Annotated in this window: 94 protein-coding genes and 1 riboswitch; of the genes, 43 read left to right on the top strand and 51 right to left on the bottom strand. The window is 67.3% G+C overall.

Annotated features, from left to right (window positions below):
• Positions 1 to 137: 137 nt before the first annotated feature.
• The 3 genes from ACFWU5_RS21580 to ACFWU5_RS21570 form a co-directional block, all read right to left on the bottom strand.
• The gene (locus ACFWU5_RS21580) at positions 138 to 1,301 is read right to left on the bottom strand and encodes a M20 family metallopeptidase (protein WP_379247207.1); all 1,164 of its coding nucleotides are present in this window, start codon (positions 1,299 to 1,301) and stop codon (positions 138 to 140) included.
• 125 nt (positions 1,302 to 1,426) lie between these two features.
• On the bottom strand, positions 1,427 to 2,629 hold the full coding sequence (locus ACFWU5_RS21575; protein WP_379247197.1) for a M20 family metallopeptidase: 1,203 nt from the start codon (positions 2,627 to 2,629) through the stop codon (positions 1,427 to 1,429).
• A 49-nt stretch (positions 2,630 to 2,678) separates the two neighbouring features.
• Positions 2,679 to 3,380, bottom strand: a complete 702-nt coding sequence (locus ACFWU5_RS21570) for an enoyl-CoA hydratase/isomerase family protein (protein ID WP_379268414.1) — start codon at positions 3,378 to 3,380, stop codon at positions 2,679 to 2,681.
• A gap of 93 nt (positions 3,381 to 3,473) precedes the next feature.
• Here ACFWU5_RS21570 and ACFWU5_RS21565 point away from each other — a divergent pair, with 93 nt between their 5' ends.
• Entirely contained in the window at positions 3,474 to 4,253 is a 780-nt protein-coding gene (locus ACFWU5_RS21565; protein WP_379268412.1) for a purine-nucleoside phosphorylase, read from the top strand.
• Positions 4,254 to 5,762: a phospho-sugar mutase gene (locus tag ACFWU5_RS21560; protein WP_379268410.1), complete on the top strand. Its 1,509-nt coding sequence runs from the start codon at positions 4,254 to 4,256 to the stop codon at positions 5,760 to 5,762.
• A gap of 37 nt (positions 5,763 to 5,799) precedes the next feature.
• Here ACFWU5_RS21560 and upp read toward each other — a convergent pair whose 3' ends face one another.
• Positions 5,800 to 6,423: a uracil phosphoribosyltransferase gene (gene upp / locus ACFWU5_RS21555; protein ID WP_379247190.1), complete on the bottom strand. Its 624-nt coding sequence runs from the start codon at positions 6,421 to 6,423 to the stop codon at positions 5,800 to 5,802.
• 148 nt (positions 6,424 to 6,571) lie between these two features.
• Between upp and ACFWU5_RS21550 the strand changes: the two genes are divergently transcribed.
• Genes ACFWU5_RS21550 through ACFWU5_RS21530 form a run of 5 tightly spaced genes read left to right on the top strand, consistent with a single transcriptional unit; the run spans position 6,572 to position 9,978 of the window.
• Positions 6,572 to 6,892 carry a hypothetical protein gene (locus ACFWU5_RS21550; protein ID WP_379247188.1) on the top strand — a complete coding sequence of 107 codons (321 nt, stop codon included), beginning with the start codon at positions 6,572 to 6,574 and terminating at the stop codon, positions 6,890 to 6,892.
• Positions 6,889 to 8,025, top strand: a complete 1,137-nt coding sequence (locus ACFWU5_RS21545; RefSeq protein ID WP_379268409.1) for an NlpC/P60 family protein — start codon at positions 6,889 to 6,891, stop codon at positions 8,023 to 8,025. Before ACFWU5_RS21550 ends, ACFWU5_RS21545 begins: the two co-directional genes overlap by 4 nt.
• Positions 8,022 to 8,375, top strand: a complete 354-nt coding sequence (locus ACFWU5_RS21540) for a hypothetical protein (protein ID WP_379247184.1) — start codon at positions 8,022 to 8,024, stop codon at positions 8,373 to 8,375. The genes ACFWU5_RS21545 and ACFWU5_RS21540 overlap by 4 nt, the downstream gene beginning before the upstream one ends.
• On the top strand, positions 8,372 to 8,725 hold the full coding sequence (locus ACFWU5_RS21535; RefSeq protein ID WP_379268407.1) for a YbaB/EbfC family nucleoid-associated protein: 354 nt from the start codon (positions 8,372 to 8,374) through the stop codon (positions 8,723 to 8,725). The genes ACFWU5_RS21540 and ACFWU5_RS21535 overlap by 4 nt, the downstream gene beginning before the upstream one ends.
• 20 nt (positions 8,726 to 8,745) lie before the next feature.
• Positions 8,746 to 9,978 carry a primosomal protein gene (locus tag ACFWU5_RS21530; RefSeq protein ID WP_379247180.1) on the top strand — a complete coding sequence of 411 codons (1,233 nt, stop codon included), beginning with the start codon at positions 8,746 to 8,748 and terminating at the stop codon, positions 9,976 to 9,978.
• Positions 9,979 to 10,030: 52 nt separating this feature from the next.
• Here the strand turns inward: ACFWU5_RS21530 and ACFWU5_RS21525 are convergent, their stop codons facing one another.
• From ACFWU5_RS21525 to ACFWU5_RS21515, 3 genes are all read right to left on the bottom strand, one after another.
• On the bottom strand, positions 10,031 to 11,128 hold the full coding sequence (locus ACFWU5_RS21525) for an adenosine deaminase (protein WP_379247178.1): 1,098 nt from the start codon (positions 11,126 to 11,128) through the stop codon (positions 10,031 to 10,033).
• A gap of 114 nt (positions 11,129 to 11,242) precedes the next feature.
• Positions 11,243 to 12,529 (bottom strand): thymidine phosphorylase, encoded by a 1,287-nt coding sequence (locus tag ACFWU5_RS21520; RefSeq protein ID WP_379247176.1) that lies wholly within the window; start codon positions 12,527 to 12,529, stop codon positions 11,243 to 11,245.
• A gap of 53 nt (positions 12,530 to 12,582) precedes the next feature.
• Positions 12,583 to 12,984: a cytidine deaminase gene (locus tag ACFWU5_RS21515; protein WP_379268405.1), complete on the bottom strand. Its 402-nt coding sequence runs from the start codon at positions 12,982 to 12,984 to the stop codon at positions 12,583 to 12,585.
• A gap of 289 nt (positions 12,985 to 13,273) precedes the next feature.
• Here ACFWU5_RS21515 and sdhC point away from each other — a divergent pair, with 289 nt between their 5' ends.
• From sdhC to ACFWU5_RS21460, 11 genes are all read left to right on the top strand, one after another.
• Positions 13,274 to 13,672 carry a succinate dehydrogenase, cytochrome b556 subunit gene (gene sdhC / locus ACFWU5_RS21510; RefSeq protein ID WP_379247172.1) on the top strand — a complete coding sequence of 133 codons (399 nt, stop codon included), beginning with the start codon at positions 13,274 to 13,276 and terminating at the stop codon, positions 13,670 to 13,672.
• A 1-nt stretch (position 13,673) separates the two neighbouring features.
• Complete coding sequence (locus ACFWU5_RS21505; protein ID WP_379268403.1) at positions 13,674 to 14,135, top strand: succinate dehydrogenase hydrophobic membrane anchor subunit; 462 nt, start codon at positions 13,674 to 13,676, stop codon at positions 14,133 to 14,135.
• A 16-nt stretch (positions 14,136 to 14,151) separates the two neighbouring features.
• A complete protein-coding gene (gene sdhA / locus ACFWU5_RS21500) occupies positions 14,152 to 15,921 on the top strand; it encodes a succinate dehydrogenase flavoprotein subunit (RefSeq protein WP_379247168.1) in 1,770 nt (589 codons plus the stop codon).
• Positions 15,921 to 16,691: a succinate dehydrogenase iron-sulfur subunit gene (locus ACFWU5_RS21495; RefSeq protein WP_056818106.1), complete on the top strand. Its 771-nt coding sequence runs from the start codon at positions 15,921 to 15,923 to the stop codon at positions 16,689 to 16,691. The genes sdhA and ACFWU5_RS21495 overlap by 1 nt, the downstream gene beginning before the upstream one ends.
• 139 nt (positions 16,692 to 16,830) lie before the next feature.
• Positions 16,831 to 17,340, top strand: a complete 510-nt coding sequence (locus ACFWU5_RS21490) for a hypothetical protein (protein WP_379268401.1) — start codon at positions 16,831 to 16,833, stop codon at positions 17,338 to 17,340.
• A 53-nt stretch (positions 17,341 to 17,393) separates the two neighbouring features.
• Positions 17,394 to 18,818 carry a serine hydrolase domain-containing protein gene (locus tag ACFWU5_RS21485; protein ID WP_379268399.1) on the top strand — a complete coding sequence of 475 codons (1,425 nt, stop codon included), beginning with the start codon at positions 17,394 to 17,396 and terminating at the stop codon, positions 18,816 to 18,818.
• Between the two features lie 6 nt (positions 18,819 to 18,824).
• Positions 18,825 to 19,553, top strand: a complete 729-nt coding sequence (locus tag ACFWU5_RS21480) for a MerR family transcriptional regulator (protein WP_379247162.1) — start codon at positions 18,825 to 18,827, stop codon at positions 19,551 to 19,553.
• A 102-nt stretch (positions 19,554 to 19,655) separates the two neighbouring features.
• Positions 19,656 to 19,946, top strand: coding sequence for a hypothetical protein (locus ACFWU5_RS21475; protein WP_379247160.1), 291 nt, complete (start codon positions 19,656 to 19,658; stop codon positions 19,944 to 19,946).
• Between the two features lie 199 nt (positions 19,947 to 20,145).
• On the top strand, positions 20,146 to 20,493 hold the full coding sequence (locus ACFWU5_RS21470; protein WP_379247158.1) for a helix-turn-helix transcriptional regulator: 348 nt from the start codon (positions 20,146 to 20,148) through the stop codon (positions 20,491 to 20,493).
• Complete coding sequence (locus ACFWU5_RS21465) at positions 20,477 to 21,709, top strand: type II toxin-antitoxin system HipA family toxin (RefSeq protein ID WP_379268397.1); 1,233 nt, start codon at positions 20,477 to 20,479, stop codon at positions 21,707 to 21,709. Before ACFWU5_RS21470 ends, ACFWU5_RS21465 begins: the two co-directional genes overlap by 17 nt.
• Positions 21,710 to 22,021: 312 nt before the next feature.
• Positions 22,022 to 22,273, top strand: a complete 252-nt coding sequence (locus ACFWU5_RS21460) for a hypothetical protein (RefSeq protein ID WP_379247154.1) — start codon at positions 22,022 to 22,024, stop codon at positions 22,271 to 22,273.
• On the opposite strand, the gene ACFWU5_RS21455 is transcribed toward ACFWU5_RS21460, so the two are convergent.
• The gene (locus tag ACFWU5_RS21455; RefSeq protein WP_379268396.1) at positions 22,270 to 23,181 is read right to left on the bottom strand and encodes a fructosamine kinase family protein; all 912 of its coding nucleotides are present in this window, start codon (positions 23,179 to 23,181) and stop codon (positions 22,270 to 22,272) included. The genes ACFWU5_RS21460 and ACFWU5_RS21455 overlap by 4 nt on opposite strands.
• A 45-nt stretch (positions 23,182 to 23,226) precedes the next feature.
• On the bottom strand, positions 23,227 to 23,682 hold the full coding sequence (locus ACFWU5_RS21450) for an SgcJ/EcaC family oxidoreductase (protein WP_379268395.1): 456 nt from the start codon (positions 23,680 to 23,682) through the stop codon (positions 23,227 to 23,229).
• Positions 23,683 to 23,771: 89 nt separating this feature from the next.
• Here ACFWU5_RS21450 and ACFWU5_RS21445 point away from each other — a divergent pair, with 89 nt between their 5' ends.
• Positions 23,772 to 24,227 (top strand): MarR family winged helix-turn-helix transcriptional regulator, encoded by a 456-nt coding sequence (locus ACFWU5_RS21445; RefSeq protein WP_379268394.1) that lies wholly within the window; start codon positions 23,772 to 23,774, stop codon positions 24,225 to 24,227.
• Here the strand turns inward: ACFWU5_RS21445 and ACFWU5_RS21440 are convergent.
• Together ACFWU5_RS21440 and ACFWU5_RS21435 are read right to left on the bottom strand one after the other, a co-directional pair.
• Positions 24,224 to 24,895 carry a RadC family protein gene (locus tag ACFWU5_RS21440; protein ID WP_379247146.1) on the bottom strand — a complete coding sequence of 224 codons (672 nt, stop codon included), beginning with the start codon at positions 24,893 to 24,895 and terminating at the stop codon, positions 24,224 to 24,226. The two genes, ACFWU5_RS21445 and ACFWU5_RS21440, sit on opposite strands and share 4 nt — an antisense overlap.
• Positions 24,896 to 25,003: 108 nt before the next feature.
• Positions 25,004 to 25,225: a type II toxin-antitoxin system VapB family antitoxin gene (locus ACFWU5_RS21435; protein ID WP_379268392.1), complete on the bottom strand. Its 222-nt coding sequence runs from the start codon at positions 25,223 to 25,225 to the stop codon at positions 25,004 to 25,006.
• Positions 25,226 to 25,482: 257 nt separating this feature from the next.
• On the opposite strand from ACFWU5_RS21435, the gene ACFWU5_RS21430 reads away from it, so the two are divergent.
• From ACFWU5_RS21430 to ACFWU5_RS21420, 3 genes are all read left to right on the top strand, one after another.
• Complete coding sequence (locus ACFWU5_RS21430) at positions 25,483 to 26,376, top strand: phenylalanine 4-monooxygenase (protein WP_379268391.1); 894 nt, start codon at positions 25,483 to 25,485, stop codon at positions 26,374 to 26,376.
• A gap of 145 nt (positions 26,377 to 26,521) precedes the next feature.
• The gene (locus tag ACFWU5_RS21425; protein ID WP_379247140.1) at positions 26,522 to 27,211 is read left to right on the top strand and encodes a SnoaL-like polyketide cyclase; all 690 of its coding nucleotides are present in this window, start codon (positions 26,522 to 26,524) and stop codon (positions 27,209 to 27,211) included.
• Between the two features lie 149 nt (positions 27,212 to 27,360).
• Complete coding sequence (locus tag ACFWU5_RS21420; protein ID WP_379268390.1) at positions 27,361 to 28,707, top strand: D-alanyl-D-alanine carboxypeptidase family protein; 1,347 nt, start codon at positions 27,361 to 27,363, stop codon at positions 28,705 to 28,707.
• A gap of 122 nt (positions 28,708 to 28,829) precedes the next feature.
• On the opposite strand, the gene yhjD is transcribed toward ACFWU5_RS21420, so the two are convergent.
• From yhjD to ACFWU5_RS21380, 8 genes are all read right to left on the bottom strand, one after another.
• Positions 28,830 to 29,852, bottom strand: coding sequence for an inner membrane protein YhjD (gene yhjD / locus ACFWU5_RS21415; protein WP_379247136.1), 1,023 nt, complete (start codon positions 29,850 to 29,852; stop codon positions 28,830 to 28,832).
• Between the two features lie 42 nt (positions 29,853 to 29,894).
• Entirely contained in the window at positions 29,895 to 30,926 is a 1,032-nt protein-coding gene (trpS, locus tag ACFWU5_RS21410; protein ID WP_379268389.1) for a tryptophan--tRNA ligase, read from the bottom strand.
• Between the two features lie 21 nt (positions 30,927 to 30,947).
• Entirely contained in the window at positions 30,948 to 31,886 is a 939-nt protein-coding gene (locus ACFWU5_RS21405; RefSeq protein ID WP_379268388.1) for an oxygenase MpaB family protein, read from the bottom strand.
• Between the two features lie 72 nt (positions 31,887 to 31,958).
• Positions 31,959 to 33,815 (bottom strand): VWA domain-containing protein, encoded by a 1,857-nt coding sequence (locus tag ACFWU5_RS21400; RefSeq protein WP_379268387.1) that lies wholly within the window; start codon positions 33,813 to 33,815, stop codon positions 31,959 to 31,961.
• A gap of 79 nt (positions 33,816 to 33,894) precedes the next feature.
• Positions 33,895 to 34,134 carry a hypothetical protein gene (locus ACFWU5_RS21395; protein ID WP_379268386.1) on the bottom strand — a complete coding sequence of 80 codons (240 nt, stop codon included), beginning with the start codon at positions 34,132 to 34,134 and terminating at the stop codon, positions 33,895 to 33,897.
• Positions 34,135 to 34,263: 129 nt separating this feature from the next.
• A complete protein-coding gene (locus ACFWU5_RS21390) occupies positions 34,264 to 34,743 on the bottom strand; it encodes a barstar family protein (protein WP_379268385.1) in 480 nt (159 codons plus the stop codon).
• Positions 34,743 to 35,234 carry a ribonuclease domain-containing protein gene (locus ACFWU5_RS21385; RefSeq protein WP_379268384.1) on the bottom strand — a complete coding sequence of 164 codons (492 nt, stop codon included), beginning with the start codon at positions 35,232 to 35,234 and terminating at the stop codon, positions 34,743 to 34,745. Before ACFWU5_RS21385 ends, ACFWU5_RS21390 begins: the two co-directional genes overlap by 1 nt.
• Positions 35,231 to 35,989 carry an exodeoxyribonuclease III gene (locus ACFWU5_RS21380; RefSeq protein ID WP_379268383.1) on the bottom strand — a complete coding sequence of 253 codons (759 nt, stop codon included), beginning with the start codon at positions 35,987 to 35,989 and terminating at the stop codon, positions 35,231 to 35,233. Before ACFWU5_RS21380 ends, ACFWU5_RS21385 begins: the two co-directional genes overlap by 4 nt.
• An 89-nt stretch (positions 35,990 to 36,078) precedes the next feature.
• Here ACFWU5_RS21380 and ACFWU5_RS21375 point away from each other — a divergent pair, with 89 nt between their 5' ends.
• Together ACFWU5_RS21375 and ACFWU5_RS21370 are read left to right on the top strand one after the other, a co-directional pair.
• The gene (locus tag ACFWU5_RS21375; RefSeq protein ID WP_379268382.1) at positions 36,079 to 36,933 is read left to right on the top strand and encodes an alpha/beta fold hydrolase; all 855 of its coding nucleotides are present in this window, start codon (positions 36,079 to 36,081) and stop codon (positions 36,931 to 36,933) included.
• A 205-nt stretch (positions 36,934 to 37,138) separates the two neighbouring features.
• Positions 37,139 to 38,764 carry a purine-cytosine permease family protein gene (locus ACFWU5_RS21370; RefSeq protein WP_379268381.1) on the top strand — a complete coding sequence of 542 codons (1,626 nt, stop codon included), beginning with the start codon at positions 37,139 to 37,141 and terminating at the stop codon, positions 38,762 to 38,764.
• Positions 38,765 to 38,832: 68 nt separating this feature from the next.
• Here the strand turns inward: ACFWU5_RS21370 and ACFWU5_RS21365 are convergent, their stop codons facing one another.
• The 4 genes from ACFWU5_RS21365 to glpK (ACFWU5_RS21350) form a co-directional block, all read right to left on the bottom strand.
• Positions 38,833 to 39,354: a hypothetical protein gene (locus ACFWU5_RS21365; protein WP_379247117.1), complete on the bottom strand. Its 522-nt coding sequence runs from the start codon at positions 39,352 to 39,354 to the stop codon at positions 38,833 to 38,835.
• 117 nt (positions 39,355 to 39,471) lie between these two features.
• Positions 39,472 to 40,221, bottom strand: coding sequence for an SDR family oxidoreductase (locus tag ACFWU5_RS21360; RefSeq protein WP_379268380.1), 750 nt, complete (start codon positions 40,219 to 40,221; stop codon positions 39,472 to 39,474).
• 122 nt (positions 40,222 to 40,343) lie between these two features.
• The gene (gene glpD, locus ACFWU5_RS21355) at positions 40,344 to 41,978 is read right to left on the bottom strand and encodes a glycerol-3-phosphate dehydrogenase (RefSeq protein WP_379268419.1); all 1,635 of its coding nucleotides are present in this window, start codon (positions 41,976 to 41,978) and stop codon (positions 40,344 to 40,346) included.
• A gap of 77 nt (positions 41,979 to 42,055) precedes the next feature.
• Positions 42,056 to 43,558 (bottom strand): glycerol kinase GlpK, encoded by a 1,503-nt coding sequence (gene glpK / locus ACFWU5_RS21350; RefSeq protein ID WP_379268379.1) that lies wholly within the window; start codon positions 43,556 to 43,558, stop codon positions 42,056 to 42,058.
• A gap of 133 nt (positions 43,559 to 43,691) precedes the next feature.
• Here glpK (ACFWU5_RS21350) and ACFWU5_RS21345 point away from each other — a divergent pair, with 133 nt between their 5' ends.
• Together ACFWU5_RS21345 and glpK (ACFWU5_RS21340) are read left to right on the top strand one after the other, a co-directional pair.
• A complete protein-coding gene (locus tag ACFWU5_RS21345) occupies positions 43,692 to 44,444 on the top strand; it encodes an IclR family transcriptional regulator (protein WP_379268378.1) in 753 nt (250 codons plus the stop codon).
• 106 nt (positions 44,445 to 44,550) lie between these two features.
• The gene (glpK, locus tag ACFWU5_RS21340; protein ID WP_379268377.1) at positions 44,551 to 46,044 is read left to right on the top strand and encodes a glycerol kinase GlpK; all 1,494 of its coding nucleotides are present in this window, start codon (positions 44,551 to 44,553) and stop codon (positions 46,042 to 46,044) included.
• A gap of 17 nt (positions 46,045 to 46,061) precedes the next feature.
• Here glpK (ACFWU5_RS21340) and ACFWU5_RS21335 read toward each other — a convergent pair whose 3' ends face one another.
• Positions 46,062 to 47,258 carry an MFS transporter gene (locus ACFWU5_RS21335; RefSeq protein WP_379247203.1) on the bottom strand — a complete coding sequence of 399 codons (1,197 nt, stop codon included), beginning with the start codon at positions 47,256 to 47,258 and terminating at the stop codon, positions 46,062 to 46,064.
• Positions 47,259 to 47,432: 174 nt separating this feature from the next.
• Positions 47,433 to 48,650, bottom strand: a complete 1,218-nt coding sequence (locus tag ACFWU5_RS21330) for an NADP-dependent isocitrate dehydrogenase (protein ID WP_379247107.1) — start codon at positions 48,648 to 48,650, stop codon at positions 47,433 to 47,435.
• Positions 48,651 to 49,055: 405 nt separating this feature from the next.
• Positions 49,056 to 49,166: riboswitch (SAM riboswitch) on the top strand.
• 81 nt (positions 49,167 to 49,247) lie between these two features.
• On the opposite strand from ACFWU5_RS21330, the gene ACFWU5_RS21325 reads away from it, so the two are divergent.
• Positions 49,248 to 50,564 (top strand): bifunctional o-acetylhomoserine/o-acetylserine sulfhydrylase, encoded by a 1,317-nt coding sequence (locus ACFWU5_RS21325; RefSeq protein WP_379268376.1) that lies wholly within the window; start codon positions 49,248 to 49,250, stop codon positions 50,562 to 50,564.
• On the top strand, positions 50,561 to 51,706 hold the full coding sequence (locus tag ACFWU5_RS21320) for a homoserine O-acetyltransferase (RefSeq protein ID WP_379268375.1): 1,146 nt from the start codon (positions 50,561 to 50,563) through the stop codon (positions 51,704 to 51,706). The genes ACFWU5_RS21325 and ACFWU5_RS21320 overlap by 4 nt, the downstream gene beginning before the upstream one ends.
• Before the next feature lie 3 nt (positions 51,707 to 51,709).
• Here the strand turns inward: ACFWU5_RS21320 and ACFWU5_RS21315 are convergent, their stop codons facing one another.
• Entirely contained in the window at positions 51,710 to 52,345 is a 636-nt protein-coding gene (locus ACFWU5_RS21315) for a TetR/AcrR family transcriptional regulator (RefSeq protein ID WP_379268374.1), read from the bottom strand.
• Between the two features lie 133 nt (positions 52,346 to 52,478).
• Here ACFWU5_RS21315 and ACFWU5_RS21310 point away from each other — a divergent pair, with 133 nt between their 5' ends.
• Positions 52,479 to 53,426 (top strand): oxygenase MpaB family protein, encoded by a 948-nt coding sequence (locus tag ACFWU5_RS21310; protein ID WP_379268373.1) that lies wholly within the window; start codon positions 52,479 to 52,481, stop codon positions 53,424 to 53,426.
• 60 nt (positions 53,427 to 53,486) lie between these two features.
• Here the strand turns inward: ACFWU5_RS21310 and ACFWU5_RS21305 are convergent, their stop codons facing one another.
• Positions 53,487 to 53,732 carry a DUF3017 domain-containing protein gene (locus ACFWU5_RS21305; RefSeq protein ID WP_379247201.1) on the bottom strand — a complete coding sequence of 82 codons (246 nt, stop codon included), beginning with the start codon at positions 53,730 to 53,732 and terminating at the stop codon, positions 53,487 to 53,489.
• A gap of 182 nt (positions 53,733 to 53,914) precedes the next feature.
• On the opposite strand from ACFWU5_RS21305, the gene ACFWU5_RS21300 reads away from it, so the two are divergent.
• A complete protein-coding gene (locus tag ACFWU5_RS21300; protein ID WP_379268372.1) occupies positions 53,915 to 54,379 on the top strand; it encodes a tRNA (cytidine(34)-2'-O)-methyltransferase in 465 nt (154 codons plus the stop codon).
• Between the two features lie 67 nt (positions 54,380 to 54,446).
• Here the strand turns inward: ACFWU5_RS21300 and ACFWU5_RS21295 are convergent, their stop codons facing one another.
• From ACFWU5_RS21295 to ACFWU5_RS21275, 5 genes are read right to left on the bottom strand one after another with little or no spacing between them, the layout of a single operon-like run.
• Entirely contained in the window at positions 54,447 to 55,547 is a 1,101-nt protein-coding gene (locus ACFWU5_RS21295) for an FUSC family protein (protein ID WP_379268371.1), read from the bottom strand.
• Positions 55,548 to 55,560: 13 nt separating this feature from the next.
• The gene (locus tag ACFWU5_RS21290) at positions 55,561 to 55,785 is read right to left on the bottom strand and encodes a DUF167 domain-containing protein (RefSeq protein WP_379268370.1); all 225 of its coding nucleotides are present in this window, start codon (positions 55,783 to 55,785) and stop codon (positions 55,561 to 55,563) included.
• Positions 55,745 to 56,770 carry a DUF4349 domain-containing protein gene (locus tag ACFWU5_RS21285; RefSeq protein ID WP_379268369.1) on the bottom strand — a complete coding sequence of 342 codons (1,026 nt, stop codon included), beginning with the start codon at positions 56,768 to 56,770 and terminating at the stop codon, positions 55,745 to 55,747. Before ACFWU5_RS21285 ends, ACFWU5_RS21290 begins: the two co-directional genes overlap by 41 nt.
• A 48-nt stretch (positions 56,771 to 56,818) precedes the next feature.
• Positions 56,819 to 60,424 carry an error-prone DNA polymerase gene (locus ACFWU5_RS21280; RefSeq protein WP_379268368.1) on the bottom strand — a complete coding sequence of 1,202 codons (3,606 nt, stop codon included), beginning with the start codon at positions 60,422 to 60,424 and terminating at the stop codon, positions 56,819 to 56,821.
• Between the two features lie 58 nt (positions 60,425 to 60,482).
• The gene (locus ACFWU5_RS21275; RefSeq protein WP_379247087.1) at positions 60,483 to 60,938 is read right to left on the bottom strand and encodes a hypothetical protein; all 456 of its coding nucleotides are present in this window, start codon (positions 60,936 to 60,938) and stop codon (positions 60,483 to 60,485) included.
• Between the two features lie 131 nt (positions 60,939 to 61,069).
• On the opposite strand from ACFWU5_RS21275, the gene ACFWU5_RS21270 reads away from it, so the two are divergent.
• The gene (locus ACFWU5_RS21270) at positions 61,070 to 62,020 is read left to right on the top strand and encodes an SDR family NAD(P)-dependent oxidoreductase (RefSeq protein ID WP_379268367.1); all 951 of its coding nucleotides are present in this window, start codon (positions 61,070 to 61,072) and stop codon (positions 62,018 to 62,020) included.
• Positions 62,021 to 62,191: 171 nt separating this feature from the next.
• Here ACFWU5_RS21270 and ACFWU5_RS21265 read toward each other — a convergent pair whose 3' ends face one another.
• From ACFWU5_RS21265 to ACFWU5_RS21255, 3 genes are all read right to left on the bottom strand, one after another.
• Entirely contained in the window at positions 62,192 to 63,088 is an 897-nt protein-coding gene (locus ACFWU5_RS21265; RefSeq protein ID WP_379268418.1) for a sucrase ferredoxin, read from the bottom strand.
• A 136-nt stretch (positions 63,089 to 63,224) separates the two neighbouring features.
• Entirely contained in the window at positions 63,225 to 64,796 is a 1,572-nt protein-coding gene (locus tag ACFWU5_RS21260) for a DNA polymerase Y family protein (RefSeq protein ID WP_379268366.1), read from the bottom strand.
• A 68-nt stretch (positions 64,797 to 64,864) separates the two neighbouring features.
• Positions 64,865 to 65,617 carry a hypothetical protein gene (locus tag ACFWU5_RS21255; protein WP_379268365.1) on the bottom strand — a complete coding sequence of 251 codons (753 nt, stop codon included), beginning with the start codon at positions 65,615 to 65,617 and terminating at the stop codon, positions 64,865 to 64,867.
• Positions 65,618 to 65,816: 199 nt separating this feature from the next.
• On the opposite strand from ACFWU5_RS21255, the gene ACFWU5_RS21250 reads away from it, so the two are divergent.
• On the top strand, positions 65,817 to 66,950 hold the full coding sequence (locus ACFWU5_RS21250) for a serine/threonine-protein kinase (RefSeq protein ID WP_379247077.1): 1,134 nt from the start codon (positions 65,817 to 65,819) through the stop codon (positions 66,948 to 66,950).
• Between the two features lie 67 nt (positions 66,951 to 67,017).
• Here ACFWU5_RS21250 and ACFWU5_RS21245 read toward each other — a convergent pair whose 3' ends face one another.
• Positions 67,018 to 67,674: a response regulator gene (locus ACFWU5_RS21245; RefSeq protein WP_379247075.1), complete on the bottom strand. Its 657-nt coding sequence runs from the start codon at positions 67,672 to 67,674 to the stop codon at positions 67,018 to 67,020.
• An 89-nt stretch (positions 67,675 to 67,763) separates the two neighbouring features.
• On the bottom strand, positions 67,764 to 69,212 hold the full coding sequence (locus tag ACFWU5_RS21240) for a PspC domain-containing protein (protein WP_379268416.1): 1,449 nt from the start codon (positions 69,210 to 69,212) through the stop codon (positions 67,764 to 67,766).
• A gap of 621 nt (positions 69,213 to 69,833) precedes the next feature.
• Here ACFWU5_RS21240 and ACFWU5_RS21235 point away from each other — a divergent pair.
• The 5 genes from ACFWU5_RS21235 to ACFWU5_RS21215 all read left to right on the top strand — a co-directional run bounded on the left by ACFWU5_RS21235 (position 69,834) and on the right by ACFWU5_RS21215 (position 76,675).
• A complete protein-coding gene (locus ACFWU5_RS21235; protein ID WP_379268364.1) occupies positions 69,834 to 70,463 on the top strand; it encodes an MspA family porin in 630 nt (209 codons plus the stop codon).
• An 85-nt stretch (positions 70,464 to 70,548) separates the two neighbouring features.
• Positions 70,549 to 74,382 (top strand): hypothetical protein, encoded by a 3,834-nt coding sequence (locus ACFWU5_RS21230; protein WP_379268363.1) that lies wholly within the window; start codon positions 70,549 to 70,551, stop codon positions 74,380 to 74,382.
• Positions 74,383 to 74,447: 65 nt separating this feature from the next.
• Positions 74,448 to 76,247, top strand: a complete 1,800-nt coding sequence (locus ACFWU5_RS21225; protein WP_379268362.1) for a PspC domain-containing protein — start codon at positions 74,448 to 74,450, stop codon at positions 76,245 to 76,247.
• Positions 76,240 to 76,452 (top strand): hypothetical protein, encoded by a 213-nt coding sequence (locus ACFWU5_RS21220; RefSeq protein ID WP_379268361.1) that lies wholly within the window; start codon positions 76,240 to 76,242, stop codon positions 76,450 to 76,452. The genes ACFWU5_RS21225 and ACFWU5_RS21220 overlap by 8 nt, the downstream gene beginning before the upstream one ends.
• Positions 76,453 to 76,534: 82 nt before the next feature.
• Positions 76,535 to 76,675: a hypothetical protein gene (locus ACFWU5_RS21215; RefSeq protein WP_379247067.1), complete on the top strand. Its 141-nt coding sequence runs from the start codon at positions 76,535 to 76,537 to the stop codon at positions 76,673 to 76,675.
• A gap of 1 nt (position 76,676) precedes the next feature.
• Here the strand turns inward: ACFWU5_RS21215 and guaA are convergent, their stop codons facing one another.
• On the bottom strand, positions 76,677 to 78,251 hold the full coding sequence (gene guaA, locus ACFWU5_RS21210; protein WP_379247065.1) for a glutamine-hydrolyzing GMP synthase: 1,575 nt from the start codon (positions 78,249 to 78,251) through the stop codon (positions 76,677 to 76,679).
• A 120-nt stretch (positions 78,252 to 78,371) separates the two neighbouring features.
• Between guaA and ACFWU5_RS21205 the strand changes: the two genes are divergently transcribed.
• Positions 78,372 to 79,172 carry an alpha/beta fold hydrolase gene (locus ACFWU5_RS21205; RefSeq protein ID WP_379247063.1) on the top strand — a complete coding sequence of 267 codons (801 nt, stop codon included), beginning with the start codon at positions 78,372 to 78,374 and terminating at the stop codon, positions 79,170 to 79,172.
• On the opposite strand, the gene ACFWU5_RS21200 is transcribed toward ACFWU5_RS21205, so the two are convergent.
• Positions 79,169 to 80,323: a GuaB3 family IMP dehydrogenase-related protein gene (locus tag ACFWU5_RS21200; RefSeq protein ID WP_379247061.1), complete on the bottom strand. Its 1,155-nt coding sequence runs from the start codon at positions 80,321 to 80,323 to the stop codon at positions 79,169 to 79,171. The two genes, ACFWU5_RS21205 and ACFWU5_RS21200, sit on opposite strands and share 4 nt — an antisense overlap.
• Positions 80,324 to 80,479: 156 nt before the next feature.
• The gene (gene guaB / locus ACFWU5_RS21195) at positions 80,480 to 81,979 is read right to left on the bottom strand and encodes an IMP dehydrogenase (RefSeq protein WP_379268360.1); all 1,500 of its coding nucleotides are present in this window, start codon (positions 81,977 to 81,979) and stop codon (positions 80,480 to 80,482) included.
• A gap of 221 nt (positions 81,980 to 82,200) precedes the next feature.
• Here guaB and ACFWU5_RS21190 point away from each other — a divergent pair, with 221 nt between their 5' ends.
• Positions 82,201 to 82,614 carry a DUF5319 domain-containing protein gene (locus ACFWU5_RS21190; protein WP_022567296.1) on the top strand — a complete coding sequence of 138 codons (414 nt, stop codon included), beginning with the start codon at positions 82,201 to 82,203 and terminating at the stop codon, positions 82,612 to 82,614.
• 80 nt (positions 82,615 to 82,694) lie between these two features.
• Here ACFWU5_RS21190 and ACFWU5_RS21185 read toward each other — a convergent pair whose 3' ends face one another.
• From ACFWU5_RS21185 to ACFWU5_RS21175, 3 genes are all read right to left on the bottom strand, one after another.
• Positions 82,695 to 83,756, bottom strand: a complete 1,062-nt coding sequence (locus tag ACFWU5_RS21185; protein WP_379241534.1) for an anti-sigma-D factor RsdA — start codon at positions 83,754 to 83,756, stop codon at positions 82,695 to 82,697.
• Positions 83,749 to 84,327 (bottom strand): sigma-70 family RNA polymerase sigma factor, encoded by a 579-nt coding sequence (locus ACFWU5_RS21180; protein ID WP_379241533.1) that lies wholly within the window; start codon positions 84,325 to 84,327, stop codon positions 83,749 to 83,751. Before ACFWU5_RS21180 ends, ACFWU5_RS21185 begins: the two co-directional genes overlap by 8 nt.
• Positions 84,328 to 84,484: 157 nt before the next feature.
• On the bottom strand, positions 84,485 to 85,318 hold the full coding sequence (locus ACFWU5_RS21175; protein ID WP_379241532.1) for a hypothetical protein: 834 nt from the start codon (positions 85,316 to 85,318) through the stop codon (positions 84,485 to 84,487).
• A 623-nt stretch (positions 85,319 to 85,941) separates the two neighbouring features.
• Here ACFWU5_RS21175 and ACFWU5_RS21170 point away from each other — a divergent pair.
• The 3 genes from ACFWU5_RS21170 to ACFWU5_RS21160 all read left to right on the top strand — a co-directional run bounded on the left by ACFWU5_RS21170 (position 85,942) and on the right by ACFWU5_RS21160 (position 87,243).
• On the top strand, positions 85,942 to 86,235 hold the full coding sequence (locus ACFWU5_RS21170; RefSeq protein WP_379241531.1) for a WhiB family transcriptional regulator: 294 nt from the start codon (positions 85,942 to 85,944) through the stop codon (positions 86,233 to 86,235).
• Between the two features lie 137 nt (positions 86,236 to 86,372).
• Positions 86,373 to 86,990 (top strand): sigma-70 family RNA polymerase sigma factor, encoded by a 618-nt coding sequence (locus tag ACFWU5_RS21165; RefSeq protein WP_379241530.1) that lies wholly within the window; start codon positions 86,373 to 86,375, stop codon positions 86,988 to 86,990.
• A 1-nt stretch (position 86,991) separates the two neighbouring features.
• Positions 86,992 to 87,243 carry a hypothetical protein gene (locus ACFWU5_RS21160; RefSeq protein WP_379241529.1) on the top strand — a complete coding sequence of 84 codons (252 nt, stop codon included), beginning with the start codon at positions 86,992 to 86,994 and terminating at the stop codon, positions 87,241 to 87,243.
• Positions 87,244 to 87,302: 59 nt separating this feature from the next.
• On the opposite strand, the gene groL is transcribed toward ACFWU5_RS21160, so the two are convergent.
• Both groL and groES read right to left on the bottom strand, forming a co-directional pair.
• On the bottom strand, positions 87,303 to 88,910 hold the full coding sequence (groL, locus tag ACFWU5_RS21155; protein WP_379241528.1) for a chaperonin GroEL: 1,608 nt from the start codon (positions 88,908 to 88,910) through the stop codon (positions 87,303 to 87,305).
• Positions 88,911 to 88,996: 86 nt separating this feature from the next.
• The gene (gene groES / locus ACFWU5_RS21150) at positions 88,997 to 89,296 is read right to left on the bottom strand and encodes a co-chaperone GroES (RefSeq protein WP_056818214.1); all 300 of its coding nucleotides are present in this window, start codon (positions 89,294 to 89,296) and stop codon (positions 88,997 to 88,999) included.
• Positions 89,297 to 89,629: 333 nt separating this feature from the next.
• On the opposite strand from groES, the gene ACFWU5_RS21145 reads away from it, so the two are divergent.
• Positions 89,630 to 91,072, top strand: a complete 1,443-nt coding sequence (locus ACFWU5_RS21145; RefSeq protein ID WP_379268359.1) for an Hsp70 family protein — start codon at positions 89,630 to 89,632, stop codon at positions 91,070 to 91,072.
• Between the two features lie 15 nt (positions 91,073 to 91,087).
• Here ACFWU5_RS21145 and tsaD read toward each other — a convergent pair whose 3' ends face one another.
• The 6 genes from tsaD to alr all read right to left on the bottom strand — a co-directional run bounded on the left by tsaD (position 91,088) and on the right by alr (position 96,114).
• On the bottom strand, positions 91,088 to 92,131 hold the full coding sequence (gene tsaD / locus ACFWU5_RS21140; RefSeq protein ID WP_379241526.1) for a tRNA (adenosine(37)-N6)-threonylcarbamoyltransferase complex transferase subunit TsaD: 1,044 nt from the start codon (positions 92,129 to 92,131) through the stop codon (positions 91,088 to 91,090).
• 52 nt (positions 92,132 to 92,183) lie between these two features.
• Positions 92,184 to 92,678: a ribosomal protein S18-alanine N-acetyltransferase gene (gene rimI / locus ACFWU5_RS21135; protein WP_379241564.1), complete on the bottom strand. Its 495-nt coding sequence runs from the start codon at positions 92,676 to 92,678 to the stop codon at positions 92,184 to 92,186.
• A gap of 29 nt (positions 92,679 to 92,707) precedes the next feature.
• Positions 92,708 to 93,400: a tRNA (adenosine(37)-N6)-threonylcarbamoyltransferase complex dimerization subunit type 1 TsaB gene (gene tsaB, locus ACFWU5_RS21130; RefSeq protein ID WP_379268358.1), complete on the bottom strand. Its 693-nt coding sequence runs from the start codon at positions 93,398 to 93,400 to the stop codon at positions 92,708 to 92,710.
• Positions 93,401 to 93,465: 65 nt separating this feature from the next.
• On the bottom strand, positions 93,466 to 93,921 hold the full coding sequence (gene tsaE / locus ACFWU5_RS21125) for a tRNA (adenosine(37)-N6)-threonylcarbamoyltransferase complex ATPase subunit type 1 TsaE (protein WP_379241524.1): 456 nt from the start codon (positions 93,919 to 93,921) through the stop codon (positions 93,466 to 93,468).
• A complete protein-coding gene (locus ACFWU5_RS21120; RefSeq protein ID WP_379241523.1) occupies positions 93,914 to 94,990 on the bottom strand; it encodes an alpha/beta fold hydrolase in 1,077 nt (358 codons plus the stop codon). Before ACFWU5_RS21120 ends, tsaE begins: the two co-directional genes overlap by 8 nt.
• A complete protein-coding gene (gene alr / locus ACFWU5_RS21115; protein WP_379241522.1) occupies positions 94,987 to 96,114 on the bottom strand; it encodes an alanine racemase in 1,128 nt (375 codons plus the stop codon). Before alr ends, ACFWU5_RS21120 begins: the two co-directional genes overlap by 4 nt.
• Positions 96,115 to 96,307 lie beyond the last annotated feature (193 nt).

The raw sequence follows: 96,307 nt of genomic DNA, 5'->3' as shown, positions 1-96,307 counted from the left end.
GCCTCCAGCAACGGTGGCTAACTCGCGGCCCCTCAGGGGCCGCGCTCGAGCGCGCCAGCGCTCCAAAAACACAGCCTCAAACAATCCGGGACCACCAAAACCCTGAGGCTTTGCCAACCCCCCGGTGCCACGAACCCCTACGCCTGCAAAACGATGTTGGTCAAAGTCCGAACCCCCACCGCCAACGCCCGCTCATCGATATCGAACGTCGGCTGATGCAGATCCAACTGCTCCCCCACCCCCGACCACACCCCGAGCCGAGCCATCGCGCCGGGCACTTCCTCCAGGTACCAGGAGAAGTCCTCCCCACCACCGGACTGCGCGGTGTCGGCCAACGCGTCCTCGCCCATCGCCAACACCGCGTTCTCGAACATCAACGCCGACGTCGGATCGTTGACCACCGGCGGCACGCCACGCTTGTAGTTGAGCTGATACCGCACGCCCGTGGGCGCCAGTAACCCGTCGACGATCTCGCGCACCAGCGGTTCCAACAGCAACCACGTCGCGTGATCCCCGGTGCGCACGGTGCCCGTGAGCATCCCTGTCTGCGGAATCGCGTTGGGCGCCTTGCCCGCGCTCACCGCACCCCAGACCATGACCGTGCTGGTCCGCGGATCGACCCGACGGCTCAACAATCCGGGCAGACCCGTGATGACCGTCCCGATCGCGTACACAAGATCGCTGGTCAGATGCGGCCGCGAGGTATGCCCGCCGGGCGAATCCAACACCAACTCGACCGTGTCAGCAGCCGACGTGATCGCGCCGGTGCGCGAACCGACCTTGCCGACTTCCAGTCGCGGATCGCAGTGCAGCGCGAAGATCCGGTCCACCCCGACCATCCCACCGGCGGCGACCACGTCCAGCGCACCGCCGGGCATCACTTCCTCGGCGGGCTGGAACACCAACCGCACCCCCACCGGCAGCTTGTCCTGCGCTTCGGCGAGCGCGAGCCCGGCGCCCAGCAGCACGGTGGTGTGCGCGTCGTGCCCGCAGGCGTGCGACACGCCCGGCACCGTGGAGGCGAAGGTCAGGCCGGTGAATTCCTGCATCGGCAGCGCGTCCATGTCGGCGCGCAAGGCGATGCGTCCACGGTCGGTGGGCCCGAAATCGCAGATCAGGCCGGTGCCGCCGGGCAGTACTTCCCAGCTCAACCCGGCCTTGGTCAGCCAGCCCGAGACGAACTCCGTGGTGGCGAACTCCGCGCGCGACAGTTCGGGATTGGCGTGGATGTGCCTGCGCCATTGCACCAGGTCACCGGTGTGTTCGGCCAACCACGCGTCGACGATCTCGGTTCCCGACATCAGAGTCTGTTCGGTGACCGGCACGGTCGGACACGCCGCGGTCTCGCGCGTCATCGACGGGGCACCTACACCCATCGATAGCGCGTCGGAGCCTGCGCGTGCGGTGTCCGGATGGCCGGAAATACTCACCGAATGTCCTCCTGTCGTTGGATCAGCTGTTGCAACAACCTGTCCCTGTGTACTTCATCGCCTGCTATGGCGACAGCGGTACGTGCCATCGCCAGCGCCCCGTCGAGCACGGCCCGGTCCGCCGAGGCGTTCACCGCGGCGGCGGCGAACGCGGGCTGATGGGTCGCGGCGCCACCGGCGTCGATGCCGATCACCGGGTGGATACCGGGGATGACGTTGGTGACGTTGCCCATGTCGGTGCTGCCCAGGGGCCGCAGCACCTCGAGCTCGGGCGCGATCGGCACCCGTCCCAATCCGGTGATCTGCGCGCGGTAGGCAGCGGAGAGAATCGGGTCGGGGGTGAGCTCGGTATAGGTGGGCGCGAGCGTCCGTATGTCGTGGGTGCAGCCGGTTGCCAGGGCACCCGCTTCGAAACAGGCTTTCGCTCGGCGCATCAGGTCGTCGAGGGAGCCGGAATCGGCCGCGCGCAGGTAGTACAGCAACTCCGCACGTCCGGGCACGATGTTGGGGGCTACGCCACCGTCGGACACTATACCGTGCAGCTGCTGACCGGGTCGCAAATGCTGCCGTAGCAAGCCCACAGCAACCTGGGTGACGGTCACCGCGTCGCCGGCGTTGCGGCCCAGTTCCGGCGCGGCGCTGGCGTGCGATTCGCGACCGTGGAACACCACCGCCAGGTCGGCCAGTGCCAGCGAGCGCGCGCCGACGATGTCGAAGGGGCCAGGGTGCACCATCATCGCCATCGCGATGTCGTCGAAGGCGCCCGCTTCCAGCATGAGCACTTTGCCGCCGCCGCTCTCCTCGGCGGGTGTGCCGAGCACGACCACGGTCAGGCCGAGCGCGTCGGCCACGGCGGCGAGTCCGATGGCGGCACCGACGGCGGACGCGGCGATGATGTTGTGCCCGCAGGCGTGGCCGATCTCGGGCAGCGCGTCGTATTCGGCGCAGATCCCCACCGTGAGCGGGCCGCTGCCGTAGACCGCGCGAAAGGCGGTCGACAGCCCCGCGACACCGGTGGTGACCGCGAATCCGCGTTCGACCAGCGGTGCGAGGACCTTGGCGACACTGCGCGTTTCAGCGAAGGCCAGCTCGGGTTCGGCGTGGATCGCGTGCGACAGCCCGATCAGCTCGTCCGAGGCGGCCAGGATCGCGGCGTCGGAGGCGGTGGCTGTGAGTTCGCCGGTGCGCGAGGGTGCCATGACACCAGTCTTGCATCAGTGTGTGACACCGGCGCACCGGCGAGTGACGTCAGCTGCCGAAAGGCAGGTTCTCCGGGGTGACCGGGGTGGCAAGCGCCGCGAGGGCCTCGGCGTGCAGCGCGGTCTTGATGATCGGGGTGATCGGCTTGCGCAGGCTGGTCAGCGCGGCGGCGCGGGCGATCGCGGTGGGCAGCACCTGGTCGGCGTCGGCCTTGGCGTCGGCGATGCCCGCGGCGATGGCCTCGTCGGCGGCGAAACGGTGGCCGGTGGTCATGGCCTGCACGCAGACCTGGTTGCTCAGTCGGCCCTTCAGCAGCCCGTTCATGCCGATGGTGAAGGGCATACCCAGGTGCACCTCGGGCAGCGACCAGAAGCCGCGGTCGCCGCGCATCACGCGGAAGTCGTGCGAGGTGGCCAGCATGGCACCCGCGCCGAACGCGTGGCCGTTGATCGCGGCGATCGTGGGCATCGGGAAGGTCAGCAGGCGGGTGTAGAGGGTGTGCACGCGGTCGAGGTAGCCGTGGATCTTGTCCAGGTTGCCGAACACGTAATCGGTGTCCAGACCATTGCTGTAGTACTTGCCGGTCGCGACGGTGACCAGCGCGGCGGCACCTTCGGACGCCTCGACCTCGTCGAGTGCGGCGTGGAAGGACTCGATCCAGTCCGGCGAGAAACGGTTCTCGTTGTCGACCTCGCCCTCGTTGCCGAGGTACAGGACGAAAACATCACCAGAGCGCTCCAAATACGGCATACAGGCAGAATAAACCGCGACCCGACGTCGGCGTTACTCGCGGGTAGCCAGCGCCGCGCGACACTTGTCGGCGGACCGCAATACACTCTCCACATGACTGCCGAACAGGCCGCTGCGGCGATTGCCGAACGTACGGGAGTGCCACGTCATCGCGTGGCCGTGGTGCTGGGATCGGGGTGGCAGGAGGCTGCCGCCGAGATCGGGGCGCCGCACGCCTCGATCCCCATGACGGAATTACCGGGCTTCGGTAAACCCAGTGCGCAAGGACACGGCGGCATGATCCATTCGCTGACCGTGGGCGACAACGAGGTGCTGATGCTGATGGGTCGTCAGCATCTGTACGAGGGGTACACACCGCAGCAGGTGGTGCACCCGGTGACCGCGGCGATCGCGGCGGGCGCGGAGATCGTGCTGCTCACCAATGCCGCGGGCGGGATTCGGCCCGGGATGCAGGTGGGTGAGCCGGTGCTGATCTCCGACCATCTCAACCTCACCGCACGTACCCCGCTGCAAGGTGCGCGGTTCGTCGACCTGGTGGATGCCTGGGATCCCGAATTGCGTGCCCTGACAAGGGAAATCGACCCGAGTTTGTCCGAGGGCGTGTACGCCGGGCTCACCGGGCCGCAGTACGAAACGCCTGCCGAGATTCGCATGTTGGCCACGATGGGCGCCGATCTGGTGGGCATGTCGACGGTGCTCGAGGCGATCGAGGCGCGTTCGCTGGGCGCGAAGGTGCTGGGTATCTCGCTGGTGACCAACATGGCCGCGGGCGTGACCGGCGAACATCTCTCGCACGCAGAAGTGCTGGCCGAAGGACAGGCCGCGGCGCCGCGACTGGGCAAGCTGCTGCGCGGGATTCTGGAGCGCGTGTAGATGTTGCGCTTCGGGACCGCGGGCCTGCGTGGACCGTTGCGCGAGGGCCCGGACGGTATGAACGTGACCACGGTGTCGCGGGCCACGGCCGGGTTGGCCGACTGGTTGCGGCAGCGGTGTCTGGGCGGTGGGGCCGTGGTGGTCGGGCGCGATGCGCGCCACGGGTCGGCGGAATTCGCTACGGCCACGGCGGAGATCTTCACCGCGGCCGGGTTCGCGGTGACGGTGCTGCCCGATCCGGTGCCGACCCCGGTGGTGGCGTTCGCGGTGCGGGAATTGGGTGCGGTGGCGGGGGTGCAGATCACCGCCTCGCACAATCCGCCTGCCGACAACGGGTACAAGGTGTATCTCGACGGTGGGTCGCAGTTGATCTCGCCTGCCGACAGCGAGATCGAGAAGTGCATCGAAGCGGTCGTCGAACCTGTTGCGCGGGAGGCTGTTTCGACCTCCGGTGGCGACCTGGTCGATCGGTACGTCGCGCGCGTCGCGGAGTTGCCGGGCCTGCTGGGTGGGGCCGGTGAGCGGGCGCCGGTGCGGATCGCGTTGACCGCGATGCACGGTGTCGGTGGTGAGATCGCGGTGCGTGCGTTGGCCGCGGCGGGGTTCACCGATGTGCACGTGGTCGACGAACAGTTCGCCCCCGATCCCGACTTCCCGACGGTGAGCTTTCCCAATCCGGAGGAGCCCGGCGCGGCCGATCTGCTGCTCGCGCTGGCCGCCCGTATCGATGCCGATGTGGCGATCGCGCTGGATCCCGATGCCGACCGCTGTGCTCTCGGCGTGCAGGGTCCAGAGGGTTGGCACATGCTGCGCGGTGACGAAACCGGCGTGCTGCTGGCCGATTACGTCCTACGCACCTCCCCCACCGACCCGCTGGTCGCCACGACCATCGTGTCGTCCCGCCTGCTGTCGAAGCTGGCGGCCGCGCGCACGGCCCGCTACGCCGAGACCCTCACCGGCTTCAAATGGCTGGCCAGGGCCGGCGAGGGCCTGGTGTACGCCTACGAGGAAGCCATCGGCCACTGCGTGGACCCCACTAAGGTCCGCGACAAAGACGGCATCTCCGCCGCCGTCGCCGCGGCCGACCTGGTCTCACTACTGAAGGCACAGGGCAAGACCCTGCAGGACGAACTCGACTCCTACGCCGTCGAATTCGGCCTCCACGCAGGCGCCCAGGTCTCCCTACGCCTGCCCGACCAGGCAGCCGCGAGCGCACTGGTGGCGACCCTGCGCGCCGCCCCGCCCACCGAAATCGCAGGCACCCCCGTGACTTTCACCGACCAGTCACTGATACGCGGCCCCCTGCGCACCGACGCCCTGATCTTCGACGCCACCGACTTCCGCATAGTCGTGCGCCCCTCAGGCACCGAACCAAAACTCAAGTGCTACCTGGAGGTTTTCGCCCCGGTCACCGACGATGCGGCCCTGCCACAAGCACGCATCGCCGCCGAAGACCGACTTGCCGCATTGGCCGACTACTGCCGATCCCTCGACACAGTGGCGCGCTGACCTATTGCGGTGCAACGGTTCTCGCGCTCGGACTGATTCAGCGGGGGCCGAACTGGCGGTCGCCCGCGTCGCCCAGGCCGGGGACGATGTAGGCGTTCTCGTTGAGTTTTTCGTCGATGGCGGCGGTGATCAGGCGGACCGGTAGGCCCGAGGCTGCCAGGGCGGCGACGCCTTCGGGGGCGGAGACCACGCAGACGGCGGTGATGTCGGTGGCGCCGCGGGCTACCAGCAGTTCGATGGTGTGGCGCATGGAGCCGCCGGTGGCCAGCATGGGATCCAGGACGAACACGGGCAGGCCGGTGAGGTCGGCGGGTAGGGATTCGAGGTAGGGCACCGGTTCGTGGGTGGTTTCGTCGCGGGCGATGCCGACGAAGCCCACGCGCGCTTCGGGGACGAGTTCGGCGGCGGCGTAGACCATGCCGAGGCCTGCGCGCAGCACGGGTACCAGCAGGGGCGGCGAAGCCAGGCGGACGCCGTCGGTGACCGCGACCGGCGTGTCGATCGGGGTCAGCACCACGGGCGCGTCGCGTAGCGCCTCGTACATGAGGATGCCGGTGAGATCGGCTAGAGCATTGCGGAAGGTGGCGTTGTCGGTGCGCGCGTCCCGCATGGTGCTGAGCAGAGTCGCGGCGAGTGGATGGTCGACAGTGTCGGTGCGCATGAAAAGACGATAGGGTCGCCAAGCGCTTCGCGCCTACGACCGCTGGGGAAAAAATTTCGCGGACGAGGGAACCGAATGCGGAGTCGGTGCGTCCAAGATAGTGAGTGACGTACTCTGCCCGGGAACTGACACGAATGGGGGAAGTTCGATGCGAAAAATGTCCGCCGATGCCGAGGGCATCGTCGCCTACAGCGCGACCGCCGGGGCGATGGCCTCGGAACTGGCAACGGCGGCGGCTGGTTCGGTCGCCTCCGCACCCACCCTGCTCGGCCCCGTCATGGGCCTGATCGGCGGCGATTTCACCGCCGCCTACTCCGCCGCGCACGCCGGTCACGTGGCCTCGATCGCGCAGCTGTCCGCGGTCATGGGCAGCATGGGCGTGGCTACCGCGAGCGCCGCGACCACGCTGGTGGAGACCGACTTGAACAACGCGGCGCCGTTGCAGGCCGCCGCGGGCGAGATCGCATGATCGACCTCAGCGGACTCGTGCAGCCACTGCTGGACCTGCTGTCCAGCTTCGGCACCGGCGTGCAGGGCGTGGGCGGCCCGTCCGACGGGCTGCGGTCGACGTCGACCAACCTCGACCAGATCTACCAGCAGGGTCGCAGCAGCATCAACAACGTGAACACCGCGTGGGACGGCCAAGCGGTCGACGCGGTCACCGCCAAGGCCCTGCGCGTGCAGACCTCCTCGGCGACCCTGTCCGACAACGGTGTCGGGATGGCGACCGTGGTCGACCAGGCCGCGGCCTACGTGGAGACCGGGCAGAAGGAACTCGACGGGATCGTCAACTCGTTCGTGTCGCAGGTGTCCGCGATGGGCACCGCCGTCGGCACCCCCGTGGGTCTGACCACGGTGATCGCGTCGGCCATCGACCACATCGGCCAGGGCATGGGCGTGGTGGGTCGGGTGCAGGAGGAACTGGGCACCCAGACCGCCGCGATCAAGGAACTCACCCCCGCACCGTCGAGCACGTCGCTGGCGGGCGTGTCGACGGGCGCGAGTTCACTGCTGTCGTCGGTGTCGAATTCGGGCATGTTGTCCTCCGTCGCGAGCACCGGCACTTCACTGCTGGGCAGTGTCGGGTCGTCGTTGTCCACGGCGATGGGCGGCAGTTCCAGTAGCGGCTCCAAGTCCGCGGCCGCCGGCTCGGGCAAGACCGCGGGGTCCGGCTCGTCGGCCGGTTCCTCGACCGGCTCGGGCACCGGCGTGAAGATCACCCTGCCCGACGGCAGCACGGTCGAAGCGCCCAACGAGAAGGCCGCCACCGCGGTCCGCTCGGCCATCGGCGCGGTCGGCACCCCATACGTGTGGGGTGGCAACGACCCGCAGTCGGGCATCGACTGCAGTGGCTTGACCAAGTACGCCTACGGCGAGGCCGGTGTCGAACTGCCGCGCCTGGCGCAGGAACAGCACGTGGGCAACCCCCAAGTTTCCCCCGGTGACCTGATGCCGGGCGATCTGGCCGTGTGGGACGGCCATGTCGCCATGGTGGTGGGCAACGGGCAGCTCGTCGAGGCCGGCGATCCGGTGTCGATCAGTTCCATCCGAACGGAGAACAGTGGCATGGAGTTCTACGGCTTCTACAGGCCTACCGAATGAGCGGCACACCGGTGCCCGAGGTGCCCAATGTGGAGTCAGCGGTCAGCAGTAACCGCTCCGGCACGATCAAGGTGCGCGCGACCAGCATGGGTCTGCCGATCGCGATCAAATTCGAACGCAGCGAGTACCAGTACGGTGCGCAGGCGCTCGCCGACGAGATCCTGCGTCTGACCAGGCGCTCGACCATCGCCGCGGCCGCGCGACTGCGCGAGGTCTACAGCGAGCAGGCGCAGATCCCCGACGAACTGCTGGACAAGATGAACCTGCCCACCCGGCGTCAGGCGGTCGACGAACTCGACCGCATCGACGACGCCGACACCGGTCAGACGAGCTGGATGAGGCCACTGTGAGCGCGGAAATGGATGCCCTGGTCGCGGGCGTCACCGGAAAACTCGAAGCGCTCGAGGCGGCGCTGTACGGGTTGAAGCAGGTCAACGGGCGGTTCACCACCGAAGACGGACTGGTCACCGCCGAGGTCAACAGCGACGGCGCGCTGGTGGCGTTGCAGCTGGACGAGGCCATCACCACCATGGCGCCCACCGAGGCCGCGGCACTGATTCTGGCGGCCTGCAAACAGGCCACCGAGACCGCCGGTGCGGCCCGTTCCGACATCATCGCCACCCTCAACGAGTCACTGACCGGACCCGGTGCACAGCCCGGCGGGCACTTAGCACCCGGGCCGGATAGTGCCGCGCGCTGAAGCTAGATAGGCTTCGCGTCATGGCTTCTGGAGACATCGTCCCGATCGCGCTCGGTCTGACCGATGGCGATCTCGTCACCCTGTGGGCACCGCGCTGGCGAGACGGTGACGATGAGTGGGAGGCGTTCCTCGGTCACGAGGACGACCTCTACGGATTCGAGTCCGTCGCGGAGTTGGCTGCGTTCATCCGCACCAACTCCGACAACGACCTCGTCGAGCACCCGTCATGGGCGGTCATCGCCGGTCTTTCGGCCGCTGAGCTGGAGCCGGAGGAGAATTTCAGCTTCGATCTGGTCTCCGTGCCCGAGCTTGCCGCGGGCGATCCCGAGGGCGACGTGGTCGGCGAGCTCGAGGACACCCTGGCGATGGTGCGCAATATCGCCGAGGTGTGCGAGCTCGACGTGGTGACCAAGTTCTTCGGCAACAACCCGGTCCTGGGCGTGCTGGCCAGTGGGGCAGGCACGTTCGTCGGGCGCGACGGCGAAGAGCTGTGGGATCAGGTCGGCGCCGCGATCGTCAAGGGCTGGGACGACGTGCTCGACGCGATCGACGGCGTGGTCAGCACGCCCGAGGTGGACGCGGCCGCGGTCGCGGTCGCCGAGGCCGAGCTGTTGGCCGCGGAGGAGAACGTGGTCGACGCCGACGACGTCGCCGAGGAGGAAGAGGAGTTCGAGACCGTCGATCTCGACGCCCCCGACGAGGACGAGACGTTCTGGGACGAGGTCGGCATCGACCCCGTCAAGATCGTCACCTCCGACGGCGAGCACTTCACCCTGCGCTGCTACCTCGACGACGAGCCGATCTTCCTCGGCAACGGCACCACCATCACCGTGTTCGGTTCCGAACGCGCGCTGGCCCGCTACCTGGCCGACGATCACGAGCACGAGCTGGCGCGGGTGTCGACCTTCGCCGAGGTGCAGACCGCCGCGGTGGACGGTTCGCTCGAGGTCGAGGTGACCGACGAGAACGTCTACGTGCTCACCGGTCTGGTCGAGGATCTGGCCGAAGGGCCCGAGGCGGTCGACATCGAACAGCTCGATCTGGCGGTGGAACTGTTCACCGACGCCGCCGACTACGCCGATGACGACAGCGTGGAAACCGCACTGGCACAGTCGAATCCGCTGGGTTGGTACGTGTCGTACCTGCTCAACCCGGACCCGAACCGGATGGCGCCCAACCCGCCGTACACGACCGAGGCTCAGCAGTTCCGTGAGCTGCAGCGGGTGTTCGAAGCACGGTTGACCAGCGAGTAAGTGTTCTCGCGAAGCAGGGGTGGCACCGATGTGGTGCCACCCCTGCTTCGTCTCAGCCCAGCAGGACCGCGTAGCCCGGCTTGATCACTTCGTCGATGATCTTCAGGCGGTCGGGGAACGGGATGAACGCCGACTTCATGGCGTTGATGGTGAACCGTTCCAGGTCGCTCCAGCCGTAGCCGAACGTGTCGACCAGTTTCAGCATCTCCTCGCTCATCGAGGTGTCGCTCATCAGCCGGTTGTCGGTGTTGACCGTGACCCGGAAGCGAAGGCGCGCAAGCAGATCGAACGGATGCTTGTCCAGCGACGGCACCGCGCCGGTCTGCACGTTCGACGACGGGCACAGCTCCAACGGCACCCGCATATCGCGCACGTACTTCGCGACCAACCCGAGCTGCGCGTCCTCGATCTCGCCGGGCACGCTGATGTCGTCGGTGATCCGCACCCCGTGACCCAGGCGGTCGCAGCCGCAGAACGCCAGCGCCTCGTGGATCGACGGCAGCCCGAACGCCTCGCCCGCGTGAATGGTGAAGTGCGCGTGGTTGGCTCGCAGATACTCGAACGCGTCCAGGTGCCGGGTGGGAGGGAAACCCGCTTCCGCGCCGGCGATGTCGAAGCCGCCGACACCCTCGTCCCGGAACCGCACGGTCAGCTCCGCGATCTCGCGCGACCTGGCCGCGTGCCGCATCGCGGTGAGCAGGCACGTCACCCGGATGACATTGCCCTGCTCGGCCGCGATCGCCTCGCCCTCCCGGAAACCGGCGAGGGTGTGCTCGACGACTTCATCGAGCGTGAGGCCCTTCTCCAAATGCTGCTCGGGCGCGAACCGCACCTCCGCGTACACGACCCCGTCTGCGGCGAGGTCGATCGCGCACTCCCGAGCAACCCGCCGCAACCCCTCCGGCGTCTGCATCACCGCCACCGTGTGCGCGAACGTCTCCAGATACCGCTCCAACGACCCACTGTCGGCGGCGTCACGAAACCACGCCCCCAAGCTCTCGGCATCGGAAGCGGGTAACTCGTCATAGCCGCAGTCAGCGGCAAGCTCTAGCACCGTAGCGGGCCGCAAACCACCATCGAGGTGATCATGCAGCAAAGCCTTCGGTGCGCGTCGGATCGAAGCAAGGTCTAGGGGCGCCGGTCCAGTCATGTTTAGACGGTAGCGGGCCGCGCCGATCCTGGCAGCGAAGTACGCACGTGGCAACCGTCTCGTTGATTATCCGACCCGCACACGACTATTGCGGGCCACTCACGCGATTGCGGGTCAGTCGATGCGGCCCAAAATCAGCTCGCCGGGCTTCCACTCGGACCCGGACTCGATCGTGATCGCGTCGGTCAAAGCAGCCAACGCTCCAGCGAACGCCTCCGGCGTATCCGTGTGCAACGTCAGCAACGGCTGACCCATCACCACCGAATCCCCAGGCTTGGCATGCATTTCGATCCCGGCCCCCGCCTGCACCTTCTCCCCCTGACGCGCACGCCCCGCCCCCAACCGCCATGCGGCGACACCGACCCCCATCGCGTCGAGCCGGGTCAGCACCCCGGTCGATTCGGCCAACACCGTCTCGGTATGCCGCGCAACGGGCAAGGGGGCATCGGGATCCCCACCCTGCGCCTGGATCATCGTGCGCCAGTGATCCATCGCGCGCCCGTCGGCAAGCACCTCGGCCGGATCGATATGCAACCCGGCCTGCGCCACCATCTCCCTGGCCAACATCAACGTCAGCTCGACCACATCCGCAGGCCCGCCACCGGCGAGCACCTCGACCGACTCGGCCACTTCCATCGCATTGCCCGCGGTCCGCCCCAAAGGCGTGTCCATCGCGGTGAGCAGCGCGACCGTGTTCACGCCCGCGTCACGCCCGAGTTCGACCATCGCGGTGGCCAGTTCCCGAGCACCGTCCAAAGTCTTCAGGAAAGCCCCCGACCCCACCTTCACGTCCAGGACCAGCGCCGCTGTCCCCTCGGCGATCTTCTTGCTCATGATGGAACTGGCGATCAACGGAATCGACTCGACCGTGCCCGTCACGTCGCGCAGCGCGTACAACCGCTTGTCAGCAGGCGCCAGATCGGCACCGGCCGCGCAGATCACCGCACCGATCGCGGGATCGGCCAGGATTTCGCGCATCCGCGGCACGGTCACGTCGGCCTGCCAGCCGCGAATCGATTCGAGCTTGTCCAAGGTCCCGCCGGTATGCCCCAGCCCGCGCCCGGACAACTGCGGAACAGCAGCTCCGCAGGCCGCCACCAGAGGCGCCAACGGCAGCGTGATCTTGTCTCCGACACCGCCGGTGGAGTGTTTGTCGACCGTGGGACGAGGTAGATCGGTGAAGTCCATCCGGGTCCCCGACCCGATCATCGCCGCGGTCCACCGCGCGGTCTCGCGCCGGGTCATCCCCCGCCAGACGATCGCCATCGCCAAGGCCGACATCTGCTCGTCGGCCACGACCCCCTGGGTGAACGCATCCACCACCCAGTCGATCTGCGCGTCCGACAGCTCTCCGCCATCGCGCTTGGTAGTAATGATCGAAACCGCATCCAGTGCCGTCATCGGGCCAGTTTGGCACGACCCACCGACATCGGCTACGGCTGACGAGCCGGTACCTACTGTTGACCGGCCGCGAGATCACCGGGTCCGAAGGCGTAGGGCAGCAGCTCGGACAACAACTTCGGCCCCTCGGGGTGGTCCACCAGCAGCGCGCCCCCGCCGTGTTCGAACAGCAGCTGTCGGCAGCGTCCGCACGGCATCAAAATCTCGCCGCGGGAATCGGTCACCGAGACCGCCACGAGCCGTCCCCCGCCCGATGTGAACAAGTTACCGACGAGTACACATTCGGCGCACAGGGTCAGCCCATATGAGACATTTTCCACATTGCATCCGCTCACCATTCGACCATCGGCGCTGAGAGCCGCAGCGCCGACCGGAAATCGCGAGTACGGGACATACGCGGAGCCCATTGCGCCAATTGCCATGTCGCGCAACGTTTTCCAGTCGATTTCGGGCATCGGGAACCTCCAGCCGAACCCCGACGATGCGGGGAAATACGAGCCGGAACACCAGTATCCGGCATCGAGAAAGGTAAACCTAACTCGCCACTTTCGCAGCCAACGCACGGCACGCCGAATTAGTTCCGCGAAACAGAGGGGATTAGAGTTCACCGAAGATCGGTTCAGGTTCCCGGCGGCGGGCCAGCGCTTTGCAATACAGCGCTGTCACCTGGGCATTTGCCCCTCCACGCATGCCGCGTCGGATCTGTGACCGGGTCCATCAACGACGTTGGAGGCACCGCACTCTATGACCACGATAGAAGCTCCGGCTCAGCCGAAGCGGAAGACGCTGTACCGCGGCGACCCCGGCATGTGGTCCTGGGCACTGCACCGGATCACCGGTGTCACGCTGTTCTTCTTCCTCTTCGCGCATGTGCTCGACACGGCGCTGGTCCGGGTCAATCCCGATACCTACGACCAAGCGATCGAGCTCTACAAGAACCCCGTCGTCGCCCTGATGGAGATGGGCCTGGTCGTCGCCGTCCTGTTCCACGCCCTCAACGGCGTGCGGGTCATCCTGGTCGACTTCTGGTCCCAGGGTCCGCGATTCCAGAAGCAGATGCTGTGGGCTGTGCTCGCCATCTGGGTCGTGGTTTCCGCCGCGGGCGTCGGTCGCCAGTTCTTCTACCTGCTGACGGAGCACTGATATGTCTGCACCTGTGATCGGCAAGTCTTACGACCGCCCCGCCAGCCTGGACCTGCCCCGCTCCCCGCGGGGCCGGTCCAACAGCAACTTCGAGAAGTACGCATGGCTGTTCATGCGCATCTCCGGCCTGTTCCTGATCGTGCTCACCCTGGGCCACATGTTCATCATGTTGATGATCGACGGTGGCGTGAACCGCCTGAACTTCGCGTTCGTGGCCGGCCGCTGGTCCAGCCCGTTCTGGCAGCTGTGGGACCTGTCGATGCTGTGGCTGGCGCAGCTGCACGGCGGCAACGGTCTGCGCGTGATCATCGACGACTACTCGCGCAAGGATTCGACCCGCTTCTGGCTCAAGGTCATCCTCGTGCTGTCGATGATCCTGGTCGTGGTGGTCGGCACGTACGTCATCTTCACCTTCGACCCCAACATCGACCCCACCTACGTCGCCCCCAACTACACGGGTTAGGAACAGGCCCCCTCGCATGAGTGAATCCCGTCCGATTCAGGAACACCGCTACGACGTCGTCATTGTCGGCGCCGGTGGCGCGGGTATGCGCGCGGCGATCGAGGCTGGTCCCCGGGCTCGTACCGCGGTCCTGACCAAGCTCTACCCCACGCGCAGCCACACCGGCGCGGCTCAGGGTGGCATGTGCGCCGCGCTGGCCAACGTCGAAGAAGACAACTGGGAATGGCACACCTTCGACACCGTCAAGGGTGGCGACTACCTCGTCGACCAGGACGCCGCGGAGATCATGGCCAAAGAGGCCATCGACGCGGTCATGGACCTCGAGAAGATGGGCCTGCCGTTCAACCGCACGCCCGAGGGCAAGATCGACCAGCGTCGTTTCGGTGGCCACACCCGTGACCACGGCAAGGCGCCCGTGCGTCGCGCGTGTTACGCCGCCGACCGCACCGGTCACATGATCCTGCAGACGCTGTACCAGAACTGCGTCAAGCACGACGTCGAGTTCTACAACGAGTTCTACGTGCTCGACCTGGTGATGACCGACACCGATCGTGGCCCCGTCGCCACCGGTGTGGTCGCCTACGAGCTGTCCACCGGCGAGATCCACGTCTTCCACGCGAAGTCGATCGTGTTCGCCACCGGTGGTTCGGGTCGCATGTACAAGACCACCTCCAACGCGCACACGCTGACCGGCGACGGCATGGCGATCGTGTTCCGCAAGGGTCTTCCCCTGGAGGACATGGAGTTCCACCAGTTCCACCCGACAGGCCTCGCGGGCCTGGGCATCCTCATCTCCGAGGCTGTGCGTGGTGAAGGTGGCATCCTGCGCAACGCGTCCGGTGAGCGCTTCATGGAGCGTTACGCCCCCACCATCAAGGACCTCGCGCCGCGTGACATCGTCGCCCGCTCGATGGTGCTCGAGGTGGCCGAAGGCCGTGGCGCCGGTCCGAACAAGGATTACGTCTACATCGACGTGACCCACCTGGGCGCCGACGTGCTCGAGGAGAAGCTGCCCGACATCACCGAGTTCGCGCGCACCTACCTCGGTGTGGACCCGGTGACCGAGCTGGTGCCGGTCATGCCGACCTGCCACTACGTCATGGGCGGTATCCCGACCAAGATCCGTGGCGAGGTGCTGCGCAACAACACCGACGTGGTCCCCGGCCTGTACGCCGCCGGTGAGTGCGCGTGCGTGTCGGTCCACGGCGCGAACCGTCTGGGCACCAACTCGCTGCTGGACATCAACGTGTTCGGCCGTCGCGCCGGCATCGCGGCCGCGGAGTACGCCAACCGCACCGAGTTCGTCGAGATGCCGGAGAACCCGTCGCAGATGGTGATGGATTGGCTGTCGCTGATCCTGTCCGACCACGGCAACGAGCGGGTGGCCGACATCCGCACCGAGCTGCAGGCCACCATGGATGCCAACGCGGGCGTGTTCCGCACCGAGGAAACCCTCAAGAAGGTCCTCACCGACATCCACACGCTCAAGGAGCGCTACACCCGGATCACGGTGCAGGACAAGGGCAAGCGCTACAACAGCGACCTGCTCGAGGCCGTCGAGCTGGGCTTCCTACTCGAGCTGGCCGAGGTCACGGTCGTGGGCGCGCTCAACCGCAAGGAATCGCGTGGCGGCCACGCCCGCGAGGACTACCCGGATCGCGACGACACGAACTTCATGCGGCACACCATGGCGTACAAGGAGGGCCCGGAGCTCATCTCCGAGATCCGCCTCGACTTCAAGCCGGTGGTACAGACCCGCTACGAGCCGATGGAGCGTAAGTACTGATGACTGCCGCAGTCGATACCGCCAAGCAGAAGCCGGCACCGGTCCCCGAGGGTTCGGTCATGGTCACCGTCAAGGTGGCCCGGTTCAACCCCGAGAACGGTGAAGGCGCGTACTGGGATTCGTTCCAGGTGCCGGTCCTGCCGACCGACCGCTTCCTCAACGTGCTCATCTACATCAAGTCCTACCTGGACGGCACCCTCACCTTCCGGCGCTCCTGCGCCCACGGTGTGTGTGGCTCCGACGCCATGCGGATCAACAATGTGAACCGCCTGGCGTGCAAGGTGCTGATGAAGGACCTGCTGCCCAAGGGCGACAAGACCCTCACCATGACTGTCGAGCCGATCCGCGGCCTGCCCGTGGAGAAGGACCTCGTGGTCGACATGGAGCCGTTCTTCGACGCGTTCCGCGCGGTGAAGCCCTACCTGATGACCTCGGGTAACGAGCCCACCCGCGAACAGATCCAGAGCCAGGCCGACCGGGCCCGCTTCGACGACACCACCAAGTGCATCCTGTGCGCCTGCTGCACCACGTCGTGCCCCGTCTACTGGACCGACGGCAGCTACTTCGGCCCCGCCGCGATCGTGAACGCCCACCGCTTCATCTTCGACAGCCGTGACGAAGGCGCCCGCGAGCGCCTCGACATCCTCAACGACGTCGAGGGTGTCTGGCGCTGCCGCACCACGTTCAACTGCACCGACGCGTGCCCCCGTGGCATCGAGGTCACCAAGGCGATCCAGGAAGTCAAGCGGGCGCTGCTCTTCACCCGCTAGCCCTTCCCGGTACAAGGCCGTCCGCACCGAAAGGTGTGGGCGGCCTTTGTCGTTCGTCGGCACTCGCGGGGAATGAGCGGTTGATAGATAGTGTTACTATCCATAGTAGATAGTTCCGGTATCCATTCAGGGAGAACCCATGATCACCCTCATCGCCTTCCTCGGCTCACTCGTCGTCTTTCGCACGCTCGGTGCACTCGGCGTAACCCGGTTCGCCTCGTGGTCGACCAGCGCCGCCCACGCACTGGCCGTCATGCTGGTGATGACCGGAACCGCGCATTTCATGCCGGGCAGCGTCACCGTGATGCCCAACTATGACGACATGGTCGGCATGATCCCGCCGTTCGTGCCGTTCCCCGGGTTCATGGTGTTGGCCAGCGGAGTGCTGGAACTACTCGCCGCGATCGGCCTGGTTCTCACCCGCACCCGATGGATCGCGGGCTGGGCACTGGTTCCGCTGTTCCTCCTGCTCCTGCCCGTCAACATCTACGCCGCCGTCAACGACCTCCCGTTCGCGGGAGAGCCGGCTTCGCCACTGTGGCAACGAATCCCGGAGCAGGTCCTGTACATCGCCTTCGCGATCTGGGCCACCCGATCCGCACCTCGCGTCGTGCCCGCGTTGCGGCGACGCGAACCGTCGACAGTCTGAGCCTTTGTCCCAGTTTGACATTGCCCCTGGGGGAAGGTTTCACGATAGTGCGCATGAACGACACCACACTGCGCACTCTCGAAGCTCGGATCCGCGAGCAGGTCGCGAGCTACTGCGAGACCGATGAAGTTCCCGGATTCGTCGCCGGCGTTCACCACGCCGGTGCTGAGATCGTTGTCGCGCACGGCACCGCCAACACCGCTACCGGGGCGCCGATGCTCGCGGATACCGGATTCCTGTTCGGCTCGGTCACCAAGGTCATGACCACCACGCTGGTCCTGCAGCAGGTGGAGCGCGGACTGCTCGACCTCGATGCGCCAGTGGTCGAGTACCTGCCCGAATTCGCCGTGACCGTACCGGGAGCGGCGGACAAAATCCTTGTCCGACACCTGCTTTCGCACACCAACGGCATCGATGCCGACCTGTTCTTCCCCGACGCGCAAGGCCGCGATGCTCTTGCGGCCTATGTCGAGGGTCTCGCGAGCAGCTGCGGCGTCCTGTTCGAACCCGGCGAGCAGGTCAGCTACTCCAACGGTGGGATGATTCTCGCGGGCCGCCTGCTGGAAGTCGTGACGGGCCTGCCCTTCCCCGAATTGCTCGAGCGCGACATCTACGCGCCCGTCGGCATGCGGAACTCCAGCACCTCGGCCGCGCAGGCCATTCTGCGCAGCACCGCGGTCGGCCACTTCAACGATCTCGAGACCAATGCCGCCACACCCACCGGCATGTTCACGCTGCCCGACACCTGGGGCCCGGCCGGTGGTACCCCGATCGGCACCGTTGCCGACTTGCTCGCCTTCGGGCGCACCCATCTCCGCGCGGGCGTGTCCCCGTCCGGCGCGCGTGTCCTGTCGGCCGAGTCGACCGCGCTGATGCAGCAGGTCGCCTTCGACATGGGCAGTCCGAACGTGCCGCCGATCGGGATGGGCTGGGTGCTGTACCCGTTCGGGGACACGACGGTGCTCGCGATGTCCGGCGCCTCGCCCGGCGGCGTGTCCCTGTTGTGTGTCGTGCCCGAACACGATCTGGTCTTCGCCGCTTTCGGCAACACCCCGGGGGCGATCATGCTGCAGGACCAGCTGCTGCAATGCCTGATGAGCGAACATCTCGGCATCTCGATCCCCCCGCTGATCACCGAATCGGCGGCCGAGGTCGACCTCACCCCGTATGTGGGCACCTACCGCTGCGAACAGCTGCGCGTCGACGTGAGCATCGTCGACGGTCAACTCGAGGAACGAGTGACCTACGAACCGACCGACGAATCGCAGGAGCGGATATTCACCGCGTTCGCCGGTGGCATGACCGCCGCTCCGCCCCAGCGCTATATCGCGATCCGGCCGGGCCTGTTCGCACCCGCCGACTATCCGCTTGCGACCTTCGACGGCTATCTGCGGCTGCTGCTCGTCTCCTACCACGACATCCGCGACGGGCGGGCCCACTTCCACAATGCAGGCGGTCGCCTGACCAAGCGCGCATGAGCAAAAATGGCGACCATGCTCACCATCGGCCAGCTCGCGGACTACGCCGCAGTGACCACCAAAGCCATCCGCCACTATCACGAACGTGGCCTGCTCCCCGAGCCCGATCGTGACTCCTCAGGCTACCGGCGCTACACCGCACAAGACGCCATCACCCTGGTCAAGATCAGAACGCTGGCCGGTGCGGGGGTGCCGCTGGCTCGCATCGGGGGCCTGCTCGATGCCGAACCGGAGGTGCTCGCCGCCGAGATCGCCGAGATCGACCGCGCGTTGCGCAACCGCATGGCACAGCTGCGGCGAACCCGCGGTGAACTCGCCCAATTGCAGGGCGGTGACCGGCTTTTCGTCACCGCTGAGGTCGCGGACTACCTCGCCGAACTCCGCGATATCGGCGTCAGCGAACGTCATATCCGGATGGAACGTGACGGCTGGATTCTCATGCACACCGCCGCACCCGAAGACGCGGCTCGGTGGATCGCCGAAAAGCGTGAATTTCTCGGCGATCCCGAGTTCCGCGCGCTCTGCCTCGAGCACGACGCCGCCTTCGACTGGGCACCCGAGGATCCACGCCTGCCCGCTCTCGCGGCCCGCACGCGGAGCTGGTTTGCCGACTGCCACCACCGATCCGAGCCGCGCCCGGTCCACAATCCGGCGATCGCCCGCTTGGCCGAGCAGTCACAGCCCGGCGCCTCGTCGCCGGCATGGGATCGGCTGGCCCAGCTCACCCGAGGTTAGCCCGCGTCCGACGCGGTCGAGGCCGGTGCGCGCGATCGCCGGGCGGGCGCCACCCGAGCGCGCCCGCCTCGACGAATCCGCGCAACAGACAGGGAACTCACGATGTCCGCAGTCCGTGTTCACCACTACTCCGTCGACCCGGCCCATTTGGAGCAGCTACTCGCTCAGCGCACCCAGCTGATCGGCGGCATCCGCGCCGGCTTCCCCGGCTTGGTCGAAACTCGTTTGATCCGCCTCGAAGATGGCACGTACCAGGATATCTGGCACTGGGAAACAGCCGAACAGCTGACCGCCGCCGTCGCGGCATCGGCGGCCTTCCCGCCTGTCAGCGCCACCTTGGCGCTCACCAGCGCAGGCACCGTGCAGAACGGGGAAGTCATCGACGAGCAATAGCACACCGCGAGGGCCGTCTCCATCGAAAGATGCAGGCGGCCTTCGCCGTTCACCAGGGTTGCCAGGTGTCGCAGACATGGCGGGGCTTCGATGCGAATTGATTCGATGTGGGCGGGGTCGAGCTGCCATGAAATACGTGCAATACTTTGCTGCTTAACTACCCATAGATTCAAAGTATTGCACCTCGATCGGAGAACCCATGGCGAGAAAGCGCATAGGCCTACATCCCGCCGCAGCCGACGCGGTTCGAGTACTCGGCCAGCAAGTGCGGCTAGCCCGCAGGGCGAAAAACTGGACAGCGGCCGACCTCGCCGCCGCGACCGGCGTCTCACCACGCACGATCAGCTCGATCGAGACCGGCTCCAGCGCGGTTTCGATCGGAAACGTTCTCAACGTCGCCGCCATCGCCGGCGTGCCACTGTTCGGCGTCGACGACCCCGCGGAACTGACGCGTATGCGATTGCGCGGCGAAGAACGCATCGCGCTCATCCCCACCAGGGTCCGCCACCCCGCGCCCGAGGAGGACGACGATGGCCTCGACTTCTGACGAAGCATTCGTATGGATGTGGCCCGCCGGGTCAACGGACCCGATCCCTGCCGGACGGCTGCGCAGAGGCGGCGACGGAGGTCTGTGGTTCCAGTACGGACGTCGCTACGCAGCGCGGCCGGACGCGGTGAGCCTGTCACCGACGCTTCCGTTGGGATCGGGTTCTTTCGGACCGACCGAAGACCTCGGGATGCCAGGGGCGCTGCGAGACGGAGCACCGGACGCATGGGGACGGCGCGTCCTGTTGAACGCGCTGACCGGAGCGCACGGGCTCGATGCCGACGCGACGGCCCTCGACGAGTTGACCTATCTGCTCAGGTCGGGATCGAATCGGTTCGGAGCCATCGATTTCCAGCAAAGCCCGCTGAATTATGTGCCGCGTGCCGATACCGCGTCACTGGATGAACTACACCGGGCAGCCCAAATCGTCGAGGCCGGCGACCACCTGCCCACCGGTCTCGCCGAAGCGATCATCGATGGCACGACGATGGGTGGCGCGCGACCCAAAGCACTGGTCCGCGATGAATCGCGCGAGTACCTGGCCAAATTCTCGACCTCATCGGATCCCTTCCCTGTCGTCACCGCCGAAGCCGCGTCATTGACGCTGGCCCGTCGCGCCGGTATACGGGTGCCCGATACCCGGGTCGTCACCTCACTCGGCCGAAACGTCCTACTCATCGAACGATTCGATCGTCCTGGCGACGGCAGGCGCACCATGGTCGTTTCCGCGCTCACCCTGACAGATCTCGGCGAGATGACCGCTCGATACGGCAGTTATCCCTGGCTGCTGAGAAGCCTTCGCGAGCACGGCACCGACGCCGGAGCCGAACTGTTCACTCGCATCGCCTTCAACATCGCGATCTCGAACACCGACGACCATCTCCGAAATCACGCCGCGTTCTGGGACGGTTCCACCCTCACCTTGACCCCCGCGTACGATCTCTCCCCCATTCCGCGTAGTGGCGAAACTGCTTATCAGGCAATTGCTTACGGCCCGGATGGGGAGCGCGAGAGCAACCTGGCGGCTCTGATCGCCGTAGCCCATGTCTATGGGCTCGACCAGCTTCGCGCTCGCGATGTCGTTGATCGGATGGTCGAGGAAATCAGAACCGGGTGGGACGAGGCTGCCGACGAAGCCCGGCTGACGCAGGCCGAGCGGAGTCTCTTGTGGGGGCGGCAGTTTCTGAATCCAGGTGCGCTACGCGGCATGAGCTGACAAGTCAGAGATGCGACATAGCGAGTTCTCTTCTTGCGAAGGCCGTCCGCATCGAAAGGTGCTGGCGGCCTTTGTTGTTCGCTGACGGCTACCACTGGTGCCGAATATGCCGATCCGCTATCACTTTGTGGGATAACGGTCCTGTTGCTGTGGTTGTGGGTGGCCGGGTAGCTTGACGCAGTTGCATCGTAGGAAGAGGGTCGCGCCGCGGCTCGGGTTGGTGCCAGAAGGATGTTTGTTCGCGTGCAGGATTCAACAGCTGTTTCTACTTCGAAGCCGGTCGCGGCGGTGACGGGATTACCCTCCGCCCTTGTGCTTTTCGTCCTTCGGAACTGGCAGCGTCATATCGACGCGTGGAAGCGCCCCGACGGGCGAGCCGCGATCGCGTGGGCGTTGGGGATGTTCGGTGGGCCGTTGATGATCGTGGTGGCCGTCCCGCTGGCCGCGCAGGCGCTGGCTGTACTGGACTCCGACGATCGGAACGGGCGGGATCTGGCTATCGGTGCGCTGATCGCCGCGCTGGCATGGGGGTCGGCCGTCGCGATCTATCTGCTGAGCCGCTAGTGGTAGTTGGCCGCGGCGTCCAGGACGGCTGTTCGGTAGGAGCGGCCGAAGAGGACGGCGTGGGCCAGCCATAGGTGGAGTTGGTGGAGGGGGATTCGGGATTTCCAGTCGGGGGCTAGGGGGTGGATCTCGTTGTAGGCGGCGATGATTCGGTCGAGATGGGGCGTGCCGCCGAAAAGGTACAGGGTGGACAGGTCAGTTTCGGGGTGGCCTCCGTGGGCGGCGGGGTCTATCAGCCAGGGGGTGTCGGACGGGCCCCAGAGGATGTTGCCTGGCCAGAGGTCGCCGTGGATTCTGGCGGGGGGTTCGGCGGGGGCTTCGATGTGGATTGATTCGATGCGGGTGGCGTCGGCGGGGTCGAGGGCGCCCGCGTCGACGGCGAGTTTCAGGTACGGCAGGATTCGGTGTTCGCGATACCAGGTGGGCCAGTCGTCGCCGGGGGTGTTGTCGAGGGGCAGGCCTGCGAGGAATCCGTCGGCTGATGCGCCGAAAGTAGGTGCGCCCGCCCGGTGGGTGACGGCCAACCCCGCACCGAACCGTTCAGCGGCGGCGACAGTCGGCTCGGCGTGATCCACCCACTGCATCAACAACAGGTCGTCGGTCCGCGCATACACCTGCGGCACCGCTACCCCACCCGCTTCCCGCAACCACCGAAGCCCCTCCGCCTCGGCCGCGAAAAGCCCGGACGGGGCCGGCGCGGGATCGGCAGTCGGCGCGGCGGAAACCCCACCCGGCCAGGTCTTGAGAAAAAGATGCGTCCCGTCATCGAGCACAATCCGCTCGGCCACACTGATCGACCCACCCGCGACCGGCGTAGTCCGCAACCGCTGATGAGCGAGAAAGGTCGGCAACAAGTGCGGGTTCGCACGCAAGAACGGCAGGTCCACCCCGCCATCTTGCCCAGACATCGGCGATCACGGTCGACAAACCGCCCGATCAGTGCGAGGTCCCACTCACCTCTGCGCCGCCGGGATCAGGTCGGGAGCGGTTTTGAACGAGATCGCTTCCATCAGGGGCTTGCGTTTGGTGTTCTGGAAGGCGGCGACTCGCCAATCCCCCGTGGTCTCGCGGACCAGCGTGTAGGTCTGGACCTTGGTGAGCTTGGTGGGGCGGGTGCCTTTGTAGGAGTCGCCGCGGCCGGTGACCACGGCGGTGTCGGGGCAGAGGAAGCGGATGTCGAGGATCTCGTCGGCCAGTTGGGTGTGTTTCAGGTATTTGGCGAACAGGGTGCGGTGGCTGTCGACGATGTCGGTTCGGCCGCGGTAGTAGGTGCCCACGAAGGTGACGTAGGTGGCGTCTTCGGTGAATGCCGCTCCGTAAGCGTCGGCGTCGTTTCGCCGCCAGGCGTCTACGAGGGTGGCGATCACATCGATGACCGCCTGCCGGTCGTCGCGGTGTGTGGCCGTCATAATTTCTCCCGAGGGTGTCGTTGATACTTCTCTGCACGTGTGCAGTCTCTGCATATGTGCAACTATCAGGATAAGGGGCGTCGAGCAACGTGGCAAGTGATGTGCAGCGGACCGAAGAGTCGACCTTTCGCGCCTACCTCGACGCGGTGGGGTTGCACAGCATGGCCGGTGCGACGGCGGCGGGGTTGCAGCCCACCGAGTGGTACGCGCTGAGCCAACTCGCGTCGGCGGGCGCCCTGACCTCGGGACAGTTGTCAGCGCGGATCGGCCTGACCACCGGGGCGACGACCCGTTTGATCGACCGTCTGGAACGGGTGGGCTACGTCCGCCGAGTCGACGACCCGGACGACCGCCGCAAGGTCGTGGTCGAGCCGGTCGCGGAAGCTCTCGCCGGCATCGGCGCGCTGGTGGCACCGGCGCGCAGCAAGATCGCGGAGATCCTCGACCACTACACGCCCGAGCAACGCGAGCTCCTGTTCGACTATTTCGCCCGCGCGACACCGGCGTTCCAGGAAGCCACCGAGCAGATCCGGTCGCAGAACTAGGTGAAAGGTGGGGCGGTGGACCAGGTTTCGCCTGCTACGACGATGTGGTCGAGGTAGCGCAGGCCTACTGTGCTGGCGGCTTGGTGCAGCAGACTGCTGGCTCGGCGGTCGTCAGGGCTGGGGGTGGGGTCGCCGGAGGGGTGGTTGTGGACGATGGCGAAGGCTTTGCCGTCGTGGCGCAGGATGGTGTTGAGGATTTCTCGGACGGGTACGGCTACGTGGTCGATGGCACCTTCGGCGACGAAAGATCGGTGGCGTAGGCGGTTTTGGGTGTCGCAGATCAGGACTAGTAGGCGTTCTACGCGGGCGCCTGCGAACAGCGGGATGGCTGCGGCGGCGATGTCTTCGGGGGTGGTGAGTTGCGGTACCGAGTCGCTGGGGGTGCGGGAGCGGGTGCCCAGGTGGAAGGCGGCTACGACGGTGGCGGCTTTGGCGGGGCCGATGCCCGCGCGGGCGGCCAGTTCTTCGGGGCGTGCGGCGGCCAGTTCGGCCAATCCGCCGTAGTCGCCGATCAATTGGGCCGCGACTTCCAGCGCGGATTGGCCTCGGGTGCCCTGGCCCAGCAGCAGCGCGAGCAACTCGCCGTCGCTGAGCGCGTGGGGGCCGAGCATGAGCAATCGCTCGCGTGGGCGTTGGGCGACAGGCAAACTCGCGATCGGTACCGACATTGGATTCCCCCTGCGGATCGGTGACTGACTCCGATAGTCGCAGGGGGTACCGACAAGTTCGGGCTACCCCTCGGCCACCGCCCTTGGTGACGTAACCCGAACCTGGATCTAGCCCGGCGAACCAGGCTCCGAGCCGACCGCGGAATCGGCAGGGGCGTCGGTGCTGAACACCGAATCCGCCATCAACCGTTCCAAGTTCCGCAGTTGACGTTCGTGCACCACGATGCGGCGTAGCGCCTCGTTGACGGTGGCGTTGCTGTCGCCGGTGCCCATGATGTCGGCGGCAGCGGCCAGCAGACGCTGATCGAGATCTATTCGCAGGGTGCGCACACATCCTCCTCCGGTACGAACGCAATCTTGCGTGATCAACATCCACACGCGTGGCTAATTCACCGCGTCGTTACCGAATCCGACCGTTCGCAAGTCGCACAGCAATCGCCGCGAGCCTGTCGACGCCCGGACAGCCGGCGCACGGAAAACACAGTTCACCGCCGGAATCCGCCGCCGACGAACCTCGCAACTGTGCAGTTTGCGCAGTTGTGCGCGTCGTTGTTGTCGCCGCGCTCGGGCGGTGCTTGCCTTGAGTCATGTTCACCGAGGCCCAGCTGTATTCGCCGGTGACGCGCGAGCGTGACGGCGACGTGACCGTGCACCTGAGCGACGACCATCCCGGCGTGCACGACCAGGCCTACCGGGCCCGCCGCAACGCCATCGCCGCGCTGGCACTGGACTACGCCCCCGGCGCCGCCGTCCCGCACATCGACTACTCCGACGACGAGCAGCAGGTGTGGCGGATCGCCTCGGCCGAACTGGCCCGCAAGCACGAGCGTTACGCCTGCCGCGAAGTGCGCGAGGCGGCGCGCGACCTGGCGCTGCCGCACGATCACATCCCCCAACTCGACGAGGTGTCCCGCCTGCTCACCCCACTGACGGGCTTCCGCTACGTGCCGGCCGCGGGTCTTGTCCCCCTGCGCGAGTTCTTCGGTTCGTTCGCCGATCGCACCTTCCACTCCACCCAGTACATCCGCCACCACAGCGCCCCGCTGTACACCCCCGAACCCGACGCGATCCACGAGATCATCGGCCACGCGAACCAGATCGCGAGCCCGCGTTTCGCGGCGCTGTACGAGACGGTGGGCGCCGCGGTGGCCCGATTGGAGACCGACAGCGCGCTGAAATTTCTCGCCGATGTCTTCTGGTTCTCACTCGAGTTCGGCGTGGTTCGCGAGGACGGCGAAATCCGTTGCTACGGAGCGGGATTGCTGTCGTCGTACGGCGAGATCGACGAGTTCCGACACGCACGGCTACATCCGCTCGATGTCGCCGCGATGGGCACGATCGCCTACGACATCACGCACTACCAGCCGGTTCTGTTCTGCGCGGATTCGGTGGATCAACTGGTGGACGTGTTGGGCGAATTCTTCGCGACCATGGACGACCAGACCCCGGCCCGACTTGGACATCCGCTGCGAGCCGTCTGATAGCCGAATCCGAAAACCTTGTCACAGAACACAGTTCGACTTTTCGCGTTTCTCACTTGTTGAGACCTGACACGCGCGACCCAGTGCGAGACTGCTACTTTCGACCCCGTTCTTCAAAGCTTTGAAAGGGTCGGGTAGACCGAAAATGACTGTTGACACCACGGATACGCAGACCGAGCAGACCCCGGAGCCGGAAGCCCCACTGTGGCTGCAGGGCCGGGAAGCCGTGATCGCGGCGGCGGCGCCGGAAGAATGGCGCGGCAACGTTCCCGACTACGAGCTCAGCCACGAGGTGATCCCGCGCGAGCGCACCATCGAGCACGCGCCCGGTTCGCTCGAGGCCATCGTCGAGGACCTGGTGAAGGTCTTCGAAATGGAGGTCTCGCACAAGGCCGACCCCGCCACCTGGCTGTCGGTGGTGGCCGACCAGTACCGCGGCCGCGTCAACGGCGGGGTGTGGCAGGACGCCGAGGAGTTCGCTCGCATCGGCTCCTACAACATCCTGATCGGCGACAACCCGTACTACGACGCCGAGAACGAGACCTTCGACTCCTCGCACAACATCTTCCACACCGCCTTCCCCGGCGGGTTCTTCTGGGAGGTCCTCGAGGTGCTGTCGGGCCCGCCGACGGTGAGCATCCGGTGGCGGCACTGGGGCAAGTTCGAGGGCGAGTACAAGGGCCACGCGCCCACCGGTGAGCACATCGAGATGTTCGGTGTGACCATCGCGCGCGTGAGCGAGGATCTGCGCATCCTCGAGCTCGAGCACTTCTACGACAACAACAAGCTGCTGGGCCCGCTGGCGCACGGCTGCCCCGTGCAGCACGGGAAGTAGAAAACCCTTGCCGTTCGGTGCGTTTCGGCGCATCGAACGGCGGCGCTGCTCGTTGTCGGTTGCCGCTTCCCGAAGATCGAACTCGTCGCCCGCGGTGGGGTGTGACTCGGGAAGCGCCCGGGCGTGTCGGCTGGCTAAGCTGCGTGGCGATGAGGATTCGTGAAGTCGGCGTGCGCGCCGCATGTTGTCTTGGCGCTGCTGTCACCGTCGCCGTGCTCGCGGGTGCTCCCGCTGTCGCCCAGCCCGCCACCGACAGGCCGCCGACCAGCACACCGGCGCCGGGCGCCCCGCCCACACCGGGCAACACCACGCCACCGACCGGCACGACCACACCCCCGTTCACCACCCCGAGCACCGACGACTGCGCGCAGAGGACCCAACCGCCTCCCCCGGTCGACACCTCCGAGGTCCCCGCGCCGGGCGAGCCGACGCCCAGCCCACTGCCGGTCCCCTCCCCCGCCATCGGCGGCCAACGGATGGGCGACTGCGGCGTGGTGCTGCCCGACGGCGCACCCCCGCTGCCCGCCGATATCTCGGCCACCTCGTGGATGGTCTCCGACCTGGACACCGGCCGCGTGCTGGCCGCCAAGGATCCGCACGGCCGCTATCGCCCGGCCAGCACCATCAAGGTCGCGCTGGCCATCGTCGCGTTGCGCAGTCTGGACCTGGACGAAGTCGTCACCGGCACCCAGGCCGATGCCGATGTCGACGGCACCAGGGTCGGCATCGGTCCCGGCGGCCGCTACACCAACCGTCAGCTCATGCAGGCGCTGATCATGTGCTCGGGCAATGACGCCGCGCACGCCATCGCCACGCAACTCGGGGGCGACGAGCGCGCGGTGGCGAAGATGAACGACGTCGCGAAGACGTTGCGCGCCATGGACACTCGCGCCGCCACCCCGTCGGGCCTCGACGGCCCCGGCATGAGCACCTCGGCCTACGACCTGTCGGTGCTGTTCCGCGAGGCGATGAGCATCCCGCTGTTCGCGGAGTTGATCCACACCGAGCAGGTCGATTTCCCCGGCTTCCCCGCCGACCCGAAAATCCCCGGCGACAAGGATCATCCGGGCTTCCCGATCGCCAACGACAACCAGCTGCTCTACAACTACGCGGGCGCGATCGGCGGCAAGACCGGTTTCACCGACGATGCCCGCCAGACCTTCGTCGCCGCCGCCGAACGCGACGGTCACCGCCTGGTCGTGACCCTGCTCAAGGCCGACGTGCGCCCGATCCGCCCGTGGGAGCAGGCCGCGCGCCTGCTGGACTACGGTTTCGCCCTCGACAGCAATGCCCGAATCGGCAAGCTCCCCGAAACCGGCAGCGACGCAGTGGAACCCAGCGTCCCCCTGGCCTCACCACCCCCGCGAGCCGACGGTTCGAAAGCAGACAGCGACCGTCCCGTCCATGAAGGAGCCCGGATCGCCACGCTGATCGGTGGCCCCGTGGTGGTCGTGGGCCTGCTGCTGTGGGCGCGCAGGGCCTTCCGCAGGCGCTGACACCGATCCACGCCCAATTTACGAATCTGGACGAACGATCACCAGGCTCTGACGCAAACATCGGCCGAGTAGAAAAATCCACCAGAGCCTGGTGATCGACTGTCCAACTAGGGGTTTCGGCGCTATCGCCGCTTGCCGACCAGAATCAGGGCGAGCGCAGCAACCGCGCCCGCGCCGAAATAGGCGGCACCGGCCCCGGTCGACACCCCGTGCTCGACTATGCGCGGCCGGATCACCACCGCGTTCGGGGGCGCGACCGTGGCAGCCTCTTCGTTGTCGCGGGAGGTCGCCGCCCATGCGGTGGCGAACAGCAGGATTCGGTAGCTCGTATACGTGAACACCATCAGACCGATGATCGAACCGAAAGTCGCGCCCGCCGGACTCGACAGCACGATCTTCAAGTAGATCGCGGCGATGATCTTGAAGATCTCGAAGGCGATCGCCGCCAACACCGCCGCCCGCGCCGCACTGCGCAGCGACACCGGTTCCCGTGGCAAGCGCGCGATCATCCACGCGAACACCGCCCACGACGCCAACAATCCGAGCGCGATCGACACCAGCCGCAGCACCAGCGACGCGCCGGGCAGATGGTCGACACCGAGCCAGTCGAGCACGCCCTTACCCAGCCCGCTCGCGGCGATCGCCGACAGACCCAGCGACACCACGGACGCGAGGCCGAGGCCGATCAGCGCACCGAGATCGGAGAGTTTGGCCTGCCACCAAGGCTTTTCGGGGCTCTGGCTCTCCCACTGTTCGGTGAGCGCGGCGCGCAGGTTCGCGATCCAGCCCAGGCCGGTATAGAGCCCGACCAGCAGGCCGATGATGCCGACCGTGCCGCGGGAGTCCATGGCCTTTTCGATCAGATCGTTGATCTGGTCGCCGAACGAGCCGGGGATGTTCTCCACGACTTTGGCCTGCAGTTCGGTGAGCAGGTCGGGATGCCCGGCCAGGATGAAACCGGCCACCGAGAACGCCACCATCAGCAGCGGAAACAGTGACAGCACAGTGAAATACGTGATGCCCGCGGCGAAGAAGTCGCCGCGTTGATGTTGGAATCGACCACCGGCCCTGACCAGGTGATCCAGCCAGGGCCTTCGCCCGATCTGCTTCTCGACGGCGGTCGAGATGTTGTCGATCAACTGCATGACACGCGCCCCTTCAGCGAAAACCCCAGGTGCGCAACGGGTTCAGCGTGCGAGGAAGCCAACCCGGTCGTACACCTGAGCAAGTGTGTTGCCTGCGATCTCCCGCGCCCGTTCGGCTCCCGTGGCCAGAATCCGGTCCAGTTCGGCGGGATCGGACAGGTACTCCTGCACCTTTTTCTGTACGGGCGTGACGAATTCGACGAGCGCGTCGGCCACCTCGGCCTTGAGATCACCGTAACCCTTACCGGCGAAATTCTGCTCGAGGTCCACGATCGGGGTGGCGGTCAGCGAGCTCAGGATCACCAGCAGGTTGCTCACGCCCGCTTTGTTCTCGGGGTCGTAGCGCACTTCGCGCTCGGTGTCGGTGACCGCCGAGCGCACCTTCTTGGCGGTGATCTTCGGGTCGTCCAGCAGGTTGATCAGGCCGGCGTCGGTGGACGCCGACTTGCTCATCTTGGCGGTGGGGTCCTGCAGGTCGAAGATCTTGGCGGTGCCCTTGACGATGTGCGGTTCGGGCACCACGAAGGTCTTCTTGTAGCGAGTGTTGAAGCGCTGGGCCAAGTTTCGGGTCAGCTCGAGGTGCTGGCGCTGGTCCTCGCCGACGGGGACCTGGTGCGGGCGGTAGAGCAGGATGTCCGCGGCCATGAGCACGGGGTAGGTGAACAGGCCGACGGTGGCGTTGTCGGCGCCCTGCTTGACCGACTTGTCCTTGAACTGGGTCATCCGGCTGGCCTCGCCGAAACCGGTGATGCAGCTGAGCACCCACGATAGTTCCGCGTGCTCGGGCACCTGGCTCTGCACGAACAGGGTGGACTTGGCCGGGTCGATGCCGAGCGCGAGCAGCTGGGCGGCGGCGGACTTGGTGCGCGCGCGCAGCGCCTTGGGGTCCTGGCTCACGGTGATCGCGTGCATATCCGGGATGAAGTACAGGGCGTCGTACTCGTCCTGCATCGTCACCCAGTACTGCAGCGCGCCCAGGTAGTTGCCGAGATGGAAGGAGTCGCTGGTGGGCTGGATGCCCGACAGCACCCGCTGCTTACGTTCGGCCGGCGCGGCCGGGGCAGGACTGGACATACCCCGATCTTTCCATGGGCCTCAAGCGGTATTTCGCTGCACCCAGTTCCGCGGATCCACACCGGGCATGCTCGGGTGGCCGGTCTTGACCATGTGCTGTTCGCGGCGGGCGAGCAGCTGGTAGGAGGGGGTGCTGCGGCCCGCGAGGGTGCCCGCCAGGATGCGGGGCGTCAGCGGGGGTGCGATATGGGCGGTGCGGATGCTGCGGCACAGGGCGCGGTGGGCGAGTTCGTCGGGGATGCCCCAGTCGATGCCGTACATCTGCCGGATGCGCGCCGGGAGACTGCCTTGCACCAGCAGATATAGCGCGGAACCGACCTGTTCGGCGGGCGCGCGTAGACGGTAGGCCTTGCGGTGGCCGGCGAGGTAGGAGCCCACGAGGCGGGCTTCATCGGTCAGGTGCAACTGCGTGGAAAGCAGGTAGCTGTCGAAGTAGCGGCGGAAGGCCCGGTAGTCCGCGGGCGCGGCGTCGCGCGGCATACCGAACAGCTCCCCCCAGCGGACATAGTCCTGGTAGAGGTCCTCGCGTTCGGTGGCAGTGAGCTCGCGCACGAGGCGGTCGTGCATGACTTCGGCCGAGTCGAAGGTGAACGCCATGGTCATGAACATCAGGTGCGGGTCGTGCGCGGAATAGGCGGTGCCCGCGGGGTGGTGGGCGCCCGCGTCCTCGGGCAGGGTGCCGACCACGCGTTCGTGCTTGCGCCGCGTGAAGGCCAGTGCCCGATCGGCCTCGGCTTTGCTGCCGAGGAACACCGCTTCGAACAGCCCGCCGGTGATCGCCAGGCGCGTATACGGCGTTGCCCGGTGGGCGGTGTGCTCGCTGGTGCCCACGAACAGCAGCGGGTGCACCGCACCGATCACCAGGGCCCGCAGTCCGTAGGTCAGCCCGACCGTGCGCTTGCTCATGACCCGCCGGATCATCGAATCGTCCGCGAAATATCCGGCTTCACGCTGCGCCATGCCGCGCCTCCTCATCGAGTGCATCTGGCAACAGGATCCTCCAGAATGCGCGATCTGGGAAGGCCTGCGGGGCTATCGGCGACGACGCATGCGTAGCAGGGTGAACACGATGATGCCGAGAGCAGCGAATCCGGCAACGACGATGCCCAGCAGGACCGTGGAGTTGTCGTCGTCGGCAGGTTTTGCGGCGGTGTCCGGGGCATTCGGAGCAGGGGTACCAGCGGTGGACCCCGGCGCCGACTGATAGGTCGGGCCCGGCTCCGGTGTTCCGGTCACGGCCAGGTCCAGTTCGATGGGGACGGGGCGGACGCTGCCGGGGTCGTGGCGGGCGGGTCCCATGTGCACGGCGATGTAGTACCAGCCGGCCAGGGCGTTCTCGGAGACTTCTTTTTCCGAGGACTCGCGGTTTCGATAGCGGATCTCAGGGGTCGCCAAAGCTGCTTCGTTGGTCGGCAGGGCATCGGCCGCGCCGGTGTAGGACGTGAAGCCGTCGGCGACCTCGTGGCGGTACGGGTTGTACAGCGAGGTGGTGGCCACGGACACGTTGTCCAGGCCACGACCGGGCGTCTCGAGGAACCGCACCCGGTACGCCAGGCCCTGACCCCAGTCGAGTTTCACCTTGTAGAACACGAATTCGCCGCGTTGCACGGTGTCGCTGTAGACGCCGGGCCCGTCGAGCACGGTGGCCACGTTGAACGAACCGCCGCCGGTCACCGGTTCGACCGGACTGTTCGGCGCGGTGAACGGCGCGAGCGCCGGTTCCGCCGCCGGGCCCGCATCGGTCACGCCGGGTTCGACGGCGATATTGAGTTCCAGCGGCAAGGTAGGAGGCGCGCTGTCAGCGACCCCGGCCCATTCCACGGTGAAGTAGTACCGGCCGCCGCCCTTGCACTTGTCGGCGTTGAACGAGCCGTCCTTCGCCTCGGTCGCGCCGGTCCATGTCGAGGTGACCGTGAGCGCCACACCGTCGGTGGATCGCACGGCGTTCGCGTGTTCGAAAGCGTTGCAGTCCTTGCCTTCCGAGCCGAACACGCGCACGTACATGCTGTTGTTCGCACGCACGGGGTCCTCGCCGCGCGGGAACGACATCGTGCCGCTGAAGTAGGCGGTGGCGCCCTCGGGAATGTCGACGGCGTAGTAGCGCGGCTTCTTGTGGCCGATGGTGTCGAGGTACTGCCCCGGCACGACCGCCGGGGCGTTCTGATAGCCCTCGCCGCCCTCGACGGGCGTGCCCGCCGACGCGTACTCGCGCAGCGCCGCGGTGCTCACGCGGGGCAGCACCTGCTCGAGGGTTTTGCCGTCGGCGGCGTCGGTGTAGGTGCCGCCGGTGGTGTCCGCGATGCAGGTCAGCTGGGCACGCGAGGCATCGTCGACACCAAAACCGATGGCGTGCATGACGATCTCGGTGCCCTGGGCGTGCAGTTCGCGCGCGACCTCGCACGGATCGGGTGGTGAGCAGGTGTCCAGGCCGTCGGAGACCAGCACGATCGAGCGCGGGCCCTCGGTCGGCAGGGCGCCCGCGGCGGTGCGCAAGGCCGCACCGATCGGGGTGAAGCCGCTGGGCGTGATGTTGTCCACGGCCGTGGTCAGTGCGGGTTTGTCGATGGTGTCGGCCGGTTCCAGCACCGAGACGTCACGGCAACCGGCGGCCTTCTCCGCGTCGGTGGAGCCGGTCCCGGTGCCGTAGACCGACAGCCCGACCTTGGCCGCGGCGGGCGCGGTCTGCACGAAATTGCGTACCGCGGTTTTCGCCGCGTCCATCTTGGTGCCGCCGCCGGGGTCGGCGGCCAGCATCGAACCGGAGGCGTCGAGCACCAGCATGGTGGGCGCGTAGGTGCTGTCGGTCGGCGCGGCGGACGCGGGGACCGCCATCGGTAGCAGCCCGATCGCCGCCGCGGTCGCCAGACCGATCACCTTCGCGCAACGCACCGTCGAACTCCGTTCCGATCCGCCGGACCTCGACGCATCAGCTCTCGACCGTAGCCGGACAAACCGCACATAGGGGACCTTATGGCGTCGCGGTGCCGACCGGAATGCACGTATCGAGCAAGATCCCGTCGCACGGCTGCGACGAACCGCCGGCGAGTTGGGCGACAAGGGAATACAGCTGACCGCCCAGGTCCCCGGAACCGGTGGACGGTCCGGCGACCTGCTGCACACCGTGGACAGGTGCCTGCGCGGCCGCCACTCCCGCGCCCGACATCATGATCGCCGCCGCGATGCTCGCGCCCACCATTACTGCCTTCATCGTGCTCTCCTGACCGGCGGCCTCGGTAGCCGCGCGCTGCCGACTGTATGCGGACCGATCAGGCGAGAGCAGCCGTCAATTCCGGTGGCATCAGAACCAGCGGTTGCGTTGTCGGCCAGCGTGATTCGTTCAGTCCGACAGTGCGACGGCATGGAACGTGTCCGGGTCGCCCTGCAGCACGACCCGGAACGCCACCTCGCGTCGCGCCCAATACGCAGCGCAGTCGCGCATGGCGGAGTCGAACCATTCGCGTTCGGTGGGCTGGTCGGCGAGCAGGTCGTCGGCGGTGCGGATCACCGCGACGTAGCCGGGGGCGTCGCCGACGAAATCGTCCAGGTCACGCAGGCATTCGTCGAAGGCGTCCTTGTTGGCGCCGAAGTAGTACGGGAACTGGAAGGCGGCGGCGAATTCGTCGAACAGTTCCGCGGTGGTGCGCATCTTGGTGCCGCGCAGTTCGCGCACACGGTAGTCGGCGGGGGCGTCGTAGCGCACGCCGCTGAACTGGTTGGCATCCACCGGCAGCGCGCCGATCACCGGTGCCGCGGTGGCGGCCGGCGCCTGCGCGTGGGGACGAGCGAGGAACTGCGACAGCGTCATTCGCGAAGTCATCAGCGCATCCTTGTGAAGGTTTCGTAGTGGTCGCCGGTGTACCAGGCGGAACCGTCGCTGCCGGTGACGATGCGTTCGGCGTCGCGACCGCGGTTGCGCTGCTTGGGATTGACGTCCCATTCCTGGTAGCTCACCGCCTTGCCCGCCGAATCCTTGGGCGGCAGTTTGGTTCCGCGGTTCATGAACTGTTCGCCGCCCTTGGTGCCCTGCGCGTTGGCCGAACCGGGCCAGCGACCGGCGTCGATTTCGACGAGGGTGGTGTAGGCGCGGTCGGGCACCCCGGCGGTTTTGGTGACGGGCGCGGCCGACGACTTGCCCGCGGGCGGACCAGGTTTCGGCGCGCTGAGGGTCGTGGTGATCCCGGCGACGGGCTTCGTGCTGGTCGCGGTGGTGGTGTCGGTACCGCGACCACCGAACAGCGTGAGGCCGATGGCCGCCAACACGAGAACGAGTCCACCGAGCAGGCTGAGAGTCTTCCGTGAGAGTTTCATCGAAACTGGACAGTAACCGGTGCGTGGTCGGACCACCGCTGGTCGTAGGCGTCGGCGCGCTCGACGACGGCCTGTTTGGCGCGCCCGGCCAGTTCGCCCAGGGCGAGGTGGTAGTCGATCCGCCAACCCGAGTCGTTGTCGAAGGCGCGGCCGCGGTAGGACCACCAGCTGTAAGGCCCCGCGACGTCGGGGTGCAGGGCGCGAACCACGTCGACGTAGCCCGCGGCGAGCAGGTCGGCGATCCAGGCGCGTTCCTCGGGCAGGAAGCCCGCGGACTTCTGGTTGCCCTTCCAGTTCTTCAAGTCGACCTCGGCGGGCGCGATGTTCCAGTCGCCACTGACCACGAACTCACCGGTACGCGACTTCAGATACGCGCCGAACTCGGCCATGAACCGATACTTCTCGTCCTGCTTGGGGGTGTTGGCCTCGCCGGAGTGCACGTAGACGCTGGCCGCGGTGATGTCCCCGAAATCGGCTTCGATATAGCGGCCCGACTCGGCGAACTCGTCGCTGCCGAAGCCGACGCGCACCGCGTCGGGCGCGCGCCGCGACAGGATGCCGACACCGGCGCGGCCCTTGGATTCGGGCTCGGCGTGCGACAGCACCCAGCCCGCGTCCAGGGCGGGAGCCAGCGCCGCCGCGGTCTGCGCGTCGGTCGCCCTGGTCTCCTGCAGGCAGACGATGTCGGCTTCGGTCGCGGCCAACCAGGCGAGCATGCCCTTGGTCGACGCGGCACGCACACCATTGACGTTCACGGATGAGAGGATTGTCGGCACGGTACGACCGTACAATGCAGGCAGGGATGCTCCCCCGGACACCGCCGTCCAGGAAGGGGTGATTGACGATGACGTCACGCACCGCCAAGTCCACCGCCCGCCCCACGCCCGTCGCGGCACTGCATATCGGGTCCGGCGACCCGGTGCTGCTACTGCACGGATTCCTGTTGTCGCCGCACTGCTGGGAACAGGTCGCGCAGCGCATGTCCGCGCATTGCGAGGTGTACGCGCCCGCGTTCGCCGGACACTGGGGTGGTCCGAAGGTGCAGGGCTGGTCGCTGGATGTGTACGCGCTGGCCGACCAGATCGAAGATCAACTCGACGAATTGGGTTGGCGCACTTGTCATATCGCGGGCAATTCGCTGGGCGGGTGGGTCGGACTCGAACTCGCTCGGCGCGGTCGGGCTCGCACGCTCACCACGATCGCGGCCGCGGGCGGATGGGCTTCGCCGTCGATCACGCAGATCAGGATCGGGATGAAGTTCGCGTCGATGCTGCCGTTCATCGAGATCGGCAAGCGTCTGGGCGGGATGGCGATCAACAACGCGCTGGTCCAGCAGGTCACCGGGATGTTGTTGACCAAGCACACCGGCGCGGTGCCGCGACGAGATCTGGCGAATGTGCTCGCCGCCGCGCTGCACTGCGACGTGATGATCCCGCTGATCCTGGGCAGTCTGCGCGCACCCGGCATGGATGATCTGGGCGAGCTCGACACGCCCGTGCGGATGCTGCTGGCCGAGTACGACCGGATCATCCCCAACAGCGTGTACGCCACCCGCTACCTGCGCGAATTGCCCGAATCCGCGGATCGGATCCTGGTGCACGGGGTGGGGCATGTGCCGATGTTGGAGGCGCCGGATCGGATCGCGACGCTGATCGCCGAGCACATCTACGCCAGTCGGGGGCACCTGCGCGCGGTGTGAGTCGCTCGCCGAACATTCTGTCGCGCATGGCGATTCGCGCTGCGTCGGCTCGAGTCTTGTTTCCACCTGCTCATTGCGGTGACACCCGTCACGATCGGCTGTGCGTAACAGCGGCGTAACGGATCGGAAAATTCGTGTCTACATCCATGAACGACCGTCTGTGAGTCGCCGGATCGAGCGGCAGCGCAAGACGGAGAGAGGGAAAATGGCCGGAGCAGATACTGCCGCCAAAGAAACACTCGAGGACTACACGCTGCGTTTCGCCCCGCGGAGCTACCGCAAATGGAGCCCCGCGGTCGTGGGAATCTCCGCCCTCGGCGGCATCGCCTACCTGGCCGATTTCGCGATCGGCGCCAATATCGGCATCGCGCACGGCACCGGAAACGCCCTGATCGGCATCGGTATCTTCGCCGTGGTCGTCATGCTCACCGGTTTCCCGCTCGCCTATTACGCCGCGCGCTACAACATCGATCTCGACTTGATCACGCGCGGAAGCGGATTCGGTTACTACGGCTCGGTGATCACCAATATCGTGTTCGCGTCGTTCACCTTCATCTTCTTCGCCCTCGAAGGTTCGATCATGGCGCAGGGCCTGTTATTGGGCCTGGGAATTCCCCTGTGGATGGGCTATCTGCTGTCCACGGTCATCATCTTCCCGCTGGTCATCTTCGGGATGAACACCCTGGCCAAACTGCAGGTGTGGACCACTCCCCTGTGGCTGCTGCTGATGGTGGCGCCGTTCGGGTTCCTGCTGCTGGGCCACCCCGATTCGGTGGGCACGTTCTTCGCCTACGGCGGGGAAAACGGTGGCGGCGTGAGTGTTTCGGGCGCGCTGCTGGCCGCCGGTGTGTGTCTGTCGCTGATCGCGCAGATCGCCGAGCAGATCGACTACCTGCGTTTCATGCCGCCGCGCACCCCGGAGAACCGGGCGAAGTGGTGGGGCTGGATGCTGCTGGCAGGTCCGGGCTGGGTGCTGTTCGGCGCGGCCAAGCAGGTCGTCGGCCTGTTCCTCGCGGTGTACTTGATCGCGAATCTGCCTGCCGCGCAGGGTATCGCGAACCAGCCGGTGCACCAGTTCCTGGAAATCTACCGCGACATGGTGCCGGGCTGGCTGGCCATGACCCTGGCCGTGGTGCTGGTGGTCATCAGCCAGGTCAAGATCAACGTCACCAACGCCTACTCCGGCTCGCTGGCCTGGACCAACTCCTACACCCGCGTCACCAAGACCTACCCCGGTCGCCTGGTGTTCCTGGTGGTGAACCTGGTCGTCGCGCTGATCCTGATGGAAGCGAACATGTTCGACTTCCTCAACAGCATCCTGGGCTTCTACGCCAACTGCGGCATCGCCTGGATCGTCACCGTGGCCACTGACATCGCGGTGAACAAATACCTGCTGAAGATCTCACCGAAGGTGCCGGAGTTCCGGCGCGGGATGCTCTACGACTTCAACCCGGTCGGCCTGGTCGGCTTCGGACTGTCCTCGGTGCTGTCGATCATGACCTTCTTCGGCCTGTTCGGTGAGCTGCTGAAGCCGTACTCGCCGGTGGTCGCGGTGCTGGTGGCCTTCATCGCCACCCCGCTCACCGCCATCGCCACCAAGGGCAAGTACTACCTGCGTCGCACCGACGACGGCATCGACGTGCCGATGTTCGACGAACACGGCAACCCGGCCGACGACCTGCTGCCCTGCCACGTCACCGGCATGGAATTCGAGCGCCCGGACATGATCGCCTCGGCCGTCCCCGGTCCGGAAGGCGAGATCCAGTACATCTCGTCGCTGGCCCTGTCCACCGACCGCGAAGGCAAGCACCTGCTGCCCCGTCAACACTGAGACCTACGCGAAAGCCGTGCGGCACGAATACTTTTCGTGCCGCACGGCTGCGTTTTCGGTGGTCGGGCTCAGCTCTTGCTGAACTTGGCGAAGTCGCCGCGCCAGATCACGTTGTCGGAGGTGATCACCGCGGGGTTGAGCTTGTCCATCGGCACCGCGTACGCGATCTTGATGGTCTGCTTGGAACCGGGCGGCAACTTGCCTGCCAGGCTGTACCCGAAGGTCTTGTCGCTGGTCATCACCGCTTCGGCGGGGGTGCCTTCCTCGCCGTACACGATCTTGGGCGCAGACCAATATTCCAGCGCGGTCTTGGACGTGTTGTTGAGCTGGAACGTGAACGCCGTGACGGTGCCCTGGCGCTCGAGTTGTGCGGTCTCGACCTTCAGGATCGACACCTCCACGCCGTCTTCCAACTTGCCCACATCACCCGGGTTCAGCACACCGTCCGCGTTCGGCGTGGCAGGCGCCTTCGAGGCCGCGGTGGTGGTCGGCGTGGCGGCGGGCTTGCCCGCGGGCAGATCTTCCTGGCAGCCGGCCAGCAGCAGACTCGCCGCAACGACGGTGGTGGACAGCGCAATACGGAATTTCACGGACTTCCCCTCCTCTAAGGACGCGCGGGGTCTCCATCGGTGAAATCCCCCGAGCACAGCGGAAGGATCATATACACCGATCAGCCAACCGCGTGCAGTGCAGCGGCATCGGCGGGGTCAGAGCAACTTTCGGACGATCGGGGTCGGTAGCGCGCGCAGCAGGTAGCCCAGCGGCACCCACGGCCACGCGGGCACATACGCCTTCGCGCGACGCTTCTCGATCGCGGCGACCATCGCGCGCACGCCGGTTTCGGTGTCCACCATGAACTTCGGCGGATACTTGACCTGATCGTTCATCTCCGAACGGATGTAGCCGGGGTAGATCACCGACACATCGACGCCCGGAATCGCTTCCATGCGAACACCTTCGGCCAGCGCCGCGACGCCCGTCTTGGTGGCCGCGTAGGTGGTGAGTTGTTTGGGCATGCCGCGCACGGCGGACAAAGACGAGATCATCACCAGGTGACCGCGGCCCTGCGCACGGAAGATCTTCAACGCTGCCTCGCTCTGGGCAAGGGCGGCAACGAAATTCACCATCACGGTCTCGCGATTGGCCTTGTGCAGCCCGGTCCCCAACGGCGCGCCCTTACCGAGGCCCGCGTTGACGATCACCCGGTCGATGGTGCCGAGTTCGTCGGCGAACTCGTCGAAGACGGTGAACACGGCGGCGTCATCGGTGACGTCGAGTTGCTTCACCGAGACCACGCGATCGGGGTGTGCGGCAACGATTTCGGCGCGCAATTCGTCGAGCCGCTCGGTCCTGCGTGCGCAAATGCCCAGGTCATAGCCCAGGGTGGCGAACTGGCGGGCCATCTCGGCGCCGAGCCCGGAGCTGGCGCCGGTGATCAGGATGGTGCCCCGGCTCACGACTGCGCCGTGATTCGTCGGAGGGTGATTCGCGATTCCATGTACCTACGCTAGCCAGTGCAGGGCCGCGGCGCCGCCCGTTCCGTTGACGGGTGACGCCGCGGCCGTTCGCTCGGCGCGGGTCAGCGGGCGGCGACCAGCCTTGCCTCGTTGGCGGCCGCGTCGTCGCCTGCCTCGTTGGCGGCGAGTTCGGCGTGCACGCGGTCGTAGTAGCGGTTGATCTCGGCGTTGGCGGTCTCCTCGGTCCAGCCGAGCAGGGGTGCGATCAGCCGGGCGATCTCCGGGGCGGCGGCCAGGCCGCGGTCGGGGACCTCGATGGAGATGCGGGTGCGGCGGGTGAGGATGTCGTCCAGGTGCAGGGCGCCCTCGTGGGTGACGGCGTAGACGATCTCGGCCGCGATGTAGTCCGAAGCGCCCGGAATCGCCTGGCGCAGTGCGGGATCGGCGGCGATGAGGCCGAAGATGTCGGTGCTCAGCGAGCCGTACCGGCCGAGCAGGTGCTCGACCACGTCGACCGGCAGTCGCTGCGACACCGCCAGGGTGTTCACCTCGGCCAGCATGTCGAAGTAGCCTTCCGCGCCGACGACGGGCAGCTGCGCGGTCGACGACGCGGGCACCTCACCACCCAGCCGTGCGGCGGCGGCATCGACGACATCGGCGGCCATCACCCGGTAGGTGGTGTATTTGCCGCCGGCGATCACGAACAGGCCCGGCGCGGGCTCGGCGACGGCGTGTTCCCGCGACAGCTTCGCGGTCTCCTTCGTCGCACCGGTCATCAGCGGACGCAGCCCGGCGTAGGTGCCGACGATGTCGGCGCGCGTAAGCGGTTCGCGCAGCAGCGAATTGACGTGATCGAGGATGTACTGCACGTCGGCGGCGGTGGCCGTGGGGTGGTTCTTGTCCAGGGACCATTCGGTGTCGGTGGTGCCGATGATCCAGTGCTCGGCCCACGGGATCACGAACAGGACCGACTTCTCGGTGCGCATGATCATGCCGGTGTGCATGTCCAGCCGGTCGCGCGGCACGAGGATGTGCACGCCCTTGGACATCTGCACATGGAAGGGGAAGTCGACGCCGGTCATCTTGATCATGTCATCGGTCCACACGCCGGTCGCGCTGATCACCGTGCGCGCTCGAATGGTGTGGGCCAGACCGGTTTCCAGGTCGATCACACGCGCGCCGACGACCTTCTCACCGTCGCGTTCCAGCCCGATCACCTTGGTACGGGTCAGGACGGTGGCACCGCGCTCGGCGGCGGTGCGGGCGATCATCATGGTGTGGCGGGCATCGTCGACCTGCGCGTCGTAGTAGCGGATGGCGCCGGTCATCGCGTCGTCCCGCAGCGCGGGCGCGAGTTCCAGTGCGCCCGAACGTGATAGGTGCTTGTGCATCGGAACCGTGCGCGCGCCACCGAGGGTGTCGTAGAGGGCGATGCCCGCGCCGATGTAGGCGCGCTCCCACACCCGGTGCTGCAGCGGGAACAGGAACGGCACGGGGTGCACCAGGTGCGGTGCGAGCGTATTCAGCAGCAGCCCACGCTCTTTCAGAGCTTCACGCACGAGCGCAAAGTCCATCTGCTCCAGGTAGCGCAGGCCACCGTGGATGAGTTTCGACGAACGGCTCGAAGTGCCGGCCGCGAAATCCCTTGCCTCGACCAGGGTTACGGACAGGCCACGCGAGGCAGCGTCGAGCGCGGCACCGGCGCCGGTCACGCCGCCACCGATGACCAGCACGTCGACCTCGGCGGCATCGAGCATGCCGATGGCCTTCGCACGGTAGGTGGGGTCCAGTTGCACAGACACGATGATCTCCTTCTCGAAAATATTGGGGTAATTCAGATTTCGGCCCAGTCGAGCGTTCGCTCGACAGCCTTGAGCCAGCGGCGGTAGCCGTGTTCGCGTTGCTCGTCGGACCAGCTCGGGTACCAGCGGACGTCCTCGGACCAGTTGTCGAGCAGTTCGTCGGTGCTGCCCCAGAAGCCGACGGCCAGTCCGGCGGCGTAGGCGGCGCCGAGCGCGGTCGTTTCGGCGACGACCGGCCGGGAGACCGGGACGCCGAGCAGGTCGGCCTGGATCTGCATGGCCAGCTGGTTCACGGTCACGCCACCGTCCACCCGCAGCGTCGCCAGTCGCACACCGGCGTCGCGCTGCATGGCCTCGACCACGTCGCGGGTCTGGTAGGCGATGGATTCCAGTGTGGCCCTGGCCAAGTGGGCGTTGTTGCTGTAGCGCGACAGGCCGACGACCGCGCCGCGCGCATCGGGTCGCCAGTACGGCGCGAACAGACCGGAGAACGCGGGCACGAAGTACACGCCGCCGGAATCGGCCACCTGACTCGCGAGGTCTTCGATCTGCGCGGCCCCGGCGATGATGCCCATCTGGTCGCGCAACCACTGCACCGCCGAACCGGTGACCGCGATCGAACCTTCCAGCGCGTAGGCGGGCTTGTCGTCGCCGAACTGGTAGGCGACGGTGGTGATCAGGCCGTGGTGCGAGCGGACGATCTCGGTGCCGGTGTTGAGCATCAGGAAATTGCCTGTGCCGTAAGTGTTCTTGGCTTCACCGGGCTGAAAACACACCTGCCCCACACCTGCGGCCTGCTGATCACCGAGCACGCCCGCGATGGGCACCGAACCCTTGAACGGGCCGTCGGGCTTGGTCGTCCCGAACAGTTCCGGGTTCGACGACGGTGCGATCGCGGGCAGCATGGCGCGCGGGATGCCGAAGATCGCGAGGAGTTCGTCGTCCCAGTCCAGGGTTTCCAGGTCCATCAGCATGGTGCGCGAGGCATTGGTGGGGTCGGTGACGTGCACGCCGCCGGTGAGGTTCCAGATCAGCCAGCTGTCCATGGTGCCGAACAGGGCGTCGCCGCGCTCGGCGTCGGCGCGCACGCCCGCGATGTTGTCCAGGATCCACTTCAGCTTCCCGCCGGAGAAGTACGGCGCGGGCGGCAGGCCGGTCTTCTCACGGATCAGCGCGCTGTGCCCGGCGGCGTCGAGGTCGGCGATGATGCGGTCGGTGCGGGTGTCCTGCCAGACGATGGCATTGCCGTACGGGCGGCCGGTGCGGCGGTTCCACACCACGGTGGTCTCGCGCTGGTTGGTGACGCCGATGGCGGCGAGGTCGTCGGCGGTGAGATCGGCCAGCGACAGCGCGGTCTTGACCACGGTGCGGGTGCGTTCCCAGATCTCGTCCGGATTGTGTTCGACCCAGCCGGGGCGCGGCATGATCTGGGAATGTTCGAGCTGATGGCGGGCCACCACGGCGCCATCGTGATCGAAGACCATGAATCGCGTCGAGGTCGTGCCCTGGTCGATCGCGCCCACATATCGGTTCATCTGCTCGTCCTTCCCGGACCTCACCGTTGAGTCCGTCGTGCGGGCTCTGGGCCCGAAATCCACGCTAGGAACCGCAGCGGGGGCACGCCATGCCTACCGTTCGACAATGCTGAACGGTGGTAGGTTCGGGGCCATGCCCGGTCCGATCCAGTCGATCGAACGCGCCGCCGCGGTGCTGCGTTTGCTCGCGCGCGGACCGGGACCGCTGGCCGTCGGCGAGATCGCGGCCGCGCTGGACCTGGCCAAACCGACCGCGCACGGCATTCTGCGGACCTTGCTCGGGGTCGGGTTCGTCAGCCAGGACGAGAACACCGGCAAATACCTCCTCGGCCCCGCGATCGGCGAGCTCGGCACCGACCGGCTCGATGTGAACGAGTTGCGTTCGCGGGCGATCCACCGGGCCGACGCGCTCGCCTCCCGATCCGGGGAATCGGTGCGCATCGCCGTGGCGCGCGAGGGGCGAATCACGGTGATCCACCACGTGTTCCGGCCCGACAACACCGAGCAGGAGCTGACGGTGGGCGAGGTGGTGCCCGCGCACGCCACCGCGCTGGGGCGGGTGTTGCTCGCCTATGACGTGGCGGCGAAACCCGGTGCGCTGGAACGCTTCACCCGTCGCACGATCGACGATCCGGCTGAGCTCGACCGGGTGGTCGCGCAGGTGCGGCGGACCGGCTGGGCTGGCGAAGTCGGGGAATTCCATCCCGACGAAGCGGGGATCGCCGCGCCGATTCGCGCCAGGGGCGGTCTGGTGGTCGCCTCGCTGGGCGTCGCCGGTCCCACGGATCGACTGTGCGACAACCAGTTACGCATCCGGCCCGCCCTGGTCGAGCAGGTGCTCGCTGCCGCGGCGGCGATCCATCGCGACCTCAGCGTGGCGCAATGAACCAGCGGCACTGTGCTGCAGCGGACCAGCGTGTCGCGATGAACCACTGTGCCGTGGCGAACCAGCGTGGCGCGAGGAACCGCACCGACGACGAGAGCGAGCGCCGATGACGCACCACTTCGTACTCGCCATCGATCAGGGCACCACCTCGACCCGCTGCATCGTCTTCGACCAGCACGCCCGGCTGGCCGGTATGGCGCAGCGGACCCACCGCCAGCATTACCCCAGGTCGGGATGGGTGGAGCAGGACGCGCTCGAGATCTGGCGCACCGTCGAGCGGATCGTGCCCGCGGCCCTGCGCGATGCCGGGATCACCGTCGACCAGGTGGCCGCGCTAGGGATCGCCAATCAGCGCGAGACCACGGTCGTGTGGGATCGCAACACCGGGTTGCCGGTGCGGTTGGCGATCGTCTGGCAGGACGTGCGCACCGAGGAACTCGTCGAGGAACTGCGGAAACAACCTGGGGCGCAGCGTGTTCCGGAACTCAGCGGTCTGCCGCTGGCCACCTACTTCGCCGCACCTCGCCTGCGCTGGTTACTCGACAATGTCGAAGGGCTACGGGCCAAAGCCGAACGTGGTGACGTCCTGTTCGGCACCATGGAATCCTGGCTCATCTGGAACCTCACCGGCGAGCACGTCACCGATGTGACCAACGCGGGCCGCACCCTGCTGATGAACCTGGCCACGCGGCAGTGGGACGAGGAACTGTTGCGGTTCTTCGACATTCCCCGCGCCATGCTCCCCCGCATCGAACCCTGCACCGGCGATTTCGGCATCGCCCGCACCGTCGTGCCCGGCGTCCGGATCGGCGCCGCCCTCGGCGACCAGCACGCGGCCCTGTTCGGCCAAACCTGTTTCGCCCCAGGGGAAACCGAATGCACGTACGGCACCGGCGGCTTCCTCATGATGAACACCGGCACCGAACTGATCCGCTCCACCCACGGCCTGCTCACCACCATCGGCTACCAGGTCGGCCCCGAACCGGTCTACGCGCTCGAAGGGCCCATCGCGGTCACCGGTTCGCTGGTCCAGTGGCTGCGCGACATCGTCGGCCTGATCGCCACCGCCCCCGAAATCGAAACTCTCGCAAGCACAGTCGACGACAACGGCGGCTGCTACCTGGTCCCCGCCTTCTCCGGCCTCTACGCCCCCCACTGGCGCAGCGACGCCCGCGGCCTGCTCATCGGCCTCACGTCCTACGTCACCAAGGGCCACCTGGCCCGCGCCGTCCTGGAAGCCACCGCCTGGCAGACCCGCGACGTGGTCGAAGCGATGAACGCCGACGCGGGCCTGAAAGCCCAATCCCTGCGCGTAGCAGGCGGAATGGCGTCCAACAACCTGCTCATGCAAATGATCGCCGACGTCCTGGACACCCCCGTCCTGCGCCCCCTGGTCACCGAAACAGTCTCCCTCGGCGCTGCCTACGCAGCAGGCCTAGCCGTCGGCTACTGGCCCGATCTCCAAGGCCTACGCCACAATTGGCGCGTAGCCGCCCAATGGAACCCCGCGCCCGACCGCGCCCTCCGCGACGAGGAATACGAACGCTGGCAACGGGCGGTTCAACTCAGCGTCGGCTGGGCCCGCCCGGCCACGGGTTGACGTCCTCAACCAGGCGGTCAGTGCGTTGTACTGCGGCGTTGCAGGAACACCGTCAAGGTGAACAGGAGCACGCCCGCTACGGCGAGGAGGGCGCCGATCATGGCGGGGGCGGTGTAGCCCAGGCCTGCGGCGATGACGAGGCCGCCCAGCCAGGCGCCTGCGGCGTTGGCGATGTTGAGGGCGGCGTGGTTGAGGGTGGCGGCGAGGGTTTGGGCGTCGGCGGCTACGTCCATGAGGCGGGTTTGGAGGCCGGGGGCCAGGGCGGCGCCGGAGGCTCCCACGAGGAACGCGCCGATCGAGGCGGTGATGGGGTTGTGGGCGGCCAGGACGAAGCCTGCCAGGATCACCACCATCGCGATCATGGCTACGAAGATCGAACGGTCGACGCCGCGGTCCGCGAGGATGCCGCCGCCGATATTGCCCACGATCATGCCGAGGCCGAACAGGGCCAACACGATCGGGACCGCGCCCAACGGCATACCGGCGACGTCGGTCATGGTGGTGGCGATGTAGGTGTACACGGCGAACATGCCGCCGAAGCCGATCGCGCCCACGGCCAGGGTGAGCAGTACCTGCGGGCGTCGCAGGGCGCCGAGTTCGGTCATCGGGTTGGTGAGTTTCATGCCGGTCAGAGCGGGGACGTAGCGCCACAGGGCGGCCACGGTCGCCATGCCGATCACGGCGACGACCACGTAGGCGTCACGCCAGCCGAAGTGTTGGCCGAGCCAGGTCGCGCCGGGAACGCCGATCACGTTGGCGACGCTGAGCCCGAGCATCACCGCGGCTACCGCCTTGGCTCGCTGTCCGACGGGAGCGAGCGTGGCGGCGGCCAGGGAGGCGACGCCGAAGTACGCGCCGTGCGGCAGGCCGGAGACGAAACGGGCGAGCACGAGCGTGCCGAAGGTCGGCGCGAGCACGGTGCCGATATTGCCGACGGTGAACGCCATCATCAACACGATCAGCAGTTTCTTGCGCGCCACTCGCGCACACAACGCGGCGATCAGCGGCGCGCCGACGACAACCCCCAGCGCGTAGGCCGACACGGCGTGCCCGGCGGACGGCTCGGAGATCTCGAAGGCCCGCGCGATATCGGGCAGCAACCCCATGGTCACGAACTCGGTGGTCCCGATCCCGAACCCACCCAGCGCCAACGCGAGCATCGCCGGGACGTGCCAGTTGGTACGTGGCTCGTCGAGACGTTCAGGGGCGGCGATGGAAGTAGGCACGCTTCCATGCAACGACGATCCGTACCTATTCGCTACCCGAGACCAGCGTGAGTTGGCCCACCGTGGACTGACCGGCCGGGTACAGGCACAAAAAAGCGCTCGCATCGGATTCGATGCGAGCGCCTTTCACGGCCGTGCAGGTCCATAGTTACGGACCGGGACTCACTTCAGAGCGCGAGCCAGGTTCACATCGAGCGCACCGAGGAACTCCTCGGTGCTCAAGTAACCCTGGTCCCCGCCCACGAGCGCAGCGAGGTCCTTCGTCATCTGACCGCCCTCGACGGTCTTGATGACCACATCCTCGAGCGCCTGGGCGAAGCCGATCACCTCGGGGGTGTTGTCCAGCTTGCCGCGGTGCTCGAGCCCACGCGTCCACGCGAAGATCGACGCGATCGGGTTGGTCGAGGTGGGCTTGCCCTGCTGGTGCTGACGGAAGTGCCGGGTGACGGTGCCGTGTGCGGCCTCCGCTTCACAGGTACGGCCGTCGGGCGTGAGCAGCACCGAGGTCATCAGGCCCAGCGAGCCGAAGCCCTGCGCCACGGTGTCGGACTGCACGTCGCCGTCGTAGTTCTTGCAGGCCCAGACGTAGCCGCCCTCCCATTTCATGGAGGAGGCGACCATGTCGTCGATGAGGCGGTGCTCGTAGGTCAGGCCCGCCGCGTCGAACTCGGCCTTGAACTCGGCGTCGAAGACTTCCTCGAAGGTGTCTTTGAACATGCCGTCGTAGGCCTTGAGGATGGTGTTCTTCGTGGAGAGGTACACCGGGTAGTTCTGCTGCAGGCCGTAGTTGAACGAGGCCCGCGCGAAGTCCTCGATGGACTTCTTGAAGTTGTACATACCCATGACGACGCCGCCGTCTTCGGGCATCTTCACGACCTCGTGCACGATCGGCTCGCTGCCGTCTTCGGGCGTGAAGGTCAGCGTGACGGTGCCCGCCTCGTAGACCTTGAAGTCGGTGGCGCGGTACTGGTCGCCGAACGCGTGGCGGCCGATGATGATCGGCTTGGTCCAGCCGGGCACCAGGCGGGGCACGTTGGAGATGATGATCGGCGCGCGGAAGATGGTGCCACCCAGAATGTTTCGGATGGTGCCGTTGGGCGAGCGCCACATCTTCTTGAGGCCGAACTCCTCCACCCGCGCTTCGTCGGGGGTGATGGTGGCGCACTTGACGCCCACGCCGTACTTCTTGATGGCGTTGGCCGCGTCGATCGTGACCTGGTCATCTGTCTTGTCGCGGTACTCGATACCGAGGTCGTAGTACTCGAGGTTCACGTCGAGATAGGGATGGATCAGCTTGTCCTTGATGAACTGCCAGATGATCCGGGTCATCTCGTCGCCGTCGAGCTCTACAACGGTGCCTTCAACCTTGATCTTGGACATGGATCTTCGTGTCCTCCTCGGTGGGTGCCCTTTTATTGCACGGCCAGGCGAACACGCTTGTGAGCGGACCCCAGCTATTCCAACAAACCGTATATGCCGCGCGTTGGTCGCGTGACATCGTTATGCAAACTCTTGGTGCAAACATGACGAGCGTACTGCTACCGGTCACCTCACCGCGAGGGGAGGGCGAACTGTGCGATACGCGCGCGAGGCACCCGGCCATACCTCGTTTCCCCCTGCTGGGCATCCAGCTTACCCATCGGTCGTCGCGACCCGCCCGCGCTCCCCGCGCACCGGCCACCAACGACACGCCAGCGCCTGCCACACCGCCACCGCAGTGATCTTCGGCGGGAAATGCGGGGGAAGTTTCCGCGTGCGTGCGATGTCCGGTTAACATGACGGCAAGGTCATGAGTGCCAGCGTCAAGCCCCGGCTCGCTGGTCGGCAACCCTCCAGCTGCGGTGGGGTGCTCCGGGTGATGACCGGGCTCTCGAAAGTCGAGAGCAAGCGCGCGTTGCAGGAGGCCCCCCATGTGTTGTTGTCCGACGATCCGACCCAGTTGACGAGATCCCCGGCGAACACCCACTGGAGCACGACATGACCGACACCTCCCTGCCCGAGAACTGGTCGTTCGAGACCAAGCAGATCCACTCCGGCCAGTCCCCCGACGCGAGCACCAACGCGCGGGCGCTGCCGATCTACCAGACCACCTCGTACACGTTCCGCGACACCGATCACGCGGCGGCGCTGTTCGGTCTGGCCGAACCGGGCAACATCTACACCCGGATCATGAACCCCACCCAGGACGCGGTGGAGCAGCGGGTGGCCGCGCTGGAAGGTGGCGTCGCGGCGCTGCTGGTGGCGTCGGGCCAGGCCGCGGAGACGTACGCGATCCTGAACCTGGCAAGCGCGGGCGACCACATCGTGTCCAGCCCGCATCTCTACGGCGGCACGTACAACCTGTTCCACTACTCGCTGCCCAAGCTGGGCATCACGGTCTCGTTCGTCGAGGACCCCGATGACCTGACGCAGTGGCAGGCGGCCGTGCGGCCCAACACCAAAGCGTTCTACGGCGAGACCATCGCCAACCCCAGCAGCGCGGTGCTCGACATTCCCGGCATCGCCGGTGTCGCGCACGACAACGGCGTTCCGCTGATCGTCGACAACACCGTCGCCACCCCGTACCTGATCCAGCCGCTTCAGCACGGCGCCGACATCGTCGTGCACTCCGCGACGAAGTACCTAGGTGGACACGGTGCGGCCGTGGCGGGCGTGATCGTGGACGGTGGCACCTTCGACTGGACCGTGCGCGATGCCGACGGCAACTCGCGCTTCCCCGGCTTCACCGAGGCCGATCCGAGCTACCACGGTGCGGTGTTCGCCGATCTGGGCGCGCCCGCGTTCGCGTTGAAGGCGCGCGTGCAGTTGCTGCGCGATCTGGGCGCGGCGGTGTCGCCGTTCAACGCGTTCCTCATCGCGCAGGGCATCGAGACGCTGAGTTTGCGGGTGGAACGGCATGTCAGCAATGCCGAAGCCGTGGCGAAGTTCGTCGCCCAGCAGCCGGGTGTGGACGCCGTGCATTACGCCGGTCTCGAGTCCTCGCCCTGGTACGCGCGGGCCAAGCAGTTGGCACCCAAGGGCGCGGGTGCGATCGTGGCGTTCGAGCTGGCGGGCGGTGTCGATGCGGGCAAGAAGTTCGTCGACGCGCTCAGCCTGCACAGCCATGTGGCTAACATCGGAGATGTGCGTTCTCTGGTGATCCACCCGGCGTCGACCACGCACTCGCAGTTGACGCCCGACGAGCAGTTGGCGGCCGGCGTCACCCCCGGCTTGGTCCGGCTCGCGGTGGGCATCGAGGGTATCGACGACATTCTGGCCGACCTGCGGGTCGGGTTCGCGGCGGCGACGACGTGACTGTGAGCACCGAATCGCCGATCGCCGCGCCCGGAACCGGAGTGGACCTGCTGCCACCGCCGGACGGGCGAGTCGGCGTGGTCGCCATCGGAGACGTGACGCTGGAGAACGGCGCCGTGATCCCCGATGCGCGGCTGGCGGTGCAGCGCTGGGGGCAGCTGTCGCCCGCGCTGGACAATGTGGTGCTCGTGGAACACGCGCTCACCGGCGACTCGCATGTCGTCGGTGGGCCCGACGGGGCACCCGGCTGGTGGGAGGGCATGGTCGGGCCCGGCGCGCCGATCGACACCGACCAGTGGTGCGTGATCGCCACCAACGTGCTGGGCGGCTGCAAGGGCAGCACCGGCCCGTCCTCACTGGCGCCCGACGGAAAGCCTTGGGGCGCACGGTTTCCCGCGTTGAACATCCGCGATCAGGTGCGCGCCGAGATGCAGTTGTTCGATGCGCTGGGGATCGAGCGCCTCGGCGCAGTGGTCGGCGGTTCGATGGGCGGCATGCGGGTGCTCGAGTGGATCGTCGGTGCGCCCGAACGGGTTTCGGCGGCGCTCATCCTGGCCGTGGGCGCGCGTGCGACCGCGGATCAGATCGGCACCCAGACCACCCAGATGGCCGTGATCACCGCCGACCCGGATTGGCAGGGCGGCAACTATCACGGCACCGGCCGCGCGCCGATGACCGGGATGGGGCTGGCTCGCCGCATCGCGCACCTGACCTACCGCACCGACGGCGAACTCGATCACCGGTTCACCAATCGCGCCCAGGGCGACGAGGATCCGTGGACCGGCGGCCGTTACGCGGTGCAGAGCTACCTCGAGCATCAGGCCGAAAAGCTGTGTCAGCGTTTCGATCCGGCGACGTATGTGCTGCTCAGTGAAGCGATGAACCGACACGATGTGGGTCGTGGCCGCGGCGGTGTCGCTGCCGCGCTCGCCTCGACTCCGGTGCCCTGTGTGGTCGGCGGGGTCGACTCGGATCGCCTGTACCCGTTGAACACTCAGGCCGAGCTGGCCGAAGGTCTGCCCGGCTGTGCGGGTTTGGAGATCGTGCATTCGCGCGACGGGCACGACGGGTTCCTCACCGAGGCGGCCGCGGTGTCGAAGTTGCTCACCGAGACGATGCGGTTGGCGCGGGAGAACCGCTGAGTTTCACGACCCGGTCAGCAGGGTGACGATCGAGCGGACATATTCCTGAAGTCGTTCGCGCGGATACTGTTCCGGGTCGTTGACGGCCAGTCGACCCAGCATTTCCGCGACGGTGAGCACCGAGTTCGCCAGCAGTTCGGCGTCCATGTCCGACCAGCGCGGTGACAGCGAAACACCCATGCGGACAAGCGCTTCCGCGCGTTCCAAGATGTCGGTGCGCGCAGCACGAAGGGCCGCACGGTATTCGTCGGGCGCGCTCGCGGGCGTTGCGAGAATCAGGCGCCAGCGCGTCGGATTCGCCAGTGCCACACCGACGAACGCTTCCACCGTCGACGACGCGGCGGTCACCGGGTCGGCGCCGAGCAGGTCTTCGGGCAGCGTGTCGGCGATCTGCTCCAGCCCGCGCTCGCGTTCGCGTTCCAGCAGCGCTTCCACCAGTTCGGCGCGCGTGGAGAACACCGTGTACAGCACCGGTTTTCCGACGCCGGCCTCCTGCGCGACGGCTTCCATGCTCAGCTCGTGCAGTTCCATGCGACCCAGCACGGTGAACGCGGCGTCGAGCAGTTGCGCACGGCGTTCCTGCGGCGGCAGACGCGGGGCATAGCGGCGTCGCGGTCGTTGATCCTGCGTCGCGGTCACGCGCCCACCTGCCTTTCCTCCCCTGGACGATACCCCGCGGCCGATCCGCTCCCACAAATCCTACGCAACCGTTGTATTCAACTCGCACCATTGCTACGGTGGTGTTGTATTCACTTGCAAAGGAGCACGTGCCATGGCATTCGATGCGTCTACCCTGCGCCGCGACGACTACGGGTTCTTCGGGCCCGACTCCCCCAGCTGGAAGGTGTGGGCGTCGCCGACCGCGCTGATCGGCTTCCAGCGCGCGGTCACCCTCGAACACTTCGACCCCTTCCTGACCGCCGCGGTCGCCGATTCACAGGGCATCTACGACAACCCCGCCACCCGACTGGACCACACGCTGGCCTACTTCGTGCTGGTCGCGCTGGGCGACGGCCGCACCGCCATCCAGGCCGCCGAACACCTGATGCAGGTGCACGCGCCGATGACGGGCATCGAACCGATCAGCGGCAAGCGGTACAGCGCCAACAGCCCCGAAACCCAGCTGTGGATCCACCTCACGGGATGGCATTCGGTGCTCAAGGCCTACGAGATGTACGGGCCCGGTCGGCTCAGTCCCGAGCAGGAGGATCGGTACTGGGCCGAGTGCGCGATCGCGGCCGAGCTGCAGACCTGCAAGCCGTCGGAGGTGCCGCGCAATCGCGAGGGCGTGCAGGCCTATTTCGAACGCGTTCGGCCGCGGTTGTGCGTGACCGAGCGGGCGGTGCAGGCCATGCATTACCTGCTGTGGACGCCGCCGAGTAAGGGGTGGAAGTTCGCGCTCGGTGGTCGGCTGCTGTCGTTGGCGACGATTCCCACGCTGCCGATGTGGATGCGCAAGCTCGGGCGGTTCAACCTGCCGCGCATTGTCGATGTGGGAGTGCGTATTCCGGCGAAGGTGATCGCGTGGGTGGCCGCCCGCCGCGACAACTGGGTACTGATCCATGCCGCGCCGTTCATCGCGCCGATGACGGGTCAGATCTTCGCGTCGCACGCGTATTCCGCTGCGCCTCAGCAGCTTTCGACAATCACCCCGCGCGAGGCCCGCGAGCTCTATGGCAGTCAGGGCTCCCGCAGTCTCTGGGCCTCCGAAACCGCTTGAATGACACCGCGATCGAGGGTGTGGGACCGGTCGCGTCAATGACGCCGCGGCCGGTCTTCCTCAGTTGACGCCGAGCGTGTTGATGGTGACCGCCAGGAAAACGATGGCACTGCCCAACGCGGTCAACGCGGCCACATCGAACGGGCGACTGCGCACCGCGAGCAACCCCACCTGCACGGTCGGCAGACACAACCGGAACGCCGCGGCCACCAGTGCGGCGCTGCCGAAGATCAGCGCGCCACGCCGCCAGCGATCCCACGCCACGAACCCGACCGCGATCACGATCAGCGCGGTCACCACGGTCATCGGCAGGTGACTGCGCAGGTACTGCTCCCCCGCACTCAACCGCGCGACCCGATGCTTGCCGGTCGTGTGCTTGTCGGTCGAGTCCGCCTTGTTCACGCCCCTGATTGTTCCAGTGTTCTGGAAAAGTGGCACACAGGGGCTGCGCGCGCGCTCGATCGTCAACGGTCAGTACCCTGCTCCGAGTGTTCAATGTGATGTTCCATCAGCCGGTTATTCCGCCGAACACCGGCAATGCGATCCGGCTCGTCGCGGGCACCGGGTGTGCGCTGCACCTGATCGAGCCGCTGGGCTTCGACCTGTCGGAGTCGAAACTGCGCCGGGCGGGCCTGGACTACCACGACCTCGCCTCGGTGACCGTCCATCCGGATCTGGAGACGGCGTGGGCCGCGATCGGGCCGCAGCGGGTGTTCGCGTTCACCACCCAGGCGACCACGCGCTACACCGATGTGGCCTACCAGCCCGGCGACGTCCTGTTGTTCGGCACCGAGCCCACCGGCCTGCCCGCGGAGGTGCTCAGCGATTCCCACATCACCGACCAGGTGCGCGTGCCCATGCTGTCGGGGCGACGGTCGATGAACCTGTCGAACACTGCGGCGGTCGCGGTGTACGAGGCGTGGCGGCAGCTGGGCTTTCCCGGCGGGATCTGACTGCGCTTCGGCTCGCCCGTCGGCCGCTGAGTGCCGAATGCGACGCCGTGGTGTCGGCAGGTCACTGCTAGGCGGCGTCGGGGCCCATCCAGCGCCACAGGGCGTAGCCGACCGTCAGCGAGATCACGCAGCCGATGACGGTGTCCAGGAGTCTTTCGACGAGCACGCCTGCGGTCATGGTGGCGCCGAGGCCGGTGAACACCGCGACCAGTGGCGTCATGACCATCGCGTAGGCGGTGTAGTTGGCGGCGCGCAGGTAGGGGCGCGACGCGGCGATCGCGCCGATGACCGCGATCATCACCCAGATCGGGATCGACGCCAGGAACAGGCCGCCCAGCAGCACACCCAGTGCGGTGCCGAGGCCGCGTTGGAGGCTGTGGGTGAGCGCGGAGGTGTGGTCGCGCTGGACCACGAGGGCCACGGTCAGCACGATCCAGTACGAATGCGTGCCGTGCAATTGGTGGGCGATCAGTTCGGCGACGATCATGCTGCTGATCAGGCGAGCCGGATAGTGCCAGCCCGCAACGGTTTTCAGGCGTGCTGCCCACTGGCGCAGGTCGTCGGCCAACGGCACGGAGGGTGCGACGGCGGCGGCCTGCTTGCCGAGCAGGTGGTAGGTCACGGCGAAAGTGAGCATCGTCAGAATCGCCGCGCCGAGTCCGCCGAGCACGGAATATGTTGCCAACGAACGGGTTTCGATGTGCAGGCCAAGGGACGCGCCGATGATCATGAACACGATCGCGAGGGTGGTGACCTTGGCCGCGCTGCCCCGAATCCCACCCAGCACCACGGCCATCGACGCCACCGCCACGATCACCACCGAACTCGCGAACGCGCCGAGCCCGGCCGACCACGCGCCGATCAACATGCCGAAGAAACCGACGACCAAGGTGTTGAGCAGGTCGATGACGCGACGACGCGCGGAACCCGCCTGCCCGCTGCTCGACATCAGCAGCGCACCCAGCGCCGCCGTCATGCCCGCACCCAGATTGCCCGCCAGTTCCCCGATCGCCACCGGCAGCGCGACCGACAATCCCGCCGCGAGCAGCCGCAGCGTGTCGACCTCCACGGTCTTCCAACGCGCGACCTCCGACAACGCGTCGCGACTGCCCGCCACACCGCGACGCACCACGATCCGCCACGGGCGCCGGGGCTGCTGCTCGGTCACGGCGGCGGCCTCCTCAGTCGATGTCGAAACGTTTGAACCGCGAGGTGGCGCCCGCGGTCAGCCGGACGGCGGACTTGGCGACGCCGAAATGGTCCGCCAGCAATTCGATCGCGGCCTTGTTGGCCTTGCCTTCGACGGCGGGGGCTCGGACGTAGAGGGTGAGGGTGCCGTCGGCGGCGGTTTCGACCAGGGGGCCTTTACGGCTGTTCGGTTTGATCGTCGCCCGCACTGTGGGCACCGGAGGTCTCCTTCCCGGCCTCGCGAGTGGGGGCTGAGGGTGAGGTTGCCGCGGCGGGCCCAGCCGTCGCCGGTTCAGCGGTCGCGGATGCGGTGGTCGCCGGGGTTGTGGCTGCTGGCGTAGTCGTTCTGGCGCGTCGACCGCGCAGGAAACGCAGTGCGGCATAGAGCAATCCGCCGATCACGGCGAGGAAGCCCAACCACGGCACAGCCTTACCGGCGAAGACGACCGCGTCGTGCAACCAGTCCACCAACGAGTTCCAGCCGGAGACGATGCCGTCCCAGAAGTTGTCCGGGTCGCCGGGCGCGTGCTTGTCGTCGGCGGTCAGGGTGATGGTCAATGTCGACAAGGCGACCTGGTCGTCGAGGCTGCGTTTCTGCGCGGTGAGGCTGTCGAGTTCGCCCTGCCTGCTCGACAACGCCTCCTCGGCGGCGATCAGATCGGCGGTGTTGGTCGCGCCGGTGATCAGCGCTTTGAGCCGGTCGACGGACGCCTGCAGGGCGCGGATGCGGGCGTCGAGGTCTTGCCACTGCATGGTGACGTCATCGCGGTTGGTGCTTACGCGGGTGACCGTGCCCACGCCGCCGAGGCCGGTGATGAAGGCATCGGTGGAGTCCGCGGGCACGCGCACGCTGAGTACCGCGCGGGCGGTTCGCTTGTCGGTGCCAGGTTGTTCGGTGCGGCTGTCGATGCGGCCGTTCACGGCGCGGACCTGGTCGGTGACGGTCGCGGCGGCGGCGATCGGATCGCCGGCGGTGACATCGACCGAGCCGGTGATCACCTCTTTGCGGTTCGATTGGTCGGGTGCCGGGCTGTCCTTCTGCGGCGCGCCTTCCCGAAATCCGGGCGCTATCGCGGGAGCCGGCCCGCCCATGACAGTGGGCGCTGACGCCCGACCAGCCTGGTCCGCACTTTCGTCCCCGCCACACCCGGCCAGCAACAGCAGGCCGAGCAACGCGATCATCACCACCGCAATCTTGCGCATGTTCGCAGCGTAATGCGTTGAACGGCCCGCGTGCACCGTGCGAGGAACTCAGCGGAAGTCGCGGGACCGGGCGACGATGGTCAGATCGAGATGTTCGAGATGATCGGCCACCAGACTCGCCGCACCCTCGGCATTCTGGATGCGCCCACGGATGAGCAGCGCGGTAGCGCTCTGCGCGAGGCGCCGGTAGCGAGCCCACAGCCCCACCGAGCACACGACGTTGACCATGCCGGTTTCGTCTTCGAGATTGAGGAAGGTCACGCCCGCGGCGGTGGCGGGACGCTGACGGTGCGTGACCGCGCCCGCCACCAGGATGCGGGCGCCGTCTTCGACCAGCAGCAGGTCACAGGCGGGGACCACGCCGAGCGAATTCAGGTGGGCGCGAAGGAATTCGGTGGGATAGGAGTCGGGTGAGATGCCGGTGGCCCACACGTCGGCGGCGGCGAGTTCCAGTGCGCTCATGCCGGGCAGAGAAGGGGCGACGGTCGCCGGGCCGGTGCCGGGCAGGCGGTCGGGGCGCTCCACGGCCGCCGCACCCGCTGCCCACAATGCCGCCCTGCGCACGCTGCTACCACGCGAATCACGCGGTTCGGCATCGACCAGCACGTCGAGCGCCCCTGCGGTCGCCAGCGATTCCGATTGCGCGACAGACAGTTCCACGCGACCGGTGAGATCGAGCATCGAACCGAAAGGTCCGCGTTCGGCACGAACGGCCACGATGCGCTCGGCGAGATCGGTGCCGACGTGACGCACCCCGGACAACCCGAGGCGGATCTCCGTACCCGCGTTCTCCAAGGTGGGTTCGGCGCGGCTGGCGTTGATATCGGGCCCGTGCACCCGCACCCCATGCCGTCGAGCGTCGGCCACCAGCGACTGCGGCGAGTAGAAACCCATCGGCTGCGCACGCAACAACCCCGCACAGAACGCCGCTGGATGGTGCAGCTTGAACCACGACGAATAGAACACGATCGACGCGAAACTCTGCGAATGGCTTTCCGGGAACCCGAAATTGGCGAAGGCATACAGTTTTTCGTAGATCCGGTCGGCGACCTCGTCGGTGATCCCGTGCAGCTCCCGCATGCCCTCGTAGAACCGCGCCTTCAACCTGGCCATCTTCTCCGGCGACCGCTTCGACCCCATCGCCCGCCGCAACTGATCCGCCTCGGCCGCACTGAACCCGGCCACATCGACCGCCATCTGCATCAACTGTTCCTGGAACAGCGGAATCCCCAGCGTGCGTTCCAGCGACCGTTTCAGCGACGGATGGTCGAAAACCACCGGCTCCTTGCCATTTCGCCTGCGGATATAGGGGTGCACCGAGCCGCCTTGGATCGGTCCGGGCCGGATCAACGCCACCTCCACGACCAGGTCGTAGAAGTTGCGCGGCTTGAGCCGTGGCAGCGTCGCCATCTGCGCACGCGACTCCACCTGGAACACCCCGATCGAGTCCGCGCGCTGCAACATCTCGTAGACGCCCGCCTCGGTGAGATCGAGGGCGTGCAGTTCCACCGTCTCGCCTTTGTGCTCGCGCACCAGGTCGATCATGTAGTGCAGCGCCGAGAGCATGCCGAGGCCGAGCAGGTCGAATTTCACCAAACCTACTGCGGCGCAGTCATCTTTGTCCCACTGCAGCACGCTGCGTCCAGCCATCCGCGCCCACTCCACCGGGCACACGTCGGCGATCGGCCGATCACAGATCACCATGCCGCCGGAGTGAATGCCCAAATGTCTTGGGAGACCGTCTAGTTCGCCTGCCAGTTCGAGCACGGCCTCCGGGATATCGGTGCCCGTCTCGCCGGCCACCCCCGACCAGCGACTCACCTGCTTACTCCACGCGTCCTGCTGCCCCGGCGAAAAGCCGAGCGCCCGTGCGGCATCGCGCACCGAGGACTTCCCGCGATAGGTGATCACGTTCGCCACCTGCGCGGCATAGTCGCGGCCGTACTTGGCGTAGACGTGCTGGATGGCCTCCTCGCGACGGTCGGATTCGATATCGACATCGATGTCGGGCGGCCCGTCACGTTCGGGCGAGAGGAACCGTTCGAACAGCAGCTGGTTGCCCACCGGGTCCACATTGGTGATGCCGATGGCGTAGCAGACCGCGGAGTTGGCGGCCGAACCCCGGCCCTGGCACAGGATGTCGCTGCGCTTACAGAACTCGACGATGTCGTGCACGACCAGGAAGTAGCCGGGGAACTTCAGCTCCTCGATCACCGCCAGTTCGTGGTCGATCTGCTGGTACGCCTTGGCATTTCGTTCCGGCGGACCGTACCGTCGCGCGGCGCCCTCGTAGGCCAGGTGACGCAGCCAGGAGTTCTCGTCGTGGCCGGTCGGCACGTCGAACGGGGGCAGTTGCGGGGCGATCAACCCCAGGTCGAACGCGCATTCGCGAGCCAGCGTCGCCGCGTTGGCCACCGCGTGCGGATACTGCGCGAACAGGTGCGCCATCTCCGCACCCGAACGCAGGTGCGCGCCACCGGTGGGCGCCAACCAGCCCGCCATCTCGTCGAGGCTGCTGCGGGCACGGATCGCGGCCACCGCCATCGCCCGACGACGCTGCGCCGGCGACGCGAAATGCGCACCGGTAGTGGCGAGTACGGGAACATCGAGCCGATCGGCCAGTGCCACCAGCAGCGCGTTGCGTTCGTCATCGGTGGCGATGCCGTGATGGGTGAGCTCCACACTCACCCGACTGTTCCCGAACCGCTCGATCAAATCCCGCAGTGCCGCTTCAGCTTTCGGTAATCGCAGGTCGTTGTTGTGCAGATCCTGTTCGAGTGCGGTGCGCACGTGACCTTTTCGACAGCCGGTGAGAATGTGCCAGTGCCCACCCGCCGCCGCGGCGAGCGTGTCCAGGTCATACCGCAACACCCCCTTCTCCCCCGCCGCCATATGCGCCGCCGCCATCTCCCGCGACAGCCGCCGGTACCCTTCCTGCCCCCGAGCGAGGATCAGTAGATGCGGGCCATTCGGATCGGGAGAACCCGTGCGCGGCAACGAGTCCGGTGCATTCGCGTGCCCTACCGGCCCGCCCACATCATCGCCAGCCGCCCGCGCCCGCCCGCGATCCCCGGCCGCGTACGCCTGTCCGTAGCCATCCGCCCCGATCACATCGTCGGCCGTGCCATCGACACTCGACACGGTTCCCCGGTCGCCCCTCGGAGCACCGACATCAGCTCTACCGGCACCCGGCGCGAAACGCACTCCGCCCCGCGGTGCAGAACGGCGCCGGACCGCATCCCCTCGGCCCGGCGCCGCCTTCGCATCGGTTCCCAGTGACAGTTCGGCACCGAAAACCGTTGGCATTCCCCATTCCCTGGCCGCCTCGGCGAACCGGACGGTCCCATAGAACCCGTTGTGGTCGGTGAGCGCCAGCGCCTCCAGACCCAGCCGCACCGCCTCCTCCACCAGCTCCTCCGGCTGACTCGCGCCGTCGAGGAAGCTGTAGGCGGAGTGGGCGTGCAATTCCGCGTAGGGCACGGTCGCGGACGGCCGGTCGAGCTGCGCGGCACGGTACTCGCCGCGTTTGCGCGACCAGGCCGGACTGTCGCCGCCGTCGCCGGGGTGCATGTCCTCCGCGGGCCTGCCGCTCGGTTTGCCCGACAGCACCCGCTCCAGCTCCGACCAGGTCGGCGGCCCGTTGCTCCAGCCCATGCACCCACTCCTCTCACGACCCCCGCATCACCGCACCCCATTCCTGTTGCCGCACAACTCAATTCGCGGGCAAACGCTCCATCGACCGCGTTTCCAGCGCGGCCTCCACATGACCCAGACCCGAACGGATCACCGCGCCGTAGGCATCGTTGGCGAGCACGTCCAAGTGCCCGCGCGCGATCGCCAACTGCATCTGCGCCATCTCGAAGTCACCCACGCGACGGTGACTGTCGGCCAGGTTCAGATACAGCGAGGGCAGGAACCCGCGCAGCCCCTCATCCAACGGAATGCCCGGCCCGAACACCGCGGCCAGCGCCCGCTGATCCCACAGCAACGCACTCTCGGGCAGTTCCTGCACATCCGCGAGGTGGTGCGCCACCACGCAGCGATACAACGGGTTGCCGCCTTCCCCTATCTCACTCCAGAGCCTGGTCAGCGCCGCGCGCGCGGCGTCAGGGTTGTTACCGCCGAGCCGCACCGCGGCATAGATGTCCGCCATCCGATCGTCCGCCATGTGCACAAGTATCGCACATACGTTCGAACAAAGGCGAGAGGCATTCGAACATATTTTCGAGTTTCTCGAAGAGCTGGCCCGCGAACTTACTTGAGAGTAAGTTCGTAGCCAACGAACCAAGGAGCAGTGAGATGCCACAGGGATCCCCGGGTGAACAGGGCCGCAAACGGCGGCGCGACCTCACCGGCAGGCACGTCGTGATCACCGGTGCGTCGTCCGGGATCGGCCGGGCCGCCGCGCTCGCGGTCGCCGACAAGGGCGCGGTGGTGTTCCTGCTCGCGCGCCGCGGCGACGAACTGGCCGCGGTGGTCACCGAGATCCTCGACGCGGGCGGTCAGGCCTACGGCTACCAGTGCGACGTCACCGACTCAGAATCCGTGGACGCCACGGTCAAAACGATCCTCGACCAGCACGGTCACGTCGACATGCTGGTCAACAACGCGGGCCGGTCCATCCGCCGCGCCATCCACCGCTCCACCGACCGCCTGCACGACTTCGAACGCACCATGGCGGTCAACTACTTCGGCGCCCTGCGCATGACCCTGGCGTTACTGCCGCAGATGCGCGAACGCGGCTTCGGCCACATCGTCAACATCTCCAGCGCCGGCGTCCAGGTAGCCACCCCACGCTTCGCCGCCTACCTGGCCAGCAAGGCCGCCCTGGACAAGTTCACCGAGGTCGCCTCGGTCGAAACCCTCGCTGACGGAGTAACTTTCACCACCATCCACATGCCCCTGGTCCGCACCCCGATGATCGCCCCCAGCGGCGACCAAGGCCCCTCCGAATCCCCGGAATGGGCCGCGGGCACCATCGTGCGAGCCCTGTCCGAACGCCCCAAACGCATCGACGTCCCCCTGGGCACCATCGCCGAATACGGCGGCATCCTCACCCCCAAACTCCGCGACCGCATCATGCACCGCTACTACCGGGCCCTACCCGATTCCCCCGCAGCCAAAGGCGAATCGGTCGACCCCGTCGACCCACCAACCCCCACCATCCCCGAACAACCCTCCACCGCCCGCAAAGTCACCGGCACCGCCCTACGCCGCGCAGCCCGCTGGGTCCCCGGCACCCACTGGTAACCCGGCGTAATCGACCAATCCGCACCGGTTCCACCCGATTTCCGGCCTGAACACCTACGAAGTGGGCGATTACGCCAGTCGATGACACGGTCGCACCGGCGTGATCACGCAATCGGGCTCTTCTGAATCAGTTTTCTGACTGGAAGGGCGCGAAGTGCGTGATTTCGCCGGTCAGAGGTCGGGGGGAAGTTGTTCTATCGCAGCGGGTTCCAAGTAGGTGGCCGGTTTGGGGGCGGCGGCGCAGCTGGCTTGGCGGGGGACGGCGGGGATGGTGCGGGCGGTGACGTGCCAGCGGCGGCCGTCGCGATGGGTGACGACGGCGGCGCCTGCCAGGGTCGGGTCGTGGGTGGGTGCGGGGTCGGGGTGGACGGTGAGGTCGGTGGCGGTGGCCGGGATCTGTTCGCGCACAGCCACTTCGGCCAGTTGGGAGATCGGGGGGTAGCAGCTGCGGCCGCGCAGGCCGGTCATCGCGACCTCGCCGGCGTCGGCGGCTTCGAGCAGTGCCCGCGCGCCGGGGACGTCGACACGGCCGTAGGTCAGGCCCGACGGGAGCAGTACGACCGCGGGTGCGAAACGGTGGCCGCCGGTGTGGGAGGCCTCCCAGACGCGGTCGGGGTAGTCCGCGGCCAGGGCGGCGGCGATCGGGCGGCCGAACAGGGCACAGCACTGGTCGCGTTTGCCGTGCGCGCAGACCAACACCACCGGATCATCCACGCGCACACCGATTTCCGGGGCGGGTCCGTCGACCAGGTGCAGGTCGATATCGAACAGCTGGCGCAGATCGGTGATCTCGAACCGCACACACCACGACCCCTCCGGTCGCGAACTGGCCAGCAACACCGTGCGGGTCCCGGTGAACTCGTTGCGCCCAGGACGACGGATCAACATCGGCCGAACCTTCGCCGCCGACGTACGCGCCGCCAGTTCCGCGGTGATCTCCGGCCCCAGCACCTGGTCACCGATCACATCACGCCCCCACGCCCCCGGCTGCTCGATACACAACCACCCGGTGACATGCGCCGCGGTCCCCGGCAGCGGAAGGTCCGCGGCGGCCGCCGAACACAGCATGCCCTCGAAGGGGTTCACGGTGCTCCTTTCGCGACCTGGCCGGGCGATCCGGGACAGGGGTCGTTTCACTCTAGAACCCGGGGGCGTCGGCCACGTCGACGCACACCCACGCATCCGCGATCGGCGGCGGGGCGGGTCACTCGTAGACGCCCTCGGCGTGCCATAGGGCGGACTCGTGGACGAGCAGGACCGCGCGGATTTCGGTGGGGTCGGCGTCGAGTTGGACTTGGACTCGTACGGCCAACACGGCGGGGTCGGGTGTGGACCACCAGCGTTCGGTGATCGGCCATGGGCCCGCCCAGCCGAGCAGGGCCCACTCCTTGCGGCCCCAGCGCAGGCGGGTGGGGGTGGCGGTGAACAGGCCGCGGTCGGTGATTTCTACTCCGGTGCCGTCGGCGGCGGTCAGGTGGACGATCGGGCGATGCAGGAGCAGCAGGGTGGGGGCGGGTTCGGGGAGGCGGCCGGGCCAGGGGTGGGTGGGGTCGGCGGCGGGGGTGAGTTCGTCGCCGAGGGCGATCATGGTGATGCGTTCGGCGGGGCCGCGGCCGCCGCTGAGCACGCCGATGCGGACCGCTTCACCGCCCAGCAGTCCTTGCACGCGGACCAGCGCGCGGCGGGCGCGTTCGTTTTCCTCGCCCTCGCCACCCCACAAACCCAGTTGCAGGGCACCCGCGGCGACCACCTCGACCGGTTCCAGCGTGAGCGCGACGATCGGTCCGGTGGGGCGGGCGCGGCGGGTGAGCCAGCCGTCGAGTTGCCAGCGGACGCGGTCGGCGGTGTCGGCGGGGGTGAGCGGGCGGGCGCAACGCCAGATCCGGGTCAGCTCCTCGCCGGTCTCGGTGCGCGCGGTCACGGCCAGGCGGGTGCAGGCCACGCCCGCCGCGGACAGGACCGTGTGCAGTCGGGTGGCAAGGTGCCTGCCCGCGAACGCGGCCGCGTCGACCCGGTCGATGGGTGGGTCGCAGGCCAGGTCGACGGTGAGTTCGGGGGCGGGGCGGCGCGCTGACGGGGGACGTTCGGGCAGGGCGCGGGCGGTGCGATGGGCGAGCACGGCGTCGGCGCCGAACCGGGACGCCACTTCGGCGGGCGACAGGCGCGCGAAATCACCGATGCGGCGCAATCCCAAGCGGCGCAACAGATCTACCAGGTCTTGTCGTTCGGGTGCGGCCAGGGTCGGTTCCACCGCGAGCTCCGCGATCGGGAGCGCGGCGAGGTAGCGCGCACCCTCCCCCGGCACCACGATGGCGCCGCGTCTGGCCGCGATCACCGCCGTGGACAGGGCATCGGCGATCCCGATCTGCGCCTCGGCACCCGCGGCGGCGACCGCATCGATCAACCGCACCACCGCGGCCTCCTCGGAACCGAAATACCGTGCGGCGCCGCGTGCTCCGAGCACGATCAAGCCCGGGCGCAACACCTCGACCCCCGGCACCGTCGCGTCCACGGCGCCGACGACCGGCTCGAACAACCGCGCATCTCGATCCGGATCATCTTCTACGACAACGAGTTCCGGGCAGAACCCCTGCGCATCGCGCCTGCGCATCCCGCGCCGCACTCCTTCGGCCCGCGCGATCGCCGAACATGCCACCACCGAACTGCCCCGCAACACCGCGATCGGCCGATCCGCCGACACCCCCGCCACCGCGGCCGCCGCCACCGCGGGCCAGTCCGGACACCACACCGCCAACACCCGATCAACGCGCGCCATCACGCCACCGAACGATCGAACTGAGCCAACCCAGGCTCATCGTGGCGAACCGGATAACGGGCCGACGGTCACGAGACCGCCTCGTGCAAGGCGGTGAGTTCGTTTGCGCGGGTGACGGTTTCGCGGGGCAGCCATTCGGTGCGGCCGACTTTGGCGCACAGGTCCATGCGGCCGTGGCGGGTCTGGCCCGCTTTGGCGCTGACGCGCACGTCGAGACAGACCGAACGCAGGCGGCCGCGACCGGGACCGAGACCCTGGTAGCCGGTGACGCGGGAGTCCAGGCGCAGGGTCGGGTTGACCCATTCGCCCGCCACGACCAGGGTGGCGCCGCGATTGCGGGCGCGCGCGGCCAGGACTCGGCAGCGAGCGGGCGGGACGACGAGGCCGCCCAGACCCAAGACCACCAGGTCGAGCCCGTCGAGCAGGACCGCGGCCACCTCGGCGGGGTCGGGGCCGGGGTCGGCGATCACGGCCAGCCGCGACAGTTCGGCACCCATCTCGGCGGCGGCCAGCAAACCGAGTCGAGGCAGGCCGACGACCGCGGCGTGGCCACCGTTTCCGGTGACCGCGGCGAGCAGACCGGTCAGCAGCGAATGCGCGCCGGTGTAGGCGACGACGGCACCTTTGGGCAGACCGCCGTCGGGCAGCAGGTCTGCCAGCGGTGGCGGAACCGGCAGCATATCGCGACGTAATTGCTGGTCACGCGGTGTATGACCGGTCGCGGACTCACCGCGTCCCGGTACCGCCGCCATGCGCGCGCGCAGCTGTTCGAGCGTGCGCTCCCGTGCGCCCCGGTCGGGCGACAACGCTTCCGAACCCATCAACACCACCTACTTCCACGATGGACCCGCGGGCGAGAAACCGCCCTGCGCCGGAACAGCAGCACCGTTCCAGCTATCGATCGTATTCGAATATACGTTCGATAGCGACCAGCGTGACACCCGCCCCCTCCCCGTGTCCACCGCGCAGCAGCGCGAAGATCCCGGCCAGTCAGCGCCATATTCGGCTACCCTCGCACCCGTGAACGAACGTGCTCGTCCCCATATCGGCCCCGACTACCTGGTCGCGGGCCGCTACCGCCTGCAGTCCAAGCTGGGCGGGGGTGGCATGGGTGCGGTCTGGCTGGCCACCGACCGGTTGCTGAACCGGGAAGTCGCGATCAAACAGGTGCTGTCCACCGCGGGCCTGAGCGCCGCGGAAGCCGAGCGGATTCGCAGCAGCATCGTGCACGAGGGCCGCGTGGCCGCCAAGCTGTCGCACACCCACGCCGTGGCCGTGCACGACGTGGTGATCGAGGCCGGCGAGCCCTGGCTGGTCATGGAGTACTTACCCTCGCGCAGCGTGGCCAAGGCGCTCGCGCTGGTCGACACGCTGCCCGCGGTCGAGGTCGCCCAGATCGGCGCGCAGGTGGCCGACGCGCTCGCCGCCGCGCACGCCGCGGGCATCGTGCACCGCGATATCAAGCCCGGCAACATCCTGGTCGCCGACCGCGGCAACAGTGTGGGCCTGGCCAAACTCAGCGACTTCGGCATCTCGCGCGGGGCAGGCGACACGCACGGTGACGAACCCGAGGGCATGATCACCGGCACTCCCGCCTACCTCCCGCCCGAGGTCGCGCGCGGCGCCACTCCCACCGAGGCCAGCGACGTGTTCTCCCTCGGCGCCACTCTCTACACCGCGTTGGAAGGTCAGCCGCCGTTCGGTTTCGACTCCGACGACAACGACGTCGTGGCCAAGGCCGCGATGGGCCGGATCATCCCGCCCACCCGCAGCGGCATCCTCACCCAGACCCTGCTGCACATGCTCGAGCCCGCACCCCAGCGCCGCCCGACCATGGCGCAGGCCCGCGACGAAATCCTCACCGCGGCCTTCGGGCCGGGAACCGGCGCCTACATCCTCGGTGTGCCCCTGCGCACCGAAGACGGCACCATTCCCGCCTGGTCCACCCGCAACTCCGCCAGCGGCCTGCGCAGCCCCAATGCTTCCCCCCTCCCGCGCCCGCACCGCGCCCCGATCGCCGCCACCGCCGCACCCCAACAGCAGCGCACCGGCAGCTTCATCGACAACCTGCCCAACGGCGCTCCCCTGGCCATCGGCGCGGGCGTGCTGATCGGCCTGGTGATCCTGATCGCGATCATCATCGCCGTGATGTAGAGCCGCACTCCACCGCGCGCCTCAGCCGCACCCGTGCGCCCGGTCCGCCGGACCGCGCGCCCAGAACTCACTCGATCCGTCGTCGGTGCGCCCATCTCGTCAGCGCGTTCCGATTGGACTGCTGTGTCTTGCGCAGCACATTCGACGCGTGTGTCTCCACGGTCTTCACCGAGATGAACAGGGATTCAGCGATCTCCCGATAGGTGTAACCGCGCGCCAGCAAACGCAGCACCTCCAGTTCACGCGGGGTGAGCGAGTCCAGTTCGGGATCCAGCGGCGGCTCGGGAACCGGTGAGCGTCCGGTGAACGAGTCGAGCACGAACCCCGCCAACCGTGGGCTGAACACCGCGTCCCCACCCGCGACCCGGCGGATACCGTCGGCCAGTTCGGCACCGGAAATCGTCTTGGTGACGTACCCGCGCGCGCCCGCCCGGATCACCGCGATCACGTCCTCGGCCGCGTCGGACACGCTCAACGCCAAACACACCGGCCCCGCCGCGATCCCCGCCAGCACCGCCACGCCACCGCCGTCGGGCATGTGCACATCCAGCAACACCACGTCCGGCTTCGCCGCATCGATCCCGGCCACCGCCTCGGCCACCGCCCCGGCCTCACCGACGACGTCCATGTCGGTTTCCCGGCTCAACTCCGCCCGCACCCCCGACCGAAAAACCGCGTGATCGTCGACCAGGAACACCCGCACACTCACTACCAGACTCCTCATTCGAACCGTGTCGATCGACCTGCTGTCATCGGTACCACATCGCGGAGTCGCAGCGTCGAGATCGACGCGGGTCCGGTGCGACCGCCCGCTCAGCGATCAGTCGGGTGATCCGGGGTCGGCACGTGATCCCCGAGGCGCAAGACAACGGTCGGCGCGTCGTCGGGAGTGTCAACTGCGGGGCGGTCCTCCCCCACCCCGGAACCGACACTCGCGTCCTGCTCCGATGTCGAGCCCTCCACAACCTCCCCCTTCCCGGATAGCGCTGCGTCATCTGCCATCTCATCGGGTTCGGAGGTCCCGGAATCGGTGCGCGGCATGACAATCCGCACCTCGGTCCCGCGCCCGACGGTCGAGTCGATCTCCGCCGTACCGCCACGGCGTTCGATTCTGGCGCGGATCGATTTCGCCAGCCCGCGCCGGTCGCCTGGCACCGCCGACACGTCGAAACCGGCACCGCGGTCGCGCACGAAAATGCTGACCTGGTGGGCCTCGGTTTCGGCGAACAGGTCGATCTCGGGGACGTCGGCGTGTTTGGCCGCGTTGACCAGTGCCTCGCGGGTGGCACCCAGCAGCGCGGTGAAGTGTTCTTTGGGCAGGCCCGCGCCGGTGTCGCCGGGGTCCATGGCGACATCGCCGACGGTGACCGGGGTGACCTTCACCCCGTGCTGGTCCTCCACCTCGCCGGCGATGGTGCGCAGCGCGGTGGACAGGCTGGACTGGGCGGGCGCGGTGTCGTCGAACAACCATTTGCGCAGTTCGCGTTCCTGGCTGCGGGCCAGGCGCAAAACCTCTTGTGGATCCTCGGCCTGCCGTTGGATCAGCGCGAGCGTCTGCAGCACCGAATCGTGCAGGTGGGAGGCGATCTCCTCGCGTTCCTCGTTGCGGATGCGGGCACTGCGCTCGGCATTGAGCGCGCGGACCATGCGCAACCACAGCGGCACCGTGAGCAACCCCGCACCGACCAGCGTGACCGCCACCGCGATCAGCGCCGACCCCAGCGAACTCAGATCGATCCTGGCCAGCACCACCACCCCGAGCCCGACCACGATCAACGTCGCCCCGGCCACGATGCGCGACCAGGTGACCACCGACGGTCTCGCGGGCAACCCGAACAGCGCACGCGGACCCGGCGCGGCGACATCGTATTCACGCCACACCAGCGCGGCACCCACCGCCACCACCACGATCGGCGCGATCACCCGCGCCGCGGTCCCCTGGAACAGCCAGCCGACCGCGACCGTGAGACCCAGCCCGAGCAACGCCAGCCCGATCGCCTGCCTGCGCTCGTCACCGGTCGGCTTCGCGGCGTCGGCCCCACCGGGAGTGAAGATCCACAGCAGCCCGTACGCGACCACGCCCGCCCCGACCAGCGCGGACAGCAGCACGAACGCCAACCGCACCTTGACCACGTCGATACCGAGGTGATCGGCCAGCCCACCCGCGACCCCACCGACCACTCGCCCACCGGTCCGACGGACGAGCCGGGGAGTCTCGGGCAGCGGCGTCCCCGTCGGCTCGGGGCCGGGGGCAGGCAGCATCGGCCGATAACCGCGCGGCACGCCGTAGCCCTGCGCAACACCGGGGTACTGCGCGTACCCCGGCGCGGACCGGTACTGCTGAGGCGGGAAGCTCCGTTGCGGCGGGAAGTTCTGCTGCGACGCCCCATCGGACACCGGCTCACCCCCGAACGCGAGCTCGACCAGACGCGCCGGACCACGCAGGCGATGCCCACCCGATCGCGGATCCGGCGACTGGTGGGCGGCGTTGTTCCCGGCGGCAGCGCTGCGCCCGGCAGGGGTGGCAGACCCCTTGGCAGCGGCGTGGACGGGAACGAACGGATCCATGCCCTCGATAGTGGCACGCGGGGCGCGGTACCGGCATCAGGAAAGTCCCTGATCTCGTCCCCGATGTCAGCGATCCGGCGCCGACCTGGTCGGCGAGCTGTCCGGTCCGGACAGGAATCAGCCCCTACCTGCGTGAATGTCGGATCCGGTATCGACAGGGATCGGGGTGGCCTGCGCCGGACCGGAAAACCCACGGCGGCGTCCCCAGCAGGGGTTTCAGCCGATTCCACGGTCTTTCGAAAGGTCGACCGCAGAAGATCTTTCTACGTTGATGGCAGGCCGAAATTGCGGCCGCCGCTTCAGGGGAGGAACACCGTGAACATCATCACCACAGTGCTCGGCGCCGCCACTATCGGACTGAGCACCCTCGCGATGACGCCGATCGCTTCGGCGACGCCGATGGCACCGCACGAGAGGACCTATCATGGGCCCGCCGGCTTCGAACTCACCATCGGCCACGCCGAGGAGTCCTACCGAATGGTGCCCCCGCTCAACGCCATGCCGACCAACCGGGAGGTATTCCTCGACAACACCGCCTACGTGACGGCCCCGATCGGGGCGACCGGCACACTCGAATCAGGGTACTTCGTCGCCTGCGCGGTAGACCTGACCCTGTCGGTCGGGCTCGACGGCGGCATCGACGTGCGCGCGGGAGCCACCGTCGGAACCGGCTCGTCCGGCCCCGACGCGTCCGCCGATATCGGTCCGTCGATCTCGGCCGGAATCAATCTGAACCTGTCGCTCTCGCCGGGCGAGATCAAGAAGATCGACGTCGGGTCCATGCCGCTCGGCGCGGGCACCACCTATCTGGTGAACCGTGACTTCCATCTGAAGGTGGGCAACTGCGGTGGACCGCTCAACGTCTACTCGTGGGCGACGGTCACCGCGAGCACCGGACAGGTGAGCGCGACGAACTCGATCTTCGGCGACACCATGTTCATGTGAGTCGAGCCGGGACCCGGTAACCCACCGGGTCCCGGCCGATCCGAATACGATGGCCCTCGGTCGTTTTCATCGAACGGGGGGTTCCTTGACCAACAGTGATGCGCAGAGTTCTTCGCCGCGTGCACTTTTCGCCCAGCGGTTCACCGAACTCTATGCGGCAGCGGGTAATCCGACGTTACGTCGGGTCGCCACGACGACCGAGCGGCGAATGCGCGGCGCCCAGGCGGGCACACCGTCACCGCAGCGGATCAGCGATTGGAAGGCCGGGCGCAATGTGCCCGCGCGCTTCGAATCGCTGCTGCCGGTGGTCCTCACGCTCGTCGAGATGACCGAGAAGGCCCAGCGTGCCCTGCCGCGCACCCTGGCCGACCCGCACGAGGGGCGGCGCCTGTGGCAGGAATCGGTCACCTGGACCGCCGACGCGGGTACCGGCGACACCTGCCCCTACCCCGGCCTGCGCGCCTACCTACCCGAGGAGCACACCTTGTTCTTCGGACGCGAGCAGGCCACCGCCGAATTCGTCGAACTGGTGCGCGCCACCACCGGCATCGTGGTGTTGATCGGCGCGTCGGGGGCGGGCAAGTCCTCGCTGCTGGCGGCCGGTCTACGACCCGCGATCGACCTACCCGCCGCCACCATGACACCGGGATCGACCCCGGCCGCCGGACTCGCGGCGGTGCTGACCGACGATCCGCGGGTCCTGATCGTCGACCAGTTCGAGGAACTGTTCACCCTGTGTCAGGACGAAGCCGAACGTTCGACTTTTCTGGCGAGCCTCGCCGGCCTGCCCGATTCGCTGACGGTCGTCCTGGCACTACGTGCCGACTTCTATGAACAGTGCCTGCACTATCCCGCCCTGCGGAACAGTCTGCAGCACAACAGCTATCTGCTCGGTTCGATGTCGATGGACGAGGTGGCGCACGCGATCACCGGCCCCGCCGAGGCCGCCGGACTCACCCTGGAATCCGGCTTGGAAGAGCTGGTGCTCGCCGAATTACGTGGCATCGGTGGACATCTCAGCGCCGACGGCTACGACCCCGGCGCGCTGCCACTGCTCTCGCACGTGATGTCGGCGACCTGGCAGCAGCGCGAAGGCCGCAAACTCACCGTCGCCGGTTATCGCAAGACGGGCGGGGTCGCGGGGTCGGTCGCCGAAACCGCCGAACTCGCCTGGGGCGAGCTGACTTCGGAGCAGCAGACCGCCGCTCAGGAACTGCTCGGCTCGCTCGTCACCGTCGGACAGGACGGCCGCGACACCCGGCGAACCGTCGACCGTGCCGAATTACTCAGCCGCAGTGTCGATCCCGACGCATCGGCGGCAGCGCTGGAAGTCCTCGCGGTCAGCAGACTGATCGCCCTGGACGCGGGCTCGGCGCAGTTCTCCCACGAGATCGTGCTCACCGCATGGCCCCGGCTGCGCGGCTGGATCGACACCGACCGGGTCGGCCACCTGGTCCGTCAGCGACTCGAACGCGACGCGGCCGAATGGGAAGCAGCGAAACATGATTCGGCTCTCCTGTATCGCGGCACCCGCCTGCACAGCGCGGGCGAACACGCTGGTGTTACCCCCATCAGCCCGCGGGTGCGCGCCTTCCTCGAGGCCTCTCAGCGGGCTGCCCGGATCGGCGGACGCTGGCGGGTCGGGGCGATCGCGGTGGTGCTAGCGCTGCTTGCCACCGGTGTGATCGCCGTCGACCGCACCAGGCTGGCCGATCAGCGCACACTGGACCGCGACTACGCCGAATTGGTGGTGGCGGCCCAGCGGACCAGAAGCAGCGATCCTTCGATCTCAGCTCGACTCCTGCTGGCCGCGTATCGAATCCGCCCCGACGGCTCGTCGCGTACACAGTTGTTGAACAGCCAGGAGTCACCGCTTGCGGTCAGCACGCCCGCCCACGTTCGTGGCATCCATAAGCTCGCCTTGCGGCCGACCGACAAACTACTGGTCTCGATCGCCGATGACGGCAACATCGCCTTCTGGGATGTCCGCGCCCCCACCCACCCGCGCCGCCTAGCAGTCGAGTTCGCAACAACGCCCACCGATCTCGTCTTCATCGCAGGAACCAGCGACGCGATCACCACGGGACCTTCCGGTATCCAGCTGTGGGACCTCGCTCATCCGGAGTCCCCCCGACTGATCAGTACACTCGAGACGATCAGAAGAGGCGCCATAGCTATCGATCCGAGCGGAACACACCTCGCCGTGGTCGATCTGTCGGCACTCACTCTCTGGGACATCCGCGATCGGTCACACCCGTCCCGCACATTCTCGCGTTCACTGCCCACCGCTGATCACGCCCACATCACCGGGGTCGAATTCAGTTCTGACGGCGCGATACTCGCCGTCGGCGTCAACGATAGCCGCCCCGCGATACCCGACACCGTGCAGTTGTGGGACATCCGTGAGCCCGCGGCCGCGCACCCTGTCGGGCCGCCGATCTCCACCGCCGATGGCGGTCTCCGCGATTTCGCAATCAGTCCGAACGGCACCCGATTGGCCGTGGGCAGCTACGGATCGGAATCCCCGGGCGCCGCACCGTCGAGCCGAGTCGGATTCTGGGACATCACCGATCCAGTCCACCCGCGAACTCATGGCGCACCGATTCGAGTCGGCAATGATGTGCTGCGATCGATCGTATTCCACGAGGACGGCAACCTGCTTGCCACCAGCTCCGCCGATCGTGGGCGACTGTGGAATATCGCGGACCCTGCGCATGCCGTTCAAGCCGGACTGGACATGGCTGTGAGCCCAGTCGTCTGTCCGCTGGCTCAGCTCTTCGTCTGCAGCGGCAGTCCGAAGTCGATGCTCTTCCTCCCGGGCGAATCGATCCTCTTCGGAGCCGGGGACGACGGGGTGCTGAGAACATGGTCTCGGCCCTCGGCGATCGATATGATTCCAGGGAAACCGACGACACCGGTGTTCGATCGCATCGGCGATCGGATGGCAATGCGGTCATGGACCGGCGACGTAGTGGTCTGGGACACCGCCGATGCTCGTCGTCCGGTTCGGCTGGCCACGGTCCCGGGCGTACCTGGGCTGTCGGATACCGCGCTGAGCGCGGACGGGCGCACGCTATCTCTTCACGATAAGCACGGTAGACGGCGCCTCGTTTTCGACCTCGATGACCCACTCCATCCCCGACCACTGCCGGACTGGCCGACATTCGGTGCCGAACAATCGACGGTCAAGGGCAACCGGATGCTGCTGACCTTCGAGAACTCCGTACAGATGTGGGATATCACCCACCGGACCGCACCGGTACCCCTCGGCCAGCCGATCGCCGCAAAGGTCGGAACGATTTTATACAGCGCGTTCAGCCCCGACGGAACTCTGGTCGAAGTCGTACTCGTCGACCAACGAAACGATAGGCAGCACGCCATTCGCCAGATCTGGAGTCTGAACGACAGCGCAAATCCTCGCCTGGTCGCCGAGACCGACCTCGACCGCGCCGACGCCTATCAAGTGTCCCAGTTCCTCCCCGACAACCGGACCATCGCCTTTGTGCAGTCCGGCAAGTTCGGGCTATCGAACACCGACACCCTCGGTACGTTCACGCCACTCGACACAGTGAATCGCTCCGCATTCGAAAAATTCAACTGGGTATCCGCTACCACGAACAGCTCGAAACTGGCCGTGTCGAGCGACGACGGCACCACTGACCTGTGGGACCTCGAAGATCCACGCGCACCACGCAAACACAGCGGTCCGATCGGCTCCGCCGGCGGTCACTATCGCGGGGTGATCATGCACCCACGTGGCGAACAACTCGTGATCGTCACCGAGAACGGCCAGCTCGGCGTATGGGACCTGGACGCAGAGGCTGTCGCCGCACGAATCTGTGCGACCACCGACGAACTCACCGAAGCCGTCTGGCGCAGTCACGTCGCGAACGTCGCATACCGCTCCCCCTGCCCATGAACCCGGGAAATTCTCAGGGTTACCCCCGATGTGCCGAAGGGCCTGCTCGGCACACCATGGATGGCATGAGCAGAACGAGCTTCGCCGACCAGGTTCACCAGATGTGGCAGACGCGGCCCGTCCGGCTGCCTCGGCAAGGTCCGATCGCCGGGGTGGCCGCGGGGTTCGGGTTGCGGTACGGGGTCGATCCGGTGCTGTTGCGGGTGGCTTTCGTGGTGTCCACGATCTTCGGCGGGGCCGGGATCCTGCTGTATCTGCTGGCCTGGCTGGTGTTGAGTTCGGCGGGTAACGAGGTGTCGGCGGCGCAGGCGTTGACCTCGCACGATCAGGGGTCGTCGCATTCGCAGACCAAGACGATCGTGTTGATCGTGGCGCTGGCCATCGCGGTGTCGACCATGGGCCCGATCGGGTTGGGGATGGGCGGGTCCGGGGTGATCAGCATGGGGCTCATGCTCGCCGGCTGGTGGATGCTGTATCTGCGGCATCCCGAGCTGCCTGCCGGGTTCGATGCCTACCGCGCTCCGCTCAACACGACCGGCTACCCGGGCGCGGGCTACCCCGGTGCCGGGTATCCGACCGGCGTTCCGGTGCGCGGCTACCCGTACAACCCCGAGGTACCGCCGACGGGGCTGTACACCCCGTACACCAAGCTCCCCGAGATCTACGTTCCCCGTTCGCCCGAGGCGCGGGTGTACATACAGGATCCGAACCGCATGTTCTCGGCCGAATCCACACCGCTGCTACGGGTCGATACCACCGAAACGGTTGTGCTGCACAAGGACCCCGACGAAACAGGCAGCACTGCTACGGAGTCGATCGACACTGATCGGAGCGCGACGAACCTCGACACGTCTGGCGAACAGGATTCGACAAGCCGACTCGAGGTCGATGCCGATGCCGACGTGCACGCGTCAGCTTCGACGGCACCGCAAACCGACCCCGGCGTGATCGTCAGCGACTCGACACCGGATTCGGCTCTGCCGGCTACTGATTCGATTAAGTCAGCCCCTGCTTCGGCCCCCGTCGATCTCGATAAGCGTGTCGACAGCGCGAGATCGGTGGTCGGCGATGTATCCGTCGCCGAGATCGCGGCACTGGTCGAGCAGCCGGGCTCGAACGACACCGCTTTTCTACACAGGGCCGGAACCATCTCCGCCGCACCGGAACCCCCGCGAATCAACGCACAGGTACCCAACGGTTGGGACCCGCTCGCCGTCGCACCCCTGGCCTGGGAATTACCCGAAGCAGCACCCCAGTTCGCACCCGCGGCACCACCACACACCGCACCGAAACGTCCCCGCTCCCGCCTGACTCCGGTCACCATCGGCCTGGCGATCCTGGCCGCGGCACTGGGGGGCGCGGCAGCGTCGGCGGGCGTGGAATGGATGACTACCGCGCGGATCGCGGCCTTGGCACTGGCGGTCGTCGGACTCGGCCTGGTCGCAGGCGCGTTCCTGCGGCGCGGGTACGGGCTGCTGATACTCACCGCTCCCCTGGCCGGATTCGTGGTGCTGGCCTCGCTGATCGGCCCGATCGAATTCGACAGCGCCACCATGGGCGAGCACACCTGGGCACCTGCCTCGATCACCGAGCTGCAGCCCCGCTACGAGGTGAACATGGGTTCGGGCACGCTGGATCTGCGCGGGCTGGACCTCACCGAATCCCGCAGCGTCGAAGTGTCGGTGAACTTGGGCGAGGCCACCGTGCTGCTGCCGGACAACATGACCGTGAAAACAACCTGCGAGGTCAATATGGGCGAATCACAGTGCACTGAAGGTATTTCCGGGCCCAACGTCCCCGGTGCCCCGGTCCTCGACCTGCGCGTGGACGTTCAGGCGGGCGAAGTGGTGGTGGACCGTGGCTGAGCAGAACAGCGTCGAAACCCGACGCCGCCCCGCGTTCACCCTGCTGACCACCGGCCTGATCGCGCTCGCCATCAGCGTCTGGGCGCTGTTGGGCGCACCGACCCCCGACGAGGGCGGCTTCCTGCCGGTCGGCTGGGGCGTGGTCATCGCCGCCATCGTCATCGGCCTGCTGCTCACGCTGGCACCCAGCCGCAAACACCACTGAGGCGCAACCCCCGCGAACACCAATGGCCCGTCAACGATGACGGGCCATTGCTGTTCGACAACTGAACGAAAAGACAAGGCACATGGACGAATCCACACGCGACCAGCAGCCGAAGACTTCGTTGGCGAAGGTCCTGCCACCAGCCATCCACCGACCGCGCACCGGCGGCTTCCTCCTTGGCAGGCTCCTGCTCACCCAGGCGGCGCCGCCGCGGCCGGTCTAACTCACTCCCACTCGATGGTGCCCGGCGGCTTGCTCGTCACGTCGAGGACAACCCGGTTGACGTCGGCCACCTCGTTGGTGATGCGTGTGGAGATCCGTTCGAGCACGTCGTAGGGCAGGCGGGTCCAGTCCGCGGTCATCGCGTCCTCGCTGGACACCGGACGCAGCACGATCGGGTGACCGTAGGTGCGACCGTCGCCCTGCACACCGACCGAACGCACGTCGGCCAGCAGCACCACCGGGCACTGCCAGATCTGCTTGTCCAGCCCGGCCGCGGTGAGTTCTTCGCGGGCGATGGCGTCGGCCTGACGCAGCAGCTCGAGCCGGTCCGCGGTCACCTCGCCGACGATGCGAATAGCCAGACCCGGACCCGGGAACGGCTGGCGCGCAACGATTTCCTCGGGCAGGCCGAGTTCACGACCGACCGCGCGCACCTCGTCCTTGAACAGCAGCCGCAACGGCTCGACCAGATCGAACTCGAGATCGTCGGGCAGACCACCGACATTGTGGTGGCTCTTGATGTTCGCGGTACCGGTACCGCCACCGGATTCCACGACATCGGGGTACAGCGTGCCCTGCACCAGGAACTCCACCTTCGGCGAAGTGCCCTCGACCGCACCCTCTTCGATCACGATCCCGGCGACCGCGTCCTCGAACGAACGAATGAACTCACGCCCAATGATCTTGCGCTTCTCCTCGGGATCGGAGACGCCCTTCAGCTCACCCAGGAACTTGTCCACCGCGTCGACAGTGACCAGCTTGGCCCCGGTCGCGGCGACGAAGTCCTGCTGGACCTGCTCGCGCTCACCGGCCCGCAGCAGACCGTGATCAACGAACACACAGGTCAGCCGATCGCCGATGGCACGCTGCACCAGCGCCGCCGCCACCGCGGAGTCCACCCCACCGGACAGCCCACAGATGGCATGCCCGTCACCGATCTGCTCGCGCACACTGGCGATCAGCGATTCGGCGATATTGGCCGGAGTCCACTGCGCGGGAATGCCCGCGATCTCGTGCAGGAAGCGGCTGAGCACCTGCTGGCCGTGCGGGGAGTGCAACACCTCGGGGTGGTACTGCACGCCGGCCAGGCGCCGCGCACGGTCCTCGAACGCGGCCACGGGCGCGCCCGCGGTGGTACCGGTGACGTCGAAGCCCTCGGGGGCATCGGTCACCGCGTCACCGTGCGACATCCACACCGGCTGAATGGTCGGCAGGCCGCCGTGCAGCACACCGCCGTCGATGTTGAGCTCGGTGCGCCCGTATTCGCGGGTGCCGGTGTGCGAGACGGTGCCGCCCAGCGCCTGCGCCATGGCCTGGAAGCCGTAGCAGATGCCGAACACGGGGATGTCGAGGTCGAACAGGCGGGCGTCCAATTGCGGTGCGCCCTCGGCGTACACGCTGGACGGACCACCGGACAGGATCACGGCCAACGGCTGCTTCTCGGCGATCTCCTCCACGGTCATGGTGTGGGGAATGACTTCGGAGAACACCCGCGACTCACGCACCCGCCGGGCGATCAGCTGGGCGTACTGCGCGCCGAAGTCGACAACGAGGACGGGTCTCTGAGTATCAGCCACCGGGCCAGTTTAGTGACGGGGTGACACGAGCAAGCAGCGGGCATCGTGCCACACGGTGACAGTCCACCACGCAACCCCATTCTTGGGCGTGGCGCGGTGGGGCTGGCTATCCTCGTGCACGTGCCATTCGCCCGCGCGATCGATGCCGACATCTACTACGAAGACAGCGGTGGCACGGGTCCGGTGGTGTTGCTGGCCCACGAATTCTTCATGGATCGCACGATGTTCGCCTCGCAGCAGGCCGCACTCGCTCCCGAATTCCGGATTGTCGCCTGGGACGCGCGCGGACACGGCCGCACCAGGGATCAACGGTTGCCGTTCACGTACTGGACCGCCGCGCGCGACGCGCTGACCGTGCTCGATTCGATCGGCGCCGAACGCGCCATCGTCGGCGGCACCGCGCAAGGGGGCTTCACAGCATTGCGCACGGCGCTGGTGGCCCCCGAACGGGTCGCCGCGCTGATCCTGATCAGCACCGAGGCACACGGCCCCACGCTGGAACAGTCCGCCGCCACGCAACGTTTTCTCGACGAGTGGCATGACCGCAGCTCCCGCGAGGAAGCCGCGGGCCGCCTGGCCGACTGGCTGATCGGCGACGACAGCTGGTACCGCGACATCTGGACCCGGCGCTGGGTCGGCGACGCGCACAGCGGCCTCGACGCCGCCGTGGGCTGCCTGCTCGGCCGCGATTCGGTGCTCGACCGGCTGCGCGAGATCACCTGCCCCGCGCTGATCATCCACGCCAACCAGAGCGGGATCGCCGGGGATCGCGCCCGCACGCTGGCAGACGGGCTCACCGCCTCCACCTTCGTGGAGATCGATGGCGCCCGCCTCGCCGTGACGATGACCCACCCGGAACCGGTCAATACCGCGATCGCCCGGTTCCTGCGGGATCGGGTCTCCCTGACCCGTGTGCGTTAGCGAACGCTGAGCCCGACCTTCTGGAATTCCTTGAGGTCGGAGTACCCGGCCTTGGCCATCGAACGACGCAACCCACCGACCAGGTTCAGCGAACCGAACGGGTCGTCGGACGGGCCGTAGAGCACCCGCTCGAGGCTCGGACGGGCCACCGCGCCGTCGGGGCCGTCGATCCAGGCCTCGTCGACCGGCAGGAACGAACCGCGCGGCACCGAGGGGTGCGCGGTGGCCGAAGGCCAGTACCAGCCGCGACCGGGCGCTTCGGCCGAGGCCGACAGCGGCACCCCGAGCATCACGGCGTCGGCGCCACAGGCGATGGCCTTGGCCAGCTGACCCGAGGTGGCCACGTCACCGTCGGCGATCACGTGCACGTACCGGCCGCCGGTCTCGTCGAGGTAGTCGCGACGCGCGGCGGCGGCGTCGGCGATGGCGGTGGCCATCGGCACGCCGATGCCCAGCACCTCGCCGGTGGTGGTGGCGCCGGGGAACGAGCCGTAACCGACGATGACGCCCGCGGCACCGGTGCGCATCAGGTGCAGCGCGGTGCGGTGATCGCTCACGCCACCGGCCACGACGGGCACGTCCAGTTCGGCGATGAAGGTCTTGAGGTTCAGCGGCTCTTCCCCACCCACGTGCTCGGCGGAGATGATGGTGCCCTGCACGACCAGCAGGTCGATACCGGCCTGGACCAGCGCGGGAGTGAACGCGCGGGCGTTCTGCGGGCTCAGCCGCACCGAGGTGGTCACCCCGGCCGCACGGACCTGGGCGACGGCGGCGGCGAGCAGATCGGGCTGCATCGGCGCGGCGTGCAGTTCCTGCAGCAGCGAGATGGCCTTTTCGTAACCCCCCTTGTCAACCAGATCGATGAGCTGGTCGATCTTGGACTGCACGTCGGCGTGCCGCGCCCACAGGCCTTCACCGTTGATCACACCGAGGCCACCCTGGCGGCCGAGCTCGATCGCGAACTCGGGCGAGACCAGCGCGTCGGTGGGATGCGCGAGCACCGGGATCTCGAAACGGTAGGCGTCGAGCTGCCAGGCCAACGAGACCAGCTTCGACGACCGAGTACGCCGCGAGGGCACGATATCGACGTCGTCCAGCTCGTAGGTCCGACGGGCGACCCGCCCCATACCGATTTCGACCATGTCACGCACAGTTGCTCCCTGTGTTCGGGCGCGCGTGTGCGCGCGTTTTCACAAACCTGACGGCTTGCATGGCTGTGGGCCGGGAGCGTAACAACCCCCGCACAAAACAAACAAATTTAATAAAGCGCGCCCCCCGGAGTTGTGGTGCACGGCGGAGAAGATGTTTTAGTGCGGGTGGCTCTCCTTGAGACCCGCGGCGGTGATCTGCACGAACTGCGCATCCTGCAGGTGCTCGATGTTCTGCGAACCGGTGTAGCCCATCGCGGCGCGCAGGCCGCCCACGAGCTGGTGGATCACCTGGTTGACCGGGCCGCGGAACGGAACGCGGCCTTCGATGCCCTCGGGGACCAGCTTGTCCTCGGCGAGCACGTCGTCCTGGAAGTAGCGGTCCTTGGAGTAGGACTTGGCCTGGCCGCGGCCCTGCATGGCGCCCAGCGAGCCCATGCCGCGGTAGCTCTTGAACTGCTTGCCGTTGACCAGGATCAGATCACCGGGCGATTCGGCGGTGCCCGCGAGCAGCGAGCCCAGCATCACCGTGGACGCACCGGCGGCGATGGCCTTGGCCACGTCACCGGAGTACTGCACGCCACCGTCGGCGATCACCGGCACACCGGCGGCCTTGCACGCGGCGACGGCTTCCAGGATCGCGGTGATCTGCGGGGCGCCGACACCGGCGACCACGCGGGTGGTGCAGATGGAGCCGGGACCGACACCCACCTTGACAGCGTCAGCGCCCGCCTCGACCAGAGCCGCGGCACCCGCGCGCGTGGCGACATTGCCGCCGACGACCTGGATGCGATCGCCGACCTCGGCCTTGACCTTGGCGACCATCTGCAGCACCTGCGCCTGATGCCCGTGCGCGGTGTCCACGATCAGCACGTCGACGCCGGCATCGGCCAACGCCATGGCCCGCGACCAGGAATCCTCGCCGACACCGATCGCGGCACCGACCAGCAGGCGGCCGTCGCGATCCTTGGTGGCGTACGGGTACTGATCGGTCTTGACGAAGTCCTTGACCGTGATCAGCCCGCGCAGGCGGCCGTTGCCGTCCACGATGGGCAGCTTCTCGATCTTGTGGCGACGCAGCAGACCCAGCGCGGCCTCGGCGGTGACCCCTTCACGCGCGGTGATCAGCGGCGCCTTGGTCATCACCTCGTCCACGCGACGATCCTGATCGACCTCGAAACGCATGTCGCGGTTGGTGATAATGCCCACCAGCGCGCCGGTCTCGTCGACCACGGGCAGGCCCGAGATGCGGAAGCGCGCGCACATGGCGTCGACCTCGGCGAGGGTGTCGGTGGGACGACAGGTGACCGGGTCGGTCACCATGCCCGCCTCCGAGCGCTTCACCGTCTCCACCTGGGCGGCCTGATCGGCGGCCGACAGGTTGCGGTGCAGCACACCCATACCGCCCGCACGCGCCATGGCGATGGCCATGCGAGCCTCGGTGACGGTGTCCATGGCCGAGCTCACCAGCGGCGTACGCAGGGTGATGTCCCTGGTCAGGCGGCTGGAGGTCTCGACGGAGCTGGGGATGAGATCCGAGGCGGCAGGCAGCAACAGCACGTCGTCGAACGTGAGGCCGAGCATGGCGATCTTGGTCGGATCGTCGCCCCCCGTAGGAGGGCGCACCGCGTTTCGTTCGCCCGATACGGGATTACTCATTCGGATCGACCCCTCCTGGTCGTGGTAGCAACCGACGCGTTGGTCACAGTGCGTCGGTTACTCGGGCGGAAAAGCTGTCGGATCGGTCGGCGAGAACAAGTCGCCGACGCCTGCGTTCCATGGTATCCGGCGCCCGGATACGGCTGTGAAGTGAGCCCTTCGGCAAAACTTGCCCCCCGCATCGCTGGCGCGATGTACCGAGTACTGCGTACCGTGGGGATGTGCGTGACCATCTACCACCTGGCCTCCCGCCGGATCCCTTCGCCGGAGACCCCTCCGACCCGTCTGCCGCGCTCGACGCTATCGAGCCCGGTGAGCCGTTGGATCCTCATGAGCGCCTCGCGGTCGAGGAAGATCTCGCAGACCTCGCCGTATACGAAGCCCTGCTGGCCCACCGCGGAATCCGCGGCCTGGTCGTCAGCTGTGAGGATTGTCGGCAAGATCACTACCACGACTGGGACATGCTGCGGGCGAACCTGCTGCAGCTACTCGTGGACGGCACCGTCCGTCCGCACGAGCCCGCCTACGACCCCACCCCCGAGGCTTACGTCACGTGGGATTACTGCCGCGGCTACGCGGACGCGTCGATGAACGAGGCGTTCCACGGCGACGGTTTCGACGGGTTCGACAACTGAGCTGGTAACACGACGAAGGCCCCGAACCTGTTCGGGGCCTTCGTCGTTGGTGTGTGTTCAATTCATCGTTGCGTGGTGCTTCAGGGAGACGGCACCGTCGGCGGGGTCTGCAGGATCGTGGCCGCGGGCGGCACCTGCAGCGTGGACGGCACGGTGGGCGGCAGCGGTTCCGACGTCGGGACCACCGTCGGCACGATGACCGGCGGTGGTTCGGCGATGGTGGTCGGCGGAGTCGTCGGATCGACCGTGACCGGCGGTGTCACCGGCGGCGGGGTGGTCACCGGCGGCTGCGTGGGCTCGACCGGCGGGACCACCGGCTTGGTCTCGGGACCGGGCGTTTCCAGGATGACCGGCGGCTGCGGATCGGTGCTGCCACCGGGACCGGTCGGTGCGACCGGAGCCTGCGAACCTGGGTTCGACGTGGGCGGAACCGGTGCCTGGGTGGTCGGCTTGGCCGGGGTGACCGTGGTCGGCGGCAACTGCGCGCCGATTTCGGGTGCGAGCGCGAGTAGTTGGTCACGCAGTAGGTTCCAGCGTGCGATCAGATCGTCGCGCTTGACCGGGTCGTCGACCTGGCCCGCGTTGGACGAGGCCTGTTCCAGCCGGGCCTTGGCCTGTTCCGGATCGCCCGAGGTGAGCAGGTTCTGCGCGGCCAGCAGATCCTCGTCGGCGTACTGCACGACGGTGGACTGGGCCTGTTCGCTGAACACGACCTCCTTGACCCGCCACAGCGGATCGCCGGGGGCAGCGCTGTAAGCGAATGCCGTGATACCGCCGAACACCAACGACAATGCCGCTGCCGCCCCGAAGATCGGGCGGACCAGCCGCAGACGTCCGCGCGAGGAAGCTCCGACTCGAACCTGCCGTGCGCCGATCTCCTGATTGACCGCCGCGAACACGGTGTCCAGATCAGGGCCCGCAGGCATCGGTGCGGCCAGTACATCGGCCCGCCAATCCGCGAGTAACGACGCCAGCTGGAACTCTTCGGGACTGTCGGTACGTACCGGACCGTCGCCGATGATCGCGTCGATCAGCGCATCATCGCTGCGCACCGCCGCGATGTCGACCGGCCCGGAGTCACCGGCACCCTCGGCGGCGTAGGGACCGCTTTTGCCAAGACCGTGCTCGCCATCCCTAGCCATACATTTCACCTGCCCTCGCCACTTGTGACTTCAGTTTCGCGAGTGCCCTGTGCTGGGCAACCCGTATCGCCCCCGCCGTGCTACCCACGGCGACTGCGGTTTCCTCTGCTGACAGACCCATGACCAGACGAAGGATCAGGATTTCTCGATGTTTCTCGGGGAGCGTTGCCAGCAGAGTGTTCATCTGCCTGCTCGTCTCCGAGTCGAGAGCCCGCTGTTCCGGTCCCTGGTCGGTGGATATGACATCTGGTACTTCGGCCATCGCTTCCGACTTGTTACGTGCGGCGTTGCGATGGGCGTCGGCGACCTTGTGCGAAGCGATTCCGTACACGAAGGCCATGAAGGGCCGACCCTGATCCTGATAGCGGGGCAGGGCGGTCATCACAGCCAAACAGACCTCTTGCGCAACATCGTCCGCGGACAGCTGTCCGCGCTCCGCGGCCCCGATCCGCGCCCTGCAGTAGCGAACTACCAAGGGACGGACCAGTTCCAATACCCGAGCTAAAGCGGTCCTGTCGCCCTGCGCAGCCGCAGCGACGGCGAGGTCCAACTCTTCGCCCATATGCGTCATCGTCAGAGATTTTCCTGGCGTTACGAGTGGCGCGGTCCAATGTGACCGAGCTTCCACCGAAAAGGCGGAACGGGACTAACAATAGCGACCCGCGAATCGGCCGCCAGCGGGCGTGGTCGCTTCTAACCGTGCTCTCAGAAAGATCATCCGCGGGCGATCACGCACCCAGCGGGGCGATGTCGCCACCCCAGACCCGCAGACGGCCACCATGATCTGCGGCTTCGTCGGCGGCGATGCGCGCGGCGGCCGGTTCGTCGACGCCGGAGCGCAGCATGGCGGTGGCCCAGCGCAGCGGCAGCAGGCCGTTGTCGCGGCAGTCCAGGTCGACCTGGCGGGCCAGTTCAGCGGACCTGACAAGGTCACCGGTGGCGGCGGTGGCAGCGGCGACCAGCAGTGCCGATTTCACCTGATGACGGACTGACGGCAGGGCCGCGGCGAGTTCGACGGCCTTGCCCGCGTCGCGCAGGGCTTCAGCGCCCGCACCGCCGGCAAGGGCGGTTTCCGCGCGCACCCAGTGCCAGCGCACCTCGGCGCGCGGGGGTGCCTGCGCCAGCAGTGGTGGCACGCGGCGCAGCAGTGTGTGGGCCAGGGCGAGTCGGCCGGTGCCCAACGCGTCAGCGGCCAGCCCCGTATACGCGTCGGCAAGTGCTTCGGCGCGAATCGCTCCGGTGGCACCGAGCGCGAGCGTGGCCGCACGGCCGTCGAAGACCGCCGCGCCCGCGTGATCGCCGAGTTGGCGCAGCAGCGATCCCCGAGTGCTCTCGACGAGCGATTTCAGACCCGGATCGATCCTGGTTCGAGCCAATACCTGCAGGTCAGAACGGGCGGCGGCGTACCGCCCCTGCCCACCGAGCGCGACCGCGCGGTACCACCTCGACAGTGGGTCGCCGGGCTCCGGCAACTCCGCAGCGGCCAGGCCGGGAGTGGGCCCGAAAGCAGTCGAAGCGAGTATTTCGGATCCGATATCCGCGGGTGAGGCCGTTGTACGCACGTCCGGACTCTAGCCGCCGACAGGCCCGGGCCGTTCCCGTGTTATGTACGCGAGAAACCCATTCAGCAAACAGTCAGCATTTCGTCCGAGCGTCGATGTTGCCATCAGGTAAATCTCCGCTCTCCGATCCCACTACCGCAAAGTCTCGAATTCACATGCGTTTCGCGCAATTAACCTTCGCGCCCCGTTTTCGCCATCTACTCGCGCACAGTCGGGATAGGTCACTGTGACGCAGCACACTCGTCGACGGGGAGCCGCACCGCGGAAAACAGGGCCTCTACCGGCGCGACCTGGGAAAACATGGGATGCTTCGACTACGCGAAGACACCCGATCCATAGCCAACCAAACAGTATGGGGGGATCGAGTGTGAAATGTAAATAGTGAGAAGGTTAAATTTCAGCGTTGCAGATTTACTGAACACATGCGCCGAACTATTGACGTAATTTCCCGCCTGCACCTAACGTAACTCATCGCCACGGTTGGCGCCGCGCGAAAACGCAGCGACATCCGAGCGGCACCGTCAGGCACCGTCGAGCCGGTCACCCCGCAACGGGTGGCGCGAAGACCTGCCGCACCACTTCGCTCGACAACGCTGACGAGCTCGCGCAACAAGGAGTTCACCATGCCCATGCCTACTCACCTCCCCGGTCCGAACGCCGACGTCTGGGATTGGCAGATGCGTGGACTGTGCCGCGGTCAGGATTCCGCGGTGTTCTTCCACCCCGACGGCGAACGCGGCCGCGCCCGCACCGCACGCGAAATGCGCGCCAAGGAGATCTGCCGGGCCTGCCCCGTGCTCATGCAGTGCCGCACCCACGCCCTCAAGGTCAGCGAGCCCTACGGCATCTGGGGTGGCATGTCCGAGACCGAACGCGAGATGCACGCCCGTCGCAACCGGCGGCGCATGGCGGTCTGAGGACTCTTCCGCGCCGGTGGGAAATCTGTTCCCATCCACCCGGTCCGGCGTGCCGAATCCCTAGCAAACAACTGGCACCCCGAACAAAGACACCCCGGGCAGACGGCTGTCATAGCCTCGGTCTACATTCGTGTCCGATGACACAGAATGGGTTCCGAAGCGAAGCCTTTCCACCGAGCGTGGATTCTGCGGTTACCGCACGCGCGGCCGAAGGCGTCGAGCTAGCTGCTCTGCTACACCGATGCAGCCTGTCCGACCAGCAAGCCTTTGCCGAACTGTACGACCGGACGTCGGCGCGTGTCTTCGGCCTGGTCCTGCGGGTGCTCCACGACCCCGGGTACGCGGAGGAGACCACGCAGGAGGTCTATCTCCAGGTCTGGCGCACCGCCACGAGTTTCGACCCCGCCAAGGGGTCGGCGGTGACCTGGCTGATGACGCTGGCCCACCGGCGCGCGGTCGACCGGGTTCGTGCCGAGCAAGCCCACACCCAGCGCGAGGTCGCGTACGGGATCCGGGTGCTCGGTCACGAATTCGACGAGGTCACCGAGGAGGTGGAACGCAGACTAGAACAACAGGCCGTCCAGCGCGGGCTCTCGACTCTCACCGAGACCCAACGCGAGGCGATCTCGCTCGCCTACTACGGCGGGCGGACCTACGCCGAGGTTGCGACTTACCTCGGCATCGGGTTACCGACCGTGAAGTCCCGGATTCGGGACGGATTGACACGACTGAAGAAAAGTTTGGGGGTGACGTGAGATGAACGAAGCCCAGATCGATCTCGCGCACACCGTCGCGCTCGGATTGATCGACGACGAAGACCATCACGCGATCCAGACCATCATCGATACCGAAGATCCCACCCTGTGTACGCAGTTCCTGCGCGAGGTTCGCCATACCCGCGAAGCCCTCGCCCAGCTCGCGTCCGCAACCCCCACCCCACCACCGCCGTCGCTGCGCGCCCGTTTACTGGCCACGCTGCAGGCACAAGATCCGCCGGTCGCCAGCTAGCGGATGACGAAAGGCCCCCAGATCGCCGCAGCGATCCGGGGGCCTTCGTCGTTACCTCTTTAGTGCGAGTGACCGTGCCCGTGGTCGTCGTCGGCCGCAGCCGGCTTCTCCACGATGGCACTTTCGGTGGTCAGGATCATCCGCGCGACCGAGGCGGCGTTCACCACGGCGGAACGGGTCACCTTGACCGGGTCAACGACACCGTCGGCGAGCAGGTCGCCGTAGGTCAGGGTGGCGGCGTTGAAGCCGTCCTTGCCCTCGGAGACCTTGGCGACCACGACGGCACCGTCGAGACCGGCGTTGGTGGCGATCCAGTACAGCGGCGCCTCGAGGCCCTTGCGAACCACCTCGACACCGACAGCCTTGTCACCGGTGAACGAGTCACGCAGTTCGACCAGCGCGGCAGCGGCGATGACCAGTGCCGAACCGCCACCGGGGACGATGCCCTCCTCGACCGCGGCCTTGGCAGCGGCGACCGCGTCGTCGACGCGGAACTTGCGCTCCTTGAGCGCGGTCTCGGTGGCAGCGCCGACCTTGATCACCGCGACGCCACCGGCCAGCTTCGCCAGACGCTCTTCGAGCTTCTCGCGATCCCAGTCGGAGTCCGAGGCCTCGATCTCGCGACGCAGCTGCGCGCCACGGGCCTTGATGTCGGATTCGGAGCCCGCGCCGTCGATCAGCACGGTCTCGTCCTTGGTGACCACCACGCGCCGGGCCTGGCCCAGCTGCTCCAGGGTGGCCTCGCGCAGGGTGACGCCGAGATCGGGGTTGATCACGGTGCCGCCGGTGACCACGGCCAGATCGTCGAGGAACGCCTTGCGACGGTCACCGAAGAACGGCGCCTTCACGGCAACGGCCTTGATGGTCTTGCGGATCGAGTTGACCACCAGGGTCGACAGCGCTTCGCCGTCGACGTCCTCGGCCACGATCAGCACGCTCTTGCCGGACTCGGCGACCTTCTCCAGCAGCGGCAGCAGATCGGGCAGCGAGCTGATCTTGTCGCGGTGCAGCAGGACGTAGGTGTCCTCGAGCACGGCCTGCTGGGCCTCGGGATCGGTCTGGAAGTAGGGCGACAGGTAGCCCTTGTCGAACTGCACGCCCTCGGTGATGACGAGTTCGGTGCTGGTGGTCGAGGATTCCTCGACGGTGACAACGCCGTCCTTGCCGACCGTGGTCAGTGCCTTGCCGACCATGTCGCCGATTTCGGGATCACGCGAGGACACGGTGGCGACCTGGGCGATGGCCTTCTCGCCGGACACGGGGGTGGCGAGCTCGAGCAGCACCTCCGAGACCTTCTCCGCGGCCGCGGCGATGCCCTGGCCCAAAGTGATCGGGTTGGCGCCCGCGGCAACGTTTTTCAGGCCGCCGCGCACGAAGGCCTGGGCCAGCACGGTGGCGGTGGTCGTACCGTCGCCCGCGACGTCGTTGGTCTTGGTGGCCACGCTCTTGACCAGCTGCGCGCCGAGGTTCTCGAAGGGGTCCTCGAGGTCGATCTCCCGCGCGATGGTGACGCCGTCGTTGGTGACGGTCGGGCCACCGAAGGCCTTGGCCAGCACCACATGCCGACCACGCGGGCCGAGGGTCACCTTGACGGCGTCGGCCAGCTTGTCGACACCGCGTTCCAGAGCCCGGCGAGCCTTTTCGTCGAACTCGATCTGCTTGGGCATAAAGGATTCAGCTCCTGTTTGTGAACGCAATCCGCCCCGGGTCTAGTGAAAGACGCCGGGGCGGAACGCTGATGCGGCGTTTGGCCTTACTTGGTGACGACGGCCAGGATGTCGCGCGCCGAGAGGATGAGGTATTCCCCACCCTGGTACTTGATCTCGGTGCCGCCGTACTTGCTGTAGATGACGACGTCGCCTTCCTTGACGTCGACCGGGATGCGGTCACCCTTATCGGTGACGCGACCCGCGCCGACGGCAATGACGGTGCCCTCCTGCGGCTTCTCCTTGGCCGTGTCCGGGATGACCAGGCCGGAGGCCGTCGTCGTCTCGGCCTCGTTGGCCTGGACGAGGATCTTGTCCTCGAGCGGCTTGATGTTCACGCTCGCCACGTTGAGCCCTCCACTTTCGGGGAAATTCGGTTGTCCGGAACTGGTGTCCCAGACCGGTTTCGGTCAGCTCGCGACCCTGCGCACAGGCCCCGTCGTCGCGGGTGCCGGGACCGAAGCCCAGAAGTCGACTGGCACGAGTACAGCTAACACAGTGCCGACTAGCACTCTATACGCGAGAGTGCCAGCACTCAAGGCTGGGTTCTGCCGATGTCGCATTTTCGACACGCCCACACTGGGCAGTGGTCTTCACTTCGACTGCCACAATCTGTAACGTTCGCATAACAGGCTGTGACATAGCACAGGAAAGCACCAACCGCGCGAAGGGAGGTGAACATGCGAACATCCCTCGGCATCTCGGCCGGGAACGAGGTGGTGTGCTCGGCACTGGTCGCGACAGGGCCCGCGGGCGAGCAAAGTTTCGACTACCGAGTGGTTTCCGCCGACGCCGCACATTCCGATCTCGGCGATCTCGTGTCGTCCTCGATCGAGTTGATGACCACGCAGCTGCCGGTGTCGCAGACCGCGAGTATGAGCATGATGGGCGAACCGCTGGGCCGCTACTCGGGCGGGCAGCGTCGCGCCGAGTCCGCGCGTGCGCGTCCCCCCACCAGCGTGGCCGTGGCGTACCGCAACAAGGAACAGGCACAGGCGATTCGGGCCGCGTGTACGCGCCACCGCGATCTGCGCCTGGTCACCGAGGGCGCCGCGGCGCTGGCCTACCTGCGCAGTACCGGTCTGCTGGACCGCTACCCCACCGTGGCCGTGATCGACCTGGGCGCAACCGGTCTCAGTGTCACCGTGGCCGATTACGCCGACAGCGTGGTCCTACACACCGAACGTACGCCGTCGCTGAGCGGTAACGCCATCGACGAGTTGATCTACCACCACCTGGTCGACCTGCACTACGCCCGCCGCGGCACCAGGCCCAACCGCACCACCCTGACCAATCGTGGCCGCGCCGCCAAGGAGCACCTGTCGCTGGCGCCGGTGGTCACCATCGATCATGTTGCGGGACAAGGGCTAGAGCTGACCCGCCCTGATTTCGAAGAGCTCATCGGTGGGCTGCTGCGCAATATCGCACTGTTCTCGTCGTCGGTGTTCACCCGTTCGCCGAAGTACCCGGACGCGGTCGCGGTGATCGGCGGGTGCGCCAATATCCCTTGCGTCATAGACACTCTCGCGGCACGCCTGGATGTCCCCGTACTGACCGTGCCCGATCCCGAAGCGGCGATCGCGAAGGGCGCCGCACTGGTCGCCGATGCCGCCGCCCCGTCCACCCTGCCGAGCGGCGCGCACGCCGACACGTCCAGCGGCACCTTCGCCAAGGTCGTCGGCACGCTGGCCGGCGCGGTGGTGGTGGTCGGCCTGGTGATCGGTTACGGCGTGCAAGCGGTCAACTACGACACCCCCGACGTCACGCCCGCGGGCACCAGCAGCACTGTGCGTCAATCCCCCTTACCGGTTATGCCCGCGCCCGAACCGACGCCGGCTACCCGCGAGAGCACCGAACGCACCGGCGTCACCAACGCCCCGCCCGCCGCCGATCCCCCCACGGCGACCACGGCGCCACCCACCTCCGCGCCGACAACAACCACGAACCCCGTACCGGGATCACCGACGGCACCCACCCTGCGACCCGACCCGAACCTTCCCCAGATTCCCTACCCGGAGTCGCCGCTGGGCTTGGACAGTGGCTCCTCCGGCGGCGGCCGTCGCCCCTCGACGCCCAACACACAAACCCCGGCACCCAGCCCTACTGTGGCCCCCACCGAGTAGGCACCTTTCAGGACGCTAACGCAGCGCGCTCACCGAAACCGGCAACCCCGGATCCGTAGCAACAGTCAACGCGGCAGGCTGAGCCCCCGCCGCGATCACATGCGCCCCCAGCGCCGCGATCATCACCCCGTTATCGGTGCACAACCGCGGCTTGGGCACGCGCAACGTCAAACCCGCTGCCCCGCAACGCTCTTCGGCCAACGACCGAATCCGCGAATTGGCCGTGGCACCCCCGCCTAGCACGATCGTGTCGACCCCGACATCCTTGGCCGCACGCACGGCCTTCATGGTCAACACGTCGGCCACAGCTTCCTGAAACGACGCCGCGATATCAGGAATAGGCAGCTGATCAGCGGTGATCCCCTGCCGCTGCGCCGCCTCGACATACCGCGCGACAGCGGTCTTGAGCCCCGAGAACGAGAAGTCGTACCGCGCGTCCTGCGGCCGGGTCATCCCGCGCGGAAACGCGATCGCGCGCGGATCACCGTCTGCCGCAGCGGCATCCAGATACGGCCCGCCGGGATACCCGAGCCCGAGCAACCGAGCGACCTTGTCGAAAGCCTCGCCCGCGGCATCATCGACAGTGCTACCGAGTTCGGTGATCGGCTCACCCAGATCGGTCACCTGCAGCAGATGCGTATGCCCACCCGACACCAGCAACGCCACCGCGGGCGGCATCGGCCCGTGCTCGAGCGTGTCGACCGCGACGTGCCCACCGAGGTGGTTCAACGCGTAGAACGGCACATCCCACGCCGCCGCATAAGCCTTCGCCGCGGCCACACCCACCAGCAACGCACCGGCCAGGCCGGGCCCGATGGTGACCGCGAGCGCGTCGGGCTTGCTGATCCCCGCGGTGGCCAGCGCACGCCGCATCGCGGGCACGATCGCCTCGAGATGCGCACGCGAAGCGATCTCGGGCACCACGCCACCGAACCGCGCGTGCTGATCCACGCTCGAGGCGACCTCGTCGGCGAGCAGTTCGACCGAACCGTCGGGATGACGGCGCACGATGCCGACTCCCGTTTCGTCGCACGAGCTTTCGATCCCCATGACGATCACGACACTGCCTCGCTCCGCTGGTTGTCCGCCGTGGTGTCGATTCCGACGACGATCACGACAGCACCTCGTCTTGCCGACCCCGTGCGGCCCATTCGTCCGCTGCCGCGGTCAGTTCCGGCCGTCGCATCGTGTACGCGTCGGCGCCGCTGGGGTGGTAGTAGTTCTTGCGCAGCCCGATGATGTGGAACCCGTGCTTGGCGTACATCGCGATGGCGGGCGCGTTGTCGGTGCGCACCTCGAGAAACACCGGACCGCCGCGTTCGGCCGCGGTGGCCAGCAGCGCTTCCAGCAGCAGCGTCCCGATCCCGCCGCGATGGCATTGCGGGTCGACCCCGATCGTGTGCACTTCGGCCTCGGGATGGGCGTCGTCGCCCAGCAGCGCGATGCCCGCGTAGCCGACCATCACCCCGTCGGCGTTGCGCGCGGTGATGTACCGGTTGTGCCCGCCCGCCAGTTCGGACCGGAACGACACCGCCTGCCACGGGTCGTCCTCGGGGAACAGCAGGTGCTCCAGTTCGACGCAGCGGTCGATGTCGGGCAGCGTCATTGCGGCGATCACGTACTCGGTCACGACACTCACGCCCCGGTCCGGTCGAGGGTACGGAAACTGTTCTCCACCGCGTCCGGCCTGCGCAGATACAACGGCACCAGCGCCTGCGGCGCGTCACCCGACAGCAGTGCGGGCGCGGCGACGGTGACCAGCCCGGCGGGCGAGGGCGTCTCACTGGGCAGCACCGGCAGATCGAAATAGTCCACGTGCGCGGCCGACCCGGCGATCGCGGCGGCCTCCCCGACCGGCACGTCGGCGGGCTTGCTGACCTCGGGACCGGCCACGCGCGCACCGTCGAGGTACTTCGCCCAGTACACCTCGCGCCTGCGCGCGTCGGTGACCACCAGCAGTTCGCCGGGGTCGCGCTGTTCGCCGAAGGTGTCCGCGGCGATCGCGTCGAGGCTGCACACCCCGTGCACCGGGAGCCCCAGCGCGTCACCGAAGGCCGCGGCGGTGGCCATCCCCACGCGCAGCCCGGTGAACGGACCGGGTCCGAGGCCGACCACGACCGCGTCGAGTTCGTCGCGGCGCACGCCGGCTTCGGCCAGGCATTCCAGGATCTGCGGGGTGAGGACCTCGGCGTGTGCGCGGGCGTCGACCTTCACGCGGGCAGCAAGCGTCGCAACGGTGGGGCGGGTGCCGGGTTCACCGGCAGGTGACAGGTGCACCAATCCCGCTGTAACGGCGGGTGTCGCGGTGTCGACTGCTAGTACGAGCATGATTGTCTCAACAATACCGGGTGGTATCGGCGCTGCGCGCGCACCGGTGCGCAGCTGATCGCGCGTTATTCGATCCATTCCCAGATCGCCGTGCGCACATCGGATTCCGGCTCCCGGGCGAGTTGCACGCGCAGGTGACGGTCGGTGAGGTGTTCGACCACCCCCTTGCCCCATTCCACGACCACGACCGCGTGGTGCAGGTCGGTGTCCAGGTCCAGTGCGTCCAGTTCGTCGAGGTCACCGGCGAGGCGGTAGGCGTCGACGTGAATCATCGCGGTCCCGGGCGTGCCGTCGGGGCGAACCCCGGCTTTGTGGGCGCGCGCGATGATGAATGTGGGCGAGCTGACCCGGCCCGCGACACCGAGCCCGGCGGCGATTCCCCTGGTCAGTGCGGTTTTTCCGGCGCCGAGCGGGCCGTCGAGAACGACCAGGTCACCCGGGCGAAGGGTGTCGGCGAGTTCGCGTCCGAAGGCTTCGGTGTCTTCGACGGTGTCGAGCACGCGCTGCTGCGGGTCAGCCACCGACGGCCTCCTCACCGTGCGCGTCGGCCAGGCCCGCGCGCTCGAGCAGCCGGTCGAGTGCGGCCGCGGTCACCTCGGGGAACTGTAGGTGTGGCATGTGCGCCGCCTCACGCACCCGAACCAGTTCGCTGCCCGGCAGTTCCGCCGCGAGGTCGCGCGAGTTACGGAACGGGATCACGATGTCGTGCGCGCCCCCGAGAATCAGCACCGGCATCTCACCCAAAACGGGCAGCGCGGCCGACTCATCATGCAGCTCAATGGCTTTCAGGAACTTCTCGATCGTGGCCACCGGGGTGCGGTCGATCATCATCGTGGTGAACCGCGACAGCGTGGGACTGACCGGGCCGTGGAACGAGCTCACGTGCAGCACCGGGGTGAGCACCTGTTTGCTCGCGCTGCGACTGAACTGCACCAGCGTGGGCGCGGTCCGCACGGCCATCCGGAACCCGTCGACCGCCGGATGACGCAGCAGCTGCATGATCCCGGTCGAGGTCACCTCCGCGGCCGCGGTGCTCAACAGTGCCACCGCGCGCACCCTGGTCGCGAACAGTTCGGGGAACTGCGCGGCCGCCGCGAGCACGGCCATGCCGCCCAGCGAATGCCCGACCAGCACCACCGGCCCCGTGGGCGCGCACTCGCGGATGACGGTGGCCAGGTCGCGGCCCAGCTGCGCGACCGTGCAGCTGTCGGTGGTCGGGGTGCCGGAGCGTCCGTGGCCGCGCAGGTCGAAGAACACCAGCCGAACCCGCGCACCGTACTGCTGCGCCAGGTCACGGCGTTGGAAGTGGAACGACTCCATGCTGTTGCAGAATCCGTGCACGAAAACGACCGTGACCTGGGCGGAGGCGTCACCGTAGGTGCGGGTGGCCAGCGACACACCGTCGTCGGACAGCACCGACCCCGGTTCGTCCTCATCGATGAGCGCGAAGTTCTCGTCGCGATATTCGTCGCGTTCGGCGGGCCAGCGCACCCGCGCGCCGATCTGCCGTAGCGAATGGGCGATGGCCAACCCCGTGAGCAGTCCCGCGGTCGCCAGGCCGCCGCGACGGATCACCGTGCGCCGCGTCATCGGCCGGTCCCCACGTAGCGGCGCACCGCGCGACCCTTTGGCGCGCAGACTATTTCGTAGTCGATGGTGTCCAGCGCCCGCGCCCAGTCCAGCGCGTGCGGGTGTCCCGCGCCGCCGCCGAACAGCACCGCGCGGTCACCTTCGCGCACGCCGCCCGCGTTGTCGCCGAGGTCAACCATGAACTGGTCCATGCACACGCGTCCGACATTACGGTGTCGGGCCCCGCCCAACCACACCTCGAAACGCCCACTCAGCGACCGGAATACCCCGTCGGCGTACCCCGCGGGGATCAGCGCGACCGTGGTGTCGCGCGGCGCCACCCACCGATGCCCGTACGAAACCCCCTCCCCCGCCGCCACTTCCTTCACCAGCGCGACCTCGGCCTGAAACGTCATCGCCGGCCGCAACCCGAACTGCCCCAGCTCAGGAATCGGCGAAAGCCCGTACACCGCGATCCCCGGCCGCACCATGTCGAAATGCAGATCAGGCCTGGTCAGCGTGGCCGCCGAGTTCGAAATATGCACCAGCTCGGGTTCCAGCCCGAACTCCTTGGCCGCCGCGATCGCCTCCACGAACCGCTCCCGCTGCCGATCCAACATCGGATGCGCAGGCTCGTCCGCATGCGCCAGATGCGAAAAAATCGCCCGCAACCGCACCACACCCCCGTCGACCAACCCCCGCAGCGCCCGCAGGACCTGCGGATACTCCGTCACCGACACCCCGTTGCGATTGAGCCCCGTATCCACTTTCACCGACACCGTCGCCATCCGCCCCACCCCCACCGCGGCCCGCTCCACCGCCCGCAACTGCGCCAACGACGACACCCCGATCTCGAGATCCCCCGCGACAGCCCCCGCGTAATCCGCGTCAACAGTGTTGAGCCAACAAAGAATCGGCGCATCGATCCCCGCCGCCCGCAAAGCCAACCCCTCCCCTACCGTGGTAACCCCCAACTCCGCAGCCCCCGCCCCCAACGCCGCGCGCCCCACCTCGACCGCCCCGTGGTTATACCCGTCAGCCTTGACCACCGCCATCACCGCGGCCCCCTGCGCGAACTCCCGCAGCACCCGCACATTATGAGCAATGGCATCCAGATCAACGACCGTCTCCACTTGCGCATTCACCCCATTGATCCTGCCAGGACCCGAACATTTCCCCCCACCTGGGCGCGACAAAACCACCGCCCCACCACCTACACACCCCAATTCCGCCATGCCCGCACCGACCCCCACACCTCGCACACCCCGATTCCGCCCTCACCCCACAAACCCAGCCCCCACCTGCGACCCATAGGGAGCAGCGGCCACGCAGTGGCCG

Origin of the sequence: Nocardia sp. NPDC058640, from assembly GCF_042716995.1 — a bacterium.
In the GTDB taxonomy this organism is placed as follows: domain Bacteria; phylum Actinomycetota; class Actinomycetes; order Mycobacteriales; family Mycobacteriaceae; genus Nocardia.
This window is presented reverse-complemented; position numbering and strand designations above follow the sequence as displayed.

Bases quoted from the DNA above. Each gene is read 5' to 3' on its own strand.
- ACFWU5_RS21505 (WP_379268403.1), top strand. From the start codon at position 13,674: ATGTCTGCACCTGTGATCGGCAAGTCTTACGACCGCCCCGCCAGCCTG.
- ACFWU5_RS21120 (WP_379241523.1), bottom strand. From the start codon at position 94,990: ATGACGCGGCGCACGGTGATCCGTCGCGGCGGCCTGGCGACCGCGGGA.
- ACFWU5_RS21240 (WP_379268416.1), bottom strand. From the start codon at position 69,212: ATGCTGCCTGCCCCCGGCCCCGAGCCGACGGGGACGCCGCTGCCCGAG.
- ACFWU5_RS21265 (WP_379268418.1), bottom strand. From the start codon at position 63,088: ATGCTGTGTTCGGCGGCCGCCGCGGACCTTCCGCTGCCGGGGACCGCG.
- ACFWU5_RS21285 (WP_379268369.1), bottom strand. From the start codon at position 56,770: ATGCGCAAGATTGCGGTGGTGATGATCGCGTTGCTCGGCCTGCTGTTG.
- ACFWU5_RS21570 (WP_379268414.1), bottom strand. From the start codon at position 3,380: ATGCCGTATTTGGAGCGCTCTGGTGATGTTTTCGTCCTGTACCTCGGC.
- upp (WP_379247190.1), bottom strand. From the start codon at position 6,423: ATGCGCACCGACACTGTCGACCATCCACTCGCCGCGACTCTGCTCAGC.
- ACFWU5_RS21225 (WP_379268362.1), top strand. From the start codon at position 74,448: ATGAGCAGAACGAGCTTCGCCGACCAGGTTCACCAGATGTGGCAGACG.
- ACFWU5_RS21245 (WP_379247075.1), bottom strand. From the start codon at position 67,674: ATGAGGAGTCTGGTAGTGAGTGTGCGGGTGTTCCTGGTCGACGATCAC.
- ACFWU5_RS21170 (WP_379241531.1), top strand. From the start codon at position 85,942: ATGCCCATGCCTACTCACCTCCCCGGTCCGAACGCCGACGTCTGGGAT.
- ACFWU5_RS21390 (WP_379268385.1), bottom strand. From the start codon at position 34,743: ATGACTTCGCGAATGACGCTGTCGCAGTTCCTCGCTCGTCCCCACGCG.
- ACFWU5_RS21520 (WP_379247176.1), bottom strand. From the start codon at position 12,529: ATGACGGCACTGGATGCGGTTTCGATCATTACTACCAAGCGCGATGGC.
- ACFWU5_RS21305 (WP_379247201.1), bottom strand. From the start codon at position 53,732: ATGACCGTGGTGACCGCGCTGATCGTGATCGCGGTCGGGTTCGTGGCG.
- ACFWU5_RS21275 (WP_379247087.1), bottom strand. From the start codon at position 60,938: ATGGCGGACGATCGGATGGCGGACATCTATGCCGCGGTGCGGCTCGGC.
- ACFWU5_RS21490 (WP_379268401.1), top strand. From the start codon at position 16,831: ATGATCACCCTCATCGCCTTCCTCGGCTCACTCGTCGTCTTTCGCACG.
- ACFWU5_RS21180 (WP_379241533.1), bottom strand. From the start codon at position 84,327: ATGACGCATATGGGCGAAGAGTTGGACCTCGCCGTCGCTGCGGCTGCG.
- ACFWU5_RS21425 (WP_379247140.1), top strand. From the start codon at position 26,522: ATGACTGTTGACACCACGGATACGCAGACCGAGCAGACCCCGGAGCCG.
- ACFWU5_RS21495 (WP_056818106.1), top strand. From the start codon at position 15,921: ATGACTGCCGCAGTCGATACCGCCAAGCAGAAGCCGGCACCGGTCCCC.
- ACFWU5_RS21185 (WP_379241534.1), bottom strand. From the start codon at position 83,756: ATGGCTAGGGATGGCGAGCACGGTCTTGGCAAAAGCGGTCCCTACGCC.
- ACFWU5_RS21260 (WP_379268366.1), bottom strand. From the start codon at position 64,796: ATGGCGCGCGTTGATCGGGTGTTGGCGGTGTGGTGTCCGGACTGGCCC.
- ACFWU5_RS21330 (WP_379247107.1), bottom strand. From the start codon at position 48,650: ATGTCCAAGATCAAGGTTGAAGGCACCGTTGTAGAGCTCGACGGCGAC.
- rimI (WP_379241564.1), bottom strand. From the start codon at position 92,678: ATGACGCTGCCCGACATCGACCGCTGCGTCGAACTGGAGCACCTGCTG.
- ACFWU5_RS21420 (WP_379268390.1), top strand. From the start codon at position 27,361: ATGAGGATTCGTGAAGTCGGCGTGCGCGCCGCATGTTGTCTTGGCGCT.
- ACFWU5_RS21280 (WP_379268368.1), bottom strand. From the start codon at position 60,424: ATGGGCTGGAGCAACGGGCCGCCGACCTGGTCGGAGCTGGAGCGGGTG.
- tsaB (WP_379268358.1), bottom strand. From the start codon at position 93,400: ATGCTCGTACTAGCAGTCGACACCGCGACACCCGCCGTTACAGCGGGA.
- ACFWU5_RS21450 (WP_379268395.1), bottom strand. From the start codon at position 23,682: ATGACGGCCACACACCGCGACGACCGGCAGGCGGTCATCGATGTGATC.
- trpS (WP_379268389.1), bottom strand. From the start codon at position 30,926: ATGTCCAGTCCTGCCCCGGCCGCGCCGGCCGAACGTAAGCAGCGGGTG.
- ACFWU5_RS21580 (WP_379247207.1), bottom strand. From the start codon at position 1,301: ATGTCGGGAACCGAGATCGTCGACGCGTGGTTGGCCGAACACACCGGT.
- ACFWU5_RS21385 (WP_379268384.1), bottom strand. From the start codon at position 35,234: ATGAAACTCTCACGGAAGACTCTCAGCCTGCTCGGTGGACTCGTTCTC.
- ACFWU5_RS21165 (WP_379241530.1), top strand. From the start codon at position 86,373: ATGACACAGAATGGGTTCCGAAGCGAAGCCTTTCCACCGAGCGTGGAT.
- ACFWU5_RS21565 (WP_379268412.1), top strand. From the start codon at position 3,474: ATGACTGCCGAACAGGCCGCTGCGGCGATTGCCGAACGTACGGGAGTG.
- ACFWU5_RS21470 (WP_379247158.1), top strand. From the start codon at position 20,146: ATGGCGAGAAAGCGCATAGGCCTACATCCCGCCGCAGCCGACGCGGTT.
- glpK (WP_379268377.1), top strand. From the start codon at position 44,551: ATGACGCACCACTTCGTACTCGCCATCGATCAGGGCACCACCTCGACC.
- guaB (WP_379268360.1), bottom strand. From the start codon at position 81,979: ATGAGTAATCCCGTATCGGGCGAACGAAACGCGGTGCGCCCTCCTACG.
- ACFWU5_RS21440 (WP_379247146.1), bottom strand. From the start codon at position 24,895: ATGTCGGTACCGATCGCGAGTTTGCCTGTCGCCCAACGCCCACGCGAG.
- groL (WP_379241528.1), bottom strand. From the start codon at position 88,910: ATGCCCAAGCAGATCGAGTTCGACGAAAAGGCTCGCCGGGCTCTGGAA.
- ACFWU5_RS21255 (WP_379268365.1), bottom strand. From the start codon at position 65,617: ATGGGTTCGGAAGCGTTGTCGCCCGACCGGGGCGCACGGGAGCGCACG.
- glpD (WP_379268419.1), bottom strand. From the start codon at position 41,978: ATGCTCGATGCCGCCGAGGTCGACGTGCTGGTCATCGGTGGCGGCGTG.
- ACFWU5_RS21560 (WP_379268410.1), top strand. From the start codon at position 4,254: ATGTTGCGCTTCGGGACCGCGGGCCTGCGTGGACCGTTGCGCGAGGGC.
- ACFWU5_RS21215 (WP_379247067.1), top strand. From the start codon at position 76,535: ATGGACGAATCCACACGCGACCAGCAGCCGAAGACTTCGTTGGCGAAG.
- ACFWU5_RS21515 (WP_379268405.1), bottom strand. From the start codon at position 12,984: ATGCCCGAAATCGACTGGAAAACGTTGCGCGACATGGCAATTGGCGCA.
- ACFWU5_RS21545 (WP_379268409.1), top strand. From the start codon at position 6,889: ATGATCGACCTCAGCGGACTCGTGCAGCCACTGCTGGACCTGCTGTCC.
- glpK (WP_379268379.1), bottom strand. From the start codon at position 43,558: ATGAACCGATATGTGGGCGCGATCGACCAGGGCACGACCTCGACGCGA.
- ACFWU5_RS21455 (WP_379268396.1), bottom strand. From the start codon at position 23,181: ATGTCTGGGCAAGATGGCGGGGTGGACCTGCCGTTCTTGCGTGCGAAC.
- ACFWU5_RS21480 (WP_379247162.1), top strand. From the start codon at position 18,825: ATGGCGACCATGCTCACCATCGGCCAGCTCGCGGACTACGCCGCAGTG.
- ACFWU5_RS21475 (WP_379247160.1), top strand. From the start codon at position 19,656: ATGTCCGCAGTCCGTGTTCACCACTACTCCGTCGACCCGGCCCATTTG.
- ACFWU5_RS21525 (WP_379247178.1), bottom strand. From the start codon at position 11,128: ATGACTGGACCGGCGCCCCTAGACCTTGCTTCGATCCGACGCGCACCG.
- ACFWU5_RS21575 (WP_379247197.1), bottom strand. From the start codon at position 2,629: ATGGCACCCTCGCGCACCGGCGAACTCACAGCCACCGCCTCCGACGCC.
- ACFWU5_RS21370 (WP_379268381.1), top strand. From the start codon at position 37,139: ATGGCCGGAGCAGATACTGCCGCCAAAGAAACACTCGAGGACTACACG.
- sdhC (WP_379247172.1), top strand. From the start codon at position 13,274: ATGACCACGATAGAAGCTCCGGCTCAGCCGAAGCGGAAGACGCTGTAC.
- ACFWU5_RS21405 (WP_379268388.1), bottom strand. From the start codon at position 31,886: ATGGCGCAGCGTGAAGCCGGATATTTCGCGGACGATTCGATGATCCGG.
- ACFWU5_RS21270 (WP_379268367.1), top strand. From the start codon at position 61,070: ATGCCACAGGGATCCCCGGGTGAACAGGGCCGCAAACGGCGGCGCGAC.
- ACFWU5_RS21485 (WP_379268399.1), top strand. From the start codon at position 17,394: ATGAACGACACCACACTGCGCACTCTCGAAGCTCGGATCCGCGAGCAG.
- ACFWU5_RS21375 (WP_379268382.1), top strand. From the start codon at position 36,079: ATGACGTCACGCACCGCCAAGTCCACCGCCCGCCCCACGCCCGTCGCG.
- ACFWU5_RS21550 (WP_379247188.1), top strand. From the start codon at position 6,572: ATGCGAAAAATGTCCGCCGATGCCGAGGGCATCGTCGCCTACAGCGCG.
- ACFWU5_RS21465 (WP_379268397.1), top strand. From the start codon at position 20,477: ATGGCCTCGACTTCTGACGAAGCATTCGTATGGATGTGGCCCGCCGGG.
- ACFWU5_RS21310 (WP_379268373.1), top strand. From the start codon at position 52,479: ATGGCATTCGATGCGTCTACCCTGCGCCGCGACGACTACGGGTTCTTC.
- ACFWU5_RS21430 (WP_379268391.1), top strand. From the start codon at position 25,483: ATGTTCACCGAGGCCCAGCTGTATTCGCCGGTGACGCGCGAGCGTGAC.
- ACFWU5_RS21145 (WP_379268359.1), top strand. From the start codon at position 89,630: ATGCGAACATCCCTCGGCATCTCGGCCGGGAACGAGGTGGTGTGCTCG.
- ACFWU5_RS21325 (WP_379268376.1), top strand. From the start codon at position 49,248: ATGACCGACACCTCCCTGCCCGAGAACTGGTCGTTCGAGACCAAGCAG.
- ACFWU5_RS21160 (WP_379241529.1), top strand. From the start codon at position 86,992: ATGAACGAAGCCCAGATCGATCTCGCGCACACCGTCGCGCTCGGATTG.
- yhjD (WP_379247136.1), bottom strand. From the start codon at position 29,852: ATGCAGTTGATCGACAACATCTCGACCGCCGTCGAGAAGCAGATCGGG.
- sdhA (WP_379247168.1), top strand. From the start codon at position 14,152: ATGAGTGAATCCCGTCCGATTCAGGAACACCGCTACGACGTCGTCATT.
- ACFWU5_RS21540 (WP_379247184.1), top strand. From the start codon at position 8,022: ATGAGCGGCACACCGGTGCCCGAGGTGCCCAATGTGGAGTCAGCGGTC.
- ACFWU5_RS21395 (WP_379268386.1), bottom strand. From the start codon at position 34,134: ATGAAGGCAGTAATGGTGGGCGCGAGCATCGCGGCGGCGATCATGATG.
- ACFWU5_RS21530 (WP_379247180.1), top strand. From the start codon at position 8,746: ATGGCTTCTGGAGACATCGTCCCGATCGCGCTCGGTCTGACCGATGGC.
- ACFWU5_RS21345 (WP_379268378.1), top strand. From the start codon at position 43,692: ATGCCCGGTCCGATCCAGTCGATCGAACGCGCCGCCGCGGTGCTGCGT.